Annotated in this window: 106 protein-coding genes and 1 tRNA gene (2 of these 107 only partly in view); 51 read left to right on the forward strand and 56 right to left on the reverse strand. The window is 60.9% G+C overall.

Going from position 1 to position 113,977, the window contains the following annotated elements; genetic code table 11:
• The 7 genes from glyA to fdhA all read left to right on the forward strand — a co-directional run.
• Positions 1–951 carry the 3' portion of a serine hydroxymethyltransferase gene (gene glyA / locus H096_RS10355; protein WP_033898051.1) on the forward strand. 303 nt of this gene lie to the left of the window's left edge, so 951 of the gene's 1,254 nt are visible here — the last part of the coding sequence; the start codon falls outside the window, past its left edge; the stop codon is at positions 949–951.
• A 22-nt stretch (positions 952–973) separates the two neighbouring features.
• Entirely contained in the window at positions 974–2,224 is a 1,251-nt protein-coding gene (locus H096_RS10360) for a sarcosine oxidase subunit beta (protein WP_010207084.1), read from the forward strand.
• Between the two features lie 15 nt (positions 2,225–2,239).
• Entirely contained in the window at positions 2,240–2,542 is a 303-nt protein-coding gene (locus H096_RS10365; protein ID WP_010207083.1) for a sarcosine oxidase subunit delta, read from the forward strand.
• Entirely contained in the window at positions 2,539–5,556 is a 3,018-nt protein-coding gene (locus tag H096_RS10370; protein ID WP_033898052.1) for a sarcosine oxidase subunit alpha, read from the forward strand. The genes H096_RS10365 and H096_RS10370 overlap by 4 nt, the downstream gene beginning before the upstream one ends.
• Before the next feature lie 57 nt (positions 5,557–5,613).
• Complete coding sequence (soxG, locus tag H096_RS10375) at positions 5,614–6,246, forward strand: sarcosine oxidase subunit gamma family protein (RefSeq protein ID WP_033898053.1); 633 nt, start codon at positions 5,614–5,616, stop codon at positions 6,244–6,246.
• Positions 6,247–6,256: 10 nt separating this feature from the next.
• Positions 6,257–7,114, forward strand: a complete 858-nt coding sequence (purU, locus tag H096_RS10380) for a formyltetrahydrofolate deformylase (protein WP_016977808.1) — start codon at positions 6,257–6,259, stop codon at positions 7,112–7,114.
• 98 nt (positions 7,115–7,212) lie between these two features.
• Positions 7,213–8,412, forward strand: coding sequence for a formaldehyde dehydrogenase, glutathione-independent (gene fdhA, locus H096_RS10385; protein ID WP_016977809.1), 1,200 nt, complete (start codon positions 7,213–7,215; stop codon positions 8,410–8,412).
• 51 nt (positions 8,413–8,463) lie between these two features.
• On the opposite strand, the gene H096_RS10390 is transcribed toward fdhA, so the two are convergent.
• From H096_RS10390 to H096_RS10410, 5 genes are all read right to left on the reverse strand, one after another.
• Positions 8,464–8,850 carry a hypothetical protein gene (locus H096_RS10390; RefSeq protein WP_033898054.1) on the reverse strand — a complete coding sequence of 129 codons (387 nt, stop codon included), beginning with the start codon at positions 8,848–8,850 and terminating at the stop codon, positions 8,464–8,466.
• Between the two features lie 124 nt (positions 8,851–8,974).
• Positions 8,975–9,442 carry a hypothetical protein gene (locus H096_RS10395; RefSeq protein ID WP_051422000.1) on the reverse strand — a complete coding sequence of 156 codons (468 nt, stop codon included), beginning with the start codon at positions 9,440–9,442 and terminating at the stop codon, positions 8,975–8,977.
• A gap of 115 nt (positions 9,443–9,557) precedes the next feature.
• Complete coding sequence (locus tag H096_RS10400; RefSeq protein ID WP_277621469.1) at positions 9,558–10,067, reverse strand: anti-sigma factor; 510 nt, start codon at positions 10,065–10,067, stop codon at positions 9,558–9,560.
• Between the two features lie 25 nt (positions 10,068–10,092).
• The gene (locus H096_RS10405; protein WP_033898059.1) at positions 10,093–10,770 is read right to left on the reverse strand and encodes an anti-sigma factor; all 678 of its coding nucleotides are present in this window, start codon (positions 10,768–10,770) and stop codon (positions 10,093–10,095) included.
• Complete coding sequence (locus tag H096_RS10410) at positions 10,767–11,393, reverse strand: sigma-70 family RNA polymerase sigma factor (protein ID WP_033898060.1); 627 nt, start codon at positions 11,391–11,393, stop codon at positions 10,767–10,769. Before H096_RS10410 ends, H096_RS10405 begins: the two co-directional genes overlap by 4 nt.
• A gap of 151 nt (positions 11,394–11,544) precedes the next feature.
• Here H096_RS10410 and H096_RS10415 point away from each other — a divergent pair, with 151 nt between their 5' ends.
• On the forward strand, positions 11,545–12,117 hold the full coding sequence (locus H096_RS10415; RefSeq protein ID WP_033898061.1) for a DUF2780 domain-containing protein: 573 nt from the start codon (positions 11,545–11,547) through the stop codon (positions 12,115–12,117).
• On the opposite strand, the gene H096_RS10420 is transcribed toward H096_RS10415, so the two are convergent.
• The gene (locus tag H096_RS10420) at positions 12,114–13,001 is read right to left on the reverse strand and encodes an acyltransferase (RefSeq protein WP_033898062.1); all 888 of its coding nucleotides are present in this window, start codon (positions 12,999–13,001) and stop codon (positions 12,114–12,116) included. The genes H096_RS10415 and H096_RS10420 overlap by 4 nt on opposite strands.
• A 173-nt stretch (positions 13,002–13,174) precedes the next feature.
• Between H096_RS10420 and H096_RS10425 the strand changes: the two genes are divergently transcribed.
• The 4 genes from H096_RS10425 to creD are packed head-to-tail and all read left to right on the forward strand — an operon-like array spanning position 13,175 to position 17,217.
• The gene (locus H096_RS10425; RefSeq protein WP_033898063.1) at positions 13,175–13,675 is read left to right on the forward strand and encodes an ATP-dependent zinc protease; all 501 of its coding nucleotides are present in this window, start codon (positions 13,175–13,177) and stop codon (positions 13,673–13,675) included.
• 9 nt (positions 13,676–13,684) lie between these two features.
• On the forward strand, positions 13,685–14,353 hold the full coding sequence (gene creB / locus H096_RS10430; RefSeq protein ID WP_033898064.1) for a two-component system response regulator CreB: 669 nt from the start codon (positions 13,685–13,687) through the stop codon (positions 14,351–14,353).
• Positions 14,353–15,792: a two-component system sensor histidine kinase CreC gene (creC, locus tag H096_RS10435; protein ID WP_033898065.1), complete on the forward strand. Its 1,440-nt coding sequence runs from the start codon at positions 14,353–14,355 to the stop codon at positions 15,790–15,792. The genes creB and creC overlap by 1 nt, the downstream gene beginning before the upstream one ends.
• A 51-nt stretch (positions 15,793–15,843) precedes the next feature.
• Entirely contained in the window at positions 15,844–17,217 is a 1,374-nt protein-coding gene (gene creD / locus H096_RS10440; protein ID WP_033898066.1) for a cell envelope integrity protein CreD, read from the forward strand.
• Between the two features lie 165 nt (positions 17,218–17,382).
• Here creD and H096_RS10445 read toward each other — a convergent pair whose 3' ends face one another.
• The 8 genes from H096_RS10445 to H096_RS10475 form a co-directional block, all read right to left on the reverse strand.
• Positions 17,383–18,012 carry a glutathione S-transferase N-terminal domain-containing protein gene (locus H096_RS10445; protein WP_033898067.1) on the reverse strand — a complete coding sequence of 210 codons (630 nt, stop codon included), beginning with the start codon at positions 18,010–18,012 and terminating at the stop codon, positions 17,383–17,385.
• 35 nt (positions 18,013–18,047) lie between these two features.
• Positions 18,048–18,224 carry a hypothetical protein gene (locus H096_RS34095; protein ID WP_098467484.1) on the reverse strand — a complete coding sequence of 59 codons (177 nt, stop codon included), beginning with the start codon at positions 18,222–18,224 and terminating at the stop codon, positions 18,048–18,050.
• A complete protein-coding gene (locus H096_RS10450; protein WP_033898068.1) occupies positions 18,221–19,324 on the reverse strand; it encodes a PepSY-associated TM helix domain-containing protein in 1,104 nt (367 codons plus the stop codon). The genes H096_RS34095 and H096_RS10450 overlap by 4 nt, the downstream gene beginning before the upstream one ends.
• A 62-nt stretch (positions 19,325–19,386) precedes the next feature.
• A complete protein-coding gene (locus H096_RS10455) occupies positions 19,387–21,816 on the reverse strand; it encodes a TonB-dependent siderophore receptor (RefSeq protein WP_033898069.1) in 2,430 nt (809 codons plus the stop codon).
• A gap of 86 nt (positions 21,817–21,902) precedes the next feature.
• Complete coding sequence (locus tag H096_RS10460) at positions 21,903–22,883, reverse strand: FecR family protein (RefSeq protein WP_033898070.1); 981 nt, start codon at positions 22,881–22,883, stop codon at positions 21,903–21,905.
• Positions 22,880–23,398, reverse strand: a complete 519-nt coding sequence (locus H096_RS10465; protein ID WP_016977831.1) for an RNA polymerase sigma factor — start codon at positions 23,396–23,398, stop codon at positions 22,880–22,882. Before H096_RS10465 ends, H096_RS10460 begins: the two co-directional genes overlap by 4 nt.
• Positions 23,399–23,498: 100 nt before the next feature.
• Positions 23,499–24,206 carry a 3'-5' exonuclease gene (locus H096_RS10470; protein ID WP_033898071.1) on the reverse strand — a complete coding sequence of 236 codons (708 nt, stop codon included), beginning with the start codon at positions 24,204–24,206 and terminating at the stop codon, positions 23,499–23,501.
• Positions 24,203–26,125, reverse strand: coding sequence for a putative nucleotidyltransferase substrate binding domain-containing protein (locus H096_RS10475; protein ID WP_033898155.1), 1,923 nt, complete (start codon positions 26,123–26,125; stop codon positions 24,203–24,205). The genes H096_RS10470 and H096_RS10475 overlap by 4 nt, the downstream gene beginning before the upstream one ends.
• Positions 26,126–26,371: 246 nt before the next feature.
• Between H096_RS10475 and H096_RS10480 the strand changes: the two genes are divergently transcribed.
• The gene (locus H096_RS10480; RefSeq protein WP_025857000.1) at positions 26,372–26,818 is read left to right on the forward strand and encodes a response regulator; all 447 of its coding nucleotides are present in this window, start codon (positions 26,372–26,374) and stop codon (positions 26,816–26,818) included.
• 119 nt (positions 26,819–26,937) lie between these two features.
• Positions 26,938–27,381 carry a hypothetical protein gene (locus H096_RS10485; protein WP_033898072.1) on the forward strand — a complete coding sequence of 148 codons (444 nt, stop codon included), beginning with the start codon at positions 26,938–26,940 and terminating at the stop codon, positions 27,379–27,381.
• Positions 27,382–27,432: 51 nt separating this feature from the next.
• Here the strand turns inward: H096_RS10485 and H096_RS10490 are convergent, their stop codons facing one another.
• On the reverse strand, positions 27,433–29,610 hold the full coding sequence (locus H096_RS10490; protein ID WP_033898073.1) for a malate synthase G: 2,178 nt from the start codon (positions 29,608–29,610) through the stop codon (positions 27,433–27,435).
• Between the two features lie 266 nt (positions 29,611–29,876).
• Between H096_RS10490 and H096_RS10495 the strand changes: the two genes are divergently transcribed.
• Positions 29,877–30,389: an ACT domain-containing protein gene (locus tag H096_RS10495; protein ID WP_033898074.1), complete on the forward strand. Its 513-nt coding sequence runs from the start codon at positions 29,877–29,879 to the stop codon at positions 30,387–30,389.
• Between the two features lie 237 nt (positions 30,390–30,626).
• Here H096_RS10495 and rarD read toward each other — a convergent pair whose 3' ends face one another.
• The 5 genes from rarD to H096_RS10520 form a co-directional block, all read right to left on the reverse strand.
• Complete coding sequence (gene rarD, locus H096_RS10500) at positions 30,627–31,511, reverse strand: EamA family transporter RarD (protein ID WP_033898075.1); 885 nt, start codon at positions 31,509–31,511, stop codon at positions 30,627–30,629.
• A 55-nt stretch (positions 31,512–31,566) separates the two neighbouring features.
• Positions 31,567–32,541, reverse strand: coding sequence for a serine/threonine protein kinase (locus H096_RS10505; protein WP_016977838.1), 975 nt, complete (start codon positions 32,539–32,541; stop codon positions 31,567–31,569).
• Between the two features lie 123 nt (positions 32,542–32,664).
• Complete coding sequence (locus H096_RS10510) at positions 32,665–34,563, reverse strand: PhoX family phosphatase (RefSeq protein ID WP_033898076.1); 1,899 nt, start codon at positions 34,561–34,563, stop codon at positions 32,665–32,667.
• Positions 34,564–34,641: 78 nt separating this feature from the next.
• Positions 34,642–35,406, reverse strand: coding sequence for a TOBE domain-containing protein (locus tag H096_RS10515; protein WP_033898077.1), 765 nt, complete (start codon positions 35,404–35,406; stop codon positions 34,642–34,644).
• A 58-nt stretch (positions 35,407–35,464) separates the two neighbouring features.
• Entirely contained in the window at positions 35,465–36,202 is a 738-nt protein-coding gene (locus H096_RS10520; protein ID WP_033898078.1) for a ComF family protein, read from the reverse strand.
• A 92-nt stretch (positions 36,203–36,294) separates the two neighbouring features.
• On the opposite strand from H096_RS10520, the gene bioB reads away from it, so the two are divergent.
• The 10 genes from bioB to H096_RS10570 all read left to right on the forward strand — a co-directional run bounded on the left by bioB (position 36,295) and on the right by H096_RS10570 (position 48,447).
• A complete protein-coding gene (bioB, locus tag H096_RS10525) occupies positions 36,295–37,350 on the forward strand; it encodes a biotin synthase BioB (protein WP_016977842.1) in 1,056 nt (351 codons plus the stop codon).
• A 3-nt stretch (positions 37,351–37,353) separates the two neighbouring features.
• A complete protein-coding gene (gene bioF / locus H096_RS10530) occupies positions 37,354–38,535 on the forward strand; it encodes an 8-amino-7-oxononanoate synthase (protein WP_033898079.1) in 1,182 nt (393 codons plus the stop codon).
• Positions 38,528–39,259 carry an alpha/beta fold hydrolase gene (locus H096_RS10535; RefSeq protein WP_033898081.1) on the forward strand — a complete coding sequence of 244 codons (732 nt, stop codon included), beginning with the start codon at positions 38,528–38,530 and terminating at the stop codon, positions 39,257–39,259. The genes bioF and H096_RS10535 overlap by 8 nt, the downstream gene beginning before the upstream one ends.
• Entirely contained in the window at positions 39,252–40,064 is an 813-nt protein-coding gene (gene bioC / locus H096_RS10540; RefSeq protein WP_033898082.1) for a malonyl-ACP O-methyltransferase BioC, read from the forward strand. The genes H096_RS10535 and bioC overlap by 8 nt, the downstream gene beginning before the upstream one ends.
• The gene (gene bioD / locus H096_RS10545; protein ID WP_033898083.1) at positions 40,061–40,741 is read left to right on the forward strand and encodes a dethiobiotin synthase; all 681 of its coding nucleotides are present in this window, start codon (positions 40,061–40,063) and stop codon (positions 40,739–40,741) included. Before bioC ends, bioD begins: the two co-directional genes overlap by 4 nt.
• Before the next feature lie 106 nt (positions 40,742–40,847).
• A complete protein-coding gene (locus H096_RS10550; protein ID WP_033898084.1) occupies positions 40,848–41,129 on the forward strand; it encodes a hypothetical protein in 282 nt (93 codons plus the stop codon).
• 252 nt (positions 41,130–41,381) lie between these two features.
• Positions 41,382–43,187, forward strand: coding sequence for a phenylacyl-CoA dehydrogenase (locus tag H096_RS10555; RefSeq protein WP_033898085.1), 1,806 nt, complete (start codon positions 41,382–41,384; stop codon positions 43,185–43,187).
• Positions 43,188–43,395: 208 nt separating this feature from the next.
• Positions 43,396–44,685: a GGDEF domain-containing protein gene (locus H096_RS10560; protein WP_033898087.1), complete on the forward strand. Its 1,290-nt coding sequence runs from the start codon at positions 43,396–43,398 to the stop codon at positions 44,683–44,685.
• Between the two features lie 90 nt (positions 44,686–44,775).
• Positions 44,776–46,545 (forward strand): acyl-CoA dehydrogenase C-terminal domain-containing protein, encoded by a 1,770-nt coding sequence (locus H096_RS10565; RefSeq protein ID WP_033898088.1) that lies wholly within the window; start codon positions 44,776–44,778, stop codon positions 46,543–46,545.
• 123 nt (positions 46,546–46,668) lie between these two features.
• Positions 46,669–48,447, forward strand: coding sequence for an acyl-CoA dehydrogenase C-terminal domain-containing protein (locus H096_RS10570; protein ID WP_033898089.1), 1,779 nt, complete (start codon positions 46,669–46,671; stop codon positions 48,445–48,447).
• Between the two features lie 240 nt (positions 48,448–48,687).
• On the opposite strand, the gene H096_RS10575 is transcribed toward H096_RS10570, so the two are convergent.
• On the reverse strand, positions 48,688–49,587 hold the full coding sequence (locus tag H096_RS10575) for a LysR family transcriptional regulator (RefSeq protein WP_016977852.1): 900 nt from the start codon (positions 49,585–49,587) through the stop codon (positions 48,688–48,690).
• A gap of 209 nt (positions 49,588–49,796) precedes the next feature.
• On the opposite strand from H096_RS10575, the gene H096_RS10580 reads away from it, so the two are divergent.
• On the forward strand, positions 49,797–51,059 hold the full coding sequence (locus H096_RS10580; protein ID WP_033898090.1) for an aminotransferase class III-fold pyridoxal phosphate-dependent enzyme: 1,263 nt from the start codon (positions 49,797–49,799) through the stop codon (positions 51,057–51,059).
• Positions 51,060–51,242: 183 nt separating this feature from the next.
• Positions 51,243–51,401: a YqaE/Pmp3 family membrane protein gene (locus H096_RS33055; RefSeq protein WP_007904205.1), complete on the forward strand. Its 159-nt coding sequence runs from the start codon at positions 51,243–51,245 to the stop codon at positions 51,399–51,401.
• Positions 51,402–51,406: 5 nt separating this feature from the next.
• Here H096_RS33055 and pqqE read toward each other — a convergent pair whose 3' ends face one another.
• From pqqE to H096_RS10630, 10 genes are all read right to left on the reverse strand, one after another.
• Entirely contained in the window at positions 51,407–52,537 is a 1,131-nt protein-coding gene (pqqE, locus tag H096_RS10585; protein ID WP_050587907.1) for a pyrroloquinoline quinone biosynthesis protein PqqE, read from the reverse strand.
• Positions 52,530–52,805: a pyrroloquinoline quinone biosynthesis peptide chaperone PqqD gene (gene pqqD, locus H096_RS10590; RefSeq protein WP_033898094.1), complete on the reverse strand. Its 276-nt coding sequence runs from the start codon at positions 52,803–52,805 to the stop codon at positions 52,530–52,532. The genes pqqE and pqqD overlap by 8 nt, the downstream gene beginning before the upstream one ends.
• Entirely contained in the window at positions 52,802–53,554 is a 753-nt protein-coding gene (gene pqqC, locus H096_RS10595) for a pyrroloquinoline-quinone synthase PqqC (RefSeq protein WP_033898096.1), read from the reverse strand. Before pqqC ends, pqqD begins: the two co-directional genes overlap by 4 nt.
• An 11-nt stretch (positions 53,555–53,565) precedes the next feature.
• A complete protein-coding gene (pqqB, locus tag H096_RS10600) occupies positions 53,566–54,477 on the reverse strand; it encodes a pyrroloquinoline quinone biosynthesis protein PqqB (protein ID WP_033898097.1) in 912 nt (303 codons plus the stop codon).
• A 66-nt stretch (positions 54,478–54,543) separates the two neighbouring features.
• Positions 54,544–54,618, reverse strand: coding sequence for a pyrroloquinoline quinone precursor peptide PqqA (pqqA, locus tag H096_RS10605; RefSeq protein WP_003194766.1), 75 nt, complete (start codon positions 54,616–54,618; stop codon positions 54,544–54,546).
• Positions 54,619–54,777: 159 nt separating this feature from the next.
• On the reverse strand, positions 54,778–57,126 hold the full coding sequence (gene pqqF / locus H096_RS10610) for a pyrroloquinoline quinone biosynthesis protein PqqF (RefSeq protein ID WP_033898098.1): 2,349 nt from the start codon (positions 57,124–57,126) through the stop codon (positions 54,778–54,780).
• A gap of 48 nt (positions 57,127–57,174) precedes the next feature.
• Entirely contained in the window at positions 57,175–57,969 is a 795-nt protein-coding gene (locus H096_RS10615) for a carbon-nitrogen hydrolase family protein (protein WP_033898100.1), read from the reverse strand.
• Between the two features lie 10 nt (positions 57,970–57,979).
• On the reverse strand, positions 57,980–59,671 hold the full coding sequence (locus tag H096_RS10620; RefSeq protein WP_033898101.1) for an NAD(P)/FAD-dependent oxidoreductase: 1,692 nt from the start codon (positions 59,669–59,671) through the stop codon (positions 57,980–57,982).
• Positions 59,672–59,817: 146 nt separating this feature from the next.
• The gene (locus H096_RS10625; RefSeq protein ID WP_033898102.1) at positions 59,818–60,264 is read right to left on the reverse strand and encodes an Lrp/AsnC family transcriptional regulator; all 447 of its coding nucleotides are present in this window, start codon (positions 60,262–60,264) and stop codon (positions 59,818–59,820) included.
• Positions 60,265–60,301: 37 nt separating this feature from the next.
• A complete protein-coding gene (locus H096_RS10630) occupies positions 60,302–61,171 on the reverse strand; it encodes a LysR family transcriptional regulator (RefSeq protein WP_033898103.1) in 870 nt (289 codons plus the stop codon).
• A 112-nt stretch (positions 61,172–61,283) separates the two neighbouring features.
• Between H096_RS10630 and H096_RS10635 the strand changes: the two genes are divergently transcribed.
• On the forward strand, positions 61,284–61,709 hold the full coding sequence (locus tag H096_RS10635; RefSeq protein WP_033898104.1) for a VOC family protein: 426 nt from the start codon (positions 61,284–61,286) through the stop codon (positions 61,707–61,709).
• 45 nt (positions 61,710–61,754) lie between these two features.
• Here H096_RS10635 and H096_RS10640 read toward each other — a convergent pair.
• The 5 genes from H096_RS10640 to rpsU form a co-directional block, all read right to left on the reverse strand.
• Positions 61,755–61,831: transfer RNA gene (locus tag H096_RS10640), tRNA-Ile, on the reverse strand.
• Between the two features lie 16 nt (positions 61,832–61,847).
• Positions 61,848–65,591: a bifunctional diguanylate cyclase/phosphodiesterase gene (locus H096_RS10645; RefSeq protein WP_033898105.1), complete on the reverse strand. Its 3,744-nt coding sequence runs from the start codon at positions 65,589–65,591 to the stop codon at positions 61,848–61,850.
• Between the two features lie 122 nt (positions 65,592–65,713).
• Positions 65,714–67,564 (reverse strand): RNA polymerase sigma factor RpoD, encoded by a 1,851-nt coding sequence (gene rpoD, locus H096_RS10650; RefSeq protein WP_033898106.1) that lies wholly within the window; start codon positions 67,562–67,564, stop codon positions 65,714–65,716.
• Between the two features lie 67 nt (positions 67,565–67,631).
• Positions 67,632–69,605 carry a DNA primase gene (dnaG, locus tag H096_RS10655; RefSeq protein ID WP_033898107.1) on the reverse strand — a complete coding sequence of 658 codons (1,974 nt, stop codon included), beginning with the start codon at positions 69,603–69,605 and terminating at the stop codon, positions 67,632–67,634.
• A 443-nt stretch (positions 69,606–70,048) separates the two neighbouring features.
• Positions 70,049–70,264 carry a 30S ribosomal protein S21 gene (gene rpsU, locus H096_RS33060; protein WP_002551877.1) on the reverse strand — a complete coding sequence of 72 codons (216 nt, stop codon included), beginning with the start codon at positions 70,262–70,264 and terminating at the stop codon, positions 70,049–70,051.
• A 202-nt stretch (positions 70,265–70,466) separates the two neighbouring features.
• Here rpsU and tsaD point away from each other — a divergent pair, with 202 nt between their 5' ends.
• Positions 70,467–71,492, forward strand: coding sequence for a tRNA (adenosine(37)-N6)-threonylcarbamoyltransferase complex transferase subunit TsaD (gene tsaD, locus H096_RS10665; protein WP_017739515.1), 1,026 nt, complete (start codon positions 70,467–70,469; stop codon positions 71,490–71,492).
• A gap of 33 nt (positions 71,493–71,525) precedes the next feature.
• Here tsaD and plsY read toward each other — a convergent pair whose 3' ends face one another.
• Complete coding sequence (gene plsY, locus H096_RS10670) at positions 71,526–72,095, reverse strand: glycerol-3-phosphate 1-O-acyltransferase PlsY (RefSeq protein ID WP_016977867.1); 570 nt, start codon at positions 72,093–72,095, stop codon at positions 71,526–71,528.
• Positions 72,096–72,169: 74 nt separating this feature from the next.
• On the opposite strand from plsY, the gene folB reads away from it, so the two are divergent.
• Both folB and folK read left to right on the forward strand, forming a co-directional pair.
• Entirely contained in the window at positions 72,170–72,523 is a 354-nt protein-coding gene (folB, locus tag H096_RS10675) for a dihydroneopterin aldolase (protein WP_015886183.1), read from the forward strand.
• Positions 72,514–73,032, forward strand: a complete 519-nt coding sequence (gene folK / locus H096_RS10680) for a 2-amino-4-hydroxy-6-hydroxymethyldihydropteridine diphosphokinase (protein ID WP_033898109.1) — start codon at positions 72,514–72,516, stop codon at positions 73,030–73,032. The genes folB and folK overlap by 10 nt, the downstream gene beginning before the upstream one ends.
• Here folK and H096_RS10685 read toward each other — a convergent pair.
• From H096_RS10685 to H096_RS10735, 11 genes are all read right to left on the reverse strand, one after another.
• Positions 73,027–74,256 (reverse strand): multifunctional CCA addition/repair protein, encoded by a 1,230-nt coding sequence (locus tag H096_RS10685; protein WP_033898110.1) that lies wholly within the window; start codon positions 74,254–74,256, stop codon positions 73,027–73,029. The two genes, folK and H096_RS10685, sit on opposite strands and share 6 nt — an antisense overlap.
• A gap of 63 nt (positions 74,257–74,319) precedes the next feature.
• Positions 74,320–75,885: a SpoVR family protein gene (locus H096_RS10690; protein WP_033898111.1), complete on the reverse strand. Its 1,566-nt coding sequence runs from the start codon at positions 75,883–75,885 to the stop codon at positions 74,320–74,322.
• On the reverse strand, positions 75,882–77,153 hold the full coding sequence (locus H096_RS10695; RefSeq protein ID WP_017138057.1) for a YeaH/YhbH family protein: 1,272 nt from the start codon (positions 77,151–77,153) through the stop codon (positions 75,882–75,884). The genes H096_RS10690 and H096_RS10695 overlap by 4 nt, the downstream gene beginning before the upstream one ends.
• Positions 77,154–77,253: 100 nt before the next feature.
• The gene (locus H096_RS10700; RefSeq protein WP_016977873.1) at positions 77,254–79,176 is read right to left on the reverse strand and encodes a PrkA family serine protein kinase; all 1,923 of its coding nucleotides are present in this window, start codon (positions 79,174–79,176) and stop codon (positions 77,254–77,256) included.
• A gap of 285 nt (positions 79,177–79,461) precedes the next feature.
• Positions 79,462–79,791, reverse strand: coding sequence for a thiosulfate sulfurtransferase GlpE (glpE, locus tag H096_RS10705; RefSeq protein WP_033898114.1), 330 nt, complete (start codon positions 79,789–79,791; stop codon positions 79,462–79,464).
• A gap of 9 nt (positions 79,792–79,800) precedes the next feature.
• The gene (locus H096_RS10710; RefSeq protein ID WP_033898115.1) at positions 79,801–80,652 is read right to left on the reverse strand and encodes a symmetrical bis(5'-nucleosyl)-tetraphosphatase; all 852 of its coding nucleotides are present in this window, start codon (positions 80,650–80,652) and stop codon (positions 79,801–79,803) included.
• On the reverse strand, positions 80,652–81,032 hold the full coding sequence (gene apaG, locus H096_RS10715) for a Co2+/Mg2+ efflux protein ApaG (RefSeq protein ID WP_003194726.1): 381 nt from the start codon (positions 81,030–81,032) through the stop codon (positions 80,652–80,654). Before apaG ends, H096_RS10710 begins: the two co-directional genes overlap by 1 nt.
• Positions 81,033–81,129: 97 nt before the next feature.
• Positions 81,130–81,942, reverse strand: a complete 813-nt coding sequence (gene rsmA, locus H096_RS10720; protein WP_033898116.1) for a 16S rRNA (adenine(1518)-N(6)/adenine(1519)-N(6))-dimethyltransferase RsmA — start codon at positions 81,940–81,942, stop codon at positions 81,130–81,132.
• Positions 81,939–82,928 carry a 4-hydroxythreonine-4-phosphate dehydrogenase PdxA gene (gene pdxA, locus H096_RS10725; RefSeq protein ID WP_033898117.1) on the reverse strand — a complete coding sequence of 330 codons (990 nt, stop codon included), beginning with the start codon at positions 82,926–82,928 and terminating at the stop codon, positions 81,939–81,941. Before pdxA ends, rsmA begins: the two co-directional genes overlap by 4 nt.
• Complete coding sequence (locus H096_RS10730) at positions 82,925–84,262, reverse strand: peptidylprolyl isomerase (protein WP_016977878.1); 1,338 nt, start codon at positions 84,260–84,262, stop codon at positions 82,925–82,927. Before H096_RS10730 ends, pdxA begins: the two co-directional genes overlap by 4 nt.
• The gene (locus tag H096_RS10735; protein ID WP_033898119.1) at positions 84,237–87,047 is read right to left on the reverse strand and encodes an LPS-assembly protein LptD; all 2,811 of its coding nucleotides are present in this window, start codon (positions 87,045–87,047) and stop codon (positions 84,237–84,239) included. Before H096_RS10735 ends, H096_RS10730 begins: the two co-directional genes overlap by 26 nt.
• A 130-nt stretch (positions 87,048–87,177) precedes the next feature.
• On the opposite strand from H096_RS10735, the gene H096_RS10740 reads away from it, so the two are divergent.
• Genes H096_RS10740 through H096_RS10750 form a run of 3 tightly spaced genes read left to right on the forward strand, consistent with a single transcriptional unit; the run spans position 87,178 to position 89,643 of the window.
• The gene (locus H096_RS10740) at positions 87,178–88,203 is read left to right on the forward strand and encodes a phosphotransferase (RefSeq protein ID WP_033898120.1); all 1,026 of its coding nucleotides are present in this window, start codon (positions 87,178–87,180) and stop codon (positions 88,201–88,203) included.
• Complete coding sequence (gene murU / locus H096_RS10745; protein ID WP_033898121.1) at positions 88,200–88,874, forward strand: N-acetylmuramate alpha-1-phosphate uridylyltransferase MurU; 675 nt, start codon at positions 88,200–88,202, stop codon at positions 88,872–88,874. The genes H096_RS10740 and murU overlap by 4 nt, the downstream gene beginning before the upstream one ends.
• Before the next feature lies 1 nt (position 88,875).
• Positions 88,876–89,643, forward strand: a complete 768-nt coding sequence (locus H096_RS10750) for a TerB family tellurite resistance protein (RefSeq protein ID WP_033898122.1) — start codon at positions 88,876–88,878, stop codon at positions 89,641–89,643.
• Positions 89,644–89,646: 3 nt separating this feature from the next.
• Here H096_RS10750 and H096_RS10755 read toward each other — a convergent pair whose 3' ends face one another.
• On the reverse strand, positions 89,647–90,621 hold the full coding sequence (locus tag H096_RS10755) for an alpha/beta hydrolase family protein (RefSeq protein ID WP_033898123.1): 975 nt from the start codon (positions 90,619–90,621) through the stop codon (positions 89,647–89,649).
• 77 nt (positions 90,622–90,698) lie between these two features.
• Between H096_RS10755 and H096_RS10760 the strand changes: the two genes are divergently transcribed.
• The 14 genes from H096_RS10760 (at position 90,699) to H096_RS10825 (ending at position 105,971) form a co-directional block, all read left to right on the forward strand.
• Positions 90,699–93,089 carry a sensor histidine kinase gene (locus tag H096_RS10760; protein WP_033898124.1) on the forward strand — a complete coding sequence of 797 codons (2,391 nt, stop codon included), beginning with the start codon at positions 90,699–90,701 and terminating at the stop codon, positions 93,087–93,089.
• Positions 93,090–93,107: 18 nt separating this feature from the next.
• Positions 93,108–93,737: a response regulator transcription factor gene (locus H096_RS10765; RefSeq protein ID WP_016977885.1), complete on the forward strand. Its 630-nt coding sequence runs from the start codon at positions 93,108–93,110 to the stop codon at positions 93,735–93,737.
• A 225-nt stretch (positions 93,738–93,962) separates the two neighbouring features.
• Positions 93,963–95,075: an ABC transporter ATP-binding protein gene (locus tag H096_RS10770; RefSeq protein ID WP_028618154.1), complete on the forward strand. Its 1,113-nt coding sequence runs from the start codon at positions 93,963–93,965 to the stop codon at positions 95,073–95,075.
• Between the two features lie 43 nt (positions 95,076–95,118).
• Positions 95,119–96,159 (forward strand): ABC transporter substrate-binding protein, encoded by a 1,041-nt coding sequence (locus H096_RS10775; protein WP_033898127.1) that lies wholly within the window; start codon positions 95,119–95,121, stop codon positions 96,157–96,159.
• A gap of 173 nt (positions 96,160–96,332) precedes the next feature.
• Positions 96,333–97,580 (forward strand): ABC transporter permease, encoded by a 1,248-nt coding sequence (locus tag H096_RS10780; RefSeq protein WP_033898128.1) that lies wholly within the window; start codon positions 96,333–96,335, stop codon positions 97,578–97,580.
• Between the two features lie 12 nt (positions 97,581–97,592).
• The gene (locus H096_RS10785; RefSeq protein ID WP_033898129.1) at positions 97,593–98,417 is read left to right on the forward strand and encodes an ABC transporter permease; all 825 of its coding nucleotides are present in this window, start codon (positions 97,593–97,595) and stop codon (positions 98,415–98,417) included.
• 85 nt (positions 98,418–98,502) lie between these two features.
• Entirely contained in the window at positions 98,503–99,651 is a 1,149-nt protein-coding gene (locus tag H096_RS10790) for an iron-containing alcohol dehydrogenase (RefSeq protein ID WP_033898131.1), read from the forward strand.
• Between the two features lie 84 nt (positions 99,652–99,735).
• On the forward strand, positions 99,736–100,410 hold the full coding sequence (rpe, locus tag H096_RS10795) for a ribulose-phosphate 3-epimerase (RefSeq protein ID WP_010206952.1): 675 nt from the start codon (positions 99,736–99,738) through the stop codon (positions 100,408–100,410).
• Positions 100,407–101,225, forward strand: a complete 819-nt coding sequence (locus tag H096_RS10800; protein WP_033898132.1) for a phosphoglycolate phosphatase — start codon at positions 100,407–100,409, stop codon at positions 101,223–101,225. Before rpe ends, H096_RS10800 begins: the two co-directional genes overlap by 4 nt.
• A 70-nt stretch (positions 101,226–101,295) precedes the next feature.
• Complete coding sequence (trpE, locus tag H096_RS10805; RefSeq protein ID WP_025857058.1) at positions 101,296–102,777, forward strand: anthranilate synthase component I; 1,482 nt, start codon at positions 101,296–101,298, stop codon at positions 102,775–102,777.
• A 10-nt stretch (positions 102,778–102,787) separates the two neighbouring features.
• Positions 102,788–103,381 (forward strand): aminodeoxychorismate/anthranilate synthase component II, encoded by a 594-nt coding sequence (locus H096_RS10810; RefSeq protein WP_033898134.1) that lies wholly within the window; start codon positions 102,788–102,790, stop codon positions 103,379–103,381.
• Positions 103,382–103,390: 9 nt separating this feature from the next.
• Positions 103,391–104,440, forward strand: coding sequence for an anthranilate phosphoribosyltransferase (gene trpD / locus H096_RS10815; RefSeq protein ID WP_010206948.1), 1,050 nt, complete (start codon positions 103,391–103,393; stop codon positions 104,438–104,440).
• Entirely contained in the window at positions 104,437–105,273 is an 837-nt protein-coding gene (gene trpC, locus H096_RS10820; protein WP_033898136.1) for an indole-3-glycerol phosphate synthase TrpC, read from the forward strand. The genes trpD and trpC overlap by 4 nt, the downstream gene beginning before the upstream one ends.
• A gap of 2 nt (positions 105,274–105,275) precedes the next feature.
• A complete protein-coding gene (locus H096_RS10825; RefSeq protein ID WP_033898137.1) occupies positions 105,276–105,971 on the forward strand; it encodes a lipoate--protein ligase family protein in 696 nt (231 codons plus the stop codon).
• On the opposite strand, the gene crp is transcribed toward H096_RS10825, so the two are convergent.
• Positions 105,968–106,612: a cAMP-activated global transcriptional regulator CRP gene (crp, locus tag H096_RS10830; protein WP_033898139.1), complete on the reverse strand. Its 645-nt coding sequence runs from the start codon at positions 106,610–106,612 to the stop codon at positions 105,968–105,970. The genes H096_RS10825 and crp overlap by 4 nt on opposite strands.
• 247 nt (positions 106,613–106,859) lie before the next feature.
• On the opposite strand from crp, the gene H096_RS10835 reads away from it, so the two are divergent.
• Positions 106,860–107,282 (forward strand): OsmC family protein, encoded by a 423-nt coding sequence (locus H096_RS10835; RefSeq protein WP_005792019.1) that lies wholly within the window; start codon positions 106,860–106,862, stop codon positions 107,280–107,282.
• Positions 107,283–107,347: 65 nt separating this feature from the next.
• Here H096_RS10835 and coq7 read toward each other — a convergent pair whose 3' ends face one another.
• The 6 genes from coq7 to hemJ form a co-directional block, all read right to left on the reverse strand.
• A complete protein-coding gene (gene coq7 / locus H096_RS10840; protein ID WP_033898140.1) occupies positions 107,348–107,995 on the reverse strand; it encodes a 2-polyprenyl-3-methyl-6-methoxy-1,4-benzoquinone monooxygenase in 648 nt (215 codons plus the stop codon).
• A 117-nt stretch (positions 107,996–108,112) separates the two neighbouring features.
• Positions 108,113–108,451: a histidine triad nucleotide-binding protein gene (locus H096_RS10845; protein ID WP_010206940.1), complete on the reverse strand. Its 339-nt coding sequence runs from the start codon at positions 108,449–108,451 to the stop codon at positions 108,113–108,115.
• A 46-nt stretch (positions 108,452–108,497) separates the two neighbouring features.
• On the reverse strand, positions 108,498–109,286 hold the full coding sequence (locus H096_RS10850) for an SDR family oxidoreductase (RefSeq protein ID WP_033898141.1): 789 nt from the start codon (positions 109,284–109,286) through the stop codon (positions 108,498–108,500).
• Positions 109,287–109,350: 64 nt separating this feature from the next.
• Positions 109,351–110,307 carry a DUF805 domain-containing protein gene (locus tag H096_RS10855; protein WP_033898142.1) on the reverse strand — a complete coding sequence of 319 codons (957 nt, stop codon included), beginning with the start codon at positions 110,305–110,307 and terminating at the stop codon, positions 109,351–109,353.
• Positions 110,308–110,377: 70 nt separating this feature from the next.
• The gene (locus H096_RS10860) at positions 110,378–111,340 is read right to left on the reverse strand and encodes a nitronate monooxygenase family protein (RefSeq protein WP_033898144.1); all 963 of its coding nucleotides are present in this window, start codon (positions 111,338–111,340) and stop codon (positions 110,378–110,380) included.
• A 24-nt stretch (positions 111,341–111,364) separates the two neighbouring features.
• A complete protein-coding gene (gene hemJ / locus H096_RS10865; protein WP_033898145.1) occupies positions 111,365–111,793 on the reverse strand; it encodes a protoporphyrinogen oxidase HemJ in 429 nt (142 codons plus the stop codon).
• Between the two features lie 135 nt (positions 111,794–111,928).
• On the opposite strand from hemJ, the gene argC reads away from it, so the two are divergent.
• Both argC and H096_RS10875 read left to right on the forward strand, forming a co-directional pair.
• Positions 111,929–112,963 carry an N-acetyl-gamma-glutamyl-phosphate reductase gene (argC, locus tag H096_RS10870; protein ID WP_010206935.1) on the forward strand — a complete coding sequence of 345 codons (1,035 nt, stop codon included), beginning with the start codon at positions 111,929–111,931 and terminating at the stop codon, positions 112,961–112,963.
• A 206-nt stretch (positions 112,964–113,169) separates the two neighbouring features.
• Positions 113,170–113,977: the 5' portion of a hypothetical protein gene (locus H096_RS10875; RefSeq protein WP_051422003.1), read on the forward strand. It continues 575 nt past the right edge of the window; only the first 808 of its 1,383 coding nucleotides appear in the window; it begins with the start codon at positions 113,170–113,172; its stop codon lies off the right edge, out of view.

Consider the following 113,977-nt stretch of genomic DNA (forward strand, 5'->3'; position numbering starts at 1 on the left):
AACAGCGCGGTGTACCTGGCTCTGATCAATGCGGGCGACACCATCCTGGGCATGAGCCTGGCCCATGGCGGTCACCTGACCCACGGCGCCAAAGTGTCTTCCTCGGGCAAGCTGTACAACGCGGTGCAGTACGGTATCAACACTGACACCGGCCTGATCGACTACGACGAAGTCGAGCGCTTGGCCGTCGAGCACAAGCCGAAAATGGTCGTGGCCGGTTTTTCCGCCTACTCCAAGACTCTGGATTTCCCACGTTTCCGTCAGATCGCCGACAAAGTGGGCGCGCTGTTGTTCGTCGACATGGCCCACGTCGCCGGCCTGGTTGCCGCTGGCCTGTACCCGAACCCGCTGCCGTACGCCGACGTGGTCACCACCACCACCCACAAGACCCTGCGTGGTCCACGGGGCGGTCTGATCCTGGCCAAGTCCAACGAAGAGATTGAAAAGAAACTCAACGCCGCCGTATTCCCTGGCGCCCAGGGCGGCCCGCTGATGCACGTCATCGCCGGCAAGGCCGTGTGCTTCAAGGAAGCGCTGGAGCCAGGCTTCAAGGCCTATCAGCAACAAGTGATCGACAACGCCCAGGCCATGGCCGAGGTGTTTATCAAGCGCGGCTACGATGTCGTGTCCGGCGGCACCGATAACCACCTGTTCCTGGTCAGCCTGATCCGTCAGGGCCTTACCGGCAAAGAGGCGGATGCTGCCCTCGGTCGCGCCCACATCACCGTCAACAAGAACGCGGTGCCGAATGACCCGCAGTCGCCGTTCGTGACTTCGGGCCTGCGCATCGGCACCCCGGCAGTGACCACGCGTGGTTTTAAAGTGCCGCAGTGCATCGAACTGGCTGGCTGGATCTGCGACATCCTCGACAACCTCGGCGACGCCGACGTTGAGGCCAACGTGGCCAAGCACGTGTCTGCCCTGTGCGCTGATTTCCCGGTTTATCGCTGAGCGCGGTTTTGGAGTAATGACTATGCAACGCTACTCGGGCTTCGGCCTCTTCAAGCACTCACTCAGCCACCACGAAAACTGGCAGAAGATGTGGCGCACCCCGACCCCTAAAAAGGTCTACGACGTGGTCATCGTCGGCGGCGGCGGGCATGGTCTGGCGACCGCCTACTACCTGGCCAAGGAGCACGGCATCACCAACGTGGCCGTGGTCGAGAAAGGCTGGCTGGGCGGCGGTAACACCGCGCGCAACACCACCATCGTGCGTTCCAACTACCTGTGGGACGAGTCGGCGCATCTGTACGAACACGCAATGAAGCTGTGGGAAGGCCTGTCCCAGGACCTGAACTACAACGTGATGTTCTCCCAACGTGGCGTCTACAACCTGTGCCACACCCTGCAAGACATCCGTGATTCCGAGCGCCGCGTGAGTGCCAACCGCCTCAATGGCGTGGACGGCGAACTGCTCAACGCCAAGCAAGTGGCCGATGAGATCCCGTACCTCGACTGCTCCAAGAACACCCGCTATCCGGTGCTCGGCGCCACCGTGCAACGGCGCGGCGGCGTGGCCCGTCACGATGCCGTGGCCTGGGGCTTTGCCCGCGCCGCCGACGCACTGGGCGTGGATTTGATCCAGCAGACCGAAGTGATCGGCTTTCGCAAGGAAAACGGTGTGTGCATCGGTGTGGAGACCAATAAAGGCTTTATCGGCGCCAAGCGCGTCGGTGTGGTCACCGCCGGTAACTCCGGGCACATGGCCTCGCTGGCGGGCTTTCGCCTGCCGATCGAATCCCACCCGCTGCAAGCGTTGGTGTCGGAGCCGATCAAGCCGATTATCGACAGCGTGATCATGTCCAACGCCGTACACGGTTACATCAGCCAATCCGACAAGGGCGACCTGGTGATCGGCGCCGGTATCGACGGCTACAACGGCTACGGCCAGCGCGGCTCGTACCCGGTGATCGAACACACCATCCAGGCCATCGTCGAGATGTTCCCGGTGCTGTCCCGCGTGCGCATGAACCGTCAGTGGGGCGGCATCGTCGATACCACGCCGGATGCGTGCCCGATCATCTCCAAGACTCCAGTGCCGAACATGTTCTTCAACTGCGGTTGGGGCACCGGTGGTTTTAAAGCGACTCCGGGCTCAGGCAACGTGTTTGCCGCCAGCCTCGCCAAGGGTGAAATGCACCCGTTGGCCGCACCTTTCTCCATCGACCGTTTCCACAACGGTGCGTTGATCGACGAACACGGCGCTGCGGCCGTCGCCCACTAACAGGAGAAATTCCCTATGTTGCATATCTTCTGTCCTCACTGTGGCGAACTGCGCTCCGAAGAGGAATTTCACGCGTCCGGCCAAGCGCACATCCCGCGCCCGCTGGACCCGAACGCCTGCACCGATGAAGAGTGGGGCGACTACATGTTCTTCCGCGACAACCCCCGTGGTCTGCACCACGAACTGTGGATCCACGCCGCCGGTTGCCGCCAGTACTTCAACGCGACCCGCGACACCCTGACCTACGAAATTCTTGAAACCTACAAGATCGGTGAGAAGCCACAATTCACCGCCAAGGCCTCTGGAGAGAAGGTATGAGCCAGACCAATCGCCTGTCCAACGGTGGCCGGATCGACCGTAATAAAGTCCTGACCTTCAGCTTCAACGGCCAGAGCTACAAAGGCTTTGAAGGCGACACGCTCGCCGCAGCCCTGCTGGCCAATGGCGTCGACATCATCGGCCGCAGCTTCAAGTACTCGCGCCCTCGCGGCATCTTTGCTGCGGGCGCCGAAGAGCCGAACGCGGTGCTGCAGATCGGTGCCACCGAAGCCACCCAGATTCCTAACGTGCGCGCCACGCAACAGGCGCTGTACCAAGGCCTGGTCGCCACCAGCACCAACGGCTGGCCGAACGTCAACAATGACGTGATGGGCATTCTTGGCAAGGTCGGTGGCAAGCTGATGCCGCCGGGTTTCTACTACAAAACCTTCATGTACCCGCAATCGTTCTGGATGACGTACGAGAAGTACATCCGTAAGGCCGCTGGCCTTGGTCGCTCGCCGACCGAAAACGATCCGGACACCTATGACAACTTCAACCGTCACTGCGACGTGCTGGTGGTCGGCGCGGGCCCTGCGGGTCTGGCCGCCGCACTGGCCGCCGCACGCAGCGGTGCCCGCGTGATCATCGCCGATGAGCAGGAAGAGTTCGGCGGTTCGCTGCTCGATTCGCGCGAAAGCCTCGACGGCAAGCCGGCGGCGGAATGGATTGCCAGTGTCATTGCTGAATTGAAGGCCCTGCCAGACGTGGTGTTGCTGCCCCGCGCCACCGTCAACGGTTATCACGACCATAACTTCCTGACTATTCACGAACGCCTCACCGACCACCTGGGTGACCGTGCGCCGATTGGTGTGGTGCGCCAACGCATCCACCGTGTGCGCGCCAAGCGTGTGGTGCTGGCGACCGGTGCGTGTGAGCGCCCGCTGGTGTACGGCAACAACGACGTGCCGGGCAACATGCTGGCCGGTGCGGTTTCGACCTACGTGCGTCGCTACGGCGTGGCACCGGGCAAGAAGCTGGTGCTGTCCACCAACAACGATCACGCCTATCGCGTTGCGCTGGACTGGCTCGACGCCGGCCTGCAAGTGGTGGCTGTGGCCGATGTGCGCCACAACCCACGCGGCGCGCTGGTGGAAGAAGCCCGCGCCAAAGGTATTCGTATCCTCACCGGCAGCGCCGTGATCGAGGCCCGTGGCAGCAAGCACGTGACTGCTGCCCGCGTGGCTGCAATTGACGTCAAAGCGCATAAAGTCACCAGCCCTGGCGAGTGGCTGGACTGCGACCTGGTGGCCAGCTCCGGCGGCTACAGCCCGGTGGTTCACTTGGCTTCGCATCTGGGCGGCAAGCCGACCTGGCGTGAAGACATCCTCGGTTTTGTACCGGGCGAAGCACCGCAAAAACGCGTGTGCGTCGGTGGCATCAACGGCGTCTATGGCCTCGGCGATTCCCTGGCTGACGGTTTTGAAGGCGGCGTGCGCGCGGCCAGCGAAGCAGGTTTTGCCCCGGTGGAAGGCACCCTGCCAAAAGCCTTGAGCCGCTTGGAAGAGCCGACACTGGCGATCTACCAAGTGCCGCACGACAAGCCAACCGCACGGGCGCCGAAGCAATTCGTCGACTTGCAAAACGACGTGACCGCCGCCGCCATCGAACTGGCGACCCGCGAAGGGTTCGAGTCGGTCGAACACGTCAAACGCTACACCGCGCTGGGCTTCGGCACCGACCAGGGCAAGCTGGGCAACGTCAACGGCCTGGCGATTGCCGCCCGTTCGCTGAACGTGACCATCCCGCAGATGGGCACCACCATGTTCCGCCCGAACTACACGCCGGTCACGTTCGGCGCCGTCGCCGGTCGTCACTGTGGGCACATCTTCGAGCCGGTGCGCTACACCGCGCTGCAAGCCTGGCACGTGAAGAACGGCGCCGAGTTTGAAGACGTCGGCCAGTGGAAACGTCCGTGGTACTTCCCACGCAACGGTGAAGACCTGCATGCCGCGGTGAAACGCGAATGCCTGGCCGTGCGCGACAGCGTCGGCCTGCTGGATGCGTCGACCCTCGGCAAGATCGACATCCAGGGCCCGGACGCGCGCGAGTTCCTCAACCGCATCTACTCCAACGCCTGGACCAAGCTCGATGTGGGCAAGGCGCGCTACGGCCTGATGTGCAAGGAAGACGGCATGGTCTTCGACGACGGTGTGACTGCCTGCCTCGCCGACAACCACTTCCTGATGACCACCACCACCGGCGGCGCGGCTCGCGTGTTGCAGTGGCTGGAAATCTACCAGCAGACCGAGTGGCCAGACCTCAAGGTGTACTTCACTTCGGTCACCGACCACTGGGCCACCATGACCCTGTCCGGCCCCAACAGCCGCAAGCTGTTGGCGGAAGTGACTGATATCGACCTGGACAAGGACGGCTTCCCGTTCATGACCTGGAAGGAAGGCTTGGTCGCCGGCGTACCGGCTCGGGTGTTCCGGATCTCGTTTACCGGTGAGCTGTCGTACGAAGTCAACGTGCAGGCCGACTACGCCATGGGCGTGCTAGAAAAAATCGTCGACGCCGGCAAGAAGTACAACCTGACGCCGTACGGCACCGAAACCATGCACGTACTGCGGGCGGAGAAGGGCTTCATCATCGTCGGCCAGGACACTGACGGCTCGATGACCCCCGACGACCTGAACATGGGTTGGTGCGTCGGCCGTACCAAGCCGTTCTCGTGGATCGGCTGGCGCGGCATGAACCGTGAAGACTGCGTGCGCGAAGAGCGTAAGCAACTGGTGGGCTTGAAGCCGATCGATCCGAATGTATGGCTGCCGGAAGGCGCGCAGTTGGTGTTCGATCCGAAGCAGACGATTCCGATGAAGATGGTCGGCCACGTGACCTCAAGCTATGCGCACAACTCCCTAGGCTATTCGTTCGCCATGGGCGTGGTGAAGGGCGGCTTGAAGCGTATTGGTGAGCGCGTGTTCTCGCCGCAGGCGGATGGCAGCGTGATCGAGGCGGAGATTGTTTCCTCGGTGTTCTTTGACCCGAAAGGCGATCGCCAGAACATCTGATGGACCGAGTTGCGGCCCCACAGGGGCCGCATTCCAAGCAGCATTCAAAGGTGCTTTATGACAGCAGCCAATGTGTACCAACAACGCCCAACCACCGGGGCCAAGGCCGAGTCGTCGCTGCATCATGCCGACCTCGCCAGCCTGGTCGGCAAGGGCCGCAAGAACGCCGGCGTGACCGTGCGCGAAAAGAAACTTCTGGGCCACCTGACCATCCGTGGCGACGGCCATGATGCAGCCTTCGCCGCTGGCGTACACAAGGCCCTGGGCATCGAACTGCCGAGCGCCTTGACCGTGATCGTCAAAGGCGAAACCAGCTTGCAGTGGCTCGGCCCGGATGAGTGGTTGCTCATCGTGCCAAGCGGCGAAGAATTCGCCGCCGAGAAAAGCCTGCGTGCCGCCCTGGGTGAGCTGCATATCCAGATCGTCAACGTCAGCGGCGGCCAGCAGATTCTTGAACTGAGCGGCCCGAACGTGCGCGATGTGCTGATGAAGTCCACCAGCTACGACGTGCACCCCAACAACTTCCCGGTGGGCAAGGCGGTGGGCACGGTGTTCGCCAAGTCGCAACTAGTGATCCGTCACACGGCCGAAGACACCTGGGAATTGCTGATCCGTCGCAGCTTCTCGGATTACTGGTGGTTGTGGTTGCAGGATGCGTCTGCCGAATTCGGCCTGAGTGTTCAAGCCTGAGGAATGCCCCATGAGCCGCGCACCTGATACATGGATTTTGACCGCCGACTGCCCCAGCGTGCTCGGCACGGTGGACGCGGTCACCCGCTATCTGTTCGAACAGGGTTGCTACGTCACTGAGCACCACTCGTTCGATGACCGGCTTTCGGGCCGGTTCTTTATCCGCGTGGAGTTTCGCCAGCCCGACGGTTTTGACGAACAAGGTTTCCGCGATGGCCTGGCCACGCGCGGCGAAGCCTTCGGCATGATCTTCGAGCTGACGGCGCCGAATTACCGGCCAAAAGTGGTGATCATGGTCTCCAAGGCCGACCATTGCCTGAACGATCTACTGTATCGCCAGCGCATCGGCCAACTGTCGATGGACGTGGTCGCGGTGGTGTCCAACCACCCTGATTTGAAGCCCTTGGCCGACTGGCACCAGATTCCCTACTACCATTTCCCCCTCGACCCCAACGACAAACCGTCCCAGGAGCGTCAGGTGTGGCAAGTGGTGGAAGACACCGGCGCGGAACTGGTGATCCTTGCGCGCTACATGCAAGTGCTCTCGCCGGAGCTGTGCCGCAAGCTGGATGGCAAGGCCATCAACATTCACCACTCATTGTTGCCGGGTTTCAAGGGCGCCAAGCCGTATCACCAGGCGTACAACAAGGGCGTGAAGTTGGTCGGCGCCACGGCGCATTACATCAACAACGACCTGGATGAAGGCCCGATCATTGCCCAGGGCGTGGAGGTGGTGGATCACAGCCACTATCCCGAGGACTTGATTGCCAAGGGGCGGGATATTGAAGGGCTGACACTGGCCCGGGCGGTGGGGTATCACATTGAGCGGCGGGTGTTTCTCAACGCCAATCGGACTGTGGTGCTCTGATTGCAAAGACAACAAACAGCATCTGTACCCGAGCACTTAAACGCGCTGCCCACCCAACGGGCAACGCAGTTCCATAAAAACAACAGCGAGGTGAAAGCATGTCTGGTAATCGTGGTGTCGTGTATCTCGGCAACGGCAAGGTCGAAGTACAGAAAATCGACTATCCCAAAATGCAGGACCCCCGTGGCAGGAAGATTGAGCACGGCGTCATCCTGCGCGTGGTTTCCACCAACATCTGCGGCTCCGACCAACACATGGTGCGTGGCCGCACCACTGCCCAGACCGGCCTGGTGCTCGGTCATGAAATTACCGGTGAAGTGATCGAGAAGGGCAGCGACGTCGAAAACCTGAAGATCGGCGACCTGGTTTCGGTGCCGTTCAACGTCGCGTGCGGTCGCTGCCGCTCCTGCAAAGAGCAACACACCGGTGTATGCCTGACCGTCAACCCCGCCCGTGCCGGCGGTGCCTACGGCTATGTCGACATGGGCGACTGGACCGGTGGCCAGGCCGAGTATGTGCTGGTGCCGTACGCGGACTTCAACCTGCTGAAACTGCCGGACCGCGACAAGGCCATGGAGAAAATCCGCGACCTGACGTGCCTCTCCGACATTCTGCCTACCGGCTACCACGGCGCCGTGACTGCAGGCGTTGGCCCAGGTAGCACCGTCTACATTGCAGGTGCCGGCCCGGTCGGCCTGGCTGCTGCCGCATCTGCACGCCTGCTGGGCGCGGCGGTGGTGATCATTGGCGACGTCAACCCGATCCGCCTGGCCCACGCCAAGGCCCAGGGTTTTGAAGTGGCCGACCTGTCCACCGATACCCCACTGCACGAACAGATCGCCGCGTTGCTGGGCGAGCCGGAAGTGGATTGCGCCGTCGACGCCGTCGGTTTCGAAGCCCGTGGCCACGGCCATGAAGGCGTGAAAGCAGAAGCCCCGGCCACGGTGCTCAACTCGCTGATGGGCGTGGTGCGCGTGGCCGGCAAGATCGGTATTCCGGGCCTGTACGTCACCGAAGATCCAGGTGCCGTGGATGCCGCCGCCAAAATGGGCAGCCTGAGTATTCGCTTTGGTTTGGGCTGGGCCAAATCCCACAGCTTCCACACCGGCCAGACCCCGGTGATGAAGTACAACCGCGCGCTGATGCAGGCGATCATGTGGGACCGTATCAACATTGCCGAAATCGTCGGCGTGCAGGTGATCAGCCTGGATGACGCGCCACGTGGCTACGGCGAGTTCGATGCGGGCGTGCCGAAGAAGTTTGTGATCGACCCGCACAAGCTGTTCAGTGCGGCGTAAGGCTCAAGGCTGAAAAAAATGGCGACCCCGGAGGTCGCCATTTTTTATGGGTTATTTGAGGATCGTGAGTCGCAGATAGGGATCGGCCACTTCACCGTTCTTGATCAGGCGCTTGCCGCCGTAGTCGCAATGAATCTTGCCGTTGCGTTCATTGATGGCCTCGGCCTTCAGCTCGTACTCCGGGGCCAGGTAGTCATCCTGGGTGGCTGCCGTTTGCCCTGTCCACGACTTGCCGTTGGTGGTGGCAGTGTATTGATAACCCTCGCCATAGGGCGCTGGAAGGTCAGGGTCTGTGTAGAGTTTGGATTGGATGTCACGGGGGGCGGGGCATTGGTCGATGCCGGTGGCTTGGGGCCGTGAAGACTGGGCTTGGCTGCGAGCTGGTAAATGGTTGAGTGCGCTGAAGGCAGCATAAAAATTGGGTATCAATCCGATCATGATCGTTACAGCTCCTTGTTTTATGGCTGAGCCTTCCCTTTGAATGGGAAGGCTGCCTTGGGTGGGCTGTCAGAGTCGTTCGGTTCCGCTATAACCTGGACCGCTGGTTGCGGATTAGCGGACGTTAGCTGTCGGAATTATCCGTGGCGCCAGAGGCTGTTTTGGCTATGACCTCATACTCAACGTGTATCCCATGGAACGCGTGGATGACGATCGGGGCATGACTGTTGTAGGGGAAGCGATTGTCGCGAAGGGCTATATCGAAGACTTCCGCGCGCAACGTACGGGTCGCACAGGCCATTGCGGTTTGTCCAGAAACGGGTCGGTCGATGAAGTAGTAGCCCGCAGGTGCCTTTATCAGGCTGCTGGAGGGCGGTGTGTAGCGGTTGCACTCATCGCGAAAGTCTATGAATTTTGCCTTGATGACGACTTCAAACTCATCTTCATTCTCTCGGCTTTCCAGGTTGAAAATGAATTTTGTGTAAGCCCTTTCTACGGGGAAGTCCTGCGGCGCAACCAGGGTTCGACCGTTGCTCAGGGCGTGCAAGGTTGCAGCGAAGGTTTCAATGAATAAGGTGGAAAAGAGTTCCATGTTGCCTCTCGGTTAAATGATGGTTGAGAGGGACATTTTTCCTGAGGCAAGATGGCGTGATGGGGTAGTTATATCTAGCTCCTATGCATCGTGGCGAGCAACGCGGGACGTCGACTCAGCGAGCAGCCAACGCCCCCTGATAAACCGTCGGCCCCGTCGGCTGCTTGCTCAACGACCCACCCTTGGTCTCCGAACTCACCATCAACTCTACCGGCTTACGGATGCTTTTCTGCTGGCGCGGGTTGAGTCCGATAATGCCTTTGCCATCTTCCGGCAATAGCCCCAGTGAAACCGGCGCACCACCTTCGGGCATGGCCCACAGTTCCAGGCTGCGATCCGGCTCAGGCGCCGCCGTGGCGATCGGTTCGACTTCGAGGTAATCCTTGTGCGCCCTGATTTGCGCGGCCGGCTGCTGGGCAGTGGTCACCAGCGTGGCGGCGGACTTGACGTTGTCCTGGGTGTAGAGCGCGCCGCCGAGGCCGGCGACGATGGCCATGCAGACGCCGATAAACACACGTGGGCGGCTCCAGAATGGGGGCTTTTGCTCAATCACTTGGGGGCGGGTCGCGCTCATGGGGCTATTCCTGACAAGGCTTTCAGTCCTGTCATGGACCCTGGTTTGCACGATGGGTTCCTGGCCCCGGTTCAGCTCAAAGTGATGCCAATTGGCCCTGATACAGCACCGGTCCGGTAGGTTGGCCGGTCGGTGAGCCGCCGTGCGGCTCCAGGCTCACGGCCAGGGTCAGCGGCGCGCTGAGTAACGCACGCTGTGTCTCGCTCAGTTGAATCCGGCCTTTGCCTGCGGCGGGCAGCAAGCCCAGTGAGATGGGTTTGCCACCCGGCGCAATCGCCCACAGTTCCAGGCTCAACGTCGGTGCTATCGCGGCCAGTGTCAGGGGTTCCACTTGCAGGTGGTCGGCGAACGCGCTGATCTGCAGCGCGGGTTGTTGGTTGGCGTTGACCAGGGTGGCGTTGTACGCCACCCCTGTGTCGCGTTGGTACAGCACACCGACGGTGACGGCGACGACCACTGCGCAGGCGGCGGCCAGGACGCGGAGGTTTTTCCAGAACGCTTGCTTCGTCGGCACATGTAGCACCTGCGGCTCGATGCGTGCCTTGATGCCTGCCCACACGTGTTCCGGAACGGGTCGCTCAGGCAGGGCACCGGTCAGGCTGGCGAGCGCGTCCTGCCAATGGCCGAGTTCCACGCGCAGCGCGGCATCCTCCAGCAACAGCGCATCAAAGCGCCGACGCGCGGTAGCGGGCATCAGCCCGATGGCGTAGTCGGCGGCCAGGGCGCGGCGTAGGGCGGTGGTCTGGTAGTTCATGATTCAAGGCACCTGCGCAGGCGTTCCATGCCGCGGCGGATCCAGGATTTGACCGAACCCAGGGGCGCTGCCAACTGCGTGGCCAGCTCCGAGCACGACAGGCCCTGGAAGTACGCCACGCTGATCGACCGGCGTTGCATGCCGTCGAGGGTGTCCAGGCAGCGGTTCAGGGCATGGGCTTGGCGTTCATGGTCGAGTTGGTCGTGGGCGCTGGGGGCGTCATCGATCAAGGCGTCTTGCTGACCATCGGCCAGCGGCTGTTCGCGGTGTTTGCGCAACTGGTCGATGGCCAGGTTGCGGGTGATGTTGACCATCCAGGTCATCGGCGCCGCCAGGTGCGCCTCGTAGCGCGAAGCGTTGTACCAGATGCGTACGAAGGCTTCCTGCAGCACTTCTTCGGCCAGGTCCGTGCGGCCCATGAAGCGCAGGGCCACACCGTGCAGGCGCGGCGAAACGCTGCGGTAGAGGGTTTCGAACGCTTGGCGGTTACCCAGGGCACATTGCGCCAGCAAAGGGCGCAAGGGGTCAGCATCATCGGCGCTAATAGGGCTTCTCCAGACCCTCGTTCGAGGGTGACGGGACGGCACGCGGTAAGCGGAGGGTAGTTCAGCCTGGGCATTCATTCCATCCAACTCCGAGCGGCGTATGCAGGCTATACGCGGGCCGAGGCCATTCGGATGCAGAAAAATCTGAACTAACCTTGGTGTGGGAACAATCGTTCCGGACTGTCAGTCAAACGCCTGCTTTTAGCTCTTACACCCAGAGGTTGTTTCGATGAAGATTTCACGCGGTTTCGCCCTTTCCTGCCTGATGACCCTGGCAGCCGCCCCGGTGTTCGCTGCAGGCTTCAGCCTTGGCGACGCAGCCAATGCGATTTCCGGCATGCAGGGTGGCAATAACAAGGCAGCCGCTGCCGCCCCGTCTTCCGAGACGGCCGGCCTGTTAAGCGCACTGACCTCGCAACTGAACATCACCCCCGAACAAGCGGTCGGCGGTACAGGCGCCATGCTCGGCCTGGCCAAGAACAAGCTGAGCGGCAACGATTATTCGCAGTTGGGCAACAGCGTGCCGGGCCTCGACCAGTTGTCGGGCAACAACGCGTTGGGCAGCCTCGGCGCCTTGAGCGGGATGCTCGGCCAGACCGGCGGCAGCAAGACCAGCGGCCTGGATGGCCTGTTGGGTAATGTGAAAAGCACCAACGACCTGAACACCGCCTTCAGCGCCTTGGGCATGGACAGCGGCATGGTGGGCCAGTTTGCCCCGGTCATCCTGCAATACCTGGGCGGCCAGGGTGCCAGCAGCTCGGTGCTGGGCAAGCTGGCCCAGGCCTGGGGCACTGGTAGTTAAGAGCGCTCCGCGCGCAGTTGATCGATGCGCGCGTCCTTCTCCATCCAGAGTTGGTTCACCCAGTTCTGGATGGTCTGGCGAAACGCCGGATCATTCTCGTAATCCCCTTGCCACAATGCCGGATCCAGTTCGCGGGTGCGGATATCAATGATCACCTTGGGCACCGCGCCACTGATCAAATCCCAGAACCCCGGAATCCTGTGCTGTGGATAGACCACGGTCACGTCGAGCACGGCATCCAGTTGTTCACCCATCGCCGCTAATACAAACGCCACGCCGCCCGCCTTGGGCTTGAGCAAGCGAGTGAAGGGTGAGCCCTGCTGCTTGCGCTTGGTTTCGTTGAACCGCGTGCCTTCCAGATAATTGACCACCGTCACCGGCTGGCGCTTGAACAGCTCGCAGGCCTCCTTGGTGATCTTCAAGTCCTGCCCGGCGAGTTCCGGGTGCTTGGCCAGGAAGGCCTTGCTGTAGCGCTTCATGAAGGGGTAATCCAACGCCCACCAGGCCAGGCCGAGGAAGGGCACCCAGATCAGCTCTTTTTTCAGGAAGAATTTGAAGAACGGCGTGCGGCGGTTCAGCGCCTGGATCAGCGCCGGGATATCCACCCAGGATTGGTGGTTGCTGATCACCAGGTAGGACGTATCGCCCCGCAGGTCTTCGCCGCCGCGAATATCCCATTGGGTCGGGATGCACAGGGCGAAAATCAGCTTGTCGATCTCGGCCCAGGTCTCGGCGATCCACATCACCGCCCAGGACATGTAGTCACGCGAGCGCCCAGGGGCCACCAGCTTGAGCAGGGCAAACACCATCAACGGCCCGATCAGGATCAGGGTGTTGAGCAGCAGTAGCAAGGAGACAAAACAGCCGGTGAGCAGGCGGCGCATAAGTAACTCTTGAAATCCTGTGGGCGGGCCATGATAAGCAGCTTGAGTCTAGAGGCCAAATGCCAATTCGCCGGACGAATGTTTCACAATGTGCCGGTTATGCTGGGGCGAGCTAACTAAGTGCTGCCTTTGCGGTCTAGAATCCGCCTACTTCTTTCCGAGGAAATCACTTCGTGAAACTGCTCCTTGCCTCTCTCGCCCTGGCTGCCCTGCCGGTCATGGCCGCCGAACCGACCCTCTACGGTCGCTACGAATACATCCAGTTGCCGGAGATCGGCGAAACCTTCAAGGCCAAGATGGACACCGGCGCGCTGACGGCTTCGCTGTCGGCCCGCGACATCGAGACCTTCACCCGTGACGGCGACGATTGGGTGCGCTTCCGCCTCGGCGGCAAAGACGCCTCCAACAAAGTCTACGAACACAAGGTGTCGCGCATCAGCAAGATCAAGAGCCGCGCCGACGAAGACGACGACAAAGACGAAGCCACCGTGGCCAAGCGCCCGGTGATCGACCTGGAAATGTGCCTGGGCGACGTCAAGCGCACCGTCGAGGTCAACCTCACCGACCGCAGCAGCTTCAACTACCCGTTGCTGATCGGCGCCAAGGCTCTGCGTGAATTTGGCGCTGCAGTAAACCCGGCCCGTCGTTACACTGCCGACAAACCGGACTGCTGACGGACCCACATGCCGCATATTCTGATTGTCGAAGACGAAGCGGCGATTGCCGACACGCTGATCTTCGCCCTGCAAGGCGAGGGCTTCACCACCACCTGGCTGACCCTCGGCCAGGCGGCGCTGGAGCATCAGCGCCAGACCCCCGCCGACCTGATCATCCTCGACATCGGCCTGCCGGATATCACAGGTTTTGAAACCTGCAAGCAACTGCGACGGTTCAGCGAAGTGCCTGTCATGTTTCTCAGCGCGCGGGATGGCGAGATCGACCGCGTGGTGGGGCTGGAGATCGGCGCCGACGATTATGTGGTCAAGCCCTTTAGCCCACGGGAGGTGACGGCGCGGGTCCGGGCGATCCTGAAACGCATTGGCCCAGGTGCTGCGCCGGCCGTGTTCCAGGTGGATCTGGAGCGCATGCAGATCAGCTATCGCGGCCAGCCGTTGAGCCTTACACGCCATGAATTTCGCCTGCTGCAAAGCCTGCTGGAACAGCCCGAGCGTGTGTTCAGCCGCGAGCAACTGTTGGACGCGGTGGGCGTGGCGGCGGATGCGGGTTACGAGCGCAATATCGACAGCCATATCAAAAGCCTGCGCAGCAAATTGCGCAGCGTGGCTGCCGATGCCGAGCCGATCCAGACCCATCGTGGCCTCGGCTACAGCTACAGCCCGAGCAACAGCTGATGCGCCTGGGGCTGCGGATTTTCCTGGTGTATGCGCTGTTTGTCGGCCTGACTGGCTACTTCGTGCTTAGCACCGTGATGAAGGAAATCCGCCCTGGCGTGCGCCAGTCCACCGAAGAAACCCTGGTGGATACCGCCAACCTGTTGGCCGAGATCGTGCGCAGTGACGTAAAGAACGGCACTCTCGGCCAGAGCCACTGGCCGGAGCTGCTCAAGGCCTATGGCAACCGCCAGCCGGGCGCGACCATCTGGGGCTTGCCGAAGAACCAGGTCAACCACCGTATCTACGTAACCGATGCCAAGGGCACCGTGTTGCTCGACTCTACGGGCGAAGCGGTGGGGCAAGACTATTCGAAGTGGAACGACGTCTACCTGACCCTGCGTGGCGAGTATGGCGCGCGCTCTACCCGTAGCGAACTGGATGACCCCGCCTCGTCGGTGATGCACGTGGGCGCGCCGATCCGTGACAATGGCCAGATCATCGGCGTGGTCACCGTGGCCAAGCCGAACAGTTCATTGCAGCCTTATGTCGACCGCACCGAGCGCCGCCTGCTGTGGTACGGCGCGGGCCTGGTGATTCTGGGCCTGCTGCTGGGCGCACTGCTGTCTTGGTGGCTGAGCGTGGCGCTGCGCCGTCTGACCGCCTACGCCGAAGCCGTCAGCGAGGGGCGGCGTGCCGAGCTGCCCCATTACCGTGGCGGTGAACTCAAGCAGCTGTCCACCGCCGTCGAGCACATGCGCACGCAGTTGGAAGGCAAGGCCTACGTCGAACATTACGTACACACCCTGACCCACGAATTGAAGAGCCCATTGGCCGCGATCCGCGGTGCGGCGGAGCTGTTGCAGGGTGAGATGACCCGCGAGCAACAGCAGCGCTTCGTCAGCAACATCGACAGCGAAAGCGCGCGTCTGCAGCAGCTGATCGAGCGCCTGCTGAACCTGGCGCAGGTCGAACAGCGTCAGGGCCTGGAAGAGCAGGCGAGTATCCCGCTGGCGGCGATGGTCGATGAAGTGCTCAAGGCTCAGTGCGCGCGGATTGAAGGCGCCGGGTTGCAGGTCGAGCAGTCGATTGCGGCGGATGTGAAGGTGTACGGTGAACCCTTCCTGCTGCGTCAGGCTCTGGGCAACCTGCTGGATAACGCCTTGGACTTCACACCGCCCGGCGGCCTGTTGAAGTTCAGCGCACAGACGCGACACAACGACGTGCAAGTCAGCCTGTTCAACCAGGCCGCACCGATTCCCGACTACGCCCTGCCGCGCCTGAGCGAGCGTTTCTACTCGCTGCCACGCCCGGCCAGTGGGCGCAAAAGCACGGGGCTGGGCCTCAACTTTGTCGAGGAAGTGATGAAATTGCACGGCGGCGCATTGCAGATCGGCAATGTCGACGGCGGCGTGCAGGTGGTACTGCATCTCCACACAGTCTCCACATTGCCCACATAAATCGCCCACACGGGCTGCCCAGACTCTCCCCATCAAAACAGGGAGAGACCCATGAACCGCAGCCTGCTTTTCAAACTTGGCGCGATTGCGCTGCTGATGCTGGTATTGCTGATTCCATTGCTGATGATCAACGGCATCATCGCCGACCGCCAGTTCACGCGTGATCAGGTGTTGGATGACATTGCCCGTAGCTCCAGCTACAGCCAGCGCCTCACCGGCCCGGTGATGGTGGTGCCTTATCGCAAGACCGTGCGCGAGTGGAAGCTCAATGAAAAGCTCAATAAACGCTACGAAGTCACCCGGGAAGAGCGCGGTCGTCTGTATTTCCTGCCGGATCGATTTGAACTCGACGGCAAAGTGCAAACCGAACTGCGTGCGCGGGGCATCTACCAGGCGCGGCTGTTCCATGCCGACAACCGCATCAGCGGGCGTTTCGAGCTGCCTGCGCAATTGGGCATTACGGAGAATTTTACCGATTACCGTTTTGAGCCGGCATTTCTGGCGGTGGGCATCAGCGATATTCGCGGCATCGAGAACGCGCTGAAACTGGAGCTGGGCAGCCAGCAACTGGAGTTCGAGCCCGGCTCCCAGGTGGACTGGCTGGGTGAGGGCGTGCACGTGACACTGCCGGAGCACGACAGCAAAAAGCCCAACGTCGTGGACTTCGCCTTCGACCTGCGCCTGCAAGGCACCGAGCAACTGCAAGTGGTGCCGGTGGGCAAGACCAGCCAGGTGTCACTCGCTTCCAACTGGCCACATCCCAGCTTCATCGGCAATTTCCTGCCGGCACAACGTGAGATTACCGATAAGGGTTTTACCGCTAATTGGCAGACCTCGTTCTTCTCCACCAACCTTGAACAAGCCCTGCAAACCTGTCTGGACAAGCAGGGCTGTGAAGACTTCAACAACCGCAGCTTCGGCGTGAACTTCATCGACCCGGTGGACCAGTACCTCAAGAGCGATCGTGCGATCAAATACGCGCTGCTGTTCATCGCCCTGACCTTCGCCGGCTTCTTCCTGTTCGAAGTGCTCAAGAGCCTGGCGGTGCATCCAATCCAATACGCGTTGGTGGGGTTTGCGCTGGCGTTGTTCTACCTGTTGTTGCTGTCGTTGTCCGAGCACATCGGGTTCGCCCTGGCTTACCTCATCTCTGCCAGCGCCTGTGTGTTGTTGATTGGCTTCTATGTGTGCCACGTGCTGCGCAGCGTCGCTCACGGGCTGGGGTTTTCAGCGGGGTTGGCGGCGTTGTATGGCTTGTTGTACGGGCTGTTGAGTGCCGAGGATTACGCGTTGCTGATGGGCTCGTTGCTGCTGTTCGGCCTGCTGGGCACGGTGATGGTGCTGACACGCAAGTTGGATTGGTATGGCGTGGGCAAGCGCAAGGCGGTTGAGCCTTTGGAGTTTGACCTGGAGGCGGTGCAATGATCGGGTTGCGGGAGGATAGGCTGGAGCGGGCAAAATTGGTGCTACGGATTAATCAGCTATTTTCTGTGGCGAGGGAGCTTGCTCCCGCTGGGGCGCGAAGCGGCCCCAAAGAATGGGCCTGCTACGCAGTCCAACGGGAGCAAGCTCCCTCGCCACAGTAAAATCTTACACCGGGGGTTGGGTCTGTTGCATCGAAGGCCGCTGGCTGACCTCGGCATACCAGGCGGCAAGCTGCGGGTTATCCAGGCGCCATTGCATGTCCGGATGGCGGAAGTCGAGGTAACCCAAGGCGCAGGCCACGCTGATCGCGGCGATGTCGAAGTGGCTGGTCAGTTCGGCAATCGCATCCGCCTCCAATTCAGAGAGGCTGCGACGGATCTTGTTGCGCTGCTCATCGAGCCACTGGTCCCAATGCTTTTCGGCTGGACGCAGGGCCGTTTCGTAGCGCACCAACACGGCGGCATCCATGATGCCGTCGGCCATCGAGGCCAGTGTCAGGCGGCGCCAGCGGGCCGAGCCGTCGCGGGGAATCAGTGGGTTACCGACGTGCTGGTGGTCGAAGTAATCGAGGATCACCCGGCTGTCGTGCAATACCGTGCCATCGGCCAGGCGCAGGGCCGGGATCTTGCCCACGGGGTTGCCTTGCACCACCTGCGCATCCGGGTTGACCGGGATCGGCATGCAGCCGTGCAGCGCGACGCGGTCCTGCTGGCCGGTTTCAGCCAGCAGCACGCGCACCTTACGCACGAAGGGGGAAGCGGGGTTGTGGAACAAGGTCATGCTGGGAGCGGACATGGGCATTCCTCAAGAAAGGGCCGGGCTAATCTATCTCACCGCTTGAGCAAGGCCCAAGTGCCAATTGCAGCGGGAATGCCCAAGCCGACCCAACTGAGCGAATCCCACAGCCCGTCCCCCAGCAACGCCGCAAACAACCCGGCCGCGCTGAGCAGGCCGATCCCCAGCGGGATACCAAACACTTTCCAGAAGTTCGATTGACGCGGCTTCATGCCTTGCCCGCCTTGCGCCGCACCATCCACAAGTAAATCCCACTGACCAGCACGATGATGGTCAGCACATCCAGCGCTGCCCAAAGGACTTTCATCGGCATGCCGCCGTAGTCACCGAAGTGCAGCGGCTGGGACATGCCCATGGCGTCCATGTACCACGGCCGTTTGGCGATGGCGGTGACAGCGAGGGTGCTGGCGTCGATCAGCACCGGCGTGAGCAGGTGCGAGGTCAGGTGGGTGCTGCCCTTCATGAACACGGCGTAGTGGTGCTCGCTGGAAAAGCGCGTGCCGGGGAAGGCGATGAAGTCCGGCTCCATGCCGGGGGCGGCCTTGGCGGCGATGGTCAGCAGTTCGGTAGCCGGTGCGCGCTGGGTCAGCGGCGGGGCGTTTTTGTAGGGCTCGATCATGGCGCTGAGGCTGTCCTGGCGCCAGGCGGCGATGATCAGGTCGGCGCAGGCGCTGATCACGCCGGTCACGCCCACCACTAGGGCCCAGGTCAGGGTGACCACGCCGATCAGGTTATGCAGGTCGAGCCAGCGCAGGCGCGTGGATTTGTCCTGGCGCACCGTGGCGAACTTCAGGCGACGCATGAACGGCAGGTACAGCACCGTGCCCGAGATAATCGCCAGCACAAACAGAATGCCCATGAACGCCAGCAGCAACTTGCCCGGCAGGCCGGCGAACATGTCCACGTGCAGGCGCAGCAGAAACAAGGTGAATCCACCGTTGGCCGCCGGGGTTTCCACGGCTTCACCGGTGCGCGCATCAAGCATGAAGGTGTGGGACGCGTTGGGCTCGGTGCCAGCGGTGGCGGCCATGATCGCGATCACGCCGTTCTTGTCATCCTCGTCCCAGGCCAAGTATTGCAGGGCATCGCCGGGGCGATGGGCCTGGGCGGCGCTGACGAGTTGTTCGAGGTTGAGCTGCGGCGTGTCAGCAGCCATTTGCGCCAGTTCCGGCTCGTTGCCCAGCAGATGATCGATCTCATGGTGAAACACCAACGGCAGGCCAGTGAGCGCGAGCAGCAGCAGGAATACCGTGCAGATCAGGCTGGTCCAAGTGTGGATGAAGGACCAGCGGCGGATGGTTTTGCTTTTCATTTTTTCAACCTTCAGACACACCAAAGCCGCCCACGGGGGCGGCCTGGGGTTAACTCAGCCGATTACCACTGGTAGGTGGCGCTGGCGACGACGCTGCGTTGGTCGCCGAAGTAGCAGTAGTTGCCATCGCAGGTCGACAGGTAGTCCTTGTTGAACAGGTTGGTGGCATTCAACTTGACCGATGCGCCTTTGAGGCTGTTGTCCAGGCGGCCCAGGTCGTAATGCACCGAACCGTCGAACACGGTATAGGCGTTGGCCTTGCCGAGCCAGGTGTTGGCCTGGTCGCCGTAGGTGTTGCCGGTGTAGCGCGCGCCGAAGCCGATGCCGAAGCCATCGAGCGGGCCAGTGTGCCACGTGTAGTCAGTCCACAGCGAGGCTTGCTGGTTAGGCATCAACGTTAGGCGGTTGCCTTTGTAGATGCCCTTTTGCACCTCGGATTTGGCCAAGGTGTAGGCGGCGATGACTTTGAGGTTCTCGGTCACGTCAGACACGGCTTCCAGCTCCAGGCCCTTGACCTTCACTTCGCCGGTCTGGCTGTTGATTTGCTGGCCCCCTGCGCCGAGCGTCGTGACCTGCACGTTTTTCTGGGTCAGGTCGTACACCGCTGCGCTCAGCAAAGTGTTGGAGCCGGGCGGCTGATACTTGACGCCCATTTCCCACTGCTTGCCTTCCGTCGGTTTGAAGGTCTTGGTGGCATTGGTATCGGCGTTGCTCGCCGGCTGGAAGGACTCGGCGTAGGACAAGTACGGTACGAAGCCCGAGTCGAACACGTAGCTCAGCGCCGCGTTGCCGCTGAAATGCTTGATGCGGTCGGTGTTGGTCGCGTCGTTATCGTTGAAGTACGTGGTGCCCTGATGCACCCAGTCTTCACGCCCGCCCAGGGTCAGGCGCCATTTGTCCAAGGCCATCTGGTCCTGCACGTAGAGGCCGGTTTGCACGGTTTTCTGGTTGTAGTCGTAGAAAGGTCGCACGCCGGTTGGGCGCAGCGTCGGCGTGGTGTTGATCGGGTTGAAGATGTTGATGTTTGACGCGGTTCCGTAAATCGCACGGTAGGACGTGTCGGTGCGTTGGTGATCCAGGCCGAGCAACAGGGTGTGGATAACGTCGCCCGTGGCGAAATCCGCCTGGAAATTGTTATCCACCGCGAACTGGCCAATGCTTTCGTTGACGTTGGTGGTCGAGCGGCTGATATCGCCCGCGGCATTTGCCGGGGAAAATGCATAGGAGCCCACGGTCAACTGCCGGAAGTCCAGTTCCGACTTGGTGTAGCGCAGGTTCTGCTTGAACTGCCAGGTGTCGTTGAAACGGTGTTCGAACGCATAGCCCAGCGCGTAGTAGGTGCGGTCGTAGAACTCGTAGTCCGGGTCGCCCAGGTTCTTGTGGTGGGAAACGTCACCCAGCGGCGACTTGATCTTAGTGCCCTGGATCGGCATGAACTGGCTGGTCGTGCCCGTATCGTCACGTGTGAACTGCGACAGGAAGGTCAGTTTGGTATCCGGATCGATGTTCCACGTCAGGCTCGGCGCAAGGTTGTAGCGCTTGTTGTCGATGTGGTCGACCTGGGTGCCGGCATCGCGCACCACGCCGCTGAGGCCGTAGAGGAACTGGCCGTCATCGTCGATCTTGCCGGTGCTGGAAAAGTTGATCTGACGGTAGTTATCGCTGCCGTATTGCACCTGGACGGCGTTGCTTGACTCCTCGCTGGGACGGCGGCTGACCATGTCCAACAGGCCGCCCGGCGGGGTCTGGCCGTATACCGAGGAGGCCGGGCCGCGCAGCAGGGCGAGGCGGTCGAGGTTCCAGGTCTCGGCTTTCGGGTTGGCGTAGACGCCACGTGGCAGCGGCAGGCCGTCGAGGAACTGGGTGGGTTCGAAGCCACGTACACGCATCCAGTCGTAGCGGGTGTCGCTGCCGTAGCTGGCGGACACGATGCCCGGCATGTATTTCACCGCGTCATCCAGGTTCTGCACGTTGCGGTCTTGCATCTGCTCGCGGGTGGCGACCGAGATCGAACGTGGCGCCTCGACCAGTGCGGTGTCGGTCTTGGTGCCTGCGGCGGTGCGTTTGGCCAAGTAGCCGTCGACCGGGCCCCAGGCGCTTTCATAGCTGTCCTGGCCGGTGATATTGGTGGTCGGCAACGCCACGACGCCTTCTGGAATCGCCACCAGGGTGTAGGTCCCCGCCGTACTCTGCTCAAGCTGCAACCCCGTGCCACGCAGTGCTTCACGCAGCGCGCCCGGAGCATCGAACTGGCCCTTGACCGGCGCCGAGGTCTTGCCCGACGCCAAGGCCGGGCTGAGGGTCAGCGCCAGGCCGCCCTGGCTGGCGATCTGGTTCAGGGTGGTGGCCAGGGGGGCCGCCGGCAGATTGTAGGTGCGCACGCTGGACGCCTGTTCCGCGGCGATCAGCGAAGTGCTGGCCAGCGGGGCGCTGAGGGCAATCGCCACGGCTAACAGGCTGGGGCGCAACAAGGTGTCTAGCGTGCGGGACATAGGGCGGCTCCTGAATGGAAATATTTCGCAATTGCCTAGGTGCCGAACGAGAATCGAAAAGTGATAGGGCAGGATGAAAATATTTTTTATTTGGCCGCGGGTGCCTTGCCGATCACGGTCACCCACCACGGCGTGTGCTGCTCGATCTGCACCGGCAGCGTCGGCAGCAGCGCGTTGAGCGCCAGCGTGGTGTCGTGCAGCGGGAAGCTGCCAGTGATGCGCAGGTCAGCGATGTTTTTATCCACCCCCAGGTAACCGGTGCGGTAACGGCTGAGCTCCGCAACCACATCGCCCAGGCGCGCGTTATCGACCACCAGCATGCCGCGAGTCCAGGCGTCGGTGGCGGGGGTGACGGCAAGTGCAGGGCCGAGACCATCGCTGCGCATCAGCACTTGCTGGCCTTCCTTGAAGATCTGTTCCTGATTCAGCGCTTCGGGCTGGGCGGCCACGGCCGATTGCAGCACGCTCAAGCGCGTAGCGTCGTCTTCGCGCCTGACGATAAACCGCGTACCCAGCGCCCGCAGGCTGCCGTCGCGGGTTTGCACATAGAATGGCCGCGCATCGTTGTGGCCGGTCTCGACCAGGATTTCGCCTTCCTGCAACACGATCAGTCGGCGTTTTTCGTCAAAACGCACGTCGATGGCGCTGTGGGTATTGAGGTTGATCAGCGTGCCGTCCGCCAGCTTCAGCGTGCGCTGCTCGCCGGTGGCGGTGCGTTGGTCGGCCAGCCAATAGTGGATCGGCACATAGCGTTCACCGGCAAACAGCGCCAGGCCAATCACCAGCGCGATGCTGGCAAGACCACTGCCCAGCTTGCGCACGCGCTGGCGAATGCCTTCACGCGATTGCAGCAACGCCGCCCGCGCCGGACCCGAGGCCACGCTGAAACGCTGGTCGAGCATGCCCAACTGGCGCCAGGCTCGGGCGTGTTCTTCGTCGCTGGCCAGCCATTTATCGAATTCTTCACGCTCAATCACGCTGCCGTCGCCCGAATCGAGAGACAGCTGCCACGCAATCGCCGCATCCAGCACGCGGGCCGAGACGGGTCTGGAGCTGATCACCGTCACAACGGCTCGCCATACAGCGCGATGTAGCACTGGCGAATGCCCTGGGCCAGGTACTGGCGCACGCGGGGCACCGACACGCCGAGGCGCTGGGCGATTTCGGCGTGGCCCATGCCGTCGAGGCGGTTATAGAGGAAGGCGGCGCGAGCCTTGCTCGACAGCTTGCCGAGCAGGCGGTCGATGGCCTTGAGGTCCTCGAGGATCAGTTGCTGTTCTTCCGGCGACGGGTGTTCGCTTTCCGGGATCAGCATCAGTTCAGTGAGGTACGCCTGTTCCAGGGCCGCGCGACGGAAGTAGTCGAACAACAAGCCCTTGGCGATTGCCACCAGGAACGCCCTTGGTTCGCGGGGTTCACGCAACTCATCACGGCCGAGCAGGCGCATGAAGGTGTCCTGGCTCAGGTCTTCGGCGCGGCTTGGGCAGGCCACGTTGCGTCGAAGCCAGGCCAACAGCCAGCCACGATGGTCGCGATACAACGCGCCAACAAGCTCACTGTGTGGGTTCTGGATCGACGACAAGGCATCACCTGGTAAACGCGATGTTTAAACTAACGAGAATTATTCGCGATTGTGTCAGAGCCGTGGAGTGGGCGCAATTGGCGTCTGTCGGGAGATGACATTAAAACGATGGCGCGTGTTGACGCCGTTTCCATTGGCTCAAACGCTCTTGCAGCGCCTGTGGAGTGTCGATGTGTTGCTGGCGCGCGCGGCTGAACAGGATCAGCATCAGCTCCGCCGTGGCCAGCGCGTCGGCGCTGGCGTGATGGCGCTCGCCCACGTGCAGGTGGAAGTGGTTGATCCAGTCGTCCAACCCTGCTTCGCGGATGTGCGCATTCGGGCACAGCAGCGGGGCAATGTCTGCAACATCGAGAAACGGATGGGCCAGGCGATAACCCAGGCTGTCCTTGAGCGCCCGGCACAGCATGTGTTGATCGAACGGCGCATGGAAGGCCAGCAATGGGCTGTCGCCCACAAAGTCCATGAAGTCCAGTAACGCATCCACCGGATCGCTGCCGGCGGCAATCGCACTGGGGCCGAGGCCGTGGATCAACACGCTGGGGCTGAGTTTGGTTTCGGTCCGTTGCAGCGTGCGTTCGAACAGTTGCGAGAAATCCACCGCGCCATCTTCGATCACCACCGCGCCGATGGACAGCACCTGGTCACGGTTAAGGTTGAGGCCGCTGGTTTCCAGGTCCACCACTACCCAGCGCTGGTTGCGCAGGGTGACGTTGCCCAGCGGCGTGGGTTTGCGCAGTTGCGCCAGGCGCTGTTGTTGCGCGCTGTCGAGCCCTGGCGTTTTCTTACGCAGCCAGTTGAACAAGCTCACAGCTGATACCGCAATGTCAGGCTGCTTTGCAGGCGCTGGGCCTGGCGCAGGGATTCACGCAGGATGCGCCGGTCCAGATGATTGAGGCTGTCCGGGTCGACACGGTTGGAATACGGCTGATTCTCGCGGGTTTGCAGTTGGTGCTGCTGCATGCGGGTCTGCTGAATAAAGTGGTAGGCCTCTTCATACGCCGCGCCGTCCAGGGGCTCGATCACCTCCTTGAACACTAACTGGCGCAGGCGCTCCAGGGTGTTGTTGGCGTGGATGCCATTGGCCAGGGCCAACAGGCGCGCGCCGTCGACAAAAGGGGTCAGGCCCTGCACCTTGAGGTCGAGCGTGGCTTTTTCGCCGCCTTTACGCGTGAGTACAAATTCGCGGAAACGTCCTACGGGCGGACGCTGGCGCAACGCGTTTTCGGCCAGCATGCGTTGGAACAAACGGTTGTCTGCCACCTGGTCGAGAATGCCTTGGCGCAATTGCTCGCAGCCACGTTCATCGCCCCACACCACACGCAGATCGAAATAGATGCTGGAACCCAGCAGATTCTCCGGCGTGGCTTCGCGGATAAACGCTGCAAACCGTCGCGCCCATTCCGCCCGTGACAGGCACAGCTCCGGGTTGCCGGCCATGATGTTGCCTTTGCACAGGCTGAACCCACACAGCGCCAGGCTCTGGTTGATCTGCTGCGCCAGCGGCAACAACCGGCCTCGGATCGCCGCGGCTTCGGCCGCGTCCTTGGCGTCAAACAGGATGCCGTTGTCCTGATCGGTGTACAGGGTCTGCTCGCGGCGGCCTTCGCTGCCAAAGCACAACCAACTGAAGGGCACGCCGGGGTCGCCTTTTTCGGCCAGGGTCAGCTCGATCACCCGGCACACGGTGTGATCGTTGAGCAGCGTAATGATGTGGGTGATCTGGGTGGACGAGGCACCATGGGCCAGCATGCGTTCGACCAACTGGCCGATCTCGCCGCGAATTGCCACCAGGTTGTCCACCCTCGGCGCATTGCGGATGGTGCGCGCCAGGTGCACCAGGTCCACCCGTTGCAGGGAAAACAGATCGCGCTCGGACACCACGCCGCACAGGCGCTGGTCCTTGACCAGGCAGACGTGGGCGATATGCCGCTCGGTCATGGCGATCGCGGCGTCGAAGGCGCTGTGGTCCGGCGTCAGGAAGAACGGTGCCTGGGTCATATGCCCTTCGATGGCCTGGCTGAAATCGCTGGTGCCATCGGCCACCACCTGGCGCAGGTCGCGCAGGGTGAAAATCCCCAGGGGCGCCTTGTGTTCATCCACGATCACGATGCTGCCGACCTGTTGCTCATGCATCAGCGTGACGGCTTCGCGCAGCGGCGTGGCGGGGCTGCACGTGACGGGGTGGCGCATGGCCAATTCACCGAGCCGCGTGTTCAGGGAATATTGAGTGCCGAGGGTTTCCACGGCTTTTTGCTGCACCTGCTGATTCACCTGATCCAACAGGCTGCTGACGCCGCGCAGGGCAAAATCGCGAAACGGGCTGGAGAGTGCAAACAGCTTGATGAACGCCGGTTTGTTCAGTTGCAGGCAGAAGGTGTCTTCGGCGGCCTTGTGCTCGGTGCGCGTCGCGCGTTCGCCCAACAGTGCGGCGAGGGGGAAGCATTCGCCAGTGGTGATTTCAAACGTGGTTTCGGCGCTGTCTGGCCGCTCACCGACCACCCGGCCCTGCTTGACGATATAAAAGTGCTCCACCGGCCCGCCCGACGGTTTGAGGATGCTGTCGCCGGGGCCATAGAAGCGTAACTGGCACTGTTCCACCAAAAACGCCAAGTGGGCGTTTTCCATCTGGTTGAACGGCGGGAAGCGTTGCAGGAATTGCAGGGTGCCGTGGATATTTTGCAACACAGCAGTTTTCCCCGCCTGGGCGAAGGCATCAGCTTTACTCATAACAATGACCGCAGTTTTTTTGTCGTTATCGTCCCTCATGGTCGACTCCTGCGCAGCGGGTGCCCATTGGACGTAAGTCTAGGTCGATACAAACGGCACACACCTAGGGAAAAACCTTACATGACTATCGTCCAAAACCCGTAGAACGCCCACTAGGCAAACTTTCCGACGAAGTGCACATTGATCGCCCTTCCGCAGATGTCTGACGAGTGTGCTGGGAGATTGATGAGAACTGCTGAGAACCGTATGTCCGACCACGATATTTTGAGTGATGCCGAGCGCGAGGCGCTGAGCGCCGTGATGCTGGAGCCTGATTTACCGCCACAACGCGTGTTGATCGTCGACGACGACAAGGACGCACGCGAACTGCTGGCGGAAATCCTGGGGCTGGACGGTATTCGCTGCATGACCGCCGACAGTGGTGAGGCAGCGTGGGATTTGTTGAAGTCGAGCAGCTCCATCGGTTTGCTGATTACTGACCTGCGCATGGCGCCCAGCAATGGCCTGGAACTTATCCGACAAGTGCGTGAGTCCACCCGTGCGGCGCTACCGATCATCATCATGTCGGGGGATGCCGAAGCGCCGGACGTGATCGATGCGATGCATTTGAGTGTGGTGGATTTTTTGTTGAAGCCAATTGATAGCGTGAAGTTGGCGAAGATGGTGAAGCGGGAGTTGGGGATGGCGCAGTAGGTAACGTCTGTCGGGACTGTCATTTATGACAGTAGGCGTGTAGGCGGAATTATTGTTCAGTGGTATGGAGAGCACTTTGCAAGACTGGTGCCTCGAAACCCTTTGAACAGGAGTTCGTCATGAGTACCAAGCCATTTGAAGTAGAAGACAAAGATCTAAATGAGGCCAGGGCCAAAGCGCAGACGGGTAATTCCTACGTCCTCGTACTTGAACAAAATACACCGCGCTTTTTCGTCGCCAATGAGGTTTTCGGGTATTTGTCATGGACTGCCATATTGGGAGCCGACCCAGAGCGTATTCAGATCGACTATGGACACAACGTTCCGAATGGCATCCATGTATTCGAGGTCGCTCCAAACCCGGGCGGTTGGGCGAATATGACGTATCGAGATCTCAACGGCGTGCTGCATTCCAGCCCTGTGTCGGGGCAGATTTTCTTGTCTGTTGTTCGTCCTGAATTCGGTACAAGCTATCAGCACACCGGCATCTTGCTGAATGTTCGATTTGGGTCCGGTAGCACTGAGGTCGTAATCAATGGGACGTTCGTGAACAATTCGGACTGACTTGGCCTGCAATGAAAAAAGCCCCGGTCTCTCGACCGGGGCTCTTTTCATTTACAGGCCGTTCTTGGCCTTGAACTCCCGACGCCGACGGTGCAATACCGGCTCGGTATACCCATTAGGCTGTTTGGTCCCTTCAATCACCAACTCCACCGCTGCCTGGAACGCGATGTTGCTGTCGAAATCCGGTGCCAGTGGGCGGTACAACGTATCCCCAGCATTCTGACGGTCCACCACCGGCGCCATGCGCTTGAGGCTTTCCATCACCTGAGCTTCGTTGACGATGCCGTGGCGCAGCCAGTTGGCGATGTGCTGGCTGGAGATACGCAGGGTGGCGCGGTCTTCCATCAGGCCTACATCGTTGATGTCCGGCACTTTCGAGCAACCGACGCCCTGGTCGATCCAACGGACCACATAACCCAGGATGCCTTGGGCGTTGTTGTCCAGTTCGTTGCGGATCTCTTCGTCGGACCAATCGGTGTTGCTGGCCAGCGGAATGGTCAGGATGTCGTCCACCGACGCACGCTCGCGTTTGGCAAGCTCGGCCTGGCGGGCGAATACATCAACCTTGTGGTAGTGCAGTGCGTGCAACGCAGCGGCGGTTGGCGATGGCACCCAGGCGGTGTTGGCGCCGGCCAGTGGGTGGGCGATTTTCTGTTCGAGCATCGCCGCCATCAGGTCGGGCATGGCCCACATGCCTTTACCGATCTGCGCGCGACCTTGCAGACCGGTGCTCAGGCCGATATCGACGTTCCAGTTTTCGTAGGCGCCGATCCATTTTTCCGCCTTCATCGCGGCCTTGCGCACCATCGCGCCGGCTTCCATGGAGGTGTGGATCTCGTCGCCGGTACGGTCGAGGAAGCCGGTGTTGATAAACACCACGCGCTCGCTGGCCGCCTTGATGCAGGCCTTGAGGTTGACCGTGGTGCGGCGCTCCTCGTCCATGATCCCGACTTTCAGCGTGTTGCGCGGCAGCTTCAGCACGTCTTCGATGCGGCCGAACAGCTCGTTGGTGAACGCAGCTTCTTCCGGGCCGTGCATCTTCGGCTTAACGATGTACACCGAACCGGTGCGGCTGTTCTTGCGGCTGTTGTTGCCGTTGAGGCTGTGGGTCGCGGCGAGGCTGGTGACCAGGCCGTCGAGAATACCCTCTGGCACTTCGTTGCCGTCTTTGTCGAGGATCGCATCGATGGTCATCAGGTGACCCACGTTGCGCACGAACAACAGCGAGCGACCGTGCAGCGTCACGTCCTGGCCATCCACGCCGGTATAAACGCGGTCGGCGTTCATGGTGCGAGTAAAGGTCTTGCCGCTCTTGGCCACTTCTTCGGCCAGGTCGCCCTTCATCAGGCCGAGCCAGTTGCGGTAGATCACCACTTTGTCATCGGCATCGACGGCGGCGACGGAGTCTTCGCAGTCCATGATGGTGGTCAGCGCGGCTTCCATCAGCACGTCTTTGACGCCGGCGGCATCGGTCTGCCCGACCGGGGTGCTGGCGTCGATCTGGATTTCGAAGTGCAGGCCGTTGTGTTTCAGCAGGATCGCAATCGGCTCGGCCGCAGGGCCCTGGAAACCGATCAACTGTGCGTCGTCGCGCAGGCCGCTGTTGCTGCCGCCCTTGAGGCTGACGATCAGCGTGCCGTCGACGATCTTGTAGCCGGTGGAATCGACGTGGCTGCCGGCGCTGAGCGGTGCGGCCTCATCGAGGAAGGCGCGGGCGAAGGCGATGACCTTGTCGCCACGCACTTTGTTGTAGCCCTGGCCCTTTTCGGCGCCGTCGGCTTCGCTGATGGCGTCGGTGCCATACAGCGCGTCGTACAGCGAGCCCCAGCGCGCATTCGAGGCGTTGAGGGCGAAGCGGGCGTTCATCACCGGCACTACCAGCTGCGGGCCGGCCATGCGGGCGATCTCGTCATCGACGTTTTGGGTCGTGGCCTGGAAGTCCACGGCTTCTGGCAGCAGGTATCCAATGTCTTGCAGGAAGGCTTTGTAGGCCACCGGGTCGTGCGCCTGGCCGGCATGAGTCTGGTGCCAGGTATCGATCCGCGCTTGGAAATCGTCGCGTTTGGCGAGTAGGGCTTTGTTCTTCGGGGCCAGGTCATGGATGACCTTGTCGGCACCGGCCCAGAACTGGTCGGCAGTAATGCCGGTGCCGGGAATGGCTTCGTTGTTCACGAAGTCGAACAGGACTTTGGCGACCTGCAGGCCACCGACTTGAACGTGTTCAGTCATTGCTTGCCTCACTCTGCACAGCTTAAGCGCTTTTTAGATTTTCATTATGTAGTGCCAGGTTGCGCATACTACATGATGACTTGCGGTTGTGAAAATTAGACTAAATACGTCGTTTAGCGACCCACTTTGGTCGTACGGTCACAGCGGAGAACCGGATGTTCTCAAAAAACTATTGGATTGTTCCAGATAAATATAAAAATGGTACACGATTTGTTATCGAGGGCCTTCGGGTCCACCTTGTAGATTGAATTCCAGAGGGCGTTGCCATGGACCATCTTGTACTCACAATTATCGCTGCCGACAAACCCGGCCTGGTCGAGCGCATCGCGCAGAATATCGCCGCCCACGGTGGCAACTGGCTGGAAAGCCGCATGGCGCACATGGCCGGGCAGTTTGCCGGGATCCTGCGGGTCAGCGTGCCTACAGAGCACCGTCAGGCGTTGGTCGGGGCGTTGGAGGATTTATCCACCCATGGCATTCGCGTGCTGGTGGGCGAGGGCAGCAGCGGGCAAGCGTCGGCGTCCAAATCGATCATGATGACGCTGGTGGGCAATGACCGTGCGGGCATTGTGCGCGAGATCACCGCGCTGCTCAGCCAGCAGGGCGTGAACCTGGAGAGTCTGAGCACCGATGTGCGCCCGGCGCCCATGAGCGGCGACCCGTTGTTTACCGCCGAGGCGCTGTTGCAGGTGCCGACCGCGTTATCCCTGGACACCTTGCAACTGTCCCTGGAAACCCTGGCCGATGACTTGATGGTGGAACTGCATCACGAGGAATAAATCACGAGGAATAATCTGCCCACAGGGTTATGCATGGAAATCTTGCATGGGCCTGTGGATAACCTGTAGAGACCCCTCGCCAGCCCACACCGGCCGGGGTTCTTCGCTGATTGAGCAAAAAACGAGCAATTTCAAAAGCTTGTGCACAAATGGCGGGGACCAGGTTGTGGATAACCTTGGGGTGGATGTCTGCAAGCCACGCGCCCTGTAGCCTGCAGAGGTTTGTACGTTATTTGATTAACGTTTGCGCACGCTGAGCCAGATATCCACGCTATACACCACCAGCCCCGCCCAGATGAAGGCGAACGCGGTCAGCGTGCTCGGTGCCAGGTGTTCGCCGAACAGCAGCACGGCTTCGAGCAATACCAGGGTCGGCGCGACGTACTGCAAAAAGCCCAACGCGGTGTAGGGCAAATGCCGAGCGGCGGCGTTGAAACACACCAGCGGGATCAGCGTCACCGGGCCGGCCGCCACCAGCCACCAGGCTTCGGACGTACTCCAGAACGCCATTTGCGCGCTATGGGCGGTTGGGTTGAACAGCAGCCAGGCAACTGCAATCGGCACCAGCATCCAGGTTTCCACCACCAGCCCCGGCAGCGCCTTGACCGGCGCCTGCTTGCGAATCAGCCCGTAGAAACCGAAGGTCAACGCCAGCACCAGCGACACCCATGGCAAGCTGCCGACCTGCCAGACCTGTTGCGCCACACCTACGGCTGCCAGCCCGACGGCGACCCACTGCAAGCGGCGCAGGCGTTCACCCAGGATCAGCATGCCCAACACTACGTTCACCAATGGGTTGATGTAGTAACCCAGGCTCGCTTCCAGCATGCGCCCGGTGTTCACCGACCACACATACGTCAGCCAGTTACCCGCGATCAGCGAGCCACTGAGGGCCAGGATCGCCAGGCGCTTGGGGTTGTCGCGCAACTCGCGGAACCAGCCGGGATGCTTCCACACCATCAACAGCAAACCGCCGAACAGCGCCGACCACAACACGCGGTGCACGATGATCTCGGCGGCGGGCACGCTGGCGATGGCTTTGAAGTAGAGCGGGAACAGACCCCAGATGACGTAGGCGCTCAGGCCCAGGATGTACCCCTTGCGGGGGTTGGCGGCTTGCATTGCAGAATCCTTGCTTAGGCAGCTAACAAAGCGCGATTGTAAGGATATTTGTCCGTCAAAACAGCTTCAACGGTTCTTCATTCAAGGCGGCCAGTTGTTCGCGCAATGCCAACACCTGATCGCCCCAATAACGCTCGCTGCCAAACCACGGGAAGCTGTGGGGGAACGCTGGGTCGTCCCAACGCCGTGCCAGCCAGGCGCTGTAGTGCATCAGGCGCAATGCACGCAGCGGTTCGATCAGCGCCAGTTCACGCGGGTCGAAGTCATGGAATTCCTGGTAGCCGTCCATCAGCTCCGACAACTGTCCCAGACATTCCTGACGATCTCCGGCGAGCATCATCCACAGGTCCTGTACCGCCGGGCCCATGCGGCAGTCGTCCAGGTCGACGATATGGAACATCTCGTCACGGCACATCATGTTGCCGGGGTGGCAATCGCCGTGCATGCGGATGTTCTTGTGCGGTGTGGCTTTGTACACCTCTTCCACACGCTTGAGCAGGTCGCGGGCCACGGACTCGTAGGCCGGCAGCAGGCTCTTGGGAATGAAATTGCCTTCAAGCAAGGTGGTGAGTGAGTCGTGACCGAAGTTCTTCACGCCCAAGGCTTCGCGGTGTTCGAACGGGCGGGTGGAGCCCACCGCATGCAAACGTCCGAGCAATTGCCCAAGGCGATACAGCTGATCGAGATTACCCGGCTCCGGCGCACGGCCGCCACGGCGGGGGAACAGGGTGAAGCGGAAACCGGCGTGTTCGAACAGGCTTTCGCCGTTGTGGATCAATGGCGCGACCACCGGCACTTCGCATTCGGCCAGTTCGAAAGTGAAGCGGTGTTCTTCGAGGATTGCCTCGTTGGTCCAACGCTGCGGCCGATAGAACTTGGCGATCAGCGGTTCCGAGTCTTCGATGCCCACTTGATAGACGCGGTTTTCGTAGCTGTTGAGCGCCAGGACGCGAGCATCGCTGAGGAAACCGATGCTTTCGACAGCGTCGAGCACCAGGTCGGGCGTGAGTGTTTCAAACGGGTGGGCCATGCGAACTCCTGCGCGCAGCAGGGCGCCGCGTCCGGCCGGGTATGGTAACCCACCAACGTTGAGATAGGTGGTGACTGTGCTGTTGTGGTGAGTGGGGCAAGCCCCCTCACCACAGAGGCCCTATCAGGCGCCGACGATACCGCCGTCATCCCGCCGAATCGCCATCACCGACGAGCGCGGCTTGCCATTCGGCAGATGCTCCGGCCAAGTCGAACCACCGGTTTCGCCTGGGTGCTGGATCCCCACAAACAGCGTCTTCTGATCCGGCGAGAAGCTGATGCCCGTCACTTCACAGGCCACCGGTCCGACCATGAAGCGGCGGATTTCCCCGGTGGAAGGGTCAGCACACAACATCTGGTTGTTGCCCATGCCGGCGAAGTCACCTGCGTTGCTGTAGTCCCCATCCGTCAGGATCCACAATCGCCCGGCCTTGTCGAAGCCCAACCCGTCCGGGCTGTTGAACATGTTCTGCGGGTTGATGTTCGACGAACCACCCTTCGGCGTGCCGGCGTGCACGCCAGGGTTGCCGGCCACCACGAACAGGTCCCAGGTGAATTCCGAGGCGCCGTGGTTATCGGCGTCGGCCTTCCAGCGCAGGATCTGGCCGTAGACGTTTTTCTCACGCGGGTTGGGGCCTCCCACCGGCTGGCCCTCTTCACCGCGCTTGGCGTTGTTGGTCAGGGTGCAATAGACCTGGCCGTCGGTGGGGCTGACCACGATCCATTCCGGGCGGTCCATGCGCGTGGCTTTCACCACACTGGCGGCTAGGCGCGCGTGGATCAGCACTTCGGCCTGGCTGGCGAAGCCGGTGCTGGCGTCGATGCCGTTTTTGCCGTGGGTCAGCTCGACCCATTGGCCCTTGCCCTTGGGGTGGTCGGCGTTGCCGTCGCCCGCGTCGAAGATCGCCACATACAAGGTGCCGTGGTCGAGCAGGTCTTTGTTGGCCTTGGGGTTCTTGTGGTTGATCTTGTCGCGGCTGACGAACTTGTAGATGAACTCGCCGCGCTCATCGTCGCCCATGTACACCACGGCGCGGCCGTCGCGGGTTTCGGCCAGGGCGGCGTTTTCGTGCTTGAAGCGGCCCAGGGCGGTGCGTTTGGCTGGGGTGGATTGCGGGTCGAACGGGTCGATTTCCACCACCCAACCGTGGCGGTTGAGTTCGTTGGGGTTCTTGGCCATATCGAAACGCGGGTCGTGCTGATGCCAGTTGATGTCTTTGCTGGCGGCGACCACGCCATAGCGTTTCTGCCCGGCATCGAAGGTTTGTTGTGGGTTGCTGCTGCCGAAACAGTCGGTGAAGTTCTCTTCACACGTCAGATAAGTGCCCCATGGCGTCTTGCCGTTGGCACAGTTCTGGAAGGTGCCCAGGACTTTTTTGCCGGATTTGTCGGCGCTGGTTTTCAGCCAGTCGTGGCCGGCGGCGGGGCCACTGAGGCGGATCGGCGAGTTGCCGTGGATGCGGCGGTTGTAACGCGAGTCCTGCACGAACTGCCAGGTGTCGCCCTTGCGCCGCACTTCGATGACCGACACGCCTTCGCTGGCCTGGGCTTTGTGCACGTCTTCGGCCGATTGCGGCGCGCCGCCGTGGGCGAAGAGGTAGCGGTAGTTGGTGTATTCGTTGTTGATCGCCATCAGCGCGCGGTTGTCGTCACCGGGGAAGGCAAACAGGCTCATGCCGTCGTTGTTGTCGCCGAACTGCTGTTCCTGGGCCTTGGCCGTGCCGTTGCCGGACGGGTCGAAGGCCGGCGCGATCTTGCTCAGCGGCTGGCCCCAACTGATCAGCACCGACGCGCTGTAGCCCGGCGGCAAGGTGATGGCGTCGCTGGTGGCGGCGGCGATGCTGGTGAAGCCCAGCAACGGGCTGGCGCTGGCGGCGTTGACGGCGAGAGCGCTGCGGCTCAGCAGGTTGCCACCCAGGAACATCGCGGCACCGCACAGGGCACCGGCGCCGATGAAACGGCGGCGGGTGAGGCCGACCATCTGCTCAAGGTCGGTGGCTTGGTTTTCTTCTAATAGGCTCATCTCAGGCTCCCTGCGGTTTTTGCAGACACCATAAGGAGCGGGCGTGACGAAATTGTTGCAGTTTAAATAGCGGACCCCTTACACCGGCGTGCCGAGCAGCACATTACTCGGCGCAAATTGAACCTGGATCGCTTTGCCTTCGGTCACGCGCAGCGCCTTGAGCGTGGCGGGCTGCGCCAGGGCGCACAAAACCTGGCCGCTGGGCAGGGTGACACGCACTTCGCTGGGCCCGTCTTCGGCGTCGAGAATGGCGTCGACGATGCCGCTCATGCAATTGTGTCCAGTTGTTGCGAAGGCCTCAGGTGCCAGCAACTCCAGCCAGCCGGCCTTGATCAGTGCGACCACTTCCACGCCGGTTTCCAGTTCCAGTCGCTGCGTGCTGTCGTGGGTGATCTGCGCAGCCAGGGTCAGCCCACCGGCCAGTTGCAGGCGGATCAGATCATTGCGGCCATGCTGCTCGATGGCGACGACCTGACCATGCAGTTGGTTACGTGCGCTGGTGCGCAGCATCAAGCGGCCCAGTAGATTGAAATCGCTGGCGGCTTCGTCCGAGCCCAGCACTTCGGCCTGCACCACTTGCAGGCGCTGGTAAAGACGCAACACACGCTCACCTTCGACCGTCAACCTGGCGCCGCCGCCGCCTTTACCGCCGACACTGCGTTCTACCAAGGGCTTTTGCGCCAAGTTGTTCAACTCGTCGATGGCATCCCACGCCGCTTTGTAGCTCAAGCCCGCGCTCTTTGCCGCGCGGGTGATGGAGCCCTGCTCAGCGATGTGCGCCAGCAAGGCAATGCGCTGGGGACGGCGGATGATGTGTTGACTGAGGGACGTTGGCAGAGACATGGGCATACGCTTCGATGGGATAAGCCGAACGTTGCGGGCAAGGGTGGCCGGAGTCAAGTCAACTGCCCGGTTTGGGCGTGCGGGCCACGCAGTACACATCGACTTGTCGTGCGCCGGCATTCATCAACAACCGCGCCAGGCTGTGGGCGGTCGCGCCAGTGGTGAGTACGTCGTCCACCAGCGCGAAGTGACGGCCTTGCACCCGTGCGTCGGGCGCCAGGGCGAAAGCGCCGAGCAGGTTGCGTTGTCGGGTCTTGGCATCGAGGGCTTGTTGCGCCACGGTTTCATGGGGGCGTAACAACAGGTGTTCATCGTAGGGAATGTGCAAGTCGTGGCTGAGCCAGCGCGCCAGCATCAAGGCCTGGTTATAGCCGCGTTCACGCAGGCGCTTGCGGGCCATGGGTACCGGCAGCAGGCAGTCGGGGCGTGTGAGTCCGGTGTTGTCGAAGCGATGTTGCATATGCTGCGCCAACAGCCGCGCCAGCATCTGCCCCAGGGGCCAGCGCGCTTGGTGCTTGAAGCGGCTGATCAGGCTGTCGACCGGAAAGCTGTAGGTCCAGGGCGCGATCACCTGTTTAAAGGCCGGCGGATGTTTCTGGCATTGGCCGCAGATCAACCCCTCCATCGGCAAGGGCAGGGCGCACAGGTTGCAGTGTTCTATCAGCCACGGCAGCTCGGTTTCGCAGACGTTGCACACAGAGTCGGCTGATTGCGTGGCCTCATCGCAGATTAAACAGGTTTGGGTGTTTTTTAACCAGATGTAAACCTGGTGTTTGTGGGCTGGTTGACAGTGCATGAATCTTCCTTAAATATGCCGAGCATCCGTGTCGTGCCTGTGGGTATTGCCCTTCCCGCAGCGCTTGCCAAAGCATAATCAAGGAATCGCCCATGAGCGCCAGCACCACCGCCACTTTGCGTCACGATTGGTCCCTCGCCGAAGTCAAGGCACTGTTCGTACAGCCGTTCAATGACCTGCTGTTCCAGGCGCAGACCGTGCACCGCGCGCATTTCGACGCCAACCGTGTCCAGGTGTCGACGCTGCTGTCGATCAAGACCGGCGCCTGCCCGGAAGATTGCAAATATTGTCCGCAGTCGGGCCACTACAACACTGGCCTGGAAAAAGAGAAGCTGATGGAAGTGCAGAAGGTCCTCGAAGAGGCTGCCCGCGCCAAAGCTATCGGCTCGACCCGCTTCTGCATGGGCGCCGCCTGGAAGCACCCGTCGGCCAAAGACATGCCCTACGTGCTGCAGATGGTCAAAGGCGTGAAGGCCATGGGCCTGGAAACCTGCATGACCCTCGGTCGCCTCGATCAGGACCAGACCGAAGCCCTGGCCCAGGCGGGCCTGGACTATTACAACCACAACCTGGATACGTCGCCCGAGTTCTACGGCAGCATCATCACCACCCGCACCTATAGCGAGCGCCTGCAAACCCTGGCCTACGTGCGGGATTCGGGGATGAAGATCTGCTCCGGTGGCATCCTCGGCATGGGCGAGTCCCTCGACGACCGCGCCAATTTGCTGATCCAACTGGCCAACCTGCCAGAGCATCCGGAATCGGTGCCGATCAACATGTTGGTGAAAGTGGCCGGTACGCCGCTGGAAAACGCCGAAGACATCGACCCATTCGACTTCATCCGCATGCTCGCCGTGGCGCGTATCCTGATGCCGCAGTCCCATGTACGCCTGTCGGCCGGTCGCGAAGCAATGAACGAGCAGATGCAGGCCCTGGCGTTCTTCGCCGGCGCCAACTCGATCTTCTACGGCGACAAACTGCTGACCACCGCCAACCCGCAGGCTGACAAGGACATGCAACTGTTCTCGCGGCTGGGCATCCTGCCGGAAGCCCGTGAAGAACACGCGGATGAAGTGCATCAGGCGGCGATCGAGCAGGCGTTGGTGGAGCAGAAGAGCAGCGAGCAGTTCTATAACGCTGTGGTGTGAGGGATGTCTTTCGATCTCTCCGCGCGCCTCGCTGCCCGCCGTGCCGAACACCTTTATCGCCAGCGCCCGCTGCTCGACAGCCCCCAAGGCCCGGAAGTGGTGGTGGACGGCAAGCCGCTGCTGGCGTTCTGCAATAACGATTACCTGGGCCTGGCCAATCACCCACAAGTGATTGAAGCCTGGCGCGCCGGTGCGTCCCGCTGGGGCGTGGGCGGCGGTGCTTCGCACTTGGTGGTCGGGCATGCGACGCCGCACCATGAGTTGGAAGAAGCGCTGGCCGACCTTACCGGCCGTCCGCGTGCGCTGCTGTTTACCACCGGCTACATGGCCAATCTCGGTGCGGTCACGGCGTTGGTGGGGCAGGGCGATACGGTGCTGGAAGACCGGCTCAACCATGCCTCGTTGCTGGATGCGGGCCTGCTGTCGGGGGCGCGTTTCAATCGCTACCTGCATAACGACGCTGCAAGCCTGGCCAAGCGCCTGGAGAAAGCCACCGGCAATACCCTGGTGGTCACCGATGGCGTATTCAGCATGGACGGCGACCTGGCTGACCTGCCCGCGCTGGCCCGTGAAACCAAGGCCAAGGGCGCCTGGTTGATGGTGGATGATGCCCATGGTTTCGGCCCACTGGGTGCCAACGGCGGCGGTATCGTCGAGCACTTCGGCCTGAGCCAGGACGATGTGCCAGTACTGGTCGGCACCCTCGGCAAGGCGTTCGGCACGGCAGGCGCTTTTGTGGCGGGCAGTGAAGAACTGATCGAAAGCCTGATCCAGTTCGCGCGCCCGTACATCTACACCACCAGCCAACCGCCGGCACTGGCCTGCGCCACCTTGAAAAGCCTGGAGCTTTTGCGCACCGAACATTGGCGACGCGAGCACCTCAACGACCTGATCCGCCAGTTCCGTCACGGCGCCGAGCAGCTCGGGCTGGACCTGATGGACAGCTTCACGCCGATCCAGCCGATTGTGATCGGCGACAGCGCCAAGGCCATGCGCCTGTCGCAGATGCTGCGCGAGCGCGGCCTGATGGTCACCGCCATTCGCCCACCCACTGTGCCGGCCGGCAGCGCGCGTTTGCGCGTGACCTTGACGGCGGCCCACAGCGCGGCGCAGGTGCAGCTATTGTTAAGCGCATTGGAAGAATGTTTCCGCTTGTTAGGCGCCACGGAGCCCGACCATGCGTGATCGACTGATATTGCTGCCGGGTTGGGGCCTCGGTGTATCGCCGCTGGAGCCGTTGGCCGCTGCATTGCAGGGCCTGGACGAACACCTGCAGGTGCAGATCGAACCGTTGCCCGCACTGGATTCCAGCAACCTGGAAGAATGGCTCGACGAACTTGACGCCACGCTGCCGGACAATGCCTGGCTGGGCGGTTGGTCCCTGGGTGGCATGCTGGCTTCGGAGCTGGCGGCGCGCCGTGGCGAACGCTGCTGCGGCTTGCTCACACTGGCGAGCAACCCGTGTTTTGTCGCCCATGAAGGTTGGCCGAGTGCGATGCCCGCCGAGACCTTCGATGCGTTTCTCGCCGGTTGCCACGCCGACTCCCAAGTGACCCTCAAGCGCTTCGGTTTGTTGTGTGCCAAAGGCGCCGAAGACCCGCGTGGGTTATCGCGCTTGCTGGTCAGTGGCGCGCCGAATTCGCCTTCCAGTGTGCTGATGCCCGGCCTCGAACTGCTCGCCCAACTCGACACCCGCGAAGCCTTGCTGGCGTATCGCGGCCCGCAGTTGCACCTGTTCGCCGGGCTGGACGGGTTGGTCCCCGCTGAAGCCGCCAGCGACCTGCTGGCGTTGCTGCCCGATGTTGAAATCGGCCTGATTGAACAGGCCGGCCACGCGTTTCTTCTGGAAGACCCCCACGGTGTCGCGGGGGCCATCCAGGCTTTTTTGCATGAGTGCGTCGATGACTGATTTATCCCACGCCCCGCTGCCGGCTGCCTTGCCGGACAAGCGCCAGGTGGCGGCGTCCTTTTCCCGCGCAGCCGCCAGTTACGACAGCGTTGCCGAGTTGCAGCGCGCAGTGGGCAGCCAATTGCTGGCACGCTTGCCGGCCGACATTGCGCCGCAACGCTGGCTGGACATGGGCTGCGGCACCGGTTATTTCAGCCGCGTGCTGGCCGAACGTTTGCCCGCCAGCCAAGGCATTGCACTGGACATCGCCGAAGGCATGCTCAATCACGCGCGTCCGCTGGGGGGTGCGCAGCACTTCGTCGCTGGCGATGCCGAGCGCTTGCCGCTTAACGCTGGCAGCGTGGCGCTGATTTTCTCCTCCCTCGCGGTGCAGTGGTGCGCAAACTTTGAGGCGGTGCTCAGCGAGGCCTACCGCGTGCTGCAACCGGGTGGCACGCTCGCTTTTGCCAGCCTGTGCGTGGGCACGCTGGAAGAGCTGCGCGAAAGCTGGCGCGCGGCGGATGGCCTGGTTCACGTCAACCGCTTTCGTACGTTCGAGGCTTATCAACATCTGTGTGCGGCCAGCGGCTTGCGGGTGGTGAGTCTGGAGCGCCGCCCCCATGTGCTGCATTACCCGGACGTGCGCAGCCTCACCCATGAATTGAAGGCCCTGGGCGCGCACAACCTCAACCCCGGCCGGCCGGGAGGGTTGACGGGGCGCGCGCGGATTGTTGCACTGGTGCAGGCGTATGAGCGGTTCCGCCAGGCCCAGGGCCTGCCGGCGACTTACCAAGTGGTGTATGCCGTACTGGAGAAACCTCTATGAGCGCCGCCTACTTCATCACCGGCACCGACACCGATGTCGGCAAGACCACCGTCGCTGCTGGCCTGCTGCACGCAGCACGACAAGCCGGCAGAAGCACTGCCGCCGGCAAACCCGTGGCTTCCGGCTGCCAGGTCACGCCCAAAGGCTTGCGCAACGCCGATGCACTGGCGTTGTTGGCCGAATGTTCGTTGCCCCTGACGTATGCCGAGGTCAACCCGGTGGCGTTCGAACCGGCCATCGCGCCGCATTTGGCGGCGCGGGAAGCGGGCGTCTCTCTGACCGTGCAATCGTTGCTCAAGCCCATGCAGCAGATTCTGGCGCGCGAAGCAGATTTCACCTTGATTGAAGGCGCAGGCGGTTGGCGGGTGCCTCTGGCCGATCAGGCGAACCTGTCGGATTTGGCCATGGCGCTCAAGCTGCCGGTGATCCTGGTGGTGGGCGTGCGCCTGGGTTGCATCAGCCATGCCTTGCTCACCGCCGAAGCCATCGCCCGTGACGGTTTGCAGCTGGCCGGGTGGGTGGCGAATATCATCGACCCCAAGACCTCCCGTCTGGAAGAGAACCTCGCCACCCTGGCCGAACGGCTGCCTGCGCCCTGTCTGGGCCGTGTGCCGAAACTCAAGCAGTCGGGGGCTGAAGCGGTGGCGGAATACTTGCAGCTGGACTTGCTTGACTGATTTTGGCTATCGCTAAGGCATTATGCCATTAGTGTTTTTGACGGGCGTTTTGCGGGCAACTCTGCTTCAATCACGGTTCACGATTCTCAAAAGGCAGGCTTACGCCATGGAAATCTCCGGAAGCAGCGCGTTTTATTCGGGCCTGAGCAGCATTCAGACCGGGCAGAGCCGTGTCGACCAGGCGGCCGGCAAAATCGCCAGCGCTGCGACGACCCAGCCCTCGGATGCGCAAAGCGACCGTCTGCAAGCCAACGACCGCGCCCAGCCGTCCAACTCGGCCAGCAACATGGTCGAAATGGCCCAAGGCAAATTTCAAGTGGAGCTCGGCGCCAAAGTCGCCAAGGCTTCGGATGAAATGCTCGGCACCCTGATCGACACCTACGCTTAACCCCCTCTGACTCCCACCGGCCTCTTACTGAGGTCGGTTGTGCTTGCACAATTCTTGATTCCCTTCTGAACTCCTTGTGGCAACCCGCCGCAGGCGTCGCCGTGCGCGCCTTTGATTCATGTCATGACAAACGGCATCCGGACGACGCTTGACATCCCCAGGTGGTAAACGTATGTTTCAAACACCTGTTTGACCGCCACAACAATTCCACGCGGTTGTTCATTCCAGATACATCAGCAGAGGTTTATCGCTATGCCTGACTACAAGGCCCCCTTGCGTGATATTCGCTTCGTTCGTGACGAACTGCTTGGCTATGAAGCGCACTATCAGAGCCTGCCGGCTTGCCAGGACGCTACCCCGGACATGGTTGACGCCATCCTTGAAGAAGGCGCCAAGTTTTGCGAGCAAGTACTGGCACCGCTGAACCGCGTGGGCGACATCGAAGGCTGCACCTGGAGTGAGTCGGGCGTTAAAACCCCAACCGGTTTCAAAGAAGCCTACAAACAATTCGTCGAAGGCGGCTGGCCAAGCCTGGCCCACGACGTGGAGCACGGCGGCCAAGGCCTGCCGGAATCTCTGGGCCTGGCCGTAAGCGAAATGGTGGGCGCCGCCAACTGGTCGTGGGGCATGTACCCGGGCCTGTCCCACGGTGCGATGAACACCATCTCCGAGCACGGTACTCCCGAGCAGCAAGAGGCTTACCTGACCAAGCTGGTGTCGGGTGAATGGACCGGCACCATGTGCCTGACCGAGCCACACTGCGGCACCGACCTGGGCATGCTGCGCACCAAGGCCGAGCCTCAGGCCGACGGTTCCTACAAAGTCTCCGGCACCAAGATCTTCATCTCGGCCGGTGAACACGACATGGCCGACAACATCGTCCACATCGTACTGGCCCGCCTGCCGGACGCACCGGCCGGCACCAAAGGTATCTCGCTGTTCATCGTGCCGAAGTTCCTACCGAACGCCGACGGTTCGATTGGTGCGCGCAACGCCGTGACCTGTGGATCCCTTGAACACAAGATGGGCATCCACGGCAACGCCACCTGCGTGATGAACTTCGACGCGGCCACCGGTTTCCTGATCGGCCCGGCGAACAAAGGCCTGAACTGCATGTTCACCTTTATGAACACCGCTCGCCTGGGTACCGCGCTGCAAGGCCTGTCCCACGCCGAGATCGGCTTCCAGGGCGGCCTGAAGTACGCTCGCGACCGCCTGCAAATGCGCTCCCTGACTGGCCCGAAAGCGCCGGACAAAGCCGCCGATCCAATCATCGTGCACCCTGACGTGCGCCGCATGCTGCTGACCATGAAAGCCTTCGCCGAAGGCAACCGTGCGATGGTGTACTTCACCGCCAAGCAAGTGGACATCGTCAAGTACGGCACCGACGACGAAGCCAAGAAACAGGCTGACGGCCTGCTGGCATTCATGACGCCAATCGCCAAGGCGTTCATGACCGAAGTCGGTTTTGAATCCGCCAACCACGGTGTGCAGATTTACGGTGGCCACGGCTTCATCGCCGAGTGGGGCATGGAGCAGAACGTTCGCGACAGCCGCATCTCGATGCTGTACGAAGGCACCACCGGCATCCAGGCCCTGGACCTGCTGGGCCGTAAAGTGCTGATGACTCAGGGCGAAGCGCTCAAGGGTTTCACCAAGATCGTGCACAAGTTCTGCCAGGCCAACGAAGGCAACGAAGCCGTCCAAGAGTTCGTTGCACCGCTGGCGGCACTGAACAAAGAGTGGGGCGAGTTGACCATGAAGGTCGGCATGGCCGCGATGAAAGACCGCGAAGAGGTGGGTGCCGCTTCGGTGGACTACCTGATGTACTCCGGTTACGCGTGCCTGGCTTACTTCTGGGCCGACATGGCGCGCCTGGCGGCCGAAAAGCTGGCTGCCGGTACCACTGAAGAGGCGTTCTACACCGCCAAGCTGCAGACTGCGCGCTTCTACTTCCAGCGCATCCTGCCGCGTACCCTGGCCCATAAAGCCACCATGCTGTCGGGCGCCAACAACCTGATGGACATGAAAGAAGAAGACTTCGGCCTGGCTTACTAAGCCTTACCGGGTTCACTTCAAGAGCCGCCGCTTCTTCACGGGAGCGGCGGCTTTTTTGTGGGCGATAAAAAACCACAGTAAAGCGCTCAGGGATTACCGCTGGCTGCCGTTACAGTGATGGCAATGTGATACATGCGTGCCAGGTTGTGCTTAACTGTCGGCATAAAGGCACAGTGCCATCATTTTTTTGCGGGTCGGAGTTTTACCCTTGTCGCGCGTTTCCGCTGTACGTTTCAGTCACTTTTTACCTTCGTTGCTGCTTCTGCTGGCCGGGCTCTCGGCTGCGTACGTCAAGGACCTCAACGTCTTCTTCACGTCGCTGTTCAATGTGTTGCCGACCCTGGTGCTGTTGCTCGGCGGCTCGTACTGCGCGGTGTATCGCCGTCAGCGTGAACTGTTCCTGATGATCACGGTGTACATCGCCTACTTCCTGCTGGATACCCAGACCGATTTTTACCGCGACAACGGCCGCGTGCGCGAAGACGCGGCGGTGGTGTTTCATCTGTGTTGTTTGTTGCTGCCGTTGTTGTTCAGCATCTACGCGCTATGGCAGGAGAAGACCCACCTGTTCCGCGACTTCGTCGCCCGTGGCGCGGTGTTGCTGGCGATCGGCAGCGTGGCCTTGGCGCTGGAGCAGAGTTATCCCCAGGCGGTGCTCAATTGGCTGGCGGAGATTCGCTGGCCGGCGCTGCATGGCAGCTGGGTGAGCCTGATCCAGCTGTCATACCCGATGTTCCTGATCGGCTTCCTGACCCTGGCGGCGCAGTACTGGTATCAGCCTCGCCCTCTGCACGCGGCGCAACTGGTGGGTTTGCTGGGGCTGTTCTGGATGTTGCCGCAGACATTCATCCTGCCGTTCACCCTGAACATCATGTGTAGCCAGGTGATGCTGATGATCGCAGCCGGTGTGGCCCATGAGGCTTATCAAATGGCCTTTCGCGATGAACTCACTGGCTTGCCGGGGCGTCGCGCGCTGAACGAGCGCATGCAGCGGTTGGGGCGCAACTATGTGCTGGCGATGAGCGACGTCGACCACTTCAAGCGCTTCAACGACACCCATGGCCATGATGTCGGCGACCAGGTGCTGCGCCTGGTGGCGAGCAAGCTGTCCAAGGTCAACGGTGGCGGGCGCGCTTATCGCTATGGTGGTGAGGAGTTTGCCGTAGTGTTCGCCGGCAAGACGGTGGAGGAATGCATGCCGCACTTGGAGGAGATCCGCGAGATCATCGCGGACTACGATATCAAGCTGCGCAATTCGGACCGCCCTCAGGACGACCACCAAGGCCGTCAGCGCCGTGCGGGCAGCGGTGCATCGAGCGTTTCGGTGACCATCAGCATCGGCGTGGCCGAGCGCCAGGCCGAGCAGCGCACGCCCGAAGAGGTGCTCAAATCCGCCGACCAGGCGCTGTACGCCGCCAAGGGCGCCGGACGCAACTGTGTGGTCGCCGCCGGGCAAACCCGTCGTGGCGCGGTGCGCACAGAGGGCGCTGCCGGTTGAGTGATGGCGCTGTATTCAGCAGCGCTACAGTGATTGTCCGAGGCAATGCCCGGCAGTAGGTTGAAACCATCTGCTGACGGAGACATTGCCATGCCTGACTACAAAGCCCCCCTTCGTGACATGCGTTTTCTGATCGACAACGTGTTTGATTTCCACGGCCATTACGCCGCCTTGGGCGCGACCGATGCCAGCCCGGACATGGTCAGCGCGATTCTCGAAGAAGGCGCCAAATTCTGCGAAAACGTACTCGCGCCGCTCAACCGCAGCGGCGACGAAGAAGGCTGCCATTTCGACAATGGCGTCGTCACTACGCCCAAGGGTTTCAAGGAAGCCTTCGCCCAGTACGTGGAGGGTGGCTGGCACGGCGTGGCGGCAGACCCGGCCTACGGCGGCCAGGGCTTGCCGTCGTCGCTGGGCCTGGTGCTCAGCGAGATGATCGGCTCCAGCAACACGTCCTGGGGCATGTACCCAGGGCTGACCCACGGCGCGATGTCGGCGATCCACGCCCACGGCACCGCCGAGCAGAAAGACACGTTCCTCAGCAAACTCACCGCCGGCGAATGGACCGGCACCATGTGCCTCACCGAAGCCCATTGCGGCACCGACCTGGGCCTGATCAAGACCCGCGCCGTGCCCCAGGCGGACGGCAGCTATGCGGTCACCGGCAGCAAGATCTTCATCTCGGCCGGCGAGCACGACATGAGCGCCAACATTATCCACTTGGTCTTGGCCAAACTGCCGGACGCACCGGCGGGCACCAAGGGCATCTCGCTGTTTATCGTGCCCAAGTTCCATGCGGATTCGGGTGAGCGTAACGCGGTGCACTGCGGCTCCATCGAACACAAGATGGGCATCAAGGGCTCTGCCACCTGTGTGCTGAACTTCGACGGCGCCAAGGGCTTCCTGATCGGTGAGGCGAACAAAGGCCTCAACTGCATGTTCACCATGATGAACCACGCGCGCCTGGGCACCGGCATGCAGGGCCTTTGCAATGGTGAGGCGAGCTTCCAGGGCGCGATCAAATACGCCAACGACCGCCTGCAGATGCGTTCGCTGACCGGTGCCAAGGCTCCGGATAAAGCCGCCGACCCGATCATCGTGCATCCCGATGTGCGCCGCATGCTGCTGACCATGAAGGCCTTCAACGAAGGCAATCGCGCACTGACCTACTTCACCGCACAGTTGCTCGACACCGCGCACCTGAGCAACGACACCACCCAGCGTCAGGACGCTGAAGACCTGCTGGCGTTCCTCACGCCGATCTGCAAAGCCTTCATGACCGACACCGGCCTTGAGGTGACCAACCACGGTATGCAGATCTTCGGCGGTCACGGTTACATCCGCGAGTGGGGCATGGAACAACTGGCTCGCGATGCGCGGATTGCGCCGATCTATGAAGGCACCAACGGCATTCAGGCCCTCGACCTGCTGGGGCGCAAGGTGCTGGGCAGCCAGGGCAAGTTGCTGCGTGGCTTTACCAAGATTGTGCATAAGTTGTGCGCGGCGAATGCCGAGCATCCGCAGCTCAAGGCCTATGTCGCGCAGCTTAGCCAGCTGAACGGAGAGTGGGGCGAACTGACCACTAAAGTCGGCATGGCCGCGATGAAGAACCCCGATGAAGTGGGTGCGGCGGCCGTGGATTACTTGATGTACAGCGGCTACGTGATCCTTGCCTACCTGTGGCTGCGTATGGCGCTGGCTGCCCTTGAGCAACCGGACTCGGATTTTTCCAAGGCCAAGCTTGCGACCTGCGACTTCTATTTCAAGCGCCTGCTGCCACGTACCGCCACCCACCGCGCTGCGGTGGAAGCGGGCAGCGAATGCCTGATGAGTCTGCCTGCGGAGGCATTTGCGCTGTAATGACTTAAAAATACCAATCAGTCACAAGTGGACCCTATGTGTCTGAAAAGTTGTTAGGGTACACTCTGAGCCTGTAAAACCGACTCTTACCGAATTACTTTTCACGTTCTCACGAGGTTTGCCATGGCTGATTACAAAGCGCCGCTGCGTGATATGCGCTTCGTCCTCAACGAAGTCTTTGAGGTCGCCACCACCTGGGCCCAATTGCCGGCATTGGCAGACACCGTTGACGCCGAAACCGTAGAGGCCATCCTCGAAGAAGCCGGCAAAGTCACCGCCAAATCCATCGCCCCGCTTAGCCGCGGTGGCGATGAACAGGGTTGCCGCTGGGACAACACCGCAGTGTTTACGCCGGATGGTTTTCCACAGGCCTACAAAACCTATGCCGAAGGCGGCTGGGTGGGTGTAGGTGGTGACCCGATGTTTGGCGGCATGGGCATGCCCAAGGCGGTGTCGGCCCAGGTTGAAGAGATGATCAACTCGTCCAGCCTGGCGTTTGGTTTGTACCCGATGCTCACCTCCGGCGCCTGCGTGTCGATCAACACCCACGCCAGCGAAGCACTGAAAGCCGCTTATCTGCCGAAGATGTATTCCGGCGAATGGGCTGGCTCCATGTGCCTGACCGAGGCCCATGCCGGTACTGACCTGGGGATTATCCGCACCAAGGCCGAGCCACAGGCGGACGGTTCCTACAAAGTCAGCGGCACCAAGATCTTTATCACCGGCGGTGAACACGACCTCACCGACAACATCATCCATCTGGTGCTGGCCAAGCTGCCGGACGCACCGGCCGGTCCCAAGGGCATCTCACTGTTTCTGGTGCCGAAGTTCATGGTCAATGCCGACGGCAGCCTGGGCGCACGTAACACCGTGAGTTGTGGTTCCATCGAGCACAAGATGGGGATCCAGGCGTCGGCGACCTGCGTGATGAACTTCGACGAGGCCGTGGGTTACCTGGTGGGCGAACCGAACCGGGGCTTGGCGGCGATGTTCACCATGATGAACTACGAGCGACTGGGTGTAGGCATCCAGGGCCTGGCATCCGGCGAGCGTTCCTACCAGAACGCCATCGACTATGCGCGCGACCGCGTGCAAAGCCGTGCGCTAACCGGGGCTCAGCACAAAGACAAAGTGGCCGACCCGATCATCGTGCACCCCGACGTGCGCCGCATGTTGCTCACCATGAAGGCCGCGAACGAAGGTGGCCGGGCGTTCTCCACCTATGTGGCGACGCAGCTGGACATCGCCAAGTTCAGCGACGACGCTGCTGCGCGTGAGCGTGCCGATAACCTCGTCGCGCTGTTGACCCCGGTAGCCAAGGCGTTCTTGAGCGACCTGGGCCTGGAAACCACTGTGCTCGGCCAACAGGTGTTCGGCGGCCATGGCTACATTCGCGAGTGGGGCCAGGAGCAACTGGTGCGTGATGTGCGCATCACTCAGATCTACGAAGGCACCAACGGCATCCAGGCGCTGGATTTGATGGGGCGCAAGATCGTCGGCAGCGGCGGGGCGTTCTATACCCTGTTTGCCGATGAAATCCGCGCGTTCATTGCCTCGGCGGGTGCCGAGTTGACGGAGTTCACCAAGCCGCTGGGCGCAGCAGTGGATAACCTGGATGAGTTGACCGCCTGGGTGCTGGACCGCGCCAAGACCAACCCGAATGAAATCGGCGCGGCGTCGGTGGAGTATTTGCACGCCTTTGGCTACATGGCCTACGCCTACATGTGGGCGCGCATGGCCAAGGCTGCGCTGGGCAAGGAGTCTGAAGAAGACTTCTACGCCAGCAAATTGGGCACTGCGCGCTTCTACTTTGCGCGCCTGTTGCCACGTATCCATTCGCTGAGTGCGTCGGTAAAAGCCGGTAGCGAATCGCTGTTCCTGCTGGACGAGGCCCTGTTCTAAGGGCTTGGAGGGCGTGTAAGCATTCTCTTACATGACGTGCTGCTAATCGTCCTCTATCGCCAGATTGGATCCACGGATAATCTACTTCACATGGACGTCGCGCAGGAAGCGCAAAGCAACAACACGGACACGTAGGATTCTGCCAGGACGGCGGAGTGAAATGGATGTCAGGGAAACAGTCTGCAAAGCCCCGCTTCGGCGGGGTTTTCTTTTGCCCGCGAAAAAGTCAGCTCCTTGAGTTCAGGGCTGCGCCTGCGGGGCGTTCATCACGTCTTCCAGCAGGGTGCGCAGCAACGCCACCGTTGCCTGCTGGCGTTGCACATCGCGGCACACCAGGCCGACTTTCAGCGGCACCCTGGGTTCACTCAAGGGTTTCCACAGCAGCGACTGGCTGTTGTGTTCGTCTTGAGAGCGGCCCGGCAGCACCGTCGCCAGTTTTGTGTGGGGCAGGCTGTCGAGAATCCCCACCATGGTGTTCAGCTCCGCCTGTACTTGCGGGCGTCTTCCGAGGTTGGACAGCTGTCCTTGCCAGATCTGCCGGACCTGGAACTCTTCCCCCAGCAGCAACATCGGCAGCTCCGCCGCCTGCTTCAGCGAGACTTTCTTGAATTCCCGCAACGGGTGATCCTCGGGGATGACCACCTTCAGTTCATCTTCATACAGCAACACGCCATGCAGCCCCGGCTGGCGCGGCGGCAAGTAGCTGATGCCGATATCCAGCGAGCCGTTGAGCAGTCGGCGCTCGATCTCAAGCCCGGTCAATTCGTAGATCTGTACCACCAGATGTGGCTGGGCTTTGCGCACGCGCTCCAGCATCTGCGGCACCAGGCTGGTGTGCACGGTTTGCAGCACGCCGATAGCCAGCGTGCGCATCGCCTGACCCTTGAAGTTGCGCAAGGCTTCAACCGCCTGTTGCATGCCGTCGATCAATGGCAGCGCGTGGTTGTACAGCGTGTGCGCCGCCAGTGTCGGCAGCAGGCGCTTGCTGCTGCGTTCGAACAGGCTCACATCCAGGTTCTGTTCCAGTTGGCGAATCTGCTGGGACAGCGCCGGTTGGGAGATCGACAGACGCTCGGCGGCACGGCCTACGTGGCCCTCCTCATACACCGCGACGAAATAACGCAGTTGCTTGAAATCCATAAGACTTACTTATCGAAAAAGCTGGAAAAACGAAATGGCTGTTGGCCCTTGAGGCGCCTAGTCTAGCGCCTATTCGCAGGGCTTACAGGGCCGGATCGGGCAATGAACAGCGTTTATGTTGATAGCGTTTACATAGGCAAGGCAAAAAACCTCAAGGCAGCACAGGCGTATCGCACCGACCAAGGTCCGATTGCTATTGGGGGTGAGCTATGAATCTGTTTCGTCGCCCCGCGCCGAGCCTGGACGATTTGATTTTCGAAGCGCCCAGCGATACTTCTTCCAGTGACTCCCTAATGCCCTCCGTCGCCCGCCCTCCGCAAGTTTTCGTACGCGGCCAGGGTTCTTGGCTGTGGGACAGCGAGGACCGTGCCTACCTGGATTTCAGTCAGGGCAACGCGGCCAACAGCCTCGGCCACAGCCCTCAAGTGCTGATCAAGGCACTGGCCGACCAGACCAAGGCGCTGATCAACCCCGGCAACGGCCTGCATAACCGCGCTCAACTCAACCTCGCTGAGCGCCTGTGCCATCGCACCGGCAGCGATCAGGCATACCTGCTCAACAGCGGCGCTGAAGCCGTTGAAGCCGCGATCAAGTTGGCGCGCAAATGGGGCCAGCTGCATCGCGGGGGAGCGTATCGCATCCTCAGTGCCAGCGCCGGTTGCCATGGCCGCAGTTTTGCAGCGATGTCGGCGTCGGCGGGTGGTCCAGAAAACCGTTTCGAACCGCAATTGCCCGGCTTCAGCCATGTGCCCTTCAACGACCTGCCGGCGCTGCATGCGGCCGTCGACGCGCAAACCGTCGCCATCCTGCTCGAACCGATCCAGGGCGAAGCGGGCGTCATCCCTGCGACCGAGCATTACCTCAAAGGCGTTGAGCGCTTGTGCCATGAACTGGGGATCCTGCTGATCCTCGACGAAGTGCAAACCGGCATGGGTCGCTGCGGCACCTTGCTCGCCGAGCAGCAATACGGCGTGCGTGCCGACATCATCACCCTCGGCAAAGGCCTGGGCGGCGGGGTGCCCCTTGCAGCGCTGCTGGCGCGGGGCAAAGCCTGTTGTTTCGACGTGGGCGAGTTGGACGGTACTCACCACGGTAACGCACTGATGGCATCGGCCGGGCTGGCGGTACTCGATGCCGTGCTGGAACACGGCTTTATGGATCACGTGGGTGAGTCCGGCGTGTACCTGGGCGAAGGTCTTGCCCGCCTGGCCTACCGCTACGACCACGGTCAACTGCGTGGCCACGGCCTGATGTGGGGCCTGACGTTGTCGGAAGATTCTGCGGAGGCTGTCGTAAAGGCAGCGTTGCACGAAGGCCTGATCCTCAATGCCCCGCAACCCAACTGCCTGCGCTTCACCCCGGCCCTGACCGTGAGCAAAAGCAACATTGACGAAATGCTCCTGCGTCTGGCCCGCGCCTTCTCCCGCGTGCGCACCGCCCAACTGCAATGCCGCAAGGGCATCGCCGTTTAACCCCCTATTCCTGAACCGTCTCGCGGTCTACGCGGCGCCTCCGGCCTGATTCTTTTGGCTGGGGGCGTTTTTTTGCCTGTGCAATGACGGATGGCCCAACGCCAGATCCCACTGAACCCTCACGAACGCCCAAGGTCGATTAGCTACACGGCTCACACGAGCCGATTTTCTGGAGCTGACCCCATGGATTTCATTCGTATCATCATCGCCATTCTGTTGCCGCCACTGGGTGTGTTCCTGCAAGTGGGTTTCGCTGGCGCGTTCTGGCTGAATATCCTGCTGACCCTGTGCGGCTACATCCCTGGCATCGTGCACGCGGTGTACATCATCGCCAAGCGCTGAGGCCGTCAGCCTTTTGCGATGAGCCGTGAGTTGCGCTCGTTGCGAAAGGCCAACTGCTCGATGGTCTGGGTGGCGTGTTCGGCTTCTTCCCGCGCTTGCAGGATGATGCCGTGCTGCTCGGACTTGCTGCACACCGGGTCGGCATTGCTTGCGTCCCCCGTGAGCATGAAGGCCTGGCATCGGCAGCCGCCGAAGTCCTTTTCCTTTTCATCGCATGACCGGCATGGCTCGGGCATCCAGTCGTAGCCGCGAAAGCGGTTGAAGCCGAACGAGTCGTACCAGATGTGCTGCATGCTGTGGTCGCGCACGTTGGGAAATTGCACCGGCATCTGTCGGGCGCCGTGACAGGGCAGGGCGGTACCGTCCGGGGTCACCGTCAGAAAGATACTGCCCCAGCCGTTCATGCAGGCTTTCGGGCGTTCCTCGTAGTAATCCGGGGTGACGAAAATCAACTTGCACGGGTGACCTTCGGCTTCCAGCTTGGCGCGGTATTCGTTGGTGATGCGTTCGGCGCGCACTAGTTGCGCCTGGGTCGGTAATAGTCCGACACGATTGAGCTGGGCCCAACCGTAGAACTGGCAGGTGGCGAGTTCGACGAAGTCCGCTTCCAGCGCAATACACAGCTCGATGATGCGGTCGATCTTGTCGATATTGTGCCGATGGGTGACGAAGTTCAGCACCATCGGGTAACCATGTGCCTTCACCGCACGGGCCATTTCCAACTTTTGCGCGAAGGCTTTTTTCGAGCCGGCCAGCAGGTTGTTCACCTGTTCGTCGCTGGCCTGGAAGCTGATCTGGATATGGTCCAGGCCGGCTTTCTTGAAGTCGCTGATTTTCTGTTCGGTCAGGCCGATGCCGGAGGTGATCAGGTTGGTGTAGAACCCCAGCCTGCGCGCTTCGGCGATCAGCTCGGCCAAGTCTTGACGCACCAACGGCTCACCGCCGGAAAACCCCAATTGTGCGGCCCCCATCTCGCGGGCTTCGCGAAACACCTTGAACCATTGCTCGGTACTCAGCTCCTTGCCCTGCTCGGCAAAGTCCAACGGGTTGGAGCAATACGGGCATTGCAACGGGCAGCGGTAGGTCAGCTCGGCCAGTAGCCACAGCGGCAAGCCAACCGGCGGTTTTTCAGGCAAGGGTAATCCAGTGCTCTGCACGGGCGACCTCCATGAAATCCTCGATGTCTTTACCGAGTTCTGGCACGCCGGGGAACTGTTTATCCAGCTCAGCGATGATCGCCGCCACGTCGCGCTCGCCGTCGATCAAACCACCGATCAGCGCAGCGCTGTCGTTGAGCTTGATCATGCCCTCGGGATAAAGCAGCACATGGCCTTTTTGCGCGGGCTCGTACTGGTAGCGATAGCCCTGGCGCCAGGTGGGTTTCTTGCTGCGATCAAAGCTCATAGGGGGATCCCTTTATGCCACACCCGTTGGTCGGTCACGCTGTGATACGGCGGGCGTTTGAGTTCGTAGGCCATGCTCATGGCGTCCAGCATGCTCCACAAAATATCCAGTTTGAACTGGAGAATTTCCAGCATGCGTTCCTGGCCTTCACGGGTGGTGTAGTGCTGCAACGTGATCGCCAAGCCGTGCTCCACATCACGACGGGCCTGGCCCAGGCGGGTGCGGAAATATTCATAACCGGCCGGGTCGATCCACGGGTAATGCTGCGGCCAGCTGTCGAGGCGCGATTGGTGGATTTGCGGCGCGAACAATTCGGTCAGCGAGCTACTGGCGGCTTCCTGCCAACTGGCGCGGCGGGCGAAGTTGACATAGGCGTCTACCGCGAATCGTACGCCGGGCAGTACCAATTCCTGCGAACGCAGTTGGCCCGGGTCGAGGCCCACAGCCTGGCCCAGGCGCAGCCAGGCTTCGATACCGCCGTCTTCACCGGGGGCGCCGTCGTGGTCGAGCAGGCGCTGGATCCACTCGCGGCGGATCTCGCGGTCTGGGCAGTTGGCCAGGATCGCGGCGTCTTTCAGGGGGATGTTCACCTGATAGTAGAAACGGTTGGCAACCCAGCCCTGGATCTGCTCGCGAGTCGCGCGGCCTTCGTACATCGCCACGTGGTACGGGTGATGGATATGGTAGAAGGCGCCCTTGGCACGCAGGGCGGCTTCGAATTCGGTGGTGGTCAATGGCGTGTCAGTCATGTCGGTCGCTCCTACAATTCAATGCTCATGCCGTCGTAAGCCACTTCGACATTGCGTCGCACCAGTTCCGCTCGCTCGGGGGAGTCTTCATCGAGGATCGGGTTGGTGTTGTTGATGTGGATAAGCACTTTGCGCTGCTCGGGCAATTTCTCCAGCACTTCCAGCATGCCGCCGGGGCCGTTTTGCGCCAGATGGCCCATTTCGCGGCCAGTGCGGGTGCCCACGCCACGGCGTTGCATTTCGTCGTCGTCCCACATCGTGCCGTCCACCAGCAGGCAGTCGCTGCCGGCCATGATCTCCAGCAATGGCGCGTCGACCTTGCCCAGCCCCGGCGCGTAGAACAGTTTGCCGCCGGTGCGCAGGTCTTCGACGATCAGGCCGATGTTGTCGCCGGGGTGCGGGTCGAAGCGGTGCGGCGAGTAGGGCGGTGCGGCGCTGCGCAGTGGCAGTGGGGTGAAGCGCAGGTTGGGGCAGGCCGGGATTGTGAAGCTGGCGTCCAGCTCGATGCGGTTCCAGGCCAGGCCGCCGTTCCAGTGGGTGAGCATGGTGAACAGCGGGAAGCCGGTGCTCAGGTCTTCATGGACCATGTCGGTGCACCACACCTGGTGCGGGCAGCCTTCGCGCAGGCTCAACAGGCCGGTGGTGTGGTCGATCTGGCTGTCCATCAGGATGATTGCGCTGATGCCGGTGTCCCGCAGGGCGCGGCCGGGTTGCATCGGTGCAAAGCCCTGGAGTTGCGCGCGGATATCCGGCGAGGCGTTGCACAGGACCCAGTTCACACCGTCGTCGGAGATCGCGATGGACGACTGGGTACGCGCTTGGGCCCGCAGGCTGCCATCACGAAAACCCGCGCAGTTCACGCAGTTGCAGTTCCACTGCGGGAACCCACCGCCGGCGGCGGAACCTAGAATCTGGACAAACATGGCAGCTCCATCAAGCTCAAAACAAAAACGCCCCGGGCGAACCGAGGCGTTGTATTACCCAGCGGATTAACGGCTGGCGAAGTACATGGTGACTTCGAAACCGATGCGCAGATCAGTGTAAGCAGGTTTGGACCAGGTCATATTCTTACTCCTACGAATGGATGGGACGTTTACTACCAAGTAATACATATAGTCCACCTCCAGTCGGAGATGTTCAGATGTGTGCGTAGGAATGTTACGCAATTCTTTTCAAGTTAGCGCTGTCTTGGTGGAAAAAGCCTTTTGCAGGGGCGGCAATGATCAGTCTGCCGCTTGCCAGATTTTCGAGATACGCGGGCCGTTGGCCACGCAACGCCAGCCGCCTGCGGCGTCGTTCAATTGCTGGGCGGCAAGCTGCACTGCTTCGCGGGCGCAGGTTTGGATGTGGGATTGAAGGTCGGTCAGGTATCCCGACGAGTGGCCCGCCAAATGGGCATGCCACAGCAGCTCGGCGGCTTGGGCGTTGGGCAGTGTCTGTGCTGAGAATTGCTGCGCCAACGCCGTGTTGCCCAAGTCGTCGCTGCTATCGATCAGTGTCGGCAGTTGTTTCAGGAATACTTGCAGGTGATCAACGATGACTTCCCGCGGCACGCTGGGGGATTGCACGCCGAATAGCAGGCCGGTCTGGCCATTGATCTGCCGGATACCGCTGAACACCGCGTAGCCGATTTGCAGCTCAACGCGCAGGCGCTGGTAGAACGGGCCTTGGATCAGATGGCCAAGCAGTCGCCAGGCGGCTTCATCCGCCAGGGACTGACTTGGCGTTGGGCAAAACAGCAGCAATGCGGCTTCGTCAGAATCGGTTTTTATCGCGTGCCAGATACGTTCGCCGCTGAGAGGTGGCGCGGCGTGAGTGAGATTCGCGGGCTGCCCTGGCAGACGGGCTGCTGCTGTCTTGATCGCGGCTTCTTGGGCGGCGGAGAAGCCCAGGCCCAGCCCTTGCCAGCGTGCGGAGGCCCACGATGCGGATTCTGGATTGGGATTGTTACCGTTGCAGCAAGCGGACAGTGCCTTGAGCAATTCACGGATGGCAATCATCTGCGGTGAGTTGGGTGGGGCCTCTTGCGGTTGATTCAGGCTTTGCGCCAACGCGTCCAGCACCGCCGGCATGGGCTCCTGCAGCCCGATCATTTTCACCTGCCAGTCCTGGCCCAAGCTTTCGAACGACAATTCGACGCCTGCCTGACGGGCATTCTCACGTAACGGCTGCAAAGTGTTTTCCAGGCCGGAAGGCGCTGAGCGCCATTGCAGATACAGCGCACCTTCATCGCCATCGCCTGCCAATGCCTGGCTGAATGCCAGCGCCGACACTTCCCTACGTCCACGGGAGCGATCCTGCGCAAAGGTGCGCAAGCCCCGGTGAGCGCTGGTCTGGCCGCGAATCAGGCCGGCGCGTTCTTCCTTGGCCGGTGGGCGCAGGAATGGGTTGTTCGGTGGCAGTTGCCATGAGTGCTCGGAGGGCGGCAGGTGCAGCGAATCAAGCAGGGCCTTGAGGGCGACGACGTCCTGTTCCGACAGGCCTTTGCTGTCGTTTCGAGCCAAGGCCAGGGGGCCTTGGACCTGCTGTTGACGCGCGGCCAGCAGCGCGAACTCTTCCCGCAGTGAGGTCCAGTCGCTGTGTGCGAAAAAGCTCAACCAGTCGTGCAGCAACGCCTCGATTTGCGTAGCCGATTCGCCTGGGGTGGTGAAGTCGATATCCAACACAGCCTGCCCGACGAAGTCATAAATCACAGACGCCTGCAGGGTAGCCGCCAGTTGCCGCGTCTTCAATTCAGCCAGCAATCCGCCGGGTGCCGAGGCGTTAAGCCAGGTGCAGAGAAACGCCAATGCTTCCCGTGGCGCATTGCAGGCGATGACGTAGTGCAGGTGATGGTGGGTGGTGTGCTGATAGCTCCGCGCATCGCCCTGCATCAATGCCGGTGGAGCGGATTGTGGGCGTAGCGGTCCTGAGGTGAGTTGCTCGCTGAACGACTGTGCCAAGGCTTCCAACGCTTCCAGTGACTGCGGACCCGCCAGGCTCAAGGTCATCTGCCCGCTCTGATAGAACTGTGTGTGGAATTCCTGCAACGCCTGCTGAAATGCCTCACGCTCCACCGGCAGGCTGTCGCGGTTGCCTGCATGGAAGCCCCGCAGCGGATGATCCGCCGCCAGCCCTTCCAGCAACGCGACCTGCTGCTGCGCCTTGGCATCGCGGGACCAGGCGACAAACTCGGCGTGCAGCACCTCGCGCTCACGCAACTGGTCCTCCAGCGCTAGGTGCGGGTGGCTCAGCATGTCAGCCAAACGCTCCAATCCACCGGCAGACAGTGCAACTGGCAGCTCAAAGAAAAATTCCGTGGTGTGCTCACGGGTACTGGCATTGATCTGACCCCCATGACGTTGCACGTAGGCCATCAACCCTTCGTTCGTGGGAAAACGATCGGTGCCCAGGAACAGCAAATGCTCCAGGAAATGCGCCAACCCCGGCCAAGCCAGCGGCACGTCATGGCTGCCTGCGGCTACGCGCAAAACGGCGGCGCAACGTTTCAGGCGTGGCGCATGCTGCAAGGAAACCCGCAAGCCATTGGCGAGGGTCAGGTGAAGCTGATGAGGGGGGGCCGGCGCAGGCATGGGCACTTCCGAAACGTGGGATGTGCCTATGCTAACAAACCGGCTGGATCAGGGCTTGTGCAGCACGCCGTATAACTCTGGGCGACGGTCCTGCAAGTAGTGATTGGCGGCGCGGGCCTCCAGGATCGACTGACGATCCAGCTCCCCGACGATCAAGGCTTCATCCAGGCCCGCCTGGGCAATGCGCTGGCCATTCGGCGCGGCGATGCTGCTTTGCCCGCAATACTGGATCTCGCCTTCGTGCCCGCAATAGTTGGCGTAGGCCACATAACATTGGTTCTCGAAGGCCCGCGCCCGCACGGTGACGTCGGCAACAAAGTCGAACGGCACCATATTGGCGGTGGGCACCAGGATCAGTTCGGCACCGGCGAGGGCCAGGCGCCGGGTGTTTTCCGGGAACTCAAGGTCATAGCAGATCAGGAAACCCAGCTTCCAGCCGTTGAGCTCCACCAGCGGGAAATCATCGCCGCCGGCACTGAACATCGAGTGGTCCAGATCGCCAAACAGGTGGGTCTTGCGGTAGTTGCACAAGCGCTGGCCGTGGGCGTCGATCAACTGCACAGCATTGTAGATCTGGCCATCCTCGGCCCGCTCCGGGTAACCGTACAGAATCGCCAGCCCTACACGTTTGGCCAGTTCGGCGATCGCCTGTGCCGACGGTCCATCCTGCGTTTCGGCCAAGGCGCCAACCGCCTCGGCGCCGATGTTATAGCCGGTGAGGAACATCTCCGGCAGCACCAGCACATCGGCGCCGAACGCCTCATGCGCCAAAGCGTGCAGGCGCTTGAGGTTGCCGGCCACATCCAGCGGCAACGGTGGGCATTGGTACAGGGCGACGCGCATGTTCAACTCCTTAGTCGGCCAGGGCGATCGGCCCGATTTCATCGAATACGTCACCCGGCCCAGGGTTCTCTGGGTGAGTGCTGCCACCGAAGTGGGTCATGATGCCCCACACCGCATTCAGCGAAGTCTGTACTGCGCCCTCGACCCAGGCTGGGGTCCACGACACATCATCACCGGCGATAAAAATCCCACGTTGTTCGGCGGGCATGTCCTTCTGCATGAAGTGCGCATACATGCGCTGGTTGTAGCGATAGTGGCCCGGCAGTGCGCCTTTGAAGGCCCCGAGGAAATGCGGGTCGGCTTCCCATGACACGGTGATCGGGTCACCGATGATGCGCGCCTTGATATCGACTTTCGGGTAGATCTTTTTCAGGGCGTCGAGGGCCAGTTTTACGCGTTTGTCGATGGGCTGCGGCAGCATTTTCAGGGCGTCGCTCATCCACGAATAAGACAGGCAGATCACCCCTGGCTTGTCGTCGCCGTTATCGAACAGGTAGGTGCCACGGGTCAGGCGATCGGTGAGGGTCATGCTCATCAGGTCGCGGCCGGTTTCAGGGTCTTTGTCTTTCCAGAACGGGCGGTCGACCATCACGAAGGTTTTCGACGATTGCATGTAGCGCGTGCGGTCCAGGGCCATCCACATCTTTTGCGAGAACAGGGTTTCGTCGCATTCGATCTGAGTGGTCAGCAGCCAGCTTTGGCAGGTGGTCAGCACTGCGGCGTATTCGCGGGTGTCGCCATAGTTGTCGGTGACGGCGAAACGGCCATCGGCGGCATGGGCGATGCGCTTCACCCCGGCCCGTGGCGCGCCGCGATGCAGCGAGCTCAGGCTGGTGCCGGCCGGCCAGTGGGCGCAGCGCTCCGGTACATGGCGCCAGATGCCCATCGGCACCTGGGCCACACCGCCGACCACCAAGTGTTGATGGTCGTCGCAGTTGGTCATCACCACACGGAAGATTTCCAGCATGGAGTTGGGGAAGTCTGAGTCCCAGCCGCCAGTGCCAAAACCGACCTGGCCGAAGACTTCGCGGTGCAGGAATGACAGCTTGGCGAACGCCTTGGAGGTCGCGACGAAGTCGTAGAAGGTGCGGTCATCCCACAGTGGCACCAGTTTGTTCCATAGCTCCTTGAGGCGGGGCACGTCACGGTCGCGGATGGCCTGCTGGATATCGCCGAACTGCGACCCGGCTTCCAGGGCATCGGCCCAGGCGTCCGCCACTTCTTGGAACAGCACCGGCAAGTCGGAGAGTTTTTGCGCGTAGTGGGTCTGGCCTTCAAGGTCGATGACCGTACTGCCGGACGCCGGGGTCAGTGGGTTGGGGAAAGGTTTGGTTTCCAGCCCCAGCTTATCGACATAGTGGTAGAACGCAGTGGACGACACCGGAAAGCGCATGCCGCCTAGCTCGGCAATGATGCCTTCGGCACCTTCGAAGGCTTGGGAGCGCAGGCGGCCACCCATTTTCGAGGCTTCGTATACTACTGGCTTGAGACCGAGCTTCATCAGCTCGTAGGCGGCCACCAGGCCCGCGATCCCCGCGCCGACGATCGCCACTTCGGCACCGTGGTTGGCGGCGGGGATGCTGCCGAGGCCGGCCGGGTGTTCGATCCAGTCATCAAAGGCAAACGGAAAGTCTGGGCCAAAGATGGTGATGGGCTTTTTACCGTCTGCAGGGTGGCGATTGTTTTTGTTGAACGTGTTCATGGCTGACCTTGCTGGATACCCGGCGGGGCACGACCCGCTGAGTATAGGAAAAGATGGCAGCCAGTTTAGGGAGCGTTGCGTACGTTAATAAGACGCAATGTGTCGTCGGATTGATCTATTTTTAGTCAGAGTGACGAAGCTTGTGGTCAAACTGGCTGACCGCGATCCAATTTGTTGCTGAGGATGATCGAAGTCGTGGTTTTCTCCACGCCGTCCACGCTGCCGATCTGGTCGAGCAATTGGTCCAACTGCTCAGGCGAATCCGTGCGCAGCCAGGCGACGTAATCGAACTCGCCACTCACAGCGCACAGCTGCTGCACCTGGGCCATGGCGCTTAACCGGCGCAACACCTCTTTGCCAGAGCGCGGTTGCACGGTGATGCCCACGTAGGCTTGCAAACCTCCGTCCGACACCCGCTGGCTCAGGCGCACGCCATAGCCGGTGATCACCTGGGTTTTCTCCAGGCGCGCCAGGCGAGAGGTCACCGTGGTGCGCGCGATGCCCAACTGCCGGGCGAGCATGGCCACGCTTTCGCGGGCGTTGATCTGCAAGGCGGCGATCAGTTGGCGATCGATTTCATCTAGGGCGGGCAAGGTGAGGGCTCCGAAACGGGGGCAATAAACAGGCATCTTACAGGCTGGCGTCCGCGAGCAGGCAGCGGGCAAACAGTTGCGGTACAGGGAGTTGGCGCTGGTTGTAGCGGCTGAGCAGGATGATTTCGCGGTAAAAGGTCAGGCTGCCCAGTGGGATAATTCGTACCTTGGGCGAGCGTTCCAGCCACAACCCGGCCTGAGGAATCAGCGATACACCCAGGCCGCACTCGACCATCTTGACGATGGCCTCCAACTCGTCCAACTCCAGCGCCACCTGCACGTCAAGCTTCTGCTCACGCAGGAATCGGCTGACCAACCGACCACCAAATGAGGCCCGGTCATAACGCACGTGAGGCTGCGTCGCGAGCAGTTGCAGAGGGTTATCACCCGCTAGCCTGTTAGGCACGATCAGCACAAACGGCTCCTTGCGCAGCACCTGCACATGCAACTCCTTGGGCAGGTCGAAGGGCGGACGGATGATGATGGCCGAGTCCAATTCGCCTGCATCTACTTGGCTCAACAGATCCAGGGACACACCCGGTATCAGCTTGCACTCCACCGCCGGCGCCGCCTGGCGCAAACGCACCAGCGCCTGGGGCAGCAAACCGGTTTGCGCGGTGGTGATGGCGCCGACTTTCAACTCGCCCCGGTACTCGTTGGCATCCACCGGTACCGCCATGCGGTTGAAGGTTTCCAGAATCTCCTTGGCCAGCGGCAGTGCGCGTAGCCCGGCAGCATTCAGCGTGGCCTGGCGTCCGGTGCGGTCGAACAACGGCACGCCGAGGGCCTGCTCCAATTGACGAATCTGTGCACTGACCGCCGACTGCGTCAGTCCGATATGCATACCCGCCGCCGCAAACGTGCCGTGCCGGGTTACCGCAATAAAGGTTTTCAGTTCGCGCAGCATGGGTCTCTCGATTGATCGAAATAATTTGAGCTCGACGCAAAAACTATCGTCTTTTCATCGCAAGGAGCAAGGCTAAACTCGATGCACTTAACGCCCATAGAGGTTTGAACTGATGACACTTGCGCCTTTTCACCTGGCAATTCCGGTATTCGACCTGGCCGCCGCGCGGCACTTCTACGGCGACGTCTTCGGCCTGGAAGAAGGCCGCTCCAGCGACCATTGGGTCGACTTCAACTTCTTTGGCCACCAATTGGTGATCCACGAACACCCGAAAACTGCCTCGCAGGAGGCCGCCCACACCAATGCCGTAGACGGCCACGATGTGCCTGTGCCGCACTTTGGCGTGGTGCTGGGCTGGGACGATTGGCATGCCTTGGCGGAGCGCTTGCAGGCGCGGCAAACCCGGTTCGTGCTGGAACCGCATATTCGGTTCAAGGGGCAGGTGGGGGAGCAGGCAACGCTGTTTCTGTTTGATCCGTGCGGGAATGCGCTGGAGTTCAAGGCGTTCAGGGATATTGGGCAGTTGTTTGCGAAATGAGGCTGCCAGACACACAAAAGCCGCGCAATGCGCGGCTTTCTTGTTTGGTGGGCCCACACGGACTTGAACCGTGGACCAAAGGATTATGAGTCCTCTGCTCTGACCAACTGAGCTATAGGCCCTGTAACAGGTCGCGGATTATAACGATGGTTTCCCCGCTGTGCCATCCGAATAATCCTCAATGCGCATACGAAGAAACGTAGCAGCAAAAAGCTCCGGCGGTAGCGGCAGGCTGACGATGTAGCCTTGCATCTGTTCGCAGCCTTCGGCCGCCAGGAAGGCTTGCTGTGCGGGGTTCTCCACGCCTTCGGCGATGATGGTGAATTGCATGCTGTGGCCCAGCGCGATGATGGCGCGCACGATGGCGGCGTCGTGGGGGTCGTCGGGCAGGCCGCGGACGAAGGACTGGTCGATCTTGAGGAAGTCCAGGGGCAGGCGCTTGAGGTAGCTGAGGGATGAATAACCGGTGCCAAAGTCGTCAATGGCCAGCTGTACGCCGAGGTCTTTGAGCTGGTGCAATACCTCCAGCGCTTCTTCGGCCTGGCTCATGATGAAGTTTTCGGTGATTTCCAATTGCAGGCGGCCGGGGTCGAGTTGGTAGTCATGCAGCAACTGTTCGATACGGCCCAGTAAGCCGGGGTGGCGTAACTGCGCGCCAGCCAGGTTGACCGACAGTGGGCCGAAGTCGTCGAAGTGGCCTTGCCAGGCGTGCATTTGCCGGCAGGCTTGTTCCAGTACCCAGTCGCCAATTTGCAGGATCATGCCGTTTTCTTCGGCCAGGGCGATGAAGTGTTCGGGGGGGACGTCGCCAAAGGTGGGGTGGCGCCAGCGGATCAAGGCTTCGGCGCCGATCAGTTCGTGGGTCGCCAGGCTTAGTTTGGGCTGGTAGTAGAGGCTCAACTCATCGCGCTCGATGGCGCGGCGCAGTTCGTGTTCGAGTGCCACGCGTTCGTTGGCCTGGGCGGTGAGGTCTCGGGTGTAGCTTTCGACCCGGTTGCGCCCTTTGGCCTTGGAGCGGTACATCGCCGCGTCAGCGTTCTTGACCAGCGTGGCAACGTCGGTGCCGTCCTCGGGGTACAGGCTGGTGCCGATGCTGGCGCTGATAAAAAACTCGTGCTCACCCGCCTGGAACGGCGGTGTGAAGCAGGCCAGCAGTTTATTCGCCAAGTACTGGGCGTCGCTGGCGTGCTGCAAGCCGGGGAGCAGGATGATGAATTCGTCGCCGCCCAGGCGGGCGACGGTGTCGATGTCGCGCAGTTGTTCCTTGAGGCGTACGGCGATGTCTTTGAGCAGCAGGTCGCCAATCGGGTGGCCGAGGCTGTCGTTGATGTGTTTGAAGCGGTCCAGGTCGAGAAACAGCACGGCGCCCTGTTTACCGGTTTCCTGATGGCCGTTGAGGGCCGCTTGCAGCCGGCTTTCGAACAGCGTGCGGTTAGGCAGGCCGGTCAGCGGGTCGTGGTGCGCCTGGTAGTCGAGGCGGGCCTGGGCGAGTTTGAGGCTGGAGATGTCGGCAAACACTGCGACGAAGTGCGTGATCAACTGGTCGCGATTGCGCACGGCACTGATCGTCAGCCAGCTTGGGTACACTTCGCCGTTCTTGCGACGGTTGGAAATCTCGCCCTGCCAGTGGCCCTGGGCAGTCAACTGGTGCCACATGGCGGCGTAGAACGCGCTGTCATGCAGGCCGGAAGCCAGCAGCCGCGGGGTGTGGCCGAGGGCTTCGGCCTCGCTGTAGCCAGTGATCTCGGTGAAGGCGCGGTTGACGGCGCTGATGTTCTGACGGGTATCTGTGATCAAGACGCCTTCGGCCGTGCTCTCGAACACCGTGGCGGCCTGTTGCAGTTTTTCCTGCATCAGCTGGCGCTCGGTGATATCGCGGGCGATGGTCAGCATGCAGTCTTCGTCGCCGATCGGCAACGGACGGCTGGACAGTTCGCACAGGCGGATCTGCCCATCGCTGCGGCGGATATGGCAGATGAAGTCACGCACAAAGCCATCGCGCTGCATCATTTCCAGCATGTGCTTGCGTTCGTTGAGGTCAACCCAGATGCCCAGGTCCAAGGTCGATTGGTCTAGGGAGGTGGCGCTGGTGAAGCCGGTGATCCGGCTGAAACCATCGTTCACTTCAATCAACAGGCCATCGCGTTGCCGGCTCAGCAACAAGCCGTCGGGGGAGGCGTGGAAGGCCTTGGCGAATTTCTCCTCGGAGGTTTGCAGTTGCTGCTGGGTTTCCTTGAGTTGGGTGATGTCACGCACTACCACGACGATGGCTTCTGTGGTGTCGAGTTGGAACGGCTCGGCGGAAATCAGCCCGGTGAAGGCCTGACCGTTGCTGCGCAGAAAGGGCATTTCCAGGTTGCGGATACTGGTGGTCTGCACCCGTTGCAGCAGGTCGGGCCCGACGCCCTTGATGCCCCAGATATTCAACTCGGTAGCGGTTTTACCGACGACCTGCTCGGCCGTCAGGCCAATCTGGTCTTCAAACGCCTTGTTCACTTCCAGCAGGCAGCCATCAGACAGTCGCGCGATCACCAGCATGTCCGGGCACTGCTGGAACACCGAGGCGAACTTTTGCTCGGACAGCTGCAAGGCTTCCTCGGTGCGCTTGGCCTCGCTGATATCGATCATCAAACCGCGCAGAACCGGCTCATGACCGTGTTCGATCAGGCTGACAATGTCGCGCACCCACAAGCAACGGCCGTCAGCGGTGATCACCCGGTAATCAATGCTGTGGTCGCGGTTGGCACGGGTTTCGCGATAGCAGTAGGCTTCGGTGCGGATCAGGTCGGCGGGGTGAATGATGTTGCGCCAGAAGCCTGGGATCAACCAGTGCGCACGCGGGTAACCGAGCAAATCTTCAGCGTGGGGCGACACATAGCTGTAGGTGAAGTCGGTGATACTGGCTTCCCAGGCAATGGCGGACAGGCTCTCCACCAAACCGCGATAGTGGTATTCGCTGCTGCGCAGTTCCTGTTCGAGGGCGACGCGGCGGGAGATTTCCGAACTGAGCCGGCGATTGATCCGAATCACCACGGCCAATACGGTACTCAGCAAGAGCACTGCGGGCAGGCCGTAGGTCAGCAGGTCGGTCCAGAAGGTGCGGTGATCGGTAAAGCTGCCGACCCAATGTTGCTGGATGGCGTCGGTTTCTTGCGGGCTGAGGTCGGCGAGCACCTTGTCCAGAATGCCCACCAGCATTTTATTGTCACGCGGTACACCCATCGCCAGTTGGTAGCGATAGGGCGTTTCGCCGCTCACGTACAAGCCGTCGAGCTTGAGTTGGCGCAGGCTCCAGACGCTGGAGGCCAGGTCGCCGACGACCGCATCCACTTCATCGGTCGCCAGGGCTTGCAGCGTCGAGCTGACATTCGGCATGGCCACCAAGTTGAGATCCGGGTGATGGGTGCGCAACAGCTCATGGGGGGCGTAATTTTCCACCACGGCAATCTTCAAGCCGTAGAGGTCCTTCAGGGTAAGTGGTTTGGCGCCGCCCTCATGGGCCAGGATGACGATGGGAAAGTCCAGGTAAGGCCGTGTGAACGCCATATAGCCCTGGCGCTCCGGCGTGGACATGATGCCTGGCAGCAGATCGAGCTGATTGTTACGGGCCTGTTCTAGTACCGCACTCCAGTTCGCCGGCTCGATCAATTTGACGCGCACGCCAAGGCGGTCCTGGATCAGGCGCACATAATCCGCTGCCAAGCCTTGGTAGCGGCCATTCTCGTCACGGTATTCAAAGGGTGGCCATGACGCATCCACCCCGAGGCGCAACTCCTGATGGTCCGCCAGCCAGCCACGCTCATCATCAGTAAGAGTCAACGCGCCAGCCGTTGCGGTCCAGGTCAGCAGCGACAGCAGCAACACAGTCGGCAATCTGGGCATAACGGTCTCGTTATGGCACGGGGAATGTTTCGAGTGTAGACGGGCATTGCGGGGGAGGAGGAGGGGCGCAGGATTTTATCGAGACAAAACAAAACCCCCGGCCTGGGCCGGGGGTTTTGGTATCACTCGTCGAGGAAGGAGCGCAGATGCTCGCTTCGCGTCGGGTGGCGCAACTTGCGCAGCGCCTTGGCTTCGATCTGACGGATCCGCTCGCGGGTCACGTCAAACTGCTTACCGACTTCCTCAAGGGTGTGGTCGGTATTCATGTCGATGCCGAAACGCATGCGCAGTACCTTGGCTTCACGGGCAGTGAGGCCGGACAGTACGTCGCGAGTCGCTTCTTTAAGGCTCTCAACGGTGGCGACATCGATTGGCGACTGCATGGTCGAGTCTTCGATGAAGTCACCCAAATGGGAGTCTTCGTCATCACCAATCGGGGTTTCCATGGAGATCGGCTCTTTAGCGATCTTCAATACCTTGCGGATTTTATCCTCAGGCATTTCCATGCGTTCGCCCAGCTCTTCCGGGGTCGGTTCGCGACCCATTTCCTGCAACATCTGCCGGGAAATACGGTTGAGCTTGTTGATCGTCTCGATCATGTGCACCGGAATACGGATGGTGCGGGCCTGGTCGGCGATCGAGCGAGTGATCGCCTGACGGATCCACCAGGTGGCATAAGTCGAGAACTTGTAACCGCGACGGTATTCGAACTTGTCCACAGCCTTCATCAAGCCGATGTTGCCTTCCTGGATCAGGTCGAGGAATTGCAGGCCACGGTTGGTGTACTTCTTGGCAATGGAGATCACCAGACGCAAGTTCGCTTCAACCATCTCTTTCTTCGCGCGGCGGGCCTTGGCCTCACCGATCGACATACGACGGTTGATGTCCTTGATCTCGGCAATCGTCAGACCGGTCTCGGTCTCCAATGCTTGCAACTTCTGCTGGCAACGAATGATGTCCGGCTGCAGGCGACCAATGGCTTCGGCGTATTTCGCCTTGCCCTTGGCCAGTGCGTCGGTCCAGCTTTCGTCTACTTCGTTGCCTGGGAACTGGCGCAGGAAGTCGGCACGCGGCATGCGTGCATCACGGACACAGAGCTGCATAATTGCGCGCTCTTGTGCACGCAGACGCTCCAAGGCACTGCGAACACGCTCAACCAGGCCTTCGAATTGCTTCGGTACCAGCTTGATCGGCATGAACAGCTCAGCCAGTGCCAGCAGCTCGGCGATTGCCAGCTTGTTGGCGCGACCATGCTTTTTCAGGGCCTTGCGGGTGATTTCCATTTGATCGGAAACCGCACCGAAACGCTGCGCAGCGATGATCGGGTCTGGACCGCTTTCAACTTCATCTTCGTCGTCGCCGCTGGCTTCAGCGTCGTCGTCTTCGGAGTCGTCGTCCGCTTTCGCAGCCTTGGCATCGACTGGCGGCGGCACTTCGGCGGCTGGCGGCGCAATGCCGTCGTCCGGGTCGATGTAGCCACTCAGTACGTCGGACAGGCGACCACCTTCGGTGGTGACGCGGGTGTACTCGGAGAGAATATGGTCAACCGTGCCAGGGAAGTGCGCGATTGCGCCCATCACTTCACGGATGCCCTCTTCGATACGCTTGGCGATTTCGATTTCGCCTTCGCGTGTCAGCAGCTCGACGGTACCCATTTCACGCATATACATGCGCACAGGGTCGGTGGTACGACCGATATCGGTCTCCACAGCAGCCAGCGCGGCAGCCGCTTCTTCAGCGGCAGCCTCGTCGGTATCGGCGTCCGCCAGCATAAGGGAATCCTTATCTGGCGCAGCTTCGAATACGTTGATCCCCATGTCGTTAATCATGCGGATGATGTCTTCCACCTGCTCTGGATCTGAAATATCCTCAGGCAGGTGGTCGTTGACCTCCGCGTAAGTCAGGTAACCCTGCTCACGACCGAGAACGATCAACTCTTTGATACGAGACTGCTGTTGCGCTTTTCCGGACATAACACCCTATCCACTGAAGGTCTTGGCGGGCAAAAAACAAGCCGAGGATTATACCCGAGCTATGACCTCACACGCCAGCTGAGGTCGGGTTTGATGCGGAAACATTCTGTTTTAAGAGGTCGCGCATCTGTTTTGCTATCTGAATTTGCTCTTCAGCCGATAATCCAGGCTGCCTTGCTCTCTTGATGAGTTCGTCGAGGGTCTGCGTGTGCTGACCCGCGGATAACCTAGTAATGGTGTCTAAAAACTGTTGTTCAAGGTTATCGCCGTCAATTAGCCACTCCTTTTCTGCGAGTGCTTTCAATAACCGGCCTTGTTCGGTGCCATGCCAACGCGCCATCAACTGAATGGAGTTTAGCTTAGGATTTTTCTGTACCGCCTCGATCAAGGCGATCAGTACCTGGGCATAAGTGTTACTTGCGTTGGCAAAGTGATCGGCGCTCTCGACTTTTTCCGCCAATTGCGGGTGGTGGATGAGCGTGCGCAGGGCAATGAGCGTCGGCGCCTCTACAGCAACCGGCGTTCGTGGGGCATAGGGCTCGTCGCGATCACCGCGCTTGCCGTTCTTGCTCCAGGGTTTCTTTTCCCATTTCTTGCCGTCGTTGCCAGACTTTTTCGGTGTCCACTCCTGCTGGGGCGCGTAAGCCTCCTGCGGTTGATGGAAATCGGAATAGTCCGGCATGGCGTCGTAGTCCATGCCTGGGTCGTAGGCCGGTGGCGGCGCATCATGCGGCGCGTTGTGCACCAGCTGGCTGACGGCTTCGCCGCTTAGCCCGGTGATTTCCTGCAGGCGCATGCGCATCAGTGATTTCAGGTTGGCGCCGGGGACCTTGTCGATCAGCGGCGCCGCAAGGGTGGCCATATGGGCCTTGCCTTCCAGGGAGCGCGGGTCGGCTTCCTCGGTCAGTTGCTGGAAGAAGTAGTCTGCCAGCGGTTGAGCGTGTTGATTGATGCGTGCGCGGAATGCATCGGTGCCTTCAGAGCGAACCAGGGTGTCCGGGTCTTCGCCTTCGGGCAGGAACAGGAAGCGCGCGCGCCGTCCATCTTGCAGGCTGGAAAGAGTTGCCTCCAGTGCGCGCCAGGCGGCGTTGCGGCCCGCCTGGTCACCGTCGAAGCAGAACAGCACGCTGGGTACCACGCGAAACAAGCGCTTCATGTGTTCTTCGCTGGTCGCGGTGCCGAGTGTGGCGACGGCATTGCGCAAGCCTTGTTGGGCGAGCGCGATCACGTCCATATAGCCTTCAACCACGATGATTTCATCGAGGTTGCGGTTGTTCTTGCGCGCCTCGAACAGGCCGTAGAGCTCCTGGCCCTTGTGGAACACCGGGGTTTCCGGGGAGTTCAGGTACTTGGGCTTGTCGTCCCCCAGCACACGGCCACCAAAGGCGATGATGCGGCCCCGGCTGTCGCGGATCGGGAACATCACGCGGTCGCGGAAGCGGTCGTAGCGTTTGCCGGTCTCGGCGTTTTCCACCAGCAGGCCGGCGTCGATCATGGCCTTTTGCTGGAGGGTGTCGCTGCTCAGGTGCTTGTACAGGTTGTCCCAGCCGGGCGGGGCGAACCCCAGGCCGAAGTCGCGGGCGATTTCCCCGGTAAGGCCGCGGCCTTTCAGATAGTCGACGGCGGCCTTGCGCTGCGGATGGCTTTTAAGCGCCTGACGGTAAAAGTCGGCAGCGGCCGTCAGTAGCGGGTACAGCGGCGAATCGGTGGGTTGGCGCGGCTTGTGCGCGCGGCCACTTTCTTCGCGTGGGACTTCCATGCCCGCCGCTTTTGCCAGGTCCTCGATCGCCTGGGGGAAGTCCAGGTTGTCGTGGTCCATGAGAAAACCCAGGGCGTTACCGCCCGCGCCGCAGCCGAAGCAGTAATAGAACTGCTTGTCCGGGCTGACGCTGAACGATGGGGTTTTCTCTTTATGGAACGGGCAGCAGGCGGTGTAGTTCTTGCCGGCTTTTTTCAGTTGCACGCGCGAGCTGACAACATCGACGATGTCGGTGCGGTTCAGAAGGTCGTCAATAAAGCTCTGGGGAATCAGCCCGGCCATGGCGTTCTCGTCATCACTGCGTGTCAATGAGGGCCCAATGATTGCTCAAGCGCACGCGTTGCGCGGCTCGATCATCAGTTGTCTGCTTGGGCATTCAGGAAGTGTATCTGCCGTTCATTCACTGACGTTAGTTACAATCAGGTTTTTGGCATGGAAATGTTGCCCCGGCATCCGGTCTTGGCCAATGGCGGCCTCGGAAGCTCATCGTCGGGCACAGTCGATACAGTTGATCGCCTGTTTGAAGAATAAGTGTGCTCGTCAGTAGCCTTGATAGGCTCGTCAGAAGACGTGCACCGCTGGCAAAAGAGCCAGTCCTGACGTGTGAAGCAGTTGTCTCGGTCGCGTCTGCGGCGTCAACAGTGAAGCATCAAGCGATATCCGCAAATGCCATTAGCCCGGCTGAGGGCCGGGCTTGGCAGAAGCTTGCTACGAACGTCTGTGTATTAGTACAGACGAACGGCGCGGCGCTGTTCGCGCTGAACTTTCTTGGCGTGACGCTTAACAGCGGCTGCTGCTTTACGCTTACGCTCAGAAGTTGGCTTCTCGTAAAATTCGCGGCTACGAACTTCAGCCAGTACACCGGCTTTTTCGCAGGAGCGCTTGAAACGACGCAGAGCTACGTCGAAGGGTTCGTTCTCTTTAACTTTGACGGCTGGCATCCAGAGCTACCTTCTTTCATTACCGGGATCAACGTTCTCGTCGCAAAAAATTCGCGGCTGAGGTCGTCGGTTTTTAAGGGTTGCGGATGTTAACCCCTCATTGCCCGGAATGCAAAGCCTCTGATCGAAAACCGCTAGTCGGGAGGGGGAGTGACGACTATTATGCGCGCCTTCGAATTCAGCCTCTACAAGGCGCAAACCCATGCTAGTACTGGGACTTGAAACCTCCTGCGACGAAACCGGTGTCGCACTTTACGACAGTGAACGCGGGCTCTTGGCCGATGCGTTGTTCAGTCAGATCGACCTGCACCGTGCCTATGGTGGCGTGGTGCCGGAGCTGGCCAGCCGTGATCACGTCAAACGCATGCTGCCCCTGATCCGTCAGGTGCTGGATGAAGCCGGCTGCGTGCCGACCGAGATCGACGCCATCGCCTACACCGCAGGCCCCGGATTGGTCGGAGCCCTGCTGGTTGGGGCCTCTTGCGCCCAGGCGCTGGCGTTTGCCTGGGGCATTCCGGCCCTCGGCGTACACCATATGGAAGGCCATTTATTGGCGCCGATGCTGGAAAAAACACCCCCAGAGTTCCCGTTCGTCGCATTGTTGGTTTCGGGCGGCCATACGCAGTTGGTTCAGGTGGATGGCATTGGTCAATACACCCTTTTGGGTGAGTCCCTGGACGACGCTGCCGGTGAAGCTTTCGACAAGACCGCCAAGATGATGGGCCTCAATTATCCCGGTGGCCCGGAAATCGCGCGTCTCGCCGAAAAAGGCGTGGCGGGCCGCTACACCTTCCCGCGCCCGATGTGTGATCGCCCTGGCCTGATGTTCAGCTTCAGTGGTTTAAAAACCTCCGCGCTGAACACTTGGCAGCACAGCGTCAGCGCCGGAGACGACAGCGAGCAAGCCCGTTGCGACATCGCGCTGGCGTTCCAGCAGGCCGTGGTGGAGACTTTGACCATCAAGTGCAAGCGCGCCCTGAAACAGGCGGGCATGAAGCGTCTGGTGATTGCAGGCGGCGTCAGCGCCAACAAGGCCTTGCGTACGTCGCTGGAAAAAATGCTCGGCGACATGAAGGGCGACGTGTTCTACGCGCGCCCCGAGTTCTGCACCGACAACGGCGCGATGATTGCCTATGCCGGTTGCCAGCGTTTGCAGGCTGGGCAGCACGAAAGCCTGGCAATCAGCGTGCAGGCGCGCTGGCCGATGGAGCAGTTGTCGCCGTTGTAAGGCCGCGAAATGGGCCGGGCGCATCGACTGTATTTAAAAATGCCGTTCGCGCCCGGCAAACAGGTCGCGTAAATTGCCCCGGTGGCGCCAGACGATCAGCAGCGTCAGCACGCTCATCGGCAGCAGTGCCGCCGGTTCTTGCCAGGCCAGTAGTGGCAGGGTGAGCGGGGTGGCGATCAGCGCGGCGAGCGAGCTGGTGCGGGTCAGGTAGAAGGTGAGCAGCCAGGCGAGTACGGCCAGCAAGGCCGCTGGCGGGTAGATCCCCAGCAACATGCCAGCTGCCGTGGCGACGCCTTTGCCACCGCGAAAGCGGAAGTACAAGGGAAACAGATGGCCGAGGACCGCGCATACGCCGATCCAGGCCTGCTGTTGCAGGGTCAGGCCGGCGAGGCTGGCGATCAGTACGGGCAACAAGCCCTTGCACAGGTCGCCGAGCAGCGTCAGTACGGCGAGTTTCTTGCCAGCTAGGCGCAACATATTGGTGGCGCCGGCATTGCCTGAGCCACTCATTCGCGGGTCGGGATTTCCCGTCAGGCGGCTGAGCAAAATAGCGAAGGACAGCGAGCCGAGCAGGTAGGCGAAAATCGCCAGTAACCAAAACATGCTAACTATTCCGGGCGAGGACGCCCTGATTCTAACGGGGCATCGCGCCCTTGTCGTGCTGCGGAGAAGAGTGCTTGGACAGAGTGTTTATCGAAGGCCTGGAAGTCGACACCGTCATCGGGGCCTACGACTGGGAGCGCGGAATCCGCCAATGCCTGCGCCTGGACCTGAGCTTCGCCTGGGATAACCGCCCGGCCGCGGCCGGTGATGACCTGACGTTGGCGCTGGATTACGCCAGTGTGTCCGCGCGTATCCAGGCCTTTGCCGAGCAATCCCAGTACCAGCTGGTGGAAACCTTTGCCGAACGCCTGGCCGAAGTATTGATGAGTGAATTCCAGATTCCCTGGTTGCACCTCAAGCTGACCAAGCCAGGCGCCGTGCCGGCTGCCAAGGGTGTGGGCGTGGAGATCGAGCGCGGATGTCGCTAACTCAGGTTTACCTCGGCCTAGGCAGCAATATCGAGCGCGAGTCTCATCTGCGCGCTGGCCTGGATGCGCTGGCGAGTTTCTTGACCGATCTGCGCTGTTCGGCGGTGTTCGAAAGCCAGCCGGTGGGCATCAAGAGCGGTCCGTTCTTCAATCTGGTGGTGTCGGCCCACACCGACCTGCCGTTGATGGAGCTGGACCGCCGGTTGAAATTCATCGAGGCCGACAATGGTCGCTATGCGCCGGATCGCAAGGGCTTGCCGCTGGATATCGATGTGCTGTTGTATGGCGATCTGGTGGGCAATTTCGATGGTTTGATCCTGCCGCGTGCGGAAATTCTCAAGAACGCCTTTGTGCTTTGGCCGCTGTCTCTGATGGCGCCGGAGCGTGTGCACCCGGAGGTGGGCAAGACCCTGGCCGAGCTATGGCGCGATGCACAAATTGACCAGGTGCTGGCGCCTGTCGGGTTTGAATGGAAGGGCCAGCAGCTGACACCAGGCACACTCCTATAGGGTGTGCTGTTCCTTGTAGGCTTTCAGGGCCCTGAGCCGTTCGCGCTTAAGTGCCTCGCCCAGCTCCGGGCCTTTGAAGCCTTTCTCCAGCAGCGGCGCAACGGCAACCTCGCGAGCTGCCTTCGCCGCCCCGCGTAAATAATCCGCTTGTGGATAACTTCTCTGCTCCAGGCCCTTGCGGCCTCGGGCGTCCATCTCGCAAGCGACGATGAATTCCTCAAAGCGCTGTGGCCGACGGTAAACGTCGAAACTTTGCAGCAACTCCAGCAAGGTCGAGGCTTTCAGCTCCTGCGCGCGATGGCCATGGGTGTGGTACTGGCCCACCAATAACGCCAATTCCTGGCAATCCCTTGGCACCTTGAAGCGCTCATTGACTGCCTTGATCAGCTTCAAGCCCCGATGTTCATGGGCGATGTGCTGCGGCAACTTATCCACAGGCGTCGTGCCTTTGCCCAAGTCGTGCAGCAAGCAGGCCCAGCGTACGGTCAGGGGCTGTTGGTGCAAGGCCGCCTGTTCCAGGACGCTCAAGGTGTGAATGCCGGTGTCGATTTCCGGGTGATGGGCCTCGGGTTGTGGGACGCCGAACAGCGCGTTCACTTCTGGCATCAAGGTTTTCAGCGCATCGCAGTCGCGCAGTACCTGGATGAACACGTGGGGTTGGTCTTCCATCAGCGCGCGGGAGATTTCTTTCCAGCTGCGCTCAGGCGTCAGCGCCTCGAGTTCGCCGGATTCGCTGAGCTGGCGCATCAGTTCAAGTGTTTCTGGTGCGACGGTAAAACCCAGTGATGCGTAACGTGCGGCGAAGCGTGCAACGCGCAACACACGCAGCGGATCTTCGGCGAACGCCGGAGAAACATGGCGAAGCGTGCGAGCTTCAAGATCGCGCTGACCGTGATAAGGATCGGTCAAGTTGCCGTCATCGTCTTCCGCCATGGCGTTGATCGTCAGGTCACGGCGGATCAGGTCTTCTTCCAGCGTCACCTCGGGGCTGGCGTGAAACACAAAGCCGCCATACCCCCGGCCGCTTTTGCGTTCAGTGCGGGCGAGGGCGTACTCGTCACCGTTTTTTGGGTCGAGGAACACCGGAAAGTCAGAACCCACCGGCTTGTAGCCCTTGGCGAGCATCTCTTCGGCCGTCGTGCCCACCACGACTCGGTCGATATCGGTAACCGGGATACCCAAGAGGCGATCCCGCACCGCACCGCCGACTTTGTAGATTTTCATGAAAAAGCCTCCATTAGGGGCACAGGATACCGCCTGTGCCTGGCCAATGGAGGCTTTGCTGTTTCAGAGATGAACGACGGCCAGGTCCAGCCGGCCGTAGTCGTTGTCGTTGTGATCGGTGCGCGGAGGCACGTGATGGGTTTTCATCACCTGGTCGCCCTGCAGGGTTTCCAGGTGAATATCGAAGCCCCACAACCGGTGCAGGTGCTTGAGTACTTCCTCGGTGGATTCGCCCAGGGGTTTGCGGTCGTGCTGTTGGTGACGCAAGGTCAGCGAGCGGTCGCCGCGCACATCGATGCTGTAGATCTGCACGTTGGGCTCGCGGTTACCCAGGTTGTACTGGGCCGCCAGGGTTTCGCGGATGGTGCGGTAGCCGGGTTCGTCGTGGATGGCCGGCACCACCAAGTCATCCTTGAGGTCGTCATCCAGGATGCTGAACAGTTTCAGGTCCCTAATGACCTGCGGTGACAGGTACTGCAGGATAAAACTCTCATCCTTGAAGCTGCTCATGGCGAACTTGATGGTGGACAACCAATCACTGCCGGCGATTTCCGGGAACCAGCGGCGGTCTTCCTCGGTGGGGTGTTCACACATGCGCCGGATATCGCGGTACATGGCAAAGCCCAGGGCATAGGGGTTGATGCCGTTGTAGTAAGGGCTGTCGAAGCCGGGCTGGAATACCACGCTGGTGTGGGAGGTGAGGAACTCCATCATGAAGCCGTCGGTGACCAGGCCTTCGTCGTACAGGTCGTTCATCAGCGTGTAGTGCCAGAACGTGGCCCAGCCTTCGTTCATCACCTGGGTCTGGCGCTGTGGATAAAAGTATTGGGCGATCTTGCGCACGATACGCACGATTTCCCGCTGCCAGGGTTCCAGCAGCGGTGCGTGTTTTTCCAGGAAATAGAGGATGTTCTCCTGCGGTTCGGCGGGGAAGCGCGCATTGTCTTTGTCGCTGTTCTTTCCGGCTTTTTTCGGAATGGTGCGCCACAGGTCGTTGATCTGTTTCTGCAGGTGCTCCTCGCGCTCCTTCTGGCGCAGGCGTTCTTCCTCGGCGGAGATCGGATACGGGCGTTTGTAGCGGTCGACGCCGTAGTTCATCAGCGCATGGCAGGAATCGAGCAGATCCTCTACCGCATCGATGCCGTGGCGCTCCTCGCATTGCATGATGTACTGCTTGGCGAACACCAGGTAATCGATGATCGAACTGGCGTCGGTCCAGGTGCGGAACAGGTAGTTACCCTTGAAGAAGCTGTTATGCCCATAGCAGGCATGCGCCACCACCAATGCCTGCATGCAGATGGTGTTCTCTTCCATCAGGTAGGCGATGCACGGGTCGGAGTTGATCACGATCTCGTAGGCCAGGCCCATCTGACCGCGGGTGTAGGACTTCTCGGTGCTGAGGAAGTGTTTGCCGTAGGACCAATGGTGATAACCCAGCGGCATGCCTACCGAAGCGTAGGCATCCATCATCTGTTCGGCGGTGATCACTTCGATCTGGTTGGGGTAGGTGTCCAGGGCGTAACCCGCCGCAATGCGGCTGATTTCCCGGTCATAGGCCTGGATCAGTTCAAAGGTCCACTCGGAACCCGTGGAGATCGGTTGGCGTCTTTGCTCTTTTTTGGCGGTCATGTCACTAACCTGCGCTGGAAGAGTTCACGGAAGACCGGATAGATATCGCCGGCCGAGACCAGTTGCTGCTGGGCGAACGTGTCGGCAAAGGCTTCGCCGATGCGCTCGTATTCGAACCAAAGGGCCTGGTGCTCACGGGGGGTGATTTCAACGTAAGTGTAGTACTGCACGAACGGCATGATCTGGTTGATCAGGATGTCGCGGCAGATCGGCGAGTCGTCGTTCCAGTTGTCGCCGTCCGAGGCCTGGGCGGCGTAGATATTCCATTCGTTGGCCGGATAGCGCTCGGCCATGATCTCCTGCATCAGCTTCAGTGCGCTGGACACTATGGTGCCGCCGGTTTCCCGGGAGTAGAAGAACTCTTCTTCGTCAACTTCGCGTGCGCTGGTGTGATGGCGGATGAACACCACGTCGATCTTGTCGTAGTTCCGCTTGAGAAACAGGTACAGCAGGATGAAGAAGCGTTTGGCGATGTCCTTGGTGGCCTGGGTCATGGAGCCGGAGACGTCCATCAGGCAGAACATCACTGCCTTGGAGCTGGGGTTGGGTTGTTTGACCAGCAAGTTGTACTTCAAGTCAAAGGTGTCGAGAAACGGCACGCGGTGAATGCGCGCGCTGAGTTTCTCGATTTCCGCCTCGATTTGCTGGATATCGCCGAAGTTGTCCGGTTCTTCACGCTTCAGGCGCGCCAACTCTTCCTTGGCTTCCTTCAGCTTGGCGCGGCTGCTGCCCGATAGGGCGATACGCCGGGCATGGGCCGAGCGCAGGGTGCGGATGATGTTGATACGGGACGGGTTGCCCTCGTTGCTGATCCCTGCGCGCACCGTCTTGAAGGTGTCGGTGCCGGTCAGGTTGCGTTTGACCAGGTTGGGCAGTTCCAGGTCTTCGAACATGAACTCGAGGAATTCTTCCTGGGTGATCTGGAACACGAACTCATCCATGCCTTCGCCGGAATTGCCCGCCTTGCCCGGCCCTTTACCGCCGCCACCGCCTTGGGGGCGCTGGATATGTTCGCCGGTGGTGAATTCTTTATTGCCTGGATGAACGACGGTCTGTTTGCCGCCCCGGCCGTGGTGCAGCACCGGTTCGTCAATGTCCCGCCCCGGAATGCTGATTTGTTCGCCATGCTCCATGTCCGTGATGGAGCGGCGGCTGACGGCCTCTTCGACGGCCTTTTTGATGTGGTCACGGTAACGCCGCAGGAAACGCTGGCGGTTTACCGTGCTCTTGTTCTTGCCATTGAGGCGTCGGTCGATCACATAGCTCATGGGGCCCCTCCGGGGAGCTTCAAGTCGTAAGCTGCAAGCTGCAAGTCCGAGCGGCGTGCGCTGTTCTCTTGCAGCTTGTAGCTAGAAGCTTGCAGCTACTTCATTGCGATTTCCGAACCCGCAGATACCACTCGGAGAGCAGCCGTACCTGTTTGTCGGTGTAGCCGCGCTCGACCATGCGTGTGACGAAGTCGTTGTGTTTTTGCTGATCCTCCTTGCTGGCCTTGGCGTTGAAGCTGATGACCGGCAGCAGATCCTCGGTGTTGGAGAACATTTTCTTCTCGATGACCACCCGCAGTTTCTCGTAGCTGAGCCAGGTCGGGTTTTTGCCATTGTTGTTGGCACGGGCGCGCAGCACGAAGTTGACGATTTCGTTGCGGAAATCCTTCGGATTGCTGATACCGGCCGGTTTCTCGATTTTTTCGAGTTCCTCGTTGAGGGCCACGCGGTTGAGAATCTCGCCGGTTTCCGGGTCGCGGTATTCCTGGTCCTGGATCCAGAAGTCGGCGTACAGCACGTAGCGGTCGAAAATGTTCTGGCCGTATTCGCTGTAGGACTCCAAGTACGCCGTCTGGATTTCCTTGCCGATGAACTCGATGTAGCGCGGTGCCAGGTATTCCTTGAGGAAACGCAGGTAGCGTTCGCGGGTCTCGGCCTGGAATTGTTCCTGTTCGATCTGCTGTTCCAGCACGTAGAGCAGGTGCACCGGGTTGGCGGCAATTTCGTGAGGGTCGAAGTTGAAGACCTTGGACAGGATCTTGAACGCGAAGCGCGTCGACAGGCCGTTCATGCCCTCATCCACACCGGCGGTGTCGCGATATTCCTGGATCGACTTGGCCTTGGGGTCGGTGTCCTTGAGGTTTTCGCCGTCGTACACGCGCATCTTCGAATAGATGTTCGAGTTCTCCGGCTCCTTGAGGCGCGACAACACGGTGAACTGGGCGAGCATCTTCAGGGTGTCGGGTGCGCAATGGGCCTTGGCCAGGGAGCTGTTGAACAGCAGCTTGTCGTAGATCTTGATTTCATCGCTGACCCGCAGGCAGTACGGCACCTTGACGATATAGATCCGGTCGATGAAGGCTTCGTTGTTCTTGTTGTTGCGGAAGGTGTGCCACTCCGACTCGTTGGAGTGCGCCAGCAGGATCCCGGTGAACGGAATCGCCCCCAGGCCTTCGGTACTGTTGTAGTTACCTTCCTGGGTCGCGGTAAGCAGTGGGTGCAGCACCTTGATCGGTGCCTTGAACATCTCCACGAACTCCATCAGGCCCTGGTTGGCCCGGCACAGCGCGCCCGAATAGCTGTAGGCGTCGGCGTCGTTCTGTGGGAACTCTTCCAGTTTGCGGATATCGACCTTGCCCACCAGCGCCGAGATGTCCTGGTTGTTCTCGTCGCCAGGCTCGGTCTTGGCCACGCCGATCTGGTTGAGGATGGACGGGTAGAGTTTCACCACACGGAATTGGCTGATGTCACCGCCGAACTCGGCCAGGCGCTTGGTGGCCCAGGGCGACATGATGGTGTTGAGGTAGCGGCGTGGGATACCGAAGTCTTCTTCGAGGATCGCGCCATCTTCCGTGGCGTTGAACAGGCCCAGGGGCGATTCGAAGACCGGTGAGCCCTTGATGGCGTAGAAGGGCACCTTCTCGATCAGTTGTTTGAGCTTTTCGGCCAGGGACGATTTACCACCGCCGACGGGGCCAAGCAGGTAGAGGATCTGTTTCTTCTCTTCCAGGCCTTGAGCGGCATGGCGGAAGTAGGAGACGATCTGGTCGATGCATTCTTCCATCCCGTGGAAGTCTTCAAAGGCCGGATAGCGGCGGATCACCTTGTTGGAAAATATTCGCGACAGGCGCGAATTGTTCGAGGTGTCTATCAGCTCCGGCTCGCCAATTGCCAGCAGCAGGCGTTCGGCGGCAGACGCGTAGGTGCTGCGGTCCTGTTTGCACAGCTCGAGATACTCTTGCAGCGTGAGTTCTTCCTGCTGTGTGGACGCGAAGCGTTGTTGGAAGTGGCTGAATATACTCATGACGTCGTCACCTCGCTCGATACGTGGAGCCGACGCCGGATCAATCAGTCGATGCTGGCAGACATTGGCAGACGCCAATGGCCGTTTTCCCCCCAGAACACCCTGAAACGCTACCGATGACCCGCACGCCGGTGTACCGGCTCTCCCCTGATTCGGATGGCCTGCGCTTAAGGATAGTTCGGAATCGGAGAGGTCAAGGCGCGATGCGCAATTAGTTTGGCTGCGCCGTTCGTCAGAAACGGCGCGAGCCCAAGCGTCACGCGGGGTAGCGGGGTGTGAAAAAAATTATTGCGAATTGCCTGAAGAAATTTCCGCAGGATAAGTCGTACGCCACAGTTCAAAGCCGCCGTCCAGGCTATAGACGTCGGAGAAGCCCTGGCTGATCAGATAGGCTGCTGCGCTCTGGCTGGAATTGCCGTGGTAACAGGCCACGATTACCGGCGCGTCCAGGTCGGCGGCGCGGATGAAATCGGCGATGTTGACGTTGTCCAGGTGCTGGGCGCCGGTGATGTGGGCGGCTGCGTAGGTCGGTTGGTCACGGATATCGACCACCACCGCGCCTTGCTCGCGCAGGGCCTGGGCTTGTTCGGGAGGGATACGTTTGAATTCGCTCATGGCGGGCTCCTATGGCTTGGCAGTAGCCGGCAGTGTAACGGGAAGAGGGGATTCGCACTGGCAGCTATAACGCTCGCCGGTGTCGATGTTCATCAGGGTCATGGCGCCGCCCCACACGCAACCGGTGTCGAGGGCGAACACGCCGGGTTCATCGCACTTGCCCTCAAGGGCCGCCCAATGGCCAAAAATGATCTGGGTGTCACGGGTCTTGCGCTCTTTGTGAGCGAACCACGGCTTGTAGCCCGGCAGCGCGGTGTCCGCGCCTTCCTTGCTCTTGAGGTCGAGCTTGCCCTCGGCGGTACAGAAGCGCATGCGCGTGAAGTAGTTGGTGATGACCCGCAGGCGCGTGACGCCGCTGAGGTCGTTGTCCCACTTCACGGGCTCGTTGCCGTACATGCCATCGAGGTAGGCGGTATAGAGGTTGTCATCGGCCAGGGCACTTTCGACTTCGGCGGCGTACTTGAGGGCTTTCTTCAGTGTCCACTGGGGCGGGATGCCCGCATGGACCAAGGCCATGTTGCGGGCTTGGTCGTAATGCAGGATTTTTTGCCGGCGCAACCAGTCGAGCAGCTCGGCGCGATCCGGAGCCTCGAGGATTTCCCGCAGGGTATCGCCCTTTTTCAGGCGCTCGATGTTATTGGCGGCTGCCAGCAGGTGCAGGTCGTGGTTGCCCAATACGCAGACCAAAGAGTCGCGCAGGCTATATAAATAGCGCAGCGTTTCCAGGGATTGCGGGCCGCGATTGACCAGATCACCCACCAGCCACAGGCGATCGTTGGCCGGGTCGAAGGCCACGCGTTCAAGCAGGCACTTGAGCGGCTCCAGGCAGCCTTGCAGGTCGCCGACCGCGTACGTCGCCATCAGTGCAGGGCTCCCGGCACGGCGAGGCGGAAGGGCTTGATGATGGCGTCGAACAGTTGGCCATCGGTGGCTTTCATTTGATACGAGCCTTGCATGGTGCCGACTTTGGAGGTCATTACCGTACCGCTGCTGTAGGTATGGCTGGCGCCACTGTCGATCAACGGTTGCTGACCCACCACACCGGCGCCGCGCACTTCTTCGACCTGACCGTCACCGTCGGTGATTACCCAGTGGCGCGACAGCAGCTTGGCCGGCACCAGCCCGTTGTTTTTCACCGTGATGGTGTAGGCAAAGGCGAAGCGGTTGTGTTCAGGTTGGGATTGGTCCGCCAGGAAGCGGGTGACGACGCTGACGTCGATCTGGTAGCGAGGATCGGACATGCAAGAGGCCTTAAAAGCGGAGGACAGCAGATGCGGGTCAGTCTAGGCCAAGAGGAGGGCACTAGGCCAGACATGTGTCTGGCCTTGCCTGGCGCTGTCAGTCTGCGGTTGGCGCAGGCTGGATAGCCAACTGGTCGGCCAGGCGCACGAAGGCGGCCAGGTCGAGTTGCTCAGGACGCAAGCTGCCATCGACGCCGGCGGCTTCGATCTCGGCGTTGCTCAGCAGGGCCTTGAGCGTGTTGCGCAGGGTCTTGCGGCGTTGGTTGAACGCTTCGCGCACCACGCGCTCCAGCAATTTGTGGTCCTTGGCCGGATGTGGCAACACGGCGTGGGGCACCAGGCGCACGATGGCCGAGTCGACCTTCGGCGGCGGGTTGAACGCACCAGGGCCCACGTTGAACAGGTGTTCGACGCGGCAGTGGTACTGAACCATGATCGACAGACGGCCCCAATCACCACCACCAGGGCCAGCAGCCAGGCGTTCTACCACTTCCTTTTGCAGCATGAAGTGCATGTCGCGGATGATGCCTGCGTTGTTCAGCAGGTGGAATATCAGCGGCGTAGAGATGTTGTACGGCAGGTTACCCACCACACGCAGGCTGTTAGGCGCAGCGTTGAGGGTGTTGAAGTCGAACTTCAGCGCATCACCCTGATGCAGGTTGAAGTTGGGCATGCCGGCGAACTGTTGGTTGAGGATCGGGATCAGGTCCTTGTCCAACTCCACCACGTCCAGTTGGCCGCCGCTGGCCAGCAGGCCTTGGGTCAGCGCGCCCTGGCCCGGGCCGATTTCCAGCAGGCGGTCTTCAGGCTTGGCATGGATGGAACGCAGGATGCGGTCGATCACGCCAGCGTCGTGCAGGAAGTTTTGCCCGAAGCGCTTGCGCGCCCGGTGTTGGTAATGCTCAGTCATATACGGGTCTCGGCCATCTGATAGGCGGTTCCCAGGGCCACGTGCAGGCTGCCGGTATCGATCTTGCCGCTGCCCGCGAGGTCCAGGGCAGTGCCATGGTCGACGGAGGTGCGGATGATCGGCAGGCCCAGTGTCACGTTGACTGCGGCGCCGAAGCCTTTGTATTTAAGCACCGGCAGCCCCTGGTCATGGTACATCGCCAGCACTGCATCGCAGTGCTCCAGATATTTGGGGGTAAACAGAGTGTCCGCAGGCAACGGGCCGCGCAGGTCCATGCCTTCTTGGCGCAGACGCTCCAGGGTGGGTTCGATGATGTCGATTTCTTCATGGCCCAAGTGGCCGCCTTCGCCGGCGTGGGGGTTGAGCCCACAGACCAGGATGCGCGGTTGGGCGATGCCGAATTTCTGTTGCAGGTCGGCGTGCAGGATGCGCGTGACGCGTTCCACCCGCTCCGCGGTAATGGCATCGGCAATTTCGCGCAGCGGCAGGTGCGTGGTCACCAAGGCGACCCGTAGGCCGCGTGTGGCCAGCATCATCACGACTTGTTCGGTGTGGGTCAGCTCGGCGAGGAATTCGGTGTGGCCGGAAAAGGCGATACCGGATTCGTTGATCACGCCCTTATGCACCGGCGCAGTGATCATGCCGGCGAAGTCGCCATCGATGCAGCCTTGCCCGGCGCGAGTCAGGGTTTCCAGCACGAACGCTGCGTTGGCTTTGTTCAGTTGCCCGGCGACCACCTTGGCCTGTAGCGGGGTGTCCCACACATACAGGCTGCCAGCTGGGGCGGGCAGGTCGGGCCAGTTGCCAGGCGCTGTGTCCAGCAGTGTGACAGCCACACCCAGCTGCGCGGCCCGCTCAAGGAGCAGGTCGCGGCTGGTAATGGCAATCAGGGGGTGTGGCTGGGGTTGCGAGGCGAGCAGCAGGCACAGGTCAGGACCAATGCCGGCCGGCTCGCCGGGTGTCACCGCGAAACGCTGGGGTTTCACTGCGCTGCCTGGTCGGTGCCTGTCTGGGCGCCTGGCAGCTTGTTCTCAACATAGGCTTCGTCGCGGATCTGACGCAGCCAGGTTTGCAGCTCTTCGTCGTATTTGCGGTTACGCAATACGTTCAGCGCTTGTTGCTCGCGGGCTTGGTTGGTGTTGTCGGTGGCGCGACGGCCAAGGACTTCCAGCACATGCCAGCCATATTGGGTCTTGAACGGCTTGGACAGCACGCCTTGCGGGGTGTCGGCCATCACCTGCTGGAACTCCGGCACCAGGGCTTTCGGATCGATCCAGTTCAGATCGCCGCCGTTGAGGGCAGAACCCGGGTCTTCCGAGAAGCTCTTGGCCAGGGTGGCGAAGTCTTCACCGCTCTGGATGCGGTCATAGATCTTCTGGGCCAGTTCCTTGGTTTGGGCTTCGGTGCGGATTTCGCTTGGTTTGACCAGGATGTGGCGAACGTGCACCTCATCCTTGAGCGATGTTTCGCCGCCGCGTTTTTCCAGGAGCTTCAGGATAATGAAACCACCCGGTGTACGCGCAGGTTGGGTGATGCCACCCACTTCCATTGCACTCAGCTCGCGGTCGAACGGAGGAGGCAATTGAGCCGCTTTACGCCAGCCCATGTCGCCGCCTTCCAGTGCGTTGTCGCTGCCAGACTGGGCGATCGCCATTTGGGCGAAATCGGCACCGGCCTTCAAGCGATCATAGATAGCCTGGGTTTTGGCGGCCGCTGCATTGAGCTGCTCGGAGTTGGCGCTGTCCGGTGTCGGGATCAGGATGTTGGCCAGGTGCAGTTCTTCGGAAAGCTGCATCTTGCCCAGGTCCGACGCCAGGAAGTTCTTCACTTCCTGCTCGGACACCTGAACCCGCTCGGCCACACGGCGCTGACGCACACGGCTGATGATCATTTCGCGGCGGATCTGGTCACGGGCGTCCTCATAGGACAAACCGTCGTGGGCCAGGGCAGCACGGAACTGGTCAATGCTCATGTTGTTGCGCTGGGCAATGGTGCCCACGGCCTGGTTCAGTTCTTCGTCTGAAATACGGATGCCGGAACGGTCACCGATCTGCAGTTGCAGGTTCTCGACGATCAGGCGCTCCAGTACCTGCTGGTCCAGGACGCTGGTCGGTGGCACGCCACCGCCACGTTTGGCGATGGTTTGCTGGACTTCCTTGACGCGCTGGTCCAGTTGGCTCTGCATGATCACGTCGTTATCGACGATGGCCACTACCTTATCCAGTTCTTGAACCGCAGCGTGTGCCGATGCGGTGCCCAGGAACAGTGCGCCCAGCACTAGCGGGCGCAGACAATCAGAAAGCTTGGTTTTCACGTTCACGATAACCTTCAATGCCTTTGTCGAGGAAGCTCTCTACCTTGGCGCCGGTCAGGCCGCCGAGTCCTTTGAGGACGATCTGGAAGAAGAGCCCGTGGTCACCCTTTTCGTTAAGCGGGGCGATCTGGCTGTATTCGTCGTTGGAAACCCAGTAACGGTTGATGACGCGCAGTTTCCAGCAGCAGTTGTCGTACTCGAAACCACCGAAGGCTTCCAGGGTACGGTTGCGGGCGTAGTCATACTGCCAGCGGGTGATCAGGTTCCACTGGGGAATGATCGGCCACATCATCGAGAAGTCGTGTTGTTGGATTTTGTAGTAATCCTTCACGAAGTTCGGATCGCCTGGCTGGCCGTAGTCACCACCGAACTGCCATTTGCCGGTCAACTGGTTGTAGACGACCTGGTCGTTACGATAGCGATAACCGACGTTGATGATCTTGTTCGGGTTGTCTTCCGGCTGGTAGTGGAGCATTGCGCTGCCGGAACGGGGACTGTGTTCCTCGGTGTCCCAGTTGTAATCCGCAGTGGCGCGCCAGTCGCGGTTGAAGCGGAACTCATAGTCCAGTGCAACGGGCGAGACATCGGACCGTGCGTCGGCACGGTCTGCCGCCAGGATGCCCGGCAGTTGAACTTCACGATCCTTGAAGTACAGCGCCTGGCCCACGGATACGCGCTGACGCTCGAAGCCGTTTTCTTCGATCCAGCGGCTGGTCAAGCCCAGGGACAGCTTGTTCTCGTCGCCGATACGGTCAGAGCCGCTGAAGCGGTTGTCGCGGAACAGCGACGCGTAGCTGAACGAGTACTCGCTGGTGTCGAACACCGGGATATCAGCCTGGTCCTTGTTCGGCACGTACAGGTAGAACGCACGCGGTTCAAGGGTCTGGCGATAATCCTTACCGAACCAGTTGGTATTTCGGTCGAAGTACAGGCCGCTGTCGACGCTTGCCACCGGAACCGCACGGTCCTGGGAGCTCTTGAACGTGCCGCCTGCGTACGGGTTGGCCGGGGTAGCAGCGGCTTGTTCAGCAATGATCTGGTTCTTGCCGATGTTGTCCAGGTCCAGGTCGTACTTGGTGTACACGTACTTGAGCTTCGGTGTGACAAAGCCGTAGGTCCAGTTCATCGGGTACTCGACGGCTGGCGCTACGTTCAGGCGGGTACCGTTTGCGCGAGTCAGGCCAGTGACGTAGGTGTCCAGGCGACGGGTTGCCACGCCGTCCTGATCTTTGAAGAAGCCGTTTTCCAGGTCGCGATCAAAGCGCACGGCTTCGGTCTCGTAGCTGAAGTTCAGGCCACCCGGATGGTACGGCAGCGTACCGTTGAAGGTGATCTGCGGCAGACGGTCATACGGCGTGACCTGGGAAATTGTCGCCAACTGGTAAGCCTGCAGGTTCAAGCGAGCCTGGAAGCTGTCGCCGCGATAAGTCACGGAACCCTGCTGGTTAACGTAGTCGCGGCTCTCGACACCTTCCTGGTAGGACTTGAGGTCCTGGAAGTAGTAAGGATCGCTGATCGTGGTGTAGTCGACCTGGGTCAGGACGCGCGAATCCAACCCGCCCTTGTGCTGCCAATTGAGCATGTAGCGGGTTTTTTCGTAGTCGGTCTGGCGCTTGCGCTCGTCGTTGTCGTCGTTCAGGTACGCGCCGCCGAACTGGCCTTCGCTGGACTTGGTGAGGTAGCGGAATTCGCCTTCCATCATCATGCCGCGCTTGGTCATGTATTGCGGGTACAACGTGGCGTCGTAGTTGGGCGCCAGGTTGAAGTAGTACGGCGTCACCAGGGTGAAGCCGGTTTCGCTGCCGGTGCTGAAGCTCGGCGGCAGGAAGCCGGATTGACGACGGTCGTCGATCGGGAAATAGATGTAAGGGGTGTACAGGATCGGGATGTTCTTGATCCGCAACGTCGCGTTGGTGGCGGTACCGAAACCGGTGGCCGGGTTCAACGTGATGTTGTTGCCCCTGAGCTGCCAGGCGTTGCTGTCTGGCTCGCAGGTGGTGTACGTACCGTCCTTGAGACGGATGATCGCGTTTTCAGCACGCTTGGCGTACAGCGCGTTACCGCGGATGCGCGATTTGTGCAGCACGTATTCGGCGTTGTCGATCTGGGCCGCGCCGGTATCGAGTTGCACTTCGGCATGGTCGCCGACGATCAGTGCACCGTTGTCGCGCAGACGGACCTTGCCGTTCAGCTCGCCACGGTTCTCGGCCTGGTACAGGCTGGCTTCTTCAGATTCCAACTGCATGCTGCCCTGGCGCATGACGACGTCACCGGCCAGGGTGGCGACTTGTTGTTCCTGCTCGTAACGCGAAGCCTTGGCGCCGATGAAGGTGGGCGCATCGCTCTTGTTCGTCTTGTCGTTCATGCCAGGACGAATCGGCTCGATGTACGCACCGCCGCAGTACGGGCCGGTTTCGGCCAGCTGCGCTGCGGTCAGCTTCTCGCGTGGGACCCAGTCCAGGTGGCTGTAGTCGGCGCTGCGCGAGCGCAGGCCACGGCCCTTGGATTCGGTGACCAGTGCGGTCTTGGGCTCGGCCTCGGCTTTGCCGCCAGCATCGGCCTGCGCCGTGCTGTTGGCGGAGCTGATGGCAGCGCCATCATGCACCGGGCGTGGTGGTAGCGGGGCTGCGGCGGTTTTCGGCGCGCAATCCCAGGCACCCGAAGCAGAGACTGAGCAGTCATACTGTTCCGCGGCGACCACGAATGAGGTGGCGAAGGGTTGCAAGGCCAGCAGACTGCCGGTTACCAGCAACGGAAATTTTCTACGAAACGCGGGGGATTTCAATGCCATCTTATTAGTCCGGGCTTCCTGCGTGCCATCTGCCCGCGGTTTGGGCCGCACGCCTCTCGATGGTCTGAAAAAGATGCGTGATAATAAAGCATGCCCCGCTTGACGGCTAGCGCCGTCGGAGACCCTTGTAATGCCCGAGCAAGATCTACGTTTACAACAGCTGGAAGTCTGGCTGGATGAGCAATTACCCATCCTTTTCAATGCTCAAAACTGGGGTGCCGTACCCCCGGCTACATTGACCGCGGCCAGCAGCGACGCGAGTTTCAGGCGCTACTTCCGTTGGGAAGGCGGTGGCCGGACCTTCGTGGTCATGGACGCCCCACCCCCCCAGGAAAACTGCAAACCTTTCGTCGATATCGCACATTTGCTGGCAAAGTCAGGAATAAATGTTCCAAAAATTTATGCAGAAGATTTGTCGCGTGGCTTTCTTTTGCTCAATGACCTGGGCAGAAAAACCTATCTGGACGTGATTGACGACAAAAACGCCGATGCATTGTTTGCCGATGCCATCGACGCCTTGTTGGCCTTCCAGCAATTGCCGATGGACGCACCGCTGCCCAGCTATGACGTCGCCTTGCTGCGCCGCGAGCTGGAATTGTTTCCGGAGTGGTACGTGCGCCGTCACCTGGGTATCGAACTGGATGCGCAACAACAGCCGCTTTGGCAGCGTGTCAGTGATCACCTGATCGACAGCGCCCTGGCGCAGCCGAAAGTCTTGGTGCATCGCGACTATATGCCGCGCAACCTGATGATCAGCGAGCCCAACCCCGGCGTGCTGGATTTCCAGGATGCGGTCTACGGGCCAGTCACCTACGACATCACCTGCCTGTTCAAGGACGCCTTCCTCAGCTGGCCCAAGGCCCGCGTGCGGGACTGGCAGCGTGGGTATTGGGAACGTGCGGGGCAACTGGGCATTCCGGTGCAGGCGGATTTCGATGATTTCCTGCGCGCCAGCGACCTGATGGGTGTGCAACGCCACCTCAAGGTCATCGGTATCTTCGCGCGCATTTGCCATCGTGACGGCAAGCCTCGCTACCTGGCCGACGTGCCGCGCTTCTTTGCTTATATAGAAGCGGTGCTGGCAGATCGTCCCGAGTTGAGCGAGTTGGGTGAATTGCTCGCCAGCCTGCGCCAACCCGCCGAGGCCCGTGTATGAAGGCGATGATCCTGGCGGCCGGCAAGGGCGAGCGGATGCGTCCGCTGACCTTGCATACGCCCAAGCCGCTGGTACAGGCCGGCGGCAAGCGCCTGATCGAGTATCACTTGGAGGCGCTGGCCAAGGCCGGCTTCACCGAAATCGTGATCAACCATGCCTGGCTCGGCCAGCAGATCGAAAGCTACCTGGGGGATGGGGCGCAATTCGGCCTGCGCATCCGTTACTCCCCCGAAGGTGAGCCGTTGGAAACCGGCGGTGGGATTTTCCAGGCGTTGCCGTTGCTGGGGGATGAACCTTTCCTGGTGGTCAATGGCGATATCTGGACCGACTACGACTTCACCCAGCTCAAGCAGCCGCTCAACGGCCTGGCCCATCTGGTGATGGTTGATAACCCGGCCCATCACCCTTCGGGCGGTGATTTCTACCTTGATCAAGGTTTGCTTCATGATGCAGCGCCCGGTGCCGATAACCTGACCTTCAGTGGCATTTCAGTGCTCGACCCCAAGCTGTTCGCGGGTTGCAGCGCGGGTGCCTTCAAGCTGGCGCCGCTGCTGCGGACCGCCATGGCCAAAGGGCTGGTAACGGGGGAACACATGGCGGGACGCTGGATTGATGTCGGCACGCTGGAGCGCCTAGCGCAGGTCGAAACCCTGCTGACAGCGGGGCAGTAACATGCTGTGGCCAGGGACGCTGATCGGCGCCGGGGCTGGCTTTGCCATTGCCAGTATTCCGGGGGCCATGTTGGGGGCACTGTTGGGGCAGGCGCTGGATCGTCGTCTGCAACTGCACAGTTGGGCGCAGTTGCGCGAGCGCCTGGGTGGGCGCCCGGCGTTGCGCAATGACGAGCTGTTGTTTGTGTTGCTGGGGCGGTTGGCCAAGAGCAATGGTCGGGTGGTGGATGGGCATATCCAGCAGGCGCGTCAGGAGATGCGCTCGCTCGACATGACCGACTCGGCCCAGCGCCGCGCGATTGCGGCGTTCAATCGCGGCAAGTCCGGCTCCGACCGGGTGCGCAGTTACCTGCGCGTGCTCAAGGCTCAGCCCCATGCGGCGGAAGGCGTATTGCGCGCGTGCTGGCGCATGGTCTGGGCGGACGGCAAGGCGGATGACGCCGAACGTGACCTGATCGACCAATGGGGCAAATGGCTGGGGTGGACGCCGCAACAGTTGCAGGCGCTGGCGGCCGACTACACACCGGAGCGCAAGCCGCTGGTCAGTCGTGGCCCCACTTATCAGGACGCGTTGCGCTTGCTGGGGGTGACGGCCACCACCGAGCCGTCTGTGATCAAGCGGGCTTATCGTCGCCTGCTCAGTCGCCATCACCCGGACAAGATCGCCGGCACCGGCGCCAGCCCCGCGCAAGTGCGTGAGGCCACCGAGCGCACTCGCGAATTGCACACTGCCTATACGTTGATTCGCGAGCGCCGGGACTTCCGGTAGGTTTCAGTCGGCGTTGGCCTGTGGGCTCAACCAGCCGCGAACCCTGCGATATAACTGCTCCTGCTCGGCAGCACTGTTGCCGGGCAAGGCTTTCAACGACACCTGCTTGTAACCGTCATTCTTTAAACGCTTGGCTGCCTGGGCGCGGGCCACGGCGTTTTTGCGTGATTGGGCGTTGTCCTGATAGAAGACATCGGCGGTCGGCAACTTCAGGCCGGGGGCCAGTTGCTGCACATCTGGATGCCGTCCGTTGGGCGTCTGCGCGCCCACCATCACAAACTTCTGCACTTGGGACGGTTGTTTCTCGCTCAAATAGCGTGCGGCCCACCAGGCACCGGTGCCATGGCCGAGTAGCACCACGCTGCGTGCGCTCTGGGTCTGTGCGAAGGCCACGGCGGCGTCGATGCGGTCGAAGATGCGCGAGGCGTCGGTCTTGTCCTGCTCATCGGCGCCCGGCACCACCGCCGGGTCGGTGCCTTCGGCTTCGGCGCTGGCGGCCTGCTCGATGGGTTTGTCAGCGGTACTCGCTTCCTTGCTGCTGGTGTCGACAGTCGCCTTGGGCGCCTCCATCACACGCGGTGGCAACGTATCCACGCTTACATCCGGTAACGATAGGCTGAGGCTGCCCCAGTTGGCGTCCGGCAATTTGTGCCGCAGCGGGCTGATTGCTTGCGGCCAGTCAGCATTTTCGCCGGCGCCGGGGACGATAATCACCACGCCTTCAGGCTCGGCGCTGTTGGCGGGTTTCCAGAGGGCGAGGAATGAATCGCTGCCGGCCTGCAATTGCTGCTGTTCTTGTTGCGGGATCTTGCGTTCGAGGGCGCTGGCTTCTGCCTGGCTGCGCTCGGACAAGGGCTGGCGCTCGACCGGTTTTTCCGCGGCAGGTGCGGGTGCGTCAGCGGCCTGTACAGAAAAGGCGCTGGTAAAAAGCAGCGACAGGCACAATGCTGGCAATGCTGAACGGTGAAGAAAGGGCATCGTAAATTCCCGGCCAGAAGTGATTCCAGCAGCCTAATGGGTTGGTCAGTATTTGTCAGTGATGTGAGACGTGGATCATGGGTTTTCGCTGTCTGCTGGTTATCGGCTGTTTGTGCCTTGCCTTGATGGCAAATGCAGCCCCTGCGCCCGTCGCGCCCCAGGCACAACTCAATGCGCAGCAACGCGAATGGCTGGCCCAGCACCCGGAGCTGCGGGTGGGCCTTGTGTTGCAGGCGCCCTACGCGCAATACGATCGGCGTTTGCAGCGGCTGTCCGGGGCTAATGTCGAGTTGATGCAATGGCTGGCCAAGGCGCTGAATATCGAGCTGACCTGGCGCAATTTCCCCAATCAGGAACAACTGGAAGCCGCCGTGCGTGAGGGCGAAGTGGACATCGCCCCGGGCCTGCAACAAACCCCGGCGGGTTTGCGCCTGTGGTTGTTCACCGACCCTTATATGCGCGTGCCGCAACACATCGTCGGCATCCGTGAGGGCGGCGGCGCCGTGGAGCTGGAGAAGCTCGATGAGCAATCCCGCGTCGCCGTGCGCATGCCCAGCGCCGTAGCTGATTACCTGCGCAGCACCTACCCCGGCCTCAACCTGCAGGGCGTACCGATGGAGCGCCAGGCCCTTCAATTGTTGGTGAGCCAGCAAGCGCGTTATGCGGTGGTGGATGAAGCGCAGTTGAGCCGTTTGTCCGGCGAGGCGGAGTTTGCCGGGCTGGCAGTGGTGGGCGATATCGGCCTGCCGCAATTGCTGCGGGTGGCCACGCGACGAGAATGGCCGGAACTGGCCGGCATCATGCAAAGTGCCTTGCGTGCGATTCCTGCCCGCGACCTTGATCAACTGCACAACCGCTGGCTGCAACCCAAATACCCACGGCTGACGGAGTCCCCTGGTCTGTGGCAAAACCGCAGTCTATTGTTGGGCCTGTTGCTGCTCGCCAGCCTCGCCGTAGTGTTCTGGCAACGCCGCCAGCAACGGGTGCTCGAACACGGCCTGTTGGCCGCGCGGGAAGAAAGCGCTGCCCGCGCCGCGGGTGCCGAGGCCTTAAGGCTGACACAGTTTTCCATCGACCAAAGTACTGTCGGCATCCTCTGGGTCAACTGGGACAGCCACGTGCGCTATGCCAATCACGCGGCCGAAAGCATGCTCGGCTACGGCCCCGGTGCGCTGATCGAGCGGCCGCTGGTCGAGTTCGATCCCACCCTCACCATGGACCGCTGGCTGAACCTGTGGCGACGCGCCCGAGCCAGTGAGGAGGGACCGCAGAGTTTTGCCACTGACTGCCTGCGGGCGGATGGCAGCGTGTTGCCTGCGGATGTGTCCTTGAGCTTCCTGCGGTTTGCCGACGGCGAATACCTGGTGGTTTATCTGAATGACGTCACCGAGCGTCGTCGCGCGTTGGCGGCCTTGCAGGAAAGTGAGGCGCGCCTGCAGGGGATCGCGGCGAACGTGCCGGGGCTGGTGTTCCGCCTGGAGCGTTTGCCGTTGAGCGACGAAATCGAATTCGCCTACATCAGTGAGGGCAGCGAAAGCCTGGTGGGCTACGCGCCTGCGGTGCTGAGCCGACCGGAAGTGGGGATTCGCAGTGTGGTGCATCCAGACGACCGCGCCAGTTACCTCGGTACGCTGGATCAGGCTACCGACACTGAGAGCAACTGGTTCTGGCAAGGTCGGATTCTTCCACGCCAGGGCGAACAACGCTGGGCCGAGATCAAGGCGGTCACCCGACGTTTGGAAGACGGCTCGGTGGTGTGGGATGGGATTGTGTGGGACATCAGCGAAAGCAAGCGCATCGAGCTGGAACTGGATGCCTCCCGTGCGCAACTTCGCGAACTGTCCGCCCACCTGGAAACCGTACGCGAAGAAGAAAAGGCCCGTATCGCCCGTGAAGTGCACGACGAACTCGGGCAAATGCTCACCGTGCTCAAGCTCGAAACCTCCATGTGCGAGCTGGCCTATGCGCAGCTGGATCCCGGTTTGCATGAACGCTTGAACAGCATGAAACGCTTGATCGCCCAGCTGTTCCAGTTGGTGCGCGATGTGGCGACGGCACTGCGCCCGCCGATTCTGGATGCAGGGATCGCCTCGGCCATTGAATGGCAGGCGCGGCGCTTTGAAGCGCGCACGCAAATTCCCTGTTTGGTGCAGGTTCCGGATAACCTGCCGACCCTCAGCGATGCCAAGGCCATTGGCTTGTTCCGCATCCTGCAGGAGGCGCTGACCAATGTGATGCGCCATGCCCAGGCACATACTGTTGAACTGACCCTGGCCCTGGAGGGCACGGATTTGCGTCTGACCATCAGCGACGATGGCGTCGGTTTCGTCCAGGCCCAGGGCCGCCCAGTGTCGTTTGGCCTGGTGGGCATGCGCGAGCGCGTGCTGATCATGGGTGGGCAGTTGAGCCTGGACAGCGAGTTGGGGGAGGGCACCACCCTGAGTGTCACGGTGCCGTTGGATGCATAACACCATGAGGAAATCCCTGTGATCCGCGTACTGGTAGCCGAAGACCACACCATCGTTCGTGAAGGCATCAAGCAATTGATTGGCCTGGCCAAAGACCTGTTGGTGGTGGGGGAGGCCAGCAATGGCGAGCAATTGCTGGAAACCTTGCGCCACGTTGCCTGCGAGGTGGTGTTGCTGGACATTTCGATGCCCGGCGTCAACGGCCTGGAAGCGATTGCGCGGATCCGTGCGCTGAACAATCCGCCGGCAATCCTGGTGCTGTCGATGCACGACGAGGCGCAAATGGCCGCCCGCGCCTTGAAGGTCGGCGCCGCCGGTTACGCCACCAAGGACAGCGACCCGGCGCTGTTGCTCACGGCGATTCGCAAGGTGGCGGCAGGTGGACGTTACATCGACCCGGACCTGGCCGACCGGATGGTCTTCGAAGTCGGCCTCACCGATACGCGACCGCTGCATTCATTACTGTCGGAGCGCGAATTCTCGGTGTTCGAGCGCCTGGCCCAGGGCGCCAACGTCAACGACATCGCTCAACAGTTGGCGCTGAGCAGCAAGACCATCAGCACCCACAAGGCGCGGCTGATGCAAAAGCTCAATATCACGTCCCTGGCGGAGTTGGTGAAATACGCCATGGAGCACAAGCTGCTCTAACCGCATACCTGAAAGCGACACCGCAAAAACCCCGCCGAGCCCATTCTTGCTGCTTGCAGCTCGCCCCTTGTCGCTGCACCGTCCCGTGCGCGCCATCCGTGTAGGGCAATCCCTACCCCGAACCTTCCATCCGACTGATGCAATTCTCTCCTGGCCCCCGATTTCCGGGGCCTTGCGCCTGGACTACGCTTGTCTCACAGCAGTCCAAAACAAAAAGGTGCGGGTATGAGCGAGGTGGATTCAAATGATGTGCTGGTCAGCTTTCGTGGCGTGCAGAAGAGCTACGACGGCGAGAACCTGATCGTCAAAGACCTCAACCTGGAGATTCGCAAGGGCGAGTTCCTTACCCTGCTCGGGCCTTCCGGGTCCGGCAAAACCACCAGCCTGATGATGCTCGCCGGCTTTGAAACGCCGACCGCCGGCGAAATCCAGCTGGCCGGGCGCTCCATCAACAACGTGCCGCCGCATAAGCGCGACATCGGCATGGTGTTCCAGAACTACGCGCTGTTTCCGCACATGACCGTGGCCGAGAACCTGGCGTTCCCGCTGTCGGTGCGGGGCTTGAGCAAGACCGATATCAGCGAGCGGGTCAAACGCGTATTGAGCATGGTCCAGCTTGATGCGTTCGCCCAGCGCTACCCGGCGCAACTCTCCGGCGGCCAGCAACAGCGCGTGGCATTGGCCCGCGCGCTGGTGTTCGAACCGCAACTGGTGCTGATGGACGAACCCCTCGGTGCCCTCGACAAGCAACTGCGCGAACACATGCAGATGGAGATCAAACACCTGCACCAGCGCCTCGGCGTGACGGTGGTGTATGTGACTCACGACCAGGGCGAGGCGCTGACCATGTCTGACCGTGTGGCGGTATTCCACCAGGGCGAGATCCAGCAGATCGCCGCGCCGCGCACCCTTTACGAAGAACCGAAGAACACCTTTGTCGCCAACTTCATCGGCGAGAACAACCGCCTCAACGGCCGCTTGCACAGCCATACCGGCGAGCGCTGCGTGGTGGAGCTGGCGCGCGGCGAGAAGGTCGAGGCGCTGGCCGTGAATGTCGGCCAGGTCGGCGGTCCGGTGACCCTGTCGGTGCGCCCGGAGCGCGTCAGCCTCAATGGCTCCAGCGAAAGCTGCGTCAACCGCTTCTCTGGGCGCGTGGCCGAATTCATCTACCTGGGCGACCACGTGCGCGTGCGCCTGGAAGTCTGCGGCAAGGCCGATTTTTTTGTGAAACAACCGATTGCCGAGCTGGACCCAGCCCTGGCGGTCGGCGACGTGGTACCGATTGGCTGGCAAGTCGAGCACGTTCGCGCACTCGACCCACTTCTAGAGGCGAATTGATCGCCCCCTGGCTTCACCAACCCTGCACGTGGAGAGAACAACAATGTTGAGATCCCTGAAGTATTCCGCCCTGGCTTTGGGCTTGATGGGCGCGACACAGGCCATGGCAGGCCCGGACCTGACGGTCGTGTCCTTTGGCGGCGCGAACAAGGCGGCCCAGGTCAAGGCCTTTTACGCACCGTGGGAAAGCGCGGGCAACGGCAAGATCATCGCTGGCGAGTACAACGGTGAGATGGCCAAGGTCAAAGCCATGGTCGACACCAAGAGCGTGTCCTGGGACCTGGTGGAAGTGGAGTCGCCGGAGCTGTCCCGTGGCTGCGATGAGGACATGTTCGAGCCCCTCGACCCGAAACTGTTCGGCAACAGCGCCGACTACGTGAAGGGCGCGATCCAGCCGTGCGGCGTGGGCTTCTTCGTCTGGTCCACCGTGCTCGCCTACAACGCCGACAAGTTGGCCAGCGCACCGACCAGTTGGGCGGATTTCTGGGACACCAAGAAATTCCCGGGCAAGCGCGGCCTGCGTAAAGGCGCCAAGTACACCCTGGAATTCGCACTGATGGCCGACGGCGTCGCGCCGAAGGACGTCTACAAAGTGCTGGCCGGCAAAGATGGCCAGGACCGTGCGTTCAAGAAGCTCGACGAACTCAAGCCATCGATCCAGTGGTGGGAAGCGGGCGCACAGCCGCCGCAATACCTGGCTTCGGGTGACGTGGTGATGAGTTCGGCCTACAACGGCCGCATCGCCGCCGTGCAGAAAGAAAGCAACCTGAAAGTGGTGTGGAACGGCGGCATCTACGACTTCGACGCGTGGGCAATTCCTAAAGGCCTGGCGAAAGACCGTGCTGAAGCGGCGAAGAAATTCATCGCCTTCTCGGTGCAGCCACAGCAACAGAAGACCTACTCGGAAAACATCGCCTACGGCCCGGCCAACACCCAGGCCGTGCCGCTGCTGGCCAAGGACATCCTCAAGGACATGCCGACCACCCCGGAAAACATCGCCAACCAGGTGCAGATCGACGTGAGCTTCTGGGCGGATAACGGTGAGCAGTTGGAGCAGCGCTTCAACTCGTGGGCTGCCAAGTAACTCGCTAGAGCTGTGAGATCGAATCTGTGGCGAGGGAGCTTGCTCCCGTTGGACTGCGCAGCAGTCCCCTCTTTTGGGGCCGCTTCGCGCCCCAGCGGGAGCAAGCTCCCTCGCCACAGAACAAGTGCCACACCCACCGTTTTGCATTGATGTTTAAGAAATCGGAGTCAGCCATGGCCATCGCCGTTCCCTCGAACGAGGTCAACAGCCCCACCCTCAAGCAGCGCCTGGCGCGTGCCGAGCGGCTCAATCGCTGGAAGGCCCAGGCCTTGATTGCGCCGCTGGTGCTGTTCTTGCTGTTGGTGTTCCTGGTGCCGATCGTGGCGCTGCTGTTCAAAAGCGTCGGCAACCCGGAAGTGGTGGGCGGCTTGCCGCGTACCGTGGTGGCGGTGACGGCCTGGGATGGCCGCGGGTTGCCGGGCGAGCCGGTGTACCAGGCCCTCAGTGAGGACTTGGGCGAGGCCCGTCAAAATCAGACCTTGGGCGATCTGTCCAAGCGCTTGAACATGGAACTGGCCGGCTATCGCAGCCTGCTGACCAAAACCGCGCGGGCGCTGCCCTTCAGCGAAGTGCCGGTGTCCTATAAAGAAGCGCTGGAAAACCTTGATGAACGCTGGGGCGACCCGGCGTACTGGCAGGCGATCCGGCGCAATACCAGCAGTCTTACCCCGTTCTATCTGCTGGCGGCCGTCGATCACCGCATCGATGACCTCGGTGAAGTGGCGCCGGCCACGCCGGACCAGGCGATCTACCTGGACATCTTTGCCCGGACCTTCTGGATGGGCCTGGTGATCACGGCGGTCTGCCTGCTGCTGGCCTATCCGCTGGCGTACCTGCTGGCCAACCTGCCAGCCCGCAAAAGCAACCTGCTGATGATCCTGGTGTTGCTGCCGTTCTGGACCTCGATCCTGGTGCGAGTCGCCGCGTGGATCGTGCTGCTGCAATCCGGCGGCCTGATTAACAGCGCACTGCTGGGCATGGGCCTGATCGATAAGCCGCTGGAGTTGGTGTTCAACCGGACCGGCGTCTACATCTCCATGGTGCACATCTTGCTGCCGTTCATGATCCTGCCGATCTACAGCGTGATGAAGGGTATCTCGCCCACCTACATGCGCGCGGCGATTTCACTGGGCTGTCACCCGGTTACCAGTTTCTGGCGCGTGTACTTCCCCCAGACCTACGCTGGTGTCGGAGCCGGTTGCCTGTTGGTGTTCATCCTGGCGATTGGTTACTACATCACCCCGGCTCTGCTGGGCAGCCCGAACGACCAGATGGTCAGTTACTTCGTGGCGTTCTACACCAATACCAGCATCAACTGGGGCATGGCCACGGCGTTGGGCGGCTTGCTGCTGTTGGCCACCGTGTTGCTGTACCTGATCTATAACCGCCTGGTCGGCGCCAGCCGCCTGCGCCTGAGCTGAGGAGACCTTGCGATGCTGAGCCCTTATATGTCGCCCGTCGAACGGGTGTGGTTCTACAGCTTGCGGATTCTCTGCGGCTTGATCCTGTTGTTTTTGATTTTGCCGGTGCTGGTGATCATCCCGCTGTCGTTCAACAGCGGCAGTTTCCTGGTGTACCCGTTGCAGGGCTTCTCGCTGCATTGGTATCAGGACTTCTTCGCCTCCGCCGAGTGGATGCGGGCGCTGAAGAACAGCATCATCGTCGCCCCGGCGGCCACGTTGCTGGCGATGGTATTCGGCACCTTGGCAGCGATTGGCCTGACTCGCGGCAACTTTCCGGGTAAGGCGCTGGTCATGGCCTTGGTGATTTCACCGATGGTAGTGCCGGTTGTGATCATTGGCGTGGCCAGTTACTTGTTTTTTGCGCCGCTGGGCCTGGGCAATAGCTTCTTCTCGCTGATCGTGGTGCATGCGGTGCTGGGTGTGCCGTTTGTGATCATCACCGTGTCGGCCACATTGCAGGGGTTCAATCACAACCTGGTGCGGGCGGCGGCCAGCTTGGGTGCTTCGCCACTCACCGCATTCCGCCGGGTGACCTTGCCGTTGATCGCGCCGGGGGTGATTTCCGGGGCGTTGTTTGCGTTCGCAACGTCGTTCGATGAAGTGGTGGTGACGCTGTTCCTCGCCGGCCCCGAGCAAGCCACGCTGCCGCGCCAGATGTTCAGCGGTATCCGGGAAAACCTCAGTCCGACGATTGCGGCGGCGGCAACCCTGCTGATTGCGTTCTCGGTGTTGCTGTTGCTGACCCTGGAATGGCTGCGCGGCCGCAGCGAGAAACTGCGTACCGCGCAGGTGTAACGACCATTCGCCCGATGAATGGCTGACAACACGCCATAGGGAGCTACTCTTGTGCCAGCCCATCACTTAATAAGAGGCCGCGCACATGAGTACCTCCTCATTCAAGATCGCCCACAAACTGCTGACCGGCGCTGGCGCCATCGAACAACTGGCCTTTGAACTCACGCGCCTGGATGTGGACAACCCGCTGATCGTCACCGACGCTGCGCTGGTCAAATCCGGCACCGTCGCGTTGGCACTCGAACATCTGGGCGAGCGCACCTACGAGATTTTTGACCGGGTGTTGCCCGATCCGGAAATCGCCATTGTCGAAGACTGCATGCGGGTCTACCGCGAGGGCGGGCACGACGGCCTGATCGGCGTGGGCGGCGGCAGCGCCATCGACATTGCCAAAAGTGTTGCGGCGTATGCCGGCTACCACGGCGCGCTGGCGGATTTGTTCGGCGTCGACCAGGTGCCACGCAAGGGCCCGCCGCTGATCGCTATCCCCACCACCGCCGGTACCGGTTCGGAAGTGACCAATGTGGCGATTCTCTCCGACAAGGCTGCGCAGCTGAAAAAAGGCATTGTCAGCGATTATCTGTTGCCGGACGTCGCGCTGATCAGCCCGCAAATGACCCTGACCTGTCCACGCAGTGTCACTGCCGCCAGCGGCGTGGACGCGCTGGTACATGCCATCGAATCCTACCTGTCGCTGAACGCCTCGCCGATCACCGACGCCTTGGCTATCGGCGCCATCAAGCTGATCGCCCAGGCATTGCCCAAGGCCTACGCCAACCCGGCCAACCTGCAGGCTCGCGACGACATGGCCACCGCCAGCCTGATGGCCGGCATGGCATTCGGCAATGCCGGGGTCGGCGCGGTGCACGCGTTGGCTTATCCGTTGGGTGGGCGTTTCAATATCGCCCATGGTGTGAGCAATGCGCTGTTGCTGCCCTATGTGATGCACTGGAACAAGCTGGCCTGCGTGGAGCGCATGCAGGAGATTGCCCAGGCCATGGGCGTGAATATCACCGGCTTGAGCGTCAACGATGCCGCCGACCAGGCCGTGGAGGCGATGACGCGATTGTGCGCCGCCGTCGAGATCCCGGCAGGACTGCACAGTTTCGGGGTTCCCGAAGATGCAATCCCCGCCATGGCCGTGGAAGCGGCGGGCATTGAGCGGCTGATGCGCAACAATCCGCGCAAGCTCAGCGCGGCCGATATCGAGAAAATCTACCGGGCCGCTTACTAACCGTTGAGTTAGGTCACGGTGCGCGCGGCAAAGCATGAGGTATACAATGCGCGCCATCGTGATTTAGCTCAAAAAAGGTGCGTCATGCAGCCCTTCGTTATTGCTCCATCGATTCTCTCCGCCGACTTCGCCCGCCTGGGTGAGGAAGTGGACAAGGTATTGGCCGCTGGTGCCGACTTCGTGCACTTCGACGTCATGGACAACCACTACGTGCCCAACCTGACCATCGGCCCGATGGTCTGTGCTGCGCTGCGCAAGTACGGCATCACTGCGCCGATTGATGCACACTTGATGGTCAGCCCGGTGGATCGCATCATCGGCGACTTCGTCGAAGCCGGCGCCACCTACATCACCTTCCACCCGGAGGCCTCGCTGCACGTCGACCGCACCTTGCAGTTGATCCACGAAGGCGGTTGCAAGGCGGGCCTGGTGTTCAACCCGGCCACTCCGCTGAGTGTGCTTGAGTACGTGATGGACAAGGTCGACATGATTCTGTTGATGAGCGTCAACCCAGGCTTCGGCGGCCAGAAGTTCATCCCCGGCACGCTGAACAAGCTGCGTGAAGCCCGTGCGCTGATCGATGCGTCCGGCCGTGACATCCGCCTGGAAATCGACGGTGGGGTCAACGTCAACAATATCCGCGAAATCGCCGCCGCTGGTGCCGACACCTTTGTGGCTGGCTCGGCGATCTTCAATGCGCCGGACTATCAGGAAGTCATCGACAAGATGCGTGCCGAGTTGGCGCTGGCGCGTCCATGAGCGGCTTTGAGCAGCTGTTCCCCGGCAAATTGCCACGGCTGGTGATGTTCGATCTGGACGGCACCTTGATCGACTCGGTGCCCGACCTGGCGGCGGCGGTGGACGACATGCTGCTCAAGCTGGGACGTAAGCCGGCAGGGATCGAGTCGGTGCGCGAATGGGTCGGCAACGGCGTGCAGATGCTGGTGCGCCGGGCCTTGGCCAACAACATTGATGCCGAAGGCGTGGATGATGTGGAGGCCGAGCATGCCCTGGAACTGTTCAACGCCGCCTACGAAGATGGCCATGAACTGACCGTGGTTTACCCCGGCGTGCGCGACACGCTCAAGTGGCTGAGCAAGCAGGGCGTGGAAATGGCCCTGATCACCAACAAGCCGGAACGCTTCGTCGCACCGCTATTGGACCAGATGAAAATCGGCCGGTATTTCCGCTGGATCATCGGTGGCGATACCCTGCCGCAGAAAAAACCCGATCCGGCGGCCCTGTTTTTCGTGATGAAAATGGCCAATATCCCGGCCTCGCAGTCGTTGTTCGTCGGCGATTCACGCAGTGATGTGCTGGCGGCAAAGGCGGCGGGCGTGCAGTGCGTGGCCCTCAGTTACGGCTATAACCATGGTCGGCCAATCGCCGAAGAGTCGCCTTCACTGGTGATTGATGACCTGCGTCTGTTAATCCCCGGTTGCTTGGGAGCTGGCGCTGAGATAACGTTGCCCGATACCGATCCGTCCCCTTCTGGAAATTCCATCGTGGTGGTCACTCGCAAACTCTGGATGAAAGTCATCAAGGCCCTGGCCCGCTGGCGTTGGCGCGCCTGACTGATCCTGGCCGCACTCTGCGGCGCGTTTGCATACCTGACTGTTAGACCCTCAAGCCACGAGGCATATCATGACCCGCGAAGAATTCCTGCGTTTGGCCGCTGCCGGCTATAACCGCATCCCCCTGGCCTGCGAAACCCTGGCCGACTTCGACACGCCGCTGTCGATCTACCTGAAACTGGCCGACGAGCCCAATTCCTACCTGCTCGAGTCCGTACAGGGCGGCGAGAAGTGGGGGCGTTACTCGATCATCGGCCTGCCGTGCCGCACAGTGCTGCGGGTACACGACCATCATGTGAGCATCACCCATGATGGCGTCGAGATCGAAAGCCACGACGTAGAAGATCCACTGGCGTTCGTCGAAGCGTTCAAGGCGCGTTACAACGTGCCGACCATTGCTGGCCTGCCGCGTTTCAACGGCGGCCTGGTGGGTTACTTCGGTTACGACTGCGTGCGTTATGTGGAAAAACGCTTGGGCAAATGCCCGAACCCGGATCCGCTGGGCGTGCCGGACATTCTGCTGATGGTTTCCGATGCCGTGGTGGTGTTCGACAACCTCGCCGGCAAGATGCACGCGATTGTGCTCGCCGACCCATCCCAGGCGGACGCGTTCGAACAAGGCCGCGCCAGCCTCGAAGCCCTGTTGGAAAAACTGCGCCAGCCAATCACTCCGCGTCGCGGCCTGGACCTCAGCCGTCCGCCGGCGGCCGACCCGGTGTTCCGCTCCAGCTTTACCCAGGATGACTACGAGCGCGCCGTCGATACCATCAAGGAATACATCCTCGCGGGTGACTGCATGCAGGTGGTGCCGTCGCAGCGTATGTCCATCGACTTCAAGGCCGCGCCAATCGATCTTTACCGCGCCCTGCGTTGCTTCAACCCAACGCCGTATATGTACTTCTTCAACTTTGGTGACTTCCACGTGGTGGGCAGTTCGCCGGAAGTGCTGGTGCGCGTCGAAGACAACCTGATCACCGTGCGCCCGATTGCCGGCACCCGCCCACGCGGTGCGACCGAAGAGGCCGACCTGGCGCTCGAAGAAGACCTGTTGAGCGACGACAAGGAAATCGCCGAGCACCTGATGCTCATCGACCTGGGTCGCAACGATACCGGGCGTGTCTCGGAAATCGGTTCGGTGAAGCTCACCGAGAAGATGGTCATCGAGCGTTATTCGAATGTGATGCACATTGTGTCCAACGTCACCGGCGAGCTGAAAGCCGGCCTGACGGCGATGGACGCACTGCGCGCGATTCTGCCGGCGGGCACCTTGTCGGGTGCGCCGAAAATTCGCGCGATGGAAATCATCGACGAGCTGGAGCCGGTCAAGCGTGGTGTCTATGGCGGTGCCGTGGGTTACTTCGCCTGGAACGGCAACATGGACACGGCCATTGCGATTCGCACCGCCGTGATCAAGGACGGGGAACTGCACGTGCAGGCCGGTGGCGGGATCGTCGCCGACTCGGTGCCGGCCCTCGAATGGGAAGAAACCCTGAACAAGCGCCGCGCGATGTTCCGCGCCGTTGCGCTGGCTGAACAGACCCCCAATTCCTGAGGTTTCCCCCATGTTGCTGATGATTGATAACTACGACTCCTTTACCTACAACGTTGTGCAGTACCTGGGTGAGCTGGGTGCAGAGGTCAAGGTGGTGCGCAACGACGAACTGACCGTGGCCGAAATCGCCGCCCTGAACCCGGAGCGCATCGTGGTTTCGCCAGGCCCGTGCACGCCGACCGAGGCAGGCATTTCCCTCGAAGCGATCCAGTATTTCGCCGGCAAGCTGCCGATCCTGGGCGTGTGCCTGGGCCACCAATCCATCGGCCAGGCCTTTGGTGGTGACGTGGTGCGTGCGCGCCAGGTGATGCACGGCAAAACCAGCCCGGTGTTCCATAATGATGTCGGCGTGTTTCATGGCCTCAACCTGCCGGTGACCGTGACCCGCTATCACTCGCTGGTGGTCAAGCGCGAAACCCTGCCGGAATGCCTGGAGTTGACCGCCTGGACCCAGCTGGAAGACGGCTCGGTCGATGAGATCATGGGCCTGCGCCACAAGACACTGAATATCGAAGGGGTGCAATTTCACCCCGAGTCGATCCTGACCGAGCAGGGCTACGAGCTGTTCGCCAACTTTCTCAAGCAGAGCGGCGGCACGCGCTAAGGACTTTCCATGGATATCAAGACTGCCCTGAGCCGTATCGTCGGCCACCTGGACCTGAGCACCGCTGAAATGAGCGATGTGATGCGCGAAATCATGACCGGTCAATGCACCGACGCGCAGATTGGCGCGTTCATGATGGCTATGCGCATGAAGAGCGAAAGCATCGACGAGATTGTCGGCGCCGTATCGGTGATGCGCGAGTTGGCGGACAAGGTCGAACTCAAGACCCTCGACGGCGTGGTCGATGTGGTCGGTACTGGCGGTGATGGTGCGAACATCTTCAACGTGTCGACGGCTTCTTCGTTTGTGGTCGCGGCGGCGGGTTGCACCGTGGCCAAGCACGGTAACCGCGCAGTGTCCGGCAAGAGCGGCAGCGCCGACCTGCTGGAGGCGGCCGGGATCTACCTGAACCTGACGCCGGTACAAGTGGCGCGCTGCATCGACAGCGTCGGCATCGGCTTCATGTTTGCCCAATCCCACCATGGTGCGATGAAGCACGCCGCAGGCCCGCGCAAGGACCTCGGCCTGCGCACCCTGTTCAACATGCTCGGCCCGCTTACGAATCCGGCCGGTGTGAAACACCAGGTGGTGGGCGTGTTCAGCCAGGCACTGTGCCGGCCATTGGCCGAAGTACTGCAACGCCTGGGCAGCAAGCATGTGCTGGTGGTGCATTCCAAGGACGGCCTGGACGAATTCAGCCTGGCGGCACCGACCTTTGTGGCGGAGCTGAAGAATGACCAGGTCACCGAGTATTGGGTCGAGCCGGAAGATCTGGGCATGAAGAGCCAGAGCCTGCACGGCCTGGCGGTGGAAAGCCCGGCGGCCTCACTGGAGTTGATTCGCGATGCCCTGGGGCGTCGCAAGACTGAGAACGGTCAAAAAGCTGCCGAGATGATAGTGTTGAATGCGGGTGCTGCGCTGTATGCGGCCGACCACGCCTATAGTCTTAAAGAAGGTGTCGCCTTGGCCCACGATGCGCTGCACACCGGTCTGGCTCGCGAAAAGCTCGAAGAGCTGGGAGCATTCACCGCAGTATTCAAGATGGAGAATGAAGGATGAGTGTGCCGACCGTTCTGGAAAAGATCCTGGCCCGCAAGGCCGAAGAAGTGGCTGAGCGTCGTGCCCGCGTGACCCTGGCCGAGCTGGAAGCCCAGGCGAAGATCGCTGATGCTCCGCGTGGCTTTGCCAATGCGTTGATCAAGCAGGCCAAGGAAAAGCAGCCGGCCGTCATTGCTGAAATCAAGAAAGCTTCGCCGAGCAAGGGCGTGATTCGTGAGATCTTCATTCCTGAAGAGATCGCCAAGAGCTATGAGAAGGGCGGTGCGACCTGCCTGTCCGTACTGACTGATATCGACTATTTCCAGGGTTCCGACCTGTTCCTGCAGCAGGCCCGCGCCGCGTGCAAGTTGCCGGTGATCCGCAAGGATTTCATGGTCGACCCGTATCAGATTGTCGAAGCTCGTGCCCTGGGCGCCGACTGTGTGCTGTTGATCGTCTCCGCCCTGGATGACGTGAAGATGGCGGAACTGGCGGCCGTGGCGAAAAGCGTTGGCCTGGATGTGCTGGTAGAAGTGCACGACGGTGACGAACTGGAACGCGCCCTCAAAACCCTCGACACACCGCTGGTGGGGGTTAACAACCGTAACCTGCACACCTTCGAAGTCAGCCTGGAAAACACCCTCGACCTGCTGCCGCGCATTCCACGCGACCGTCTGGTGATTACCGAGAGTGGTATCGTCAACCGTGCCGATGTGGAGCTGATGGAGATCAGCGGTGTTTATTCGTTCCTGGTGGGCGAGACCTTCATGCGTGCCGAGAACCCAGGGGCCGAATTGCAGCGCCTGTTCTTCCCGGAGCGTGGCGTGGCGGTCAGCGGTTCGACCCTGGATTGATGATGACTCAGCCGGTGGCGATGACTGTCGAAGCAGGGCTTGCCGCCGAACAAGACCTGATGGCGGCGGTTTGCGCGGGTGAGCGGGAATATGGGTTGCTGTTCTGGCAACCCAGCGACCAAGCCTTGGTCATGCCACGTCGTTTGAGCCGCTTGCCGGCTTTTGAGACCGCCAGCCAGGTTTCCGCGGATGCCGGTTGGCCGGTATTGCTGCGTGAAACCGGTGGAGAACCGGTGCCGCAGTCGAGTGCCACGGTCAACATCGCCCTGGTCTATGCTCCGCCGCGCAGCGAAGGCGATCAGAACCGTATCGAAACGGGTTACTTGCGTTTGTGCCAACCGATCTGCGATTTGCTGATCGAGTTGGGAGGCGATGCGTCCGTCGGTGAAATCGACGGCGCGTTTTGCGACGGCCGCTACAACGTCAACCTCAACGGCCGCAAAATGGTCGGCACCGCCCAGCGTTGGCGGCAAAGTGGTGGGCGCCCGGTGGGGTTGGTGCACGGTGCGCTGTTGCTGGAAAACGATCGCGACGAGCTGATCGCGGCGGTCAATCGCTTCAATGAAGCCTGCGGCCTCGACCAGCGGGTGCGCGCCGACAGCCACATTGCCTTGCACGAAGCCTTCCCCGCGCCGGATGCGATCAGCCGGCTGGACACCCTGTACCGCAAAATGCTGGCCAGTTTCCTGCCGGTTTAGCGGGTGCCAAACACCACCATCGTCTTGCCTTTGACGTGTACCAGGTTGCGCTCTTCCAGGTCCTTGAGCACGCGACCGACCATCTCCCGTGAACAGCCGACAATGCGCCCGATTTCCTGACGCGTGACTTTGATCTGCATTCCGTCGGGATGCGTCATGGCGTCGGGCTGCTTGCACAAATCCAGCAGGCAACGGGCGACTCGTCCCGTTACATCAAAAAATGCCAGGTCGCCGACCTTGCGCGTGGTGTCGCGCAGACGCTGGGCAATCTGGCCGCTCAGGGCATAGAGAATGTCGGGATCGTGCTGGGAAAGCTCGCGGAACTTGGCGTAGCTGATCTCGGCCACTTCGCATTCGACCTTGGCGCGCACCCAGGCGCTGCGCTCCTGTTCCTTGCCAGCTTGTTCGAATAGCCCCAACTCCCCAAAGAAATCCCCGGTGTTCAGGTAGGCGATGATCATTTCACGGCCGTCTTCATCTTCGATCAGGATGGTGACCGAGCCTTTGATGATGAAGAACAGCGTTTCGGAGCGTTCACCCGCGCAGATGATGTTGTGCTTGGCCGGGTAGCGGCGTCGCTGGCAATGCATCAACAGTTTGTCGAGATTCTTGATCTTGGGTATGGGAGTAAGGGCAACCATGGTTGTATCCCGAAAAGACTGCGCTAAATAGTTTGAGTTGTTGTATTCATCGGGTATCGGCACTGATACGCGCTGTATAAAGGGTGGCATTACGCCATCGATTTGGCGTCAGCTTAACAGACACATTCTGACTCGATTAGCCAATTTTCCTTGCAAACCCTGCTATTGATCGCTTTTGTTGGAAACGCTGACGCAGGCGGGCCCTGTGCTAAGCTGGCGACCCTTTTTTAGCAGTGGAGTCTGGGCGATGAAGGCACGCATCCAATGGGCGGGCGAAGCCATGTTCCTCGGTGAGTCGGGCAGTGGCCATGTGGTGGTCATGGACGGCCCGCCGGAAGCCGGTGGCCGTAACCTGGGCGTACGTCCGATGGAAATGCTCCTGCTGGGCGTAGGCGGTTGCAGTAATTTCGACGTGGTCAGCATCCTGAAAAAGTCCCGCCAAGCCGTGGAAAGCTGCGAAGCCTTCCTGGAAGCCGAGCGCGCCACTGAAGACCCCAAGGTATTCACCAAGATCCACATGCATTTCGTGGTTAAGGGCCGGGCGCTGAAAGAAGCCCAGGTCAAGCGTGCTATCGAGCTGTCAGCCGAGAAGTATTGCTCGGCGTCAATCATGCTCGGAGCGGCCGGTGTGGCCATCACCCATGATTACGAAATCATCGAGTTGGGTTGATCGCTCAATCGGAAGGCAAAAAGAAAGGGCACTGTGATAGCGCCCTTTTTTTCGGTTCGATGCATTCAAATTCTATAGGTGCTTTTGGTCATGACTTTGGCCAAGAGACTCATACCGAACCGCACCGGCGCGGGGAAGCGGAAACCCCCCGCATCCAACGCGCTTTCGGCGTGGTGTTCTTCATCGATGCGCATCTGCTCAAGAATCGCCCGGGACTTTTCGTCCTCGACCGGCAGTTGTTCCAGATGCTCATCCAGGTGTTTGCACACTTGATGTTCGGTGGCGGCGACAAAACCCAGGCTGACTTTGTCGCTGATCAGGCCGGCAGCGGCGCCAATCCCGAACGACAAACCATAAAACAGCGGGTTCAGCACGCTCGGGTGACTGCCCAGTTGGCGAATGCGTTGCTCGCACCAGGCCAAGTGGTCGATTTCTTCCTCGGCGGCATGTTCCATGGCGGCACGGACCTGCGGCAGCTTGGCGGTCAGGGCCTGGCCCTGGTACAGCGCCTGGGCGCAGACTTCGCCGGTATGGTTGATGCGCATCAGGCCGGCGACGTGGCGGGTCTCGGTCTCGCTCATCTGGGCGTCGGGCTGCACAATCGCGGGCGAAGGGCGGTACGGCTGACCACTGAACGGCAGCAGCGTACGCATGGCCATGTCGGCTTGCAGCAACAGACGGTCAATCGGCGAGTAGTGACGTTGGGTAGTCATGCTGACCTCCGGGAAGAATCTCGGCGGCCAGTTTACCGCAAGAGAGGGGGAAGCGTTTGCGCTGCGTCAAGGGCATGGGGTCGCAGCCTGGGGCCGCGACCTTTGCTGAAGGGCAGATCAGCCCGGCGGCCAGTTCATCTGGCGCTGACCCAGCACATGCATATGGATGTGATAGACGGTCTGCCCACCTTTCGGGTTGCAGTTCATCACCACCCGGAAACCTTCTTCACAGCCTTGTTCCACGGCCAGGCGCTGGGCGGTGAACAGAATATGACCGGCCAGGGCTTTATCTTCTTCGGTCAGGTCATTAAGGGTCGGGATGTGTTTCTTGGGAATGACCAGGAAATGCACAGGCGCCGCCGGGTGGATGTCCTTGAACGCCAGGACTTGATCATCTTCGTAGATGATATCCGCGGGTATTTCTCTGTTGATGATCTTGGTGAACAGAGTATCCACAGCTGTTTCTCCATTATGAATGTGCAGGGTGAGTGTACTCAGCCAATCAACGTGGGCAATAGGCCTTGTTGATGGCGCCGGCGATCTTGCGGGTCAGCCAGCGTGGGCTGAAGCGCGGGCTGAAGGCGATCCAGCGGTTACGGCGGCCAGGGATGATGATGGCTTTGTTTTTATCCAGGGCGCGCACGGTGTAGAGCGCCACTTCTTCGGGGCTCATCAGCTGTTGGCTGCGGTCGAGCTTGGCGGTGTCCATCTGCGCGGTGCCGAAGAACGCGGTGCGAGTAGGGCCGGGGCAGAGCACCGAGACCTTGATGCCGCAGGTCTTCAATTCCTCACGCAAGCCTTCGGAAAAGTGCAATACATAGGCTTTGCTGGCGTAGTAAGTGCTCATCCACGGGCCGGGCTGGAACGCCGCGATGGACGCCACATTGAGAATCTGCCCGCCGCCGTGCAGCGCCATGGTGTTGCCAAGGGCGTGGCACATACGGGTCAAGGCGAGGATGTTGACCTCCATGAGGTCTTGTTCGGTCATCCAATCCTGGGCGAGGAATGGCCCGCTGGTGCCGATGCCGGCGCAGTTCACCAGCAGGTCGATCTGCCGCTCGCCTTCCTCAAGCTCCAGCAGGAACCCGGACAAGCGCAACGGCTCGCCCAGGTCGCAGGCCCGGAACAGCACCTCGACGCCAAAGCGTTGGGTCAACTCGATTGCAATGCTTTCCAACTGATCACGCTGGCGGGCCACCAGAATCAAGCTGCGGCCGCGACGGGCCAGGGCTTCGGCCATGGCCAGGCCGATGCCGCTGGAGGCGCCGGTGATCAGAGCGTAACGGGTCATGCCTTTCTCCATCGCAACGCCACCGCGCCTGTGACAAAGGCATCACAGGCCGGGGGGCGTTTCTTCACTGTTCTGGAGAGTCTACAGGTTCGCCCGCTTCGTCAGCACTCTGCGCTTCGTCTTCTTCGACGGTGGTGGCTTGGTCGGCATCTTCATCGGAGGTGATGGAGCTGCTTTCGTAGCTGCTGTCCATGTTGGCTTCGAGCTGGTTCAGGTAGCCGTTCATGCCCAGGGTTACCACGATGGCAAGCATGACCGGGATAAACGCCAGCCACAGGGTGGCCAGGACTTTTACCGCCGTGGAGTTGCGTGGTGGTGGCGCGCCATACTGGTTGGCGCCTGCATTGCCCGGCAATACCAGCAGCAGGATCGGGAAGACACTGTTCACCAGCGGAACCAGGTTGAGGAAGTACAACCAGCCAGACCAGCCCAGGTCGTGCAGGCGCTGCACACCGATTTGCACACTGACCCAGACCAGCGCAACAAACAGCCCGAGGCCTAGCAGTACACCAAGAATGGTCCCCGCCGTTGGCGAAGCGGTGGCAACGGCAAAGCTGACGGTGCTGATGATGCCGCCCGCAACCAGCAGTGTGAGGGTCAACACCAGGGTCCAGGCGAGGTATCGCAGTCGACCGATGCGCCCGTGGATAGTGAACACCTTGAGGGTGGCGTATTCCGGCAGGTCATCACCCACGGCGGAACGTGGTGGTGCGTAAGGTGAAGCTGCAGGGCGCGAGAAGTTGCCAGAGTCCGTTTCGTGAGTTTCGTCCAGGCTGAAGGCCACGGGCTGTTCGGGTTCAATGCGCGCATCGACCCCGGCGTTTTTCAGTGCGGTGAGGTAGGTTTCCGCATCCGGGCGCGACAGGTCACGTTTGAGCGCGACCGGGCGACCGGTGAAGAGCTTCTCGATGGCTTCGACGTCGCTCTTGAACAGCTCGGCCAGGTTCAGCTTGGCCGTGGTGCTTTCGACACCCGGGAGCAAGGCTCCATCAAACACGATCTTGAAACGGTTGTCGCTCATGCGGGCTTCCTTGTCACTTGATTCAGGGAGGTAGGGCAGGCCGGCTCAAATGGCAGGCCTTGCGGTTGGGTCAGCGCGGCCAGCGCAATTGAGCGGCCTGTTCGCGGGCCTTGCGGTATTCGGCATCCAGACGGGCAACCAGTTCATCGACGCTGGGCAAATCATCAATTTCACCGACACCTTGGCCGGCGGACCATACAGTCTTCCATGCCTTGGCTTCGTCGCTCAACGGCTTGAGCTTGGAACCGAAGTTGACCTCGCCTTTGCCTTGCAGGGCGGCGAGGTCGAAACCGGCGTTTTCCAGGCTCTGGCGCATGAAGCTGGCGGGCACGCCGGAGACAGCGGGAGTGTGCACGATGTCGGCGGCGCGCGATGTGAGCAGCATCTCTTTATAGGCATCCGGGGCGTGGCTTTCGGTGGTGCCGATAAAGCGCGTGCCGAAATAGGCAAGGTCTGCGCCGAGCAACTGGGCGGCGAGAATTTCGTGCCCGTGGTTGAGGCAGCCAGCCAACAGCAAGGTTTTGTCGAAGAACTGGCGAATCTCCGCAATCAGCGAAAACGGGCTCCAAGTGCCGGCATGGCCACCGGCGCCGGCCGCAACGGCGATCAGGCCATCGACGCCGGCTTCGGCAGCCTTCTCGGCATGGCGTCGGGTGGTGACGTCATGAAACACCAGGCCGCCATAGCTGTGTACGGAGTCTACCAATTCCTTCACGGCGCCCAGGCTGGTAATGACGATCGGCACTTTGTGCTCGACGCAGATCGCCAGGTCCGCCTCCAGCCGTGGGTTGCTGTGGTGCACGATCAGGTTGACGGCGTAGGGAGCGGGGTTATCCAACTGTGCCAGGCCCGCTTCGATTTCCTCCAGCCAGGCCTTGAACCCGCTGCTTTCGCGTTGGTTGAGCGCCGGGAAACTCCCGACCACCCCATTGCGGCAGCACGCCAGGACCAGTTGCGGGTTGGAAATCAGGAACATCGGCGCCGCCACGACGGGCAGGCGCAGGCGTTGTTCAAGCAGAGCGGGCAATGACATTGGAGGTACCCCGAGTAATTGAAATTAGAACGGTTTGACCACGACCAAAATTACGATAGCCAGCAATATCAGAACGGGCACTTCATTGAACCAGCGATAAAAGACATGGCTGCGGGTGTTTTCGCCACGGGCGAAGCGTTTTACCTGCGCGCCGCACATATGGTGGTAGCCGATGAGCAGTACGACGAGTGTCAGCTTGGCGTGGATCCAGCCGCCCGAATGAAAGATGCTCGGGTTCAGGTAGATCAGCCAGCCGCCGAAGATCAGCGCGGCAACCATCGCAGGCCCCATGATGCCGCGGTACAACTTGCGCTCCATGACGCTGAAACGCTCCTTGCTGACGGTGTCCTCGCTTTGGGCGTGATAGACGAACAGGCGTGGCAGGTAGAACAGCCCGGCAAACCAGCAGACGATGCTGATGATATGGAAGGCTTTGACCCATAGATAAAGCATTTTTAGTTATTCCCAGGTTCACGGTAGCCGAGATAGTAGTGGCTCATGCGCCCGTACGTCACGTTGACGGTTGTCGCAGGACGATACGGCCCCTATTATCGACGGCTTTCCAGTGGGTTCGTTGAGGGCAGGTTTATGGTCAAGGTCGGTATCGTCGGCGGCACGGGTTACACCGGTGTCGAATTGCTGCGTCTGTTGGCACAGCATCCGCAAGCAGAGGTGGTGGTCATCACTTCCCGATCCGAGGCCGGGCTGGCCGTGGCCGATATGTACCCGAACCTGCGAGGCCACTACGACGGTCTGGCGTTCAGCGTTCCGGACATCAAGACCCTGGGCGCCTGCGACGTGGTGTTCTTCGCCACCCCGCACGGTGTTGCCCACGCATTGGCCGGTGAACTGCTGGCGGCGGGCACCAAGGTGATCGATCTGTCGGCGGATTTCCGTCTGCAGGACGCTGATGAATGGGCCAAGTGGTACGGCCAGCCTCACGGTGCGCCGGAACTGTTGGAAGAGGCGGTGTATGGCCTGCCGGAAGTCAATCGTGAGCAAATCAAGCAAGCGCGCCTGATTGCGGTGCCGGGTTGCTATCCGACCGCGACTCAGCTGGGTTTCCTGCCGTTGCTGGAAGCTGGGTTGGCGGACGCTTCGCGCTTGATCGCAGATTGCAAGTCGGGCGTCAGTGGCGCCGGTCGTGGTGCCGCAGTCGGATCGCTGTACTCCGAGACGTCGGAAAGCATGAAGGCCTATGCAGTAAAAGGGCATCGTCATTTGCCGGAAATCCGCCAGGGGCTGCGTCGCGCGGCGGGCAAGGACGTGGGCCTGACCTTCGTGCCGCACCTGACGCCGATGATCCGCGGTATTCACTCGACGTTGTACGCAACCGTGGTTGATCGCTCGGTAGACCTGCAGGCGTTGTTTGAAAAGCGTTACGCCAATGAGCCGTTCGTCGACGTGATGCCGGCCGGCAGTCATCCGGAAACCCGTAGCGTGCGCGGTGCCAATGTGTGCCGGATTGCGGTGCACCGTCCACAGGATGGCGACTTGGTGGTCGTGCTGTCGGTGATCGACAACCTGGTCAAGGGCGCGTCGGGCCAGGCGGTGCAGAACATGAACATCCTGTTTGGCCTGGATGAGAAGCTGGGCTTGTCGCATGCAGGCATGTTGCCATAAGCCTATAAAAATCGAACAAGGCGCCTCGCGTTAGTAGGCGCCTTGTTCAGCCACCGCTCATAGTCTCTCACAACACTTCACGGGAACCTCTTTCCCGCCTTCGCCACTCATATTGTGCTGTTCTTCACTAACAACCATGGATTCGGTGATAGAGCATGGTGCTGATGATGTCTTTAAAAGACGCACTTGGCACTTGAGAGGCTAATATGCTGATTCGCAGTCACTCCCTACCTAATATTAATACCCATGAAACTGCTATTGATTTGTCGAAAGTTAAACTTTCAGACAATAGGCTGCAGGCGGTCGCCGCAGTGTTTTCCTATAACCCTTCCGGGACTAAAGGGGCCAATCTGGATGAGAATGAAAATGTCGTCGTAGCATCAGGATCTGTGCCGCGTGCGTTGAATAGTGTCCCCATTCGTTTGAAACCCAATCCTCTCTGGATCAACCCAGAGACCAGGCTTGCGTGTAAATACTCCCCGGTCAAGGTGCCTGAACCGGCCCATGAAGGCGTCAGCCAAAGCATGCGGACGGTGCTTCATAACCGAATCGAAACCTGTAGAACTCTTGCCGGGGAGCGGAGTTTCTCGGGGGATAACAGCAATTGGCTTTCCTTCATTAGAGGCCCTCAGTTAAAAGAGGCTCATTTCAATCAAGATACTGTTCCCGCGCTCGTCATCAGTGGCGGTAGCGCAAATAAGCTTGCGGCGGATTTGCGCAACGAGTACAGCCTGGCATGGCATCCCAAGAACATGCGGGTTGGGTTGGATGGTCGTTCCGATCCGGTCTTTCTCATCGTCCATAAGTTGGATTACCCGACTTATACATCAGTATTGAGCGATGCATTGGAGTCTTATCCAAACCTGAGAATCATCGGTTGGGACGGAGGAAAGTTGACTGGGTTTGGCGCTGCGCGTGCTGCGGCACTTGGGTTTGCTGACTCATTACCATGGAGGCCTGAGCGCTTAATGATGATTGATCAGGATGTGGTGACGACAGAGCAAACCAGGCATT

The sequence above is a fragment of the Pseudomonas sp. FH1 genome, assembly GCF_000510895.2.
In the GTDB taxonomy this organism is placed as follows: Bacteria; Pseudomonadota; Gammaproteobacteria; order Pseudomonadales; family Pseudomonadaceae; genus Aquipseudomonas; species Aquipseudomonas azotoformans_A.

What these genes read in the sequence shown, in the direction of transcription:
- H096_RS10360 (WP_010207084.1), top strand. Translation starts at nt 974, where the DNA reads ATGCAACGCTACTCGGGCTTCGGCCTCTTCAAGCACTCACTCAGCCAC.
- H096_RS10365 (WP_010207083.1), top strand. Translation starts at nt 2,240, where the DNA reads ATGTTGCATATCTTCTGTCCTCACTGTGGCGAACTGCGCTCCGAAGAG.
- H096_RS10370 (WP_033898052.1), top strand. Translation starts at nt 2,539, where the DNA reads ATGAGCCAGACCAATCGCCTGTCCAACGGTGGCCGGATCGACCGTAAT.
- soxG (WP_033898053.1), top strand. Translation starts at nt 5,614, where the DNA reads ATGACAGCAGCCAATGTGTACCAACAACGCCCAACCACCGGGGCCAAG.
- purU (WP_016977808.1), top strand. Translation starts at nt 6,257, where the DNA reads ATGAGCCGCGCACCTGATACATGGATTTTGACCGCCGACTGCCCCAGC.
- fdhA (WP_016977809.1), top strand. Translation starts at nt 7,213, where the DNA reads ATGTCTGGTAATCGTGGTGTCGTGTATCTCGGCAACGGCAAGGTCGAA.
- H096_RS10390 (WP_033898054.1), bottom strand. Translation starts at nt 8,850, where the DNA reads ATGATCGGATTGATACCCAATTTTTATGCTGCCTTCAGCGCACTCAAC.
- H096_RS10395 (WP_051422000.1), bottom strand. Translation starts at nt 9,442, where the DNA reads ATGGAACTCTTTTCCACCTTATTCATTGAAACCTTCGCTGCAACCTTG.
- H096_RS10405 (WP_033898059.1), bottom strand. Translation starts at nt 10,770, where the DNA reads ATGAACTACCAGACCACCGCCCTACGCCGCGCCCTGGCCGCCGACTAC.
- H096_RS10410 (WP_033898060.1), bottom strand. Translation starts at nt 11,393, where the DNA reads ATGAATGCCCAGGCTGAACTACCCTCCGCTTACCGCGTGCCGTCCCGT.
- H096_RS10415 (WP_033898061.1), top strand. Translation starts at nt 11,545, where the DNA reads ATGAAGATTTCACGCGGTTTCGCCCTTTCCTGCCTGATGACCCTGGCA.
- H096_RS10420 (WP_033898062.1), bottom strand. Translation starts at nt 13,001, where the DNA reads ATGCGCCGCCTGCTCACCGGCTGTTTTGTCTCCTTGCTACTGCTGCTC.
- creB (WP_033898064.1), top strand. Translation starts at nt 13,685, where the DNA reads ATGCCGCATATTCTGATTGTCGAAGACGAAGCGGCGATTGCCGACACG.
- creC (WP_033898065.1), top strand. Translation starts at nt 14,353, where the DNA reads ATGCGCCTGGGGCTGCGGATTTTCCTGGTGTATGCGCTGTTTGTCGGC.
- creD (WP_033898066.1), top strand. Translation starts at nt 15,844, where the DNA reads ATGAACCGCAGCCTGCTTTTCAAACTTGGCGCGATTGCGCTGCTGATG.
- H096_RS10445 (WP_033898067.1), bottom strand. Translation starts at nt 18,012, where the DNA reads ATGTCCGCTCCCAGCATGACCTTGTTCCACAACCCCGCTTCCCCCTTC.
- H096_RS34095 (WP_098467484.1), bottom strand. Translation starts at nt 18,224, where the DNA reads ATGAAGCCGCGTCAATCGAACTTCTGGAAAGTGTTTGGTATCCCGCTG.
- H096_RS10450 (WP_033898068.1), bottom strand. Translation starts at nt 19,324, where the DNA reads ATGAAAAGCAAAACCATCCGCCGCTGGTCCTTCATCCACACTTGGACC.
- H096_RS10455 (WP_033898069.1), bottom strand. Translation starts at nt 21,816, where the DNA reads ATGTCCCGCACGCTAGACACCTTGTTGCGCCCCAGCCTGTTAGCCGTG.
- H096_RS10475 (WP_033898155.1), bottom strand. Translation starts at nt 26,125, where the DNA reads ATGAGTAAAGCTGATGCCTTCGCCCAGGCGGGGAAAACTGCTGTGTTG.
- H096_RS10480 (WP_025857000.1), top strand. Translation starts at nt 26,372, where the DNA reads ATGTCCGACCACGATATTTTGAGTGATGCCGAGCGCGAGGCGCTGAGC.
- H096_RS10485 (WP_033898072.1), top strand. Translation starts at nt 26,938, where the DNA reads ATGAGTACCAAGCCATTTGAAGTAGAAGACAAAGATCTAAATGAGGCC.
- H096_RS10490 (WP_033898073.1), bottom strand. Translation starts at nt 29,610, where the DNA reads ATGACTGAACACGTTCAAGTCGGTGGCCTGCAGGTCGCCAAAGTCCTG.
- H096_RS10495 (WP_033898074.1), top strand. Translation starts at nt 29,877, where the DNA reads ATGGACCATCTTGTACTCACAATTATCGCTGCCGACAAACCCGGCCTG.
- rarD (WP_033898075.1), bottom strand. Translation starts at nt 31,511, where the DNA reads ATGCAAGCCGCCAACCCCCGCAAGGGGTACATCCTGGGCCTGAGCGCC.
- H096_RS10505 (WP_016977838.1), bottom strand. Translation starts at nt 32,541, where the DNA reads ATGGCCCACCCGTTTGAAACACTCACGCCCGACCTGGTGCTCGACGCT.
- H096_RS10510 (WP_033898076.1), bottom strand. Translation starts at nt 34,563, where the DNA reads ATGAGCCTATTAGAAGAAAACCAAGCCACCGACCTTGAGCAGATGGTC.
- H096_RS10515 (WP_033898077.1), bottom strand. Translation starts at nt 35,406, where the DNA reads ATGTCTCTGCCAACGTCCCTCAGTCAACACATCATCCGCCGTCCCCAG.
- H096_RS10520 (WP_033898078.1), bottom strand. Translation starts at nt 36,202, where the DNA reads ATGCACTGTCAACCAGCCCACAAACACCAGGTTTACATCTGGTTAAAA.
- bioB (WP_016977842.1), top strand. Translation starts at nt 36,295, where the DNA reads ATGAGCGCCAGCACCACCGCCACTTTGCGTCACGATTGGTCCCTCGCC.
- bioF (WP_033898079.1), top strand. Translation starts at nt 37,354, where the DNA reads ATGTCTTTCGATCTCTCCGCGCGCCTCGCTGCCCGCCGTGCCGAACAC.
- H096_RS10535 (WP_033898081.1), top strand. Translation starts at nt 38,528, where the DNA reads ATGCGTGATCGACTGATATTGCTGCCGGGTTGGGGCCTCGGTGTATCG.
- bioC (WP_033898082.1), top strand. Translation starts at nt 39,252, where the DNA reads ATGACTGATTTATCCCACGCCCCGCTGCCGGCTGCCTTGCCGGACAAG.
- bioD (WP_033898083.1), top strand. Translation starts at nt 40,061, where the DNA reads ATGAGCGCCGCCTACTTCATCACCGGCACCGACACCGATGTCGGCAAG.
- H096_RS10550 (WP_033898084.1), top strand. Translation starts at nt 40,848, where the DNA reads ATGGAAATCTCCGGAAGCAGCGCGTTTTATTCGGGCCTGAGCAGCATT.
- H096_RS10555 (WP_033898085.1), top strand. Translation starts at nt 41,382, where the DNA reads ATGCCTGACTACAAGGCCCCCTTGCGTGATATTCGCTTCGTTCGTGAC.
- H096_RS10565 (WP_033898088.1), top strand. Translation starts at nt 44,776, where the DNA reads ATGCCTGACTACAAAGCCCCCCTTCGTGACATGCGTTTTCTGATCGAC.
- H096_RS10570 (WP_033898089.1), top strand. Translation starts at nt 46,669, where the DNA reads ATGGCTGATTACAAAGCGCCGCTGCGTGATATGCGCTTCGTCCTCAAC.
- H096_RS10575 (WP_016977852.1), bottom strand. Translation starts at nt 49,587, where the DNA reads ATGGATTTCAAGCAACTGCGTTATTTCGTCGCGGTGTATGAGGAGGGC.
- H096_RS10580 (WP_033898090.1), top strand. Translation starts at nt 49,797, where the DNA reads ATGAATCTGTTTCGTCGCCCCGCGCCGAGCCTGGACGATTTGATTTTC.
- H096_RS33055 (WP_007904205.1), top strand. Translation starts at nt 51,243, where the DNA reads ATGGATTTCATTCGTATCATCATCGCCATTCTGTTGCCGCCACTGGGT.
- pqqD (WP_033898094.1), bottom strand. Translation starts at nt 52,805, where the DNA reads ATGAGCTTTGATCGCAGCAAGAAACCCACCTGGCGCCAGGGCTATCGC.
- pqqC (WP_033898096.1), bottom strand. Translation starts at nt 53,554, where the DNA reads ATGACTGACACGCCATTGACCACCACCGAATTCGAAGCCGCCCTGCGT.
- pqqB (WP_033898097.1), bottom strand. Translation starts at nt 54,477, where the DNA reads ATGTTTGTCCAGATTCTAGGTTCCGCCGCCGGCGGTGGGTTCCCGCAG.
- pqqF (WP_033898098.1), bottom strand. Translation starts at nt 57,126, where the DNA reads ATGCCTGCGCCGGCCCCCCCTCATCAGCTTCACCTGACCCTCGCCAAT.
- H096_RS10615 (WP_033898100.1), bottom strand. Translation starts at nt 57,969, where the DNA reads ATGCGCGTCGCCCTGTACCAATGCCCACCGTTGCCGCTGGATGTGGCC.
- H096_RS10620 (WP_033898101.1), bottom strand. Translation starts at nt 59,671, where the DNA reads ATGAACACGTTCAACAAAAACAATCGCCACCCTGCAGACGGTAAAAAG.
- H096_RS10630 (WP_033898103.1), bottom strand. Translation starts at nt 61,171, where the DNA reads ATGCTGCGCGAACTGAAAACCTTTATTGCGGTAACCCGGCACGGCACG.
- H096_RS10635 (WP_033898104.1), top strand. Translation starts at nt 61,284, where the DNA reads ATGACACTTGCGCCTTTTCACCTGGCAATTCCGGTATTCGACCTGGCC.
- H096_RS10645 (WP_033898105.1), bottom strand. Translation starts at nt 65,591, where the DNA reads ATGCCCAGATTGCCGACTGTGTTGCTGCTGTCGCTGCTGACCTGGACC.
- rpoD (WP_033898106.1), bottom strand. Translation starts at nt 67,564, where the DNA reads ATGTCCGGAAAAGCGCAACAGCAGTCTCGTATCAAAGAGTTGATCGTT.
- dnaG (WP_033898107.1), bottom strand. Translation starts at nt 69,605, where the DNA reads ATGGCCGGGCTGATTCCCCAGAGCTTTATTGACGACCTTCTGAACCGC.
- rpsU (WP_002551877.1), bottom strand. Translation starts at nt 70,264, where the DNA reads ATGCCAGCCGTCAAAGTTAAAGAGAACGAACCCTTCGACGTAGCTCTG.
- tsaD (WP_017739515.1), top strand. Translation starts at nt 70,467, where the DNA reads ATGCTAGTACTGGGACTTGAAACCTCCTGCGACGAAACCGGTGTCGCA.
- plsY (WP_016977867.1), bottom strand. Translation starts at nt 72,095, where the DNA reads ATGTTTTGGTTACTGGCGATTTTCGCCTACCTGCTCGGCTCGCTGTCC.
- folK (WP_033898109.1), top strand. Translation starts at nt 72,514, where the DNA reads ATGTCGCTAACTCAGGTTTACCTCGGCCTAGGCAGCAATATCGAGCGC.
- H096_RS10685 (WP_033898110.1), bottom strand. Translation starts at nt 74,256, where the DNA reads ATGAAAATCTACAAAGTCGGCGGTGCGGTGCGGGATCGCCTCTTGGGT.
- H096_RS10690 (WP_033898111.1), bottom strand. Translation starts at nt 75,885, where the DNA reads ATGACCGCCAAAAAAGAGCAAAGACGCCAACCGATCTCCACGGGTTCC.
- H096_RS10695 (WP_017138057.1), bottom strand. Translation starts at nt 77,153, where the DNA reads ATGAGCTATGTGATCGACCGACGCCTCAATGGCAAGAACAAGAGCACG.
- H096_RS10700 (WP_016977873.1), bottom strand. Translation starts at nt 79,176, where the DNA reads ATGAGTATATTCAGCCACTTCCAACAACGCTTCGCGTCCACACAGCAG.
- glpE (WP_033898114.1), bottom strand. Translation starts at nt 79,791, where the DNA reads ATGAGCGAATTCAAACGTATCCCTCCCGAACAAGCCCAGGCCCTGCGC.
- H096_RS10710 (WP_033898115.1), bottom strand. Translation starts at nt 80,652, where the DNA reads ATGGCGACGTACGCGGTCGGCGACCTGCAAGGCTGCCTGGAGCCGCTC.
- apaG (WP_003194726.1), bottom strand. Translation starts at nt 81,032, where the DNA reads ATGTCCGATCCTCGCTACCAGATCGACGTCAGCGTCGTCACCCGCTTC.
- rsmA (WP_033898116.1), bottom strand. Translation starts at nt 81,942, where the DNA reads ATGACTGAGCATTACCAACACCGGGCGCGCAAGCGCTTCGGGCAAAAC.
- H096_RS10735 (WP_033898119.1), bottom strand. Translation starts at nt 87,047, where the DNA reads ATGGCATTGAAATCCCCCGCGTTTCGTAGAAAATTTCCGTTGCTGGTA.
- H096_RS10740 (WP_033898120.1), top strand. Translation starts at nt 87,178, where the DNA reads ATGCCCGAGCAAGATCTACGTTTACAACAGCTGGAAGTCTGGCTGGAT.
- murU (WP_033898121.1), top strand. Translation starts at nt 88,200, where the DNA reads ATGAAGGCGATGATCCTGGCGGCCGGCAAGGGCGAGCGGATGCGTCCG.
- H096_RS10750 (WP_033898122.1), top strand. Translation starts at nt 88,876, where the DNA reads ATGCTGTGGCCAGGGACGCTGATCGGCGCCGGGGCTGGCTTTGCCATT.
- H096_RS10755 (WP_033898123.1), bottom strand. Translation starts at nt 90,621, where the DNA reads ATGCCCTTTCTTCACCGTTCAGCATTGCCAGCATTGTGCCTGTCGCTG.
- H096_RS10760 (WP_033898124.1), top strand. Translation starts at nt 90,699, where the DNA reads ATGGGTTTTCGCTGTCTGCTGGTTATCGGCTGTTTGTGCCTTGCCTTG.
- H096_RS10770 (WP_028618154.1), top strand. Translation starts at nt 93,963, where the DNA reads ATGAGCGAGGTGGATTCAAATGATGTGCTGGTCAGCTTTCGTGGCGTG.
- H096_RS10775 (WP_033898127.1), top strand. Translation starts at nt 95,119, where the DNA reads ATGTTGAGATCCCTGAAGTATTCCGCCCTGGCTTTGGGCTTGATGGGC.
- H096_RS10780 (WP_033898128.1), top strand. Translation starts at nt 96,333, where the DNA reads ATGGCCATCGCCGTTCCCTCGAACGAGGTCAACAGCCCCACCCTCAAG.
- H096_RS10785 (WP_033898129.1), top strand. Translation starts at nt 97,593, where the DNA reads ATGCTGAGCCCTTATATGTCGCCCGTCGAACGGGTGTGGTTCTACAGC.
- H096_RS10790 (WP_033898131.1), top strand. Translation starts at nt 98,503, where the DNA reads ATGAGTACCTCCTCATTCAAGATCGCCCACAAACTGCTGACCGGCGCT.
- rpe (WP_010206952.1), top strand. Translation starts at nt 99,736, where the DNA reads ATGCAGCCCTTCGTTATTGCTCCATCGATTCTCTCCGCCGACTTCGCC.
- H096_RS10800 (WP_033898132.1), top strand. Translation starts at nt 100,407, where the DNA reads ATGAGCGGCTTTGAGCAGCTGTTCCCCGGCAAATTGCCACGGCTGGTG.
- trpE (WP_025857058.1), top strand. Translation starts at nt 101,296, where the DNA reads ATGACCCGCGAAGAATTCCTGCGTTTGGCCGCTGCCGGCTATAACCGC.
- H096_RS10810 (WP_033898134.1), top strand. Translation starts at nt 102,788, where the DNA reads ATGTTGCTGATGATTGATAACTACGACTCCTTTACCTACAACGTTGTG.
- trpD (WP_010206948.1), top strand. Translation starts at nt 103,391, where the DNA reads ATGGATATCAAGACTGCCCTGAGCCGTATCGTCGGCCACCTGGACCTG.
- trpC (WP_033898136.1), top strand. Translation starts at nt 104,437, where the DNA reads ATGAGTGTGCCGACCGTTCTGGAAAAGATCCTGGCCCGCAAGGCCGAA.
- H096_RS10825 (WP_033898137.1), top strand. Translation starts at nt 105,276, where the DNA reads ATGACTCAGCCGGTGGCGATGACTGTCGAAGCAGGGCTTGCCGCCGAA.
- crp (WP_033898139.1), bottom strand. Translation starts at nt 106,612, where the DNA reads ATGGTTGCCCTTACTCCCATACCCAAGATCAAGAATCTCGACAAACTG.
- H096_RS10835 (WP_005792019.1), top strand. Translation starts at nt 106,860, where the DNA reads ATGAAGGCACGCATCCAATGGGCGGGCGAAGCCATGTTCCTCGGTGAG.
- coq7 (WP_033898140.1), bottom strand. Translation starts at nt 107,995, where the DNA reads ATGACTACCCAACGTCACTACTCGCCGATTGACCGTCTGTTGCTGCAA.
- H096_RS10850 (WP_033898141.1), bottom strand. Translation starts at nt 109,286, where the DNA reads ATGACCCGTTACGCTCTGATCACCGGCGCCTCCAGCGGCATCGGCCTG.
- H096_RS10855 (WP_033898142.1), bottom strand. Translation starts at nt 110,307, where the DNA reads ATGAGCGACAACCGTTTCAAGATCGTGTTTGATGGAGCCTTGCTCCCG.
- H096_RS10860 (WP_033898144.1), bottom strand. Translation starts at nt 111,340, where the DNA reads ATGTCATTGCCCGCTCTGCTTGAACAACGCCTGCGCCTGCCCGTCGTG.
- hemJ (WP_033898145.1), bottom strand. Translation starts at nt 111,793, where the DNA reads ATGCTTTATCTATGGGTCAAAGCCTTCCATATCATCAGCATCGTCTGC.
- argC (WP_010206935.1), top strand. Translation starts at nt 111,929, where the DNA reads ATGGTCAAGGTCGGTATCGTCGGCGGCACGGGTTACACCGGTGTCGAA.